At 62.4% G+C, this 113,856-nt stretch carries 101 protein-coding genes, 4 tRNA genes, 6 rRNA genes, 1 pseudogene and 2 riboswitches (2 of these 114 cut by a window edge); of the genes and pseudogenes, 96 read left to right on the forward strand and 16 right to left on the reverse strand.

Features of this window, described 5'->3' with window-relative positions:
- A protein-coding gene (locus AC1RNN_RS15855) for a glycosyltransferase family 2 protein (RefSeq protein WP_493090176.1) crosses the window boundary here: on the forward strand, positions 1-370 show its final stretch. The gene continues 605 nt to the left of window position 1, outside the view; only the last 370 of its 975 coding nucleotides appear in the window; the start codon falls outside the window, past its left edge; it ends in the stop codon at positions 368-370.
- Positions 371-382: 12 nt separating this feature from the next.
- Positions 383-1,342 (forward strand): glycosyltransferase family 2 protein, encoded by a 960-nt coding sequence (locus AC1RNN_RS15860; RefSeq protein ID WP_493090175.1) that lies wholly within the window; start codon positions 383-385, stop codon positions 1,340-1,342.
- Here the strand turns inward: AC1RNN_RS15860 and AC1RNN_RS15865 are convergent.
- Both AC1RNN_RS15865 and fliE read right to left on the reverse strand, forming a co-directional pair.
- Positions 1,339-2,154 (reverse strand): class I SAM-dependent methyltransferase, encoded by an 816-nt coding sequence (locus AC1RNN_RS15865; protein WP_493090174.1) that lies wholly within the window; start codon positions 2,152-2,154, stop codon positions 1,339-1,341. The two genes, AC1RNN_RS15860 and AC1RNN_RS15865, sit on opposite strands and share 4 nt — an antisense overlap.
- A gap of 134 nt (positions 2,155-2,288) precedes the next feature.
- Complete coding sequence (gene fliE / locus AC1RNN_RS15870; protein WP_493090173.1) at positions 2,289-2,606, reverse strand: flagellar hook-basal body complex protein FliE; 318 nt, start codon at positions 2,604-2,606, stop codon at positions 2,289-2,291.
- Positions 2,607-2,780: 174 nt separating this feature from the next.
- Here fliE and fliF point away from each other — a divergent pair, with 174 nt between their 5' ends.
- The 13 genes from fliF to fliR all read left to right on the forward strand — a co-directional run bounded on the left by fliF (position 2,781) and on the right by fliR (position 13,536).
- Positions 2,781-4,484: a flagellar basal-body MS-ring/collar protein FliF gene (gene fliF / locus AC1RNN_RS15875; RefSeq protein WP_493090172.1), complete on the forward strand. Its 1,704-nt coding sequence runs from the start codon at positions 2,781-2,783 to the stop codon at positions 4,482-4,484.
- A gap of 21 nt (positions 4,485-4,505) precedes the next feature.
- Positions 4,506-5,507 (forward strand): flagellar motor switch protein FliG, encoded by a 1,002-nt coding sequence (gene fliG / locus AC1RNN_RS15880; protein WP_493090171.1) that lies wholly within the window; start codon positions 4,506-4,508, stop codon positions 5,505-5,507.
- Positions 5,507-6,205 (forward strand): FliH/SctL family protein, encoded by a 699-nt coding sequence (locus tag AC1RNN_RS15885; RefSeq protein WP_493090170.1) that lies wholly within the window; start codon positions 5,507-5,509, stop codon positions 6,203-6,205. Before fliG ends, AC1RNN_RS15885 begins: the two co-directional genes overlap by 1 nt.
- On the forward strand, positions 6,192-7,655 hold the full coding sequence (fliI, locus tag AC1RNN_RS15890; RefSeq protein WP_493090169.1) for a flagellar protein export ATPase FliI: 1,464 nt from the start codon (positions 6,192-6,194) through the stop codon (positions 7,653-7,655). Before AC1RNN_RS15885 ends, fliI begins: the two co-directional genes overlap by 14 nt.
- 15 nt (positions 7,656-7,670) lie before the next feature.
- Positions 7,671-8,138: a flagellar export protein FliJ gene (gene fliJ, locus AC1RNN_RS15895; protein ID WP_493090168.1), complete on the forward strand. Its 468-nt coding sequence runs from the start codon at positions 7,671-7,673 to the stop codon at positions 8,136-8,138.
- Positions 8,135-9,298: a flagellar hook-length control protein FliK gene (locus tag AC1RNN_RS15900; RefSeq protein WP_493090167.1), complete on the forward strand. Its 1,164-nt coding sequence runs from the start codon at positions 8,135-8,137 to the stop codon at positions 9,296-9,298. The genes fliJ and AC1RNN_RS15900 overlap by 4 nt, the downstream gene beginning before the upstream one ends.
- Before the next feature lie 111 nt (positions 9,299-9,409).
- On the forward strand, positions 9,410-9,979 hold the full coding sequence (locus AC1RNN_RS15905; protein ID WP_493090166.1) for a flagellar basal body-associated FliL family protein: 570 nt from the start codon (positions 9,410-9,412) through the stop codon (positions 9,977-9,979).
- Positions 9,980-10,012: 33 nt separating this feature from the next.
- Entirely contained in the window at positions 10,013-11,017 is a 1,005-nt protein-coding gene (gene fliM, locus AC1RNN_RS15910; protein WP_493090165.1) for a flagellar motor switch protein FliM, read from the forward strand.
- Complete coding sequence (fliN, locus tag AC1RNN_RS15915) at positions 11,007-11,447, forward strand: flagellar motor switch protein FliN (RefSeq protein ID WP_493090164.1); 441 nt, start codon at positions 11,007-11,009, stop codon at positions 11,445-11,447. The genes fliM and fliN overlap by 11 nt, the downstream gene beginning before the upstream one ends.
- Positions 11,448-11,456: 9 nt before the next feature.
- Positions 11,457-11,735, forward strand: a complete 279-nt coding sequence (locus AC1RNN_RS15920) for a flagellar biosynthetic protein FliO (protein WP_493090163.1) — start codon at positions 11,457-11,459, stop codon at positions 11,733-11,735.
- The gene (gene fliP, locus AC1RNN_RS15925; RefSeq protein ID WP_493090162.1) at positions 11,735-12,484 is read left to right on the forward strand and encodes a flagellar type III secretion system pore protein FliP; all 750 of its coding nucleotides are present in this window, start codon (positions 11,735-11,737) and stop codon (positions 12,482-12,484) included. The genes AC1RNN_RS15920 and fliP overlap by 1 nt, the downstream gene beginning before the upstream one ends.
- Positions 12,485-12,495: 11 nt before the next feature.
- Positions 12,496-12,765, forward strand: a complete 270-nt coding sequence (gene fliQ, locus AC1RNN_RS15930; protein WP_493090161.1) for a flagellar biosynthesis protein FliQ — start codon at positions 12,496-12,498, stop codon at positions 12,763-12,765.
- A 3-nt stretch (positions 12,766-12,768) separates the two neighbouring features.
- Positions 12,769-13,536, forward strand: a complete 768-nt coding sequence (gene fliR, locus AC1RNN_RS15935) for a flagellar biosynthetic protein FliR (protein WP_493090160.1) — start codon at positions 12,769-12,771, stop codon at positions 13,534-13,536.
- On the opposite strand, the gene AC1RNN_RS15940 is transcribed toward fliR, so the two are convergent.
- Positions 13,533-14,162, reverse strand: coding sequence for a response regulator (locus AC1RNN_RS15940; protein WP_493090159.1), 630 nt, complete (start codon positions 14,160-14,162; stop codon positions 13,533-13,535). The genes fliR and AC1RNN_RS15940 overlap by 4 nt on opposite strands.
- Positions 14,159-15,316 carry a sensor histidine kinase gene (locus AC1RNN_RS15945; RefSeq protein ID WP_493137465.1) on the reverse strand — a complete coding sequence of 386 codons (1,158 nt, stop codon included), beginning with the start codon at positions 15,314-15,316 and terminating at the stop codon, positions 14,159-14,161. Before AC1RNN_RS15945 ends, AC1RNN_RS15940 begins: the two co-directional genes overlap by 4 nt.
- Before the next feature lie 90 nt (positions 15,317-15,406).
- Here AC1RNN_RS15945 and AC1RNN_RS15950 point away from each other — a divergent pair, with 90 nt between their 5' ends.
- From AC1RNN_RS15950 to rrf (AC1RNN_RS16030), 17 genes are all read left to right on the forward strand, one after another.
- Entirely contained in the window at positions 15,407-15,850 is a 444-nt protein-coding gene (locus AC1RNN_RS15950) for a hypothetical protein (RefSeq protein WP_493090157.1), read from the forward strand.
- A gap of 39 nt (positions 15,851-15,889) precedes the next feature.
- On the forward strand, positions 15,890-16,252 hold the full coding sequence (locus AC1RNN_RS15955; RefSeq protein ID WP_493090156.1) for a response regulator: 363 nt from the start codon (positions 15,890-15,892) through the stop codon (positions 16,250-16,252).
- A gap of 42 nt (positions 16,253-16,294) precedes the next feature.
- The gene (locus AC1RNN_RS15960; protein ID WP_493090155.1) at positions 16,295-18,409 is read left to right on the forward strand and encodes a chemotaxis protein CheA; all 2,115 of its coding nucleotides are present in this window, start codon (positions 16,295-16,297) and stop codon (positions 18,407-18,409) included.
- A gap of 31 nt (positions 18,410-18,440) precedes the next feature.
- The gene (locus AC1RNN_RS15965) at positions 18,441-18,929 is read left to right on the forward strand and encodes a chemotaxis protein CheW (protein WP_493090154.1); all 489 of its coding nucleotides are present in this window, start codon (positions 18,441-18,443) and stop codon (positions 18,927-18,929) included.
- A 40-nt stretch (positions 18,930-18,969) separates the two neighbouring features.
- Positions 18,970-19,815 carry a CheR family methyltransferase gene (locus AC1RNN_RS15970; protein ID WP_493090153.1) on the forward strand — a complete coding sequence of 282 codons (846 nt, stop codon included), beginning with the start codon at positions 18,970-18,972 and terminating at the stop codon, positions 19,813-19,815.
- A gap of 42 nt (positions 19,816-19,857) precedes the next feature.
- Positions 19,858-20,565: a chemoreceptor glutamine deamidase CheD gene (cheD, locus tag AC1RNN_RS15975; RefSeq protein WP_493090152.1), complete on the forward strand. Its 708-nt coding sequence runs from the start codon at positions 19,858-19,860 to the stop codon at positions 20,563-20,565.
- Between the two features lie 7 nt (positions 20,566-20,572).
- Complete coding sequence (locus tag AC1RNN_RS15980; protein ID WP_493090151.1) at positions 20,573-21,652, forward strand: protein-glutamate methylesterase/protein-glutamine glutaminase; 1,080 nt, start codon at positions 20,573-20,575, stop codon at positions 21,650-21,652.
- A gap of 333 nt (positions 21,653-21,985) precedes the next feature.
- Positions 21,986-23,520: ribosomal RNA gene (locus AC1RNN_RS15985) — 16S ribosomal RNA — on the forward strand.
- A 96-nt stretch (positions 23,521-23,616) separates the two neighbouring features.
- Positions 23,617-23,693: transfer RNA gene (locus tag AC1RNN_RS15990), tRNA-Ile, on the forward strand.
- A gap of 24 nt (positions 23,694-23,717) precedes the next feature.
- Positions 23,718-23,793: transfer RNA gene (locus tag AC1RNN_RS15995), tRNA-Ala, on the forward strand.
- A 364-nt stretch (positions 23,794-24,157) separates the two neighbouring features.
- A 23S ribosomal RNA gene (locus AC1RNN_RS16000) occupies positions 24,158-27,035 on the forward strand.
- Between the two features lie 144 nt (positions 27,036-27,179).
- Positions 27,180-27,292, forward strand: a 5S ribosomal RNA gene (rrf, locus tag AC1RNN_RS16005).
- A 355-nt stretch (positions 27,293-27,647) separates the two neighbouring features.
- A 16S ribosomal RNA gene (locus tag AC1RNN_RS16010) occupies positions 27,648-29,182 on the forward strand.
- A 96-nt stretch (positions 29,183-29,278) separates the two neighbouring features.
- A tRNA-Ile gene (locus AC1RNN_RS16015) sits at positions 29,279-29,355 on the forward strand.
- Positions 29,356-29,379: 24 nt separating this feature from the next.
- Positions 29,380-29,455: transfer RNA gene (locus tag AC1RNN_RS16020), tRNA-Ala, on the forward strand.
- Between the two features lie 364 nt (positions 29,456-29,819).
- Positions 29,820-32,697, forward strand: a 23S ribosomal RNA gene (locus AC1RNN_RS16025).
- A 144-nt stretch (positions 32,698-32,841) separates the two neighbouring features.
- A 5S ribosomal RNA gene (gene rrf / locus AC1RNN_RS16030) occupies positions 32,842-32,954 on the forward strand.
- Together the 16S, 23S and 5S rRNA genes with 4 tRNA genes alongside form the textbook arrangement of a ribosomal RNA operon.
- Before the next feature lie 98 nt (positions 32,955-33,052).
- On the opposite strand, the gene AC1RNN_RS16035 is transcribed toward rrf (AC1RNN_RS16030), so the two are convergent.
- Positions 33,053-33,802: an FFLEELY motif protein gene (locus tag AC1RNN_RS16035; protein WP_493090150.1), complete on the reverse strand. Its 750-nt coding sequence runs from the start codon at positions 33,800-33,802 to the stop codon at positions 33,053-33,055.
- 112 nt (positions 33,803-33,914) lie between these two features.
- Here AC1RNN_RS16035 and AC1RNN_RS16040 point away from each other — a divergent pair, with 112 nt between their 5' ends.
- The 9 genes from AC1RNN_RS16040 to AC1RNN_RS16080 all read left to right on the forward strand — a co-directional run bounded on the left by AC1RNN_RS16040 (position 33,915) and on the right by AC1RNN_RS16080 (position 43,366).
- Positions 33,915-34,637 (forward strand): GNAT family N-acetyltransferase, encoded by a 723-nt coding sequence (locus tag AC1RNN_RS16040; protein WP_493090149.1) that lies wholly within the window; start codon positions 33,915-33,917, stop codon positions 34,635-34,637.
- 56 nt (positions 34,638-34,693) lie between these two features.
- Positions 34,694-35,566: a CorC family transporter gene (locus tag AC1RNN_RS16045; RefSeq protein ID WP_493090148.1), complete on the forward strand. Its 873-nt coding sequence runs from the start codon at positions 34,694-34,696 to the stop codon at positions 35,564-35,566.
- Positions 35,567-35,658: 92 nt separating this feature from the next.
- The gene (lnt, locus tag AC1RNN_RS16050; protein WP_493090147.1) at positions 35,659-37,134 is read left to right on the forward strand and encodes an apolipoprotein N-acyltransferase; all 1,476 of its coding nucleotides are present in this window, start codon (positions 35,659-35,661) and stop codon (positions 37,132-37,134) included.
- 81 nt (positions 37,135-37,215) lie between these two features.
- Entirely contained in the window at positions 37,216-38,121 is a 906-nt protein-coding gene (gene glyQ, locus AC1RNN_RS16055) for a glycine--tRNA ligase subunit alpha (protein ID WP_493090146.1), read from the forward strand.
- Between the two features lie 19 nt (positions 38,122-38,140).
- A complete protein-coding gene (gene glyS, locus AC1RNN_RS16060; protein ID WP_493090145.1) occupies positions 38,141-40,264 on the forward strand; it encodes a glycine--tRNA ligase subunit beta in 2,124 nt (707 codons plus the stop codon).
- 18 nt (positions 40,265-40,282) lie between these two features.
- Complete coding sequence (gmhB, locus tag AC1RNN_RS16065) at positions 40,283-40,831, forward strand: D-glycero-beta-D-manno-heptose 1,7-bisphosphate 7-phosphatase (protein WP_493090144.1); 549 nt, start codon at positions 40,283-40,285, stop codon at positions 40,829-40,831.
- Positions 40,832-40,884: 53 nt separating this feature from the next.
- The gene (locus AC1RNN_RS16070) at positions 40,885-41,628 is read left to right on the forward strand and encodes a lysophospholipid acyltransferase family protein (protein ID WP_493090326.1); all 744 of its coding nucleotides are present in this window, start codon (positions 40,885-40,887) and stop codon (positions 41,626-41,628) included.
- Between the two features lie 2 nt (positions 41,629-41,630).
- Positions 41,631-42,545, forward strand: a complete 915-nt coding sequence (locus AC1RNN_RS16075; RefSeq protein ID WP_493090143.1) for a M48 family metallopeptidase — start codon at positions 41,631-41,633, stop codon at positions 42,543-42,545.
- A 104-nt stretch (positions 42,546-42,649) separates the two neighbouring features.
- Positions 42,650-43,366 (forward strand): hypothetical protein, encoded by a 717-nt coding sequence (locus AC1RNN_RS16080; protein ID WP_493137467.1) that lies wholly within the window; start codon positions 42,650-42,652, stop codon positions 43,364-43,366.
- A gap of 61 nt (positions 43,367-43,427) precedes the next feature.
- Here AC1RNN_RS16080 and AC1RNN_RS16085 read toward each other — a convergent pair whose 3' ends face one another.
- The 3 genes from AC1RNN_RS16085 to AC1RNN_RS16095 form a co-directional block, all read right to left on the reverse strand.
- Positions 43,428-44,123, reverse strand: coding sequence for a glutathione binding-like protein (locus AC1RNN_RS16085; RefSeq protein WP_493090141.1), 696 nt, complete (start codon positions 44,121-44,123; stop codon positions 43,428-43,430).
- A 27-nt stretch (positions 44,124-44,150) separates the two neighbouring features.
- Positions 44,151-45,359 (reverse strand): MFS transporter, encoded by a 1,209-nt coding sequence (locus AC1RNN_RS16090; protein ID WP_493090324.1) that lies wholly within the window; start codon positions 45,357-45,359, stop codon positions 44,151-44,153.
- A gap of 78 nt (positions 45,360-45,437) precedes the next feature.
- Positions 45,438-46,490: an MBL fold metallo-hydrolase gene (locus tag AC1RNN_RS16095; protein ID WP_493090140.1), complete on the reverse strand. Its 1,053-nt coding sequence runs from the start codon at positions 46,488-46,490 to the stop codon at positions 45,438-45,440.
- A 104-nt stretch (positions 46,491-46,594) separates the two neighbouring features.
- On the opposite strand from AC1RNN_RS16095, the gene AC1RNN_RS16100 reads away from it, so the two are divergent.
- The 11 genes from AC1RNN_RS16100 to thiE all read left to right on the forward strand — a co-directional run bounded on the left by AC1RNN_RS16100 (position 46,595) and on the right by thiE (position 59,574).
- Entirely contained in the window at positions 46,595-47,029 is a 435-nt protein-coding gene (locus AC1RNN_RS16100; protein ID WP_493090139.1) for a MerR family transcriptional regulator, read from the forward strand.
- 35 nt (positions 47,030-47,064) lie between these two features.
- The gene (locus AC1RNN_RS16105) at positions 47,065-48,246 is read left to right on the forward strand and encodes an isovaleryl-CoA dehydrogenase (RefSeq protein WP_493090138.1); all 1,182 of its coding nucleotides are present in this window, start codon (positions 47,065-47,067) and stop codon (positions 48,244-48,246) included.
- Between the two features lie 44 nt (positions 48,247-48,290).
- Positions 48,291-49,094, forward strand: a complete 804-nt coding sequence (locus AC1RNN_RS16110; protein ID WP_493090137.1) for a hypothetical protein — start codon at positions 48,291-48,293, stop codon at positions 49,092-49,094.
- A gap of 69 nt (positions 49,095-49,163) precedes the next feature.
- Positions 49,164-51,173 carry an LTA synthase family protein gene (locus AC1RNN_RS16115; protein ID WP_493090136.1) on the forward strand — a complete coding sequence of 670 codons (2,010 nt, stop codon included), beginning with the start codon at positions 49,164-49,166 and terminating at the stop codon, positions 51,171-51,173.
- A gap of 10 nt (positions 51,174-51,183) precedes the next feature.
- Positions 51,184-51,849, forward strand: a complete 666-nt coding sequence (gene can, locus AC1RNN_RS16120) for a carbonate dehydratase (RefSeq protein ID WP_493090135.1) — start codon at positions 51,184-51,186, stop codon at positions 51,847-51,849.
- Positions 51,850-51,913: 64 nt separating this feature from the next.
- Positions 51,914-53,752 (forward strand): bifunctional isocitrate dehydrogenase kinase/phosphatase, encoded by a 1,839-nt coding sequence (gene aceK / locus AC1RNN_RS16125; protein ID WP_493090134.1) that lies wholly within the window; start codon positions 51,914-51,916, stop codon positions 53,750-53,752.
- Between the two features lie 26 nt (positions 53,753-53,778).
- A riboswitch (TPP riboswitch) is annotated at positions 53,779-53,879 on the forward strand.
- 83 nt (positions 53,880-53,962) lie between these two features.
- The gene (gene thiC, locus AC1RNN_RS16130; protein ID WP_493090133.1) at positions 53,963-55,864 is read left to right on the forward strand and encodes a phosphomethylpyrimidine synthase ThiC; all 1,902 of its coding nucleotides are present in this window, start codon (positions 53,963-53,965) and stop codon (positions 55,862-55,864) included.
- Between the two features lie 12 nt (positions 55,865-55,876).
- Positions 55,877-56,914 (forward strand): FAD-dependent oxidoreductase, encoded by a 1,038-nt coding sequence (locus tag AC1RNN_RS16135; protein WP_493090323.1) that lies wholly within the window; start codon positions 55,877-55,879, stop codon positions 56,912-56,914.
- On the forward strand, positions 56,911-57,138 hold the full coding sequence (gene thiS / locus AC1RNN_RS16140) for a sulfur carrier protein ThiS (protein WP_493090132.1): 228 nt from the start codon (positions 56,911-56,913) through the stop codon (positions 57,136-57,138). Before AC1RNN_RS16135 ends, thiS begins: the two co-directional genes overlap by 4 nt.
- Before the next feature lie 2 nt (positions 57,139-57,140).
- Entirely contained in the window at positions 57,141-58,028 is an 888-nt protein-coding gene (locus AC1RNN_RS16145; protein WP_493090131.1) for a thiazole synthase, read from the forward strand.
- 76 nt (positions 58,029-58,104) lie between these two features.
- Positions 58,105-59,574: a thiamine phosphate synthase gene (gene thiE / locus AC1RNN_RS16150; protein ID WP_493090130.1), complete on the forward strand. Its 1,470-nt coding sequence runs from the start codon at positions 58,105-58,107 to the stop codon at positions 59,572-59,574.
- Here thiE and AC1RNN_RS16155 read toward each other — a convergent pair.
- The gene (locus tag AC1RNN_RS16155) at positions 59,558-61,012 is read right to left on the reverse strand and encodes a Do family serine endopeptidase (RefSeq protein ID WP_493090129.1); all 1,455 of its coding nucleotides are present in this window, start codon (positions 61,010-61,012) and stop codon (positions 59,558-59,560) included. The two genes, thiE and AC1RNN_RS16155, sit on opposite strands and share 17 nt — an antisense overlap.
- Before the next feature lie 130 nt (positions 61,013-61,142).
- Between AC1RNN_RS16155 and AC1RNN_RS16160 the strand changes: the two genes are divergently transcribed.
- The 6 genes from AC1RNN_RS16160 to AC1RNN_RS16185 are packed head-to-tail and all read left to right on the forward strand — an operon-like array spanning position 61,143 to position 66,246.
- Positions 61,143-62,324, forward strand: a complete 1,182-nt coding sequence (locus tag AC1RNN_RS16160) for an acetyl-CoA C-acyltransferase (protein WP_493090128.1) — start codon at positions 61,143-61,145, stop codon at positions 62,322-62,324.
- Positions 62,325-62,369: 45 nt separating this feature from the next.
- The gene (locus AC1RNN_RS16165; protein WP_493090127.1) at positions 62,370-63,053 is read left to right on the forward strand and encodes an SDR family oxidoreductase; all 684 of its coding nucleotides are present in this window, start codon (positions 62,370-62,372) and stop codon (positions 63,051-63,053) included.
- 37 nt (positions 63,054-63,090) lie between these two features.
- A complete protein-coding gene (locus tag AC1RNN_RS16170; protein ID WP_493090126.1) occupies positions 63,091-64,218 on the forward strand; it encodes an acyl-CoA dehydrogenase family protein in 1,128 nt (375 codons plus the stop codon).
- Positions 64,218-65,135 (forward strand): MBL fold metallo-hydrolase, encoded by a 918-nt coding sequence (locus AC1RNN_RS16175; RefSeq protein ID WP_493090125.1) that lies wholly within the window; start codon positions 64,218-64,220, stop codon positions 65,133-65,135. The genes AC1RNN_RS16170 and AC1RNN_RS16175 overlap by 1 nt, the downstream gene beginning before the upstream one ends.
- Before the next feature lie 38 nt (positions 65,136-65,173).
- Positions 65,174-65,581, forward strand: a complete 408-nt coding sequence (locus AC1RNN_RS16180) for a YchJ family protein (protein WP_493090124.1) — start codon at positions 65,174-65,176, stop codon at positions 65,579-65,581.
- A complete protein-coding gene (locus AC1RNN_RS16185) occupies positions 65,578-66,246 on the forward strand; it encodes an HAD family hydrolase (protein ID WP_493090123.1) in 669 nt (222 codons plus the stop codon). The genes AC1RNN_RS16180 and AC1RNN_RS16185 overlap by 4 nt, the downstream gene beginning before the upstream one ends.
- A gap of 1 nt (position 66,247) precedes the next feature.
- Here AC1RNN_RS16185 and AC1RNN_RS16190 read toward each other — a convergent pair whose 3' ends face one another.
- Together AC1RNN_RS16190 and AC1RNN_RS16195 are read right to left on the reverse strand one after the other, a co-directional pair.
- Positions 66,248-66,916, reverse strand: a complete 669-nt coding sequence (locus AC1RNN_RS16190) for a glutathione S-transferase family protein (RefSeq protein WP_493090122.1) — start codon at positions 66,914-66,916, stop codon at positions 66,248-66,250.
- A 68-nt stretch (positions 66,917-66,984) separates the two neighbouring features.
- A complete protein-coding gene (locus tag AC1RNN_RS16195; RefSeq protein ID WP_493090121.1) occupies positions 66,985-68,007 on the reverse strand; it encodes an AraC family transcriptional regulator in 1,023 nt (340 codons plus the stop codon).
- Positions 68,008-68,129: 122 nt separating this feature from the next.
- Here AC1RNN_RS16195 and AC1RNN_RS16200 point away from each other — a divergent pair, with 122 nt between their 5' ends.
- The 29 genes and pseudogenes from AC1RNN_RS16200 (at position 68,130) to AC1RNN_RS16340 (ending at position 98,622) form a co-directional block, all read left to right on the forward strand.
- Positions 68,130-69,737 carry a carboxyl transferase domain-containing protein gene (locus AC1RNN_RS16200; protein WP_493090120.1) on the forward strand — a complete coding sequence of 536 codons (1,608 nt, stop codon included), beginning with the start codon at positions 68,130-68,132 and terminating at the stop codon, positions 69,735-69,737.
- 10 nt (positions 69,738-69,747) lie between these two features.
- Positions 69,748-70,527, forward strand: coding sequence for an enoyl-CoA hydratase/isomerase family protein (locus tag AC1RNN_RS16205; protein ID WP_493090119.1), 780 nt, complete (start codon positions 69,748-69,750; stop codon positions 70,525-70,527).
- A gap of 18 nt (positions 70,528-70,545) precedes the next feature.
- On the forward strand, positions 70,546-72,579 hold the full coding sequence (locus tag AC1RNN_RS16210) for an acetyl/propionyl/methylcrotonyl-CoA carboxylase subunit alpha (protein ID WP_493090118.1): 2,034 nt from the start codon (positions 70,546-70,548) through the stop codon (positions 72,577-72,579).
- A 46-nt stretch (positions 72,580-72,625) separates the two neighbouring features.
- Positions 72,626-73,555 carry a 2-hydroxyacid dehydrogenase gene (locus AC1RNN_RS16215; protein WP_493090117.1) on the forward strand — a complete coding sequence of 310 codons (930 nt, stop codon included), beginning with the start codon at positions 72,626-72,628 and terminating at the stop codon, positions 73,553-73,555.
- A gap of 15 nt (positions 73,556-73,570) precedes the next feature.
- Positions 73,571-74,479 (forward strand): hydroxymethylglutaryl-CoA lyase, encoded by a 909-nt coding sequence (locus tag AC1RNN_RS16220; protein ID WP_493090116.1) that lies wholly within the window; start codon positions 73,571-73,573, stop codon positions 74,477-74,479.
- Positions 74,480-74,487: 8 nt separating this feature from the next.
- Positions 74,488-74,982 (forward strand): annotated as a pseudogene (locus AC1RNN_RS16225) (YbaK/EbsC family protein); the annotation flags it as partial.
- Between the two features lie 81 nt (positions 74,983-75,063).
- Positions 75,064-75,255, forward strand: coding sequence for a DUF1289 domain-containing protein (locus AC1RNN_RS16230; RefSeq protein ID WP_493137475.1), 192 nt, complete (start codon positions 75,064-75,066; stop codon positions 75,253-75,255).
- Positions 75,256-75,275: 20 nt separating this feature from the next.
- Positions 75,276-75,932 carry a 2-hydroxychromene-2-carboxylate isomerase gene (locus tag AC1RNN_RS16235; RefSeq protein ID WP_493090115.1) on the forward strand — a complete coding sequence of 219 codons (657 nt, stop codon included), beginning with the start codon at positions 75,276-75,278 and terminating at the stop codon, positions 75,930-75,932.
- A gap of 168 nt (positions 75,933-76,100) precedes the next feature.
- Positions 76,101-77,861: an MFS transporter gene (locus AC1RNN_RS16240; RefSeq protein WP_493090114.1), complete on the forward strand. Its 1,761-nt coding sequence runs from the start codon at positions 76,101-76,103 to the stop codon at positions 77,859-77,861.
- Positions 77,862-77,955: 94 nt separating this feature from the next.
- Positions 77,956-78,114 carry a hypothetical protein gene (locus tag AC1RNN_RS16245; RefSeq protein ID WP_493090113.1) on the forward strand — a complete coding sequence of 53 codons (159 nt, stop codon included), beginning with the start codon at positions 77,956-77,958 and terminating at the stop codon, positions 78,112-78,114.
- A 92-nt stretch (positions 78,115-78,206) separates the two neighbouring features.
- A complete protein-coding gene (locus AC1RNN_RS16250) occupies positions 78,207-78,689 on the forward strand; it encodes a hypothetical protein (RefSeq protein ID WP_493090112.1) in 483 nt (160 codons plus the stop codon).
- Positions 78,690-78,736: 47 nt separating this feature from the next.
- Complete coding sequence (uvrA, locus tag AC1RNN_RS16255; RefSeq protein WP_493090111.1) at positions 78,737-85,030, forward strand: excinuclease ABC subunit UvrA; 6,294 nt, start codon at positions 78,737-78,739, stop codon at positions 85,028-85,030.
- Positions 85,031-85,127: 97 nt separating this feature from the next.
- The gene (locus AC1RNN_RS16260; protein ID WP_493090110.1) at positions 85,128-85,766 is read left to right on the forward strand and encodes a DUF2239 family protein; all 639 of its coding nucleotides are present in this window, start codon (positions 85,128-85,130) and stop codon (positions 85,764-85,766) included.
- Positions 85,767-85,787: 21 nt separating this feature from the next.
- Positions 85,788-87,158: an MATE family efflux transporter gene (locus AC1RNN_RS16265; protein ID WP_493090109.1), complete on the forward strand. Its 1,371-nt coding sequence runs from the start codon at positions 85,788-85,790 to the stop codon at positions 87,156-87,158.
- 99 nt (positions 87,159-87,257) lie between these two features.
- Entirely contained in the window at positions 87,258-88,031 is a 774-nt protein-coding gene (locus AC1RNN_RS16270) for a MipA/OmpV family protein (protein ID WP_493090108.1), read from the forward strand.
- Positions 88,032-88,142: 111 nt separating this feature from the next.
- Entirely contained in the window at positions 88,143-88,625 is a 483-nt protein-coding gene (locus tag AC1RNN_RS16275) for a Spy/CpxP family protein refolding chaperone (RefSeq protein WP_493090107.1), read from the forward strand.
- A gap of 6 nt (positions 88,626-88,631) precedes the next feature.
- Positions 88,632-88,931: a hypothetical protein gene (locus AC1RNN_RS16280; RefSeq protein WP_493090106.1), complete on the forward strand. Its 300-nt coding sequence runs from the start codon at positions 88,632-88,634 to the stop codon at positions 88,929-88,931.
- Positions 88,932-88,937: 6 nt separating this feature from the next.
- On the forward strand, positions 88,938-89,642 hold the full coding sequence (locus tag AC1RNN_RS16285) for a response regulator transcription factor (protein WP_493090105.1): 705 nt from the start codon (positions 88,938-88,940) through the stop codon (positions 89,640-89,642).
- Complete coding sequence (locus AC1RNN_RS16290; protein WP_493090104.1) at positions 89,639-91,003, forward strand: sensor histidine kinase; 1,365 nt, start codon at positions 89,639-89,641, stop codon at positions 91,001-91,003. Before AC1RNN_RS16285 ends, AC1RNN_RS16290 begins: the two co-directional genes overlap by 4 nt.
- A gap of 104 nt (positions 91,004-91,107) precedes the next feature.
- On the forward strand, positions 91,108-91,278 hold the full coding sequence (locus tag AC1RNN_RS16295) for a hypothetical protein (RefSeq protein ID WP_493137470.1): 171 nt from the start codon (positions 91,108-91,110) through the stop codon (positions 91,276-91,278).
- Entirely contained in the window at positions 91,275-92,300 is a 1,026-nt protein-coding gene (locus tag AC1RNN_RS16300) for an ATP-binding protein (RefSeq protein WP_493090103.1), read from the forward strand. Before AC1RNN_RS16295 ends, AC1RNN_RS16300 begins: the two co-directional genes overlap by 4 nt.
- Positions 92,297-92,617: an STAS-like domain-containing protein gene (locus AC1RNN_RS16305; protein WP_493090102.1), complete on the forward strand. Its 321-nt coding sequence runs from the start codon at positions 92,297-92,299 to the stop codon at positions 92,615-92,617. The genes AC1RNN_RS16300 and AC1RNN_RS16305 overlap by 4 nt, the downstream gene beginning before the upstream one ends.
- A gap of 8 nt (positions 92,618-92,625) precedes the next feature.
- The gene (locus AC1RNN_RS16310; protein ID WP_493090101.1) at positions 92,626-93,117 is read left to right on the forward strand and encodes a hypothetical protein; all 492 of its coding nucleotides are present in this window, start codon (positions 92,626-92,628) and stop codon (positions 93,115-93,117) included.
- Between the two features lie 26 nt (positions 93,118-93,143).
- Positions 93,144-94,010 carry a GIY-YIG nuclease family protein gene (locus AC1RNN_RS16315; protein ID WP_493090100.1) on the forward strand — a complete coding sequence of 289 codons (867 nt, stop codon included), beginning with the start codon at positions 93,144-93,146 and terminating at the stop codon, positions 94,008-94,010.
- Positions 94,011-94,139: 129 nt separating this feature from the next.
- Complete coding sequence (locus AC1RNN_RS16320; protein ID WP_493090099.1) at positions 94,140-94,817, forward strand: hypothetical protein; 678 nt, start codon at positions 94,140-94,142, stop codon at positions 94,815-94,817.
- Complete coding sequence (locus AC1RNN_RS16325) at positions 94,810-95,508, forward strand: hypothetical protein (RefSeq protein WP_493090098.1); 699 nt, start codon at positions 94,810-94,812, stop codon at positions 95,506-95,508. The genes AC1RNN_RS16320 and AC1RNN_RS16325 overlap by 8 nt, the downstream gene beginning before the upstream one ends.
- A 19-nt stretch (positions 95,509-95,527) precedes the next feature.
- Positions 95,528-96,805, forward strand: coding sequence for a UDP-N-acetylglucosamine 1-carboxyvinyltransferase (gene murA / locus AC1RNN_RS16330; RefSeq protein WP_493090097.1), 1,278 nt, complete (start codon positions 95,528-95,530; stop codon positions 96,803-96,805).
- Positions 96,806-96,876: 71 nt separating this feature from the next.
- On the forward strand, positions 96,877-97,917 hold the full coding sequence (locus AC1RNN_RS16335) for a histone deacetylase family protein (RefSeq protein ID WP_493090096.1): 1,041 nt from the start codon (positions 96,877-96,879) through the stop codon (positions 97,915-97,917).
- Between the two features lie 48 nt (positions 97,918-97,965).
- Positions 97,966-98,622, forward strand: a complete 657-nt coding sequence (locus tag AC1RNN_RS16340) for a hypothetical protein (protein WP_493090095.1) — start codon at positions 97,966-97,968, stop codon at positions 98,620-98,622.
- 29 nt (positions 98,623-98,651) lie between these two features.
- Here the strand turns inward: AC1RNN_RS16340 and AC1RNN_RS16345 are convergent, their stop codons facing one another.
- Both AC1RNN_RS16345 and AC1RNN_RS16350 read right to left on the reverse strand, forming a co-directional pair.
- The gene (locus tag AC1RNN_RS16345; protein WP_493090094.1) at positions 98,652-99,845 is read right to left on the reverse strand and encodes an MFS transporter; all 1,194 of its coding nucleotides are present in this window, start codon (positions 99,843-99,845) and stop codon (positions 98,652-98,654) included.
- Positions 99,842-100,693 (reverse strand): HAD family hydrolase, encoded by an 852-nt coding sequence (locus AC1RNN_RS16350; RefSeq protein WP_493090093.1) that lies wholly within the window; start codon positions 100,691-100,693, stop codon positions 99,842-99,844. Before AC1RNN_RS16350 ends, AC1RNN_RS16345 begins: the two co-directional genes overlap by 4 nt.
- A gap of 59 nt (positions 100,694-100,752) precedes the next feature.
- On the opposite strand from AC1RNN_RS16350, the gene AC1RNN_RS16355 reads away from it, so the two are divergent.
- The gene (locus AC1RNN_RS16355) at positions 100,753-101,109 is read left to right on the forward strand and encodes a hypothetical protein (RefSeq protein WP_493090092.1); all 357 of its coding nucleotides are present in this window, start codon (positions 100,753-100,755) and stop codon (positions 101,107-101,109) included.
- 17 nt (positions 101,110-101,126) lie between these two features.
- On the opposite strand, the gene AC1RNN_RS16360 is transcribed toward AC1RNN_RS16355, so the two are convergent.
- Together AC1RNN_RS16360 and AC1RNN_RS16365 are read right to left on the reverse strand one after the other, a co-directional pair.
- Complete coding sequence (locus tag AC1RNN_RS16360) at positions 101,127-103,079, reverse strand: bifunctional 2',3'-cyclic-nucleotide 2'-phosphodiesterase/3'-nucleotidase (RefSeq protein ID WP_493090091.1); 1,953 nt, start codon at positions 103,077-103,079, stop codon at positions 101,127-101,129.
- A gap of 88 nt (positions 103,080-103,167) precedes the next feature.
- Entirely contained in the window at positions 103,168-104,796 is a 1,629-nt protein-coding gene (locus AC1RNN_RS16365; protein ID WP_493090090.1) for a peptide chain release factor 3, read from the reverse strand.
- 135 nt (positions 104,797-104,931) lie between these two features.
- Between AC1RNN_RS16365 and AC1RNN_RS16370 the strand changes: the two genes are divergently transcribed.
- The 4 genes from AC1RNN_RS16370 to metF all read left to right on the forward strand — a co-directional run bounded on the left by AC1RNN_RS16370 (position 104,932) and on the right by metF (position 109,470).
- Positions 104,932-105,945 carry a substrate-binding domain-containing protein gene (locus AC1RNN_RS16370; RefSeq protein WP_493090089.1) on the forward strand — a complete coding sequence of 338 codons (1,014 nt, stop codon included), beginning with the start codon at positions 104,932-104,934 and terminating at the stop codon, positions 105,943-105,945.
- Positions 105,946-105,983: 38 nt separating this feature from the next.
- Positions 105,984-106,103: riboswitch (S-adenosyl-L-homocysteine riboswitch) on the forward strand.
- 74 nt (positions 106,104-106,177) lie between these two features.
- On the forward strand, positions 106,178-107,692 hold the full coding sequence (gene ahcY, locus AC1RNN_RS16375) for an adenosylhomocysteinase (protein ID WP_493090088.1): 1,515 nt from the start codon (positions 106,178-106,180) through the stop codon (positions 107,690-107,692).
- A 12-nt stretch (positions 107,693-107,704) separates the two neighbouring features.
- Positions 107,705-108,580, forward strand: a complete 876-nt coding sequence (locus AC1RNN_RS16380) for a TlyA family RNA methyltransferase (protein ID WP_493090087.1) — start codon at positions 107,705-107,707, stop codon at positions 108,578-108,580.
- A gap of 41 nt (positions 108,581-108,621) precedes the next feature.
- Positions 108,622-109,470 carry a methylenetetrahydrofolate reductase [NAD(P)H] gene (gene metF, locus AC1RNN_RS16385; RefSeq protein ID WP_493090086.1) on the forward strand — a complete coding sequence of 283 codons (849 nt, stop codon included), beginning with the start codon at positions 108,622-108,624 and terminating at the stop codon, positions 109,468-109,470.
- On the opposite strand, the gene AC1RNN_RS16390 is transcribed toward metF, so the two are convergent.
- On the reverse strand, positions 109,471-110,361 hold the full coding sequence (locus AC1RNN_RS16390; RefSeq protein ID WP_493090085.1) for a 23S rRNA (adenine(2030)-N(6))-methyltransferase RlmJ: 891 nt from the start codon (positions 110,359-110,361) through the stop codon (positions 109,471-109,473). It abuts the gene before it with no gap.
- A 108-nt stretch (positions 110,362-110,469) separates the two neighbouring features.
- Between AC1RNN_RS16390 and AC1RNN_RS16395 the strand changes: the two genes are divergently transcribed.
- From AC1RNN_RS16395 to AC1RNN_RS16410, 4 genes are all read left to right on the forward strand, one after another.
- Entirely contained in the window at positions 110,470-112,164 is a 1,695-nt protein-coding gene (locus tag AC1RNN_RS16395; RefSeq protein ID WP_493090084.1) for a serine/threonine protein kinase, read from the forward strand.
- 161 nt (positions 112,165-112,325) lie between these two features.
- Positions 112,326-112,754, forward strand: coding sequence for a 50S ribosomal protein L13 (gene rplM, locus AC1RNN_RS16400; RefSeq protein WP_493090083.1), 429 nt, complete (start codon positions 112,326-112,328; stop codon positions 112,752-112,754).
- A gap of 9 nt (positions 112,755-112,763) precedes the next feature.
- A complete protein-coding gene (rpsI, locus tag AC1RNN_RS16405) occupies positions 112,764-113,156 on the forward strand; it encodes a 30S ribosomal protein S9 (protein ID WP_493090082.1) in 393 nt (130 codons plus the stop codon).
- Positions 113,157-113,306: 150 nt separating this feature from the next.
- Positions 113,307-113,856: the 5' portion of a DUF6776 family protein gene (locus AC1RNN_RS16410; protein WP_493090081.1), read on the forward strand. The gene runs 131 nt beyond the window's last position; the window shows 550 of its 681 coding nt (coding positions 1-550); its start codon is at positions 113,307-113,309; its stop codon lies off the right edge, out of view.

A 113,856-nucleotide genomic window follows, 5' to 3' on the forward strand; every position in this document is an offset into this window, starting at 1 on the left:
CATTGACGGCGCGCAAATCTATCTGCGCCGCTCACCGGTGACGGCCAACTACCTGCAAAAGCATTTCACCGACCGCTCGGGCGATGCGGCCGCCGCGCAGGACATGTATGTGCAGCTGGGCTGGCTCTCGGACATCATCGACCAGGCCGCCACCGGCTACCCGCCGCATGCGCGCGAGCTGATGCGCAGCAGTGCCTTTTCGCTGTATCTGCTGCGCTACAACCACCACTTCGATACCTTCCAGTCGACGCTCAGCGCTTTTGCCGCCCAGCCAGATGTCCACCCGCTGATCCATGCGCAAGTGAATCTGGGCGCAGCCTTCAAGGCCATGCTGAAATCCAAACACGAGGGCTCCGGCCCGGCTTCCTGATCGCACCACACCATGCCCAAAGTCGCTTTCTGGATGCCCACCTTCAATGAAGCCAGATTCCTGGCGCGCACCATTGAAACGGTGATGGCGCAAACCCACACTGAAGTGGACCTGATCATCTCTGACAACCACTCCACCGATGGTTCGCGCGAGATCATCGCGCAGTACATGGCGCGTCACCCCAATATCCAGCTCTGGTCGCCACCCGAGCACTGCGCAGCGCTGGACCACTTCTTCTTCATGTGGGCCAAGCTCAAGCAGCTGGATTACGACTTCTTCATCCACACGGGCGGCCATGACTGGGTGGACCCGCGCTATGTAGAGCACCTGCTACGCGCGCACAGCGCCCACCCCGATGCGTCCATCATCTGCGGGCGCGGCGCAGCCTTGGACAAGGAAGACCAGGTGCTGGGCGAGTATTCGGGCAAGACGCCCGGTCTGCAGGGGCCGTACACCCCCTACAACCCCTTCAGCATCATCCTCATGACCTCCAGCAACGTGGCCATCCACGGGCTGATGCCGGCTGCCACCGTGCGCCGCGTGGATTTCCGCTACAAATGCCCGGCGGTGGATGTCATGTTCATTGCCGAGGTGTCTACCTACGGCGACGTGATCTATGTGCCCGATGCGCTGTTCTACCAGCGCATCTCGGGCGCCAGCACGGCGGGTTACCTGGACAAGCACATGGGCGTGTCCGACGAGGATGTGGCTGCGCTGGTGCGCATCATGAACATGCAGTTCCAGTACCTCAGTGAGGTGGCCGACATGGCCTGCGCGCGCCTGCCGGTGCAGTGCCGTGGGCTCTACAAGTCAGCTCTGATGGGCGCGTACTACGTGAAGTGGTGCGCGCCTGACCAGGCCAGCGGCGCGCTGGTGCACATCGGCCCCGTGGTGGAGAAATTCCTGGCCGACATGGAGCGCTCCAGCAAGGACGTGGAGCAGGGCTTGCGCGCGTACTTCGAAAAGACTTAGCGCTTCACCGCAAAGAAGGTGTGGGAGTGGAAGCGCTGGTGCAGGCCTCCGGTCTGGCCGTCTTCCACCACCTCGATGAGGTCCAGCCCGTGGCGGTCCAGCAGGCGCAGGATGTGTTTCTGGGGCAGGCAATGCAGGCTCCAGCCTTCAAACTGCTCCTTTTCCAGTCCCAGGTGGTATGCGACCTGGTAGCCATAGCCGGGGTTGAAGGTGGCGGTCTGGAAGAAGGCCACGCCACCGGGCTGTAGCAAGCCAAGAATCTGGTCCAGCAGATAGTGCTGCACGGGCGGCGGGTTGTGCTGCAGCACGATGACCGAGACAAACGCATCGATCGGGCCGATGGTGCTAATTTGTTCGGGGGACTGCAGCAGCAGGGTCTGGACGTTCTGGATGTTGGCCTGCGCCAGGCGTTGCTGGCACTGGGCCAGGTTGCCGGGAGAAATGTCGGCACCCACCACGCGTGCGAAATGTGCGGACAGGGGCTTGGTGATGCGGCCCACGCCACAACCCAATTCCAGACAGACCCCGGTGGGCAGCGCCACCTGGTTGCGCGCGGCCAGCACTTGCAGGCGCCGCACCACTTCCTGCCCCGAGGATTCGAGCAGATGCATGTTCTCGTCGATCTTGTCCTTGTGGAACTGGGGATTGGAGAGTACCGAGGCATAGGGCTCGCTCTCGCCATAGCTGGTCCACTGTGCCTGGATGCGGGCAAACAGCGCCTGGTGTTCGGCCTCGCTCATCTCCACCTGGAGGGGGCGGCCTTCGTGGTCAAAGCTGGTTGCCAGGAAGTTCTGAATCAGGGTTTCGGACATGGGCGGTTTCTCGGAAGGTGGCGCGGATACCATCGGTTTTGTGGCGCTGGTTTGCTATGAAAAAGATAGCTGTTTGCGCAAATTCCATGAGGGCTATATCGCTATTTTTTTGAAAATGGTGAGGGCGGTGCCCCTCACACTTGCATGTTCATGATGTCGGTATAGGCTTGTACCATGCGGTTGCGTACATGCAGCGTGGCCTGGAAGCCGATCTGCGCCTTCTGGATGGCCACCATGGTTTCTTCCAGACTCACCTTGGGGTTTTCCATCTGCACTTCCTTCTGCAGTTGGGTCGCCTGATTCTGCGCTGCGCTGACCGATTGCAGCGCGCCCTTGAGGGCCGTGGAGAAGCCTCCGCCCACCCCATCCGAGGACGTGGAAGCGGGCGAACGCACCCCGGTGCTGGGGCGCACCGTGGTGGGCATGGTGACGGGAGTGAGTTTGAGGTCCATGGCACAGCTTCCAAGTCTTGGGGTGGGGGCAATCCTAAGACCGGGGCCAGGGACGTATTTTTTTGAATTGCCGGGTAAAGCCCGTGCTTTTTGTCCTAATGTTTTCGGGGGTGGGTCGAATAATCGACTCCAAGCTCTGAGGCGAACCCCGCCCTCGTACCGAACCCCATGGATATGCAAGCTGTAGCCACCGTCCCCGTCAACCCCACCATCGGGCAGCGCCTTGCCGCGATGGACCAGCGCCAGCGCCTGCGCCTGGCCGTGGGGGTGCTGCTGTTTGTGGCGATCGGCATCGTCGGCCTCGTCATGGGGCGGCAAGCCGAGTGGCGCGTGCTGTATTCCAATCTGGCAGACAAGGATGGCGGCGCGGTGATCTCCCAGCTCACCACCATGAACGTGCCCTACAAGTACACCGAAGGCGGCGGCTCCATCCTGGTGCCGGCCGATCGCGTGCACGACGTGCGGCTCAAGCTAGCCTCCCTGGGCCTGCCCAAGGGTTCGGTGAGCGGCTTTGAGATGATGGAAGCGAACCGCTTCGGCATGACCCAATTCCAGGAGCGCTTGACGTTCCAGCGGGGCCTGGAGGGTGAGCTGACTCGCTCCATCCAGGCCCTGTCTTCCGTGTCCAGCGCCCGTGTGCACCTGGCGCTGCCCAACCAGAACGGTTTCTTCCGCGAACAGCAAAAGCCTTCCGCTTCCGTGCTGTTGAGCCTGCACGCAGGTCGCCAGCTGGACCGCACCCAGTTGGCCGGCATTGTGCATCTGGTGGCTTCCAGCGTCCCCGAGATGAGCCCCAGCGCGGTCAGCGTGCTCGACGACTCCGGCAAGCTGCTCTCCGAAATGCCCGATGCGGGTGGCAAGGGCGCCGACGCCGAGCAACTGCAGTACGTGCAGCAAATAGAACAGCTCTATAGCCGCCGCATTCTCGATATTCTGGAGCCGCTGGTGGGCAAGCAGAACGTCAAGGCCCAGGTCACGGCCGAGTTGGACTTCTCGCAGACCGAGTCCACCATTGAATCCCACAAGCCCAACCAGACGCCTGACAGCGGCGCCGTGCGCAGCCAGCAACTGGTCGAGAGCAGCAATGGCGCCACACCCAGCCCGCCATCCGGTATTCCGGGTGCCACCACCAACCAGCCGCCTGCCCAGCCCGGCGCGCCCATCAACGGCCAGGCCCAGGCCCTGGCGGCTGCCGGCCAAAGCGGTGCAGGAGGCGGCAGCAATGCCTCTTCCAAGAAAGAATCCATCATCAATTACGAGGTGGACAAGACCATACGAGTCATCAAGGGCGCCAGTGGTGTGATCAAGCGCATCAATGCGGCGGTGGTGCTCAACAACCAGACCATCACGGATGACAAGGGTAAGGCCACCAGCACACCGCTGAGCGATGCCCAACTGGAGAAGATGACGGCGCTGGTGCGTGAATCCGTGGGCTTCAACCAGGACCGTGGTGACTCGGTCAACGTGGTCAACGCGCCTTTCGCCCCGGTGACGGTGGAAGCCAACGATGTGCCGATCTGGCGCCAGCCCGAGGTGGTGGACCTGGCGCGCAGCCTAGCCTGGCCGCTGGGCACGCTGGGGCTGGCCGCGCTGGTGGTGGTGGGTCTGATTCGCCCGGCCATGAAGTCGCTGGCACCGGCCGCTGCGGGTAGCGGCGGCGAGCCCAGCGACGACCTGATGCGCGCGGGCGGCCTCGATGCACTGGAGTCCGAGCAGCCAGACCGACCACAGCTTGGCGGCCCGGGTCTGGACGCCAATAACGGCCTGGCCTCGCCAGCCGAGCAGCGCCTGGAAGATGCGCGCAAGCTCACGCGGGACAACCCCGCAGCCGTGGCGAACATCGTCAAGGCCTGGATGAACGGCGAGGCGCCAGCCTAAGGGGCGGCGCACAATAAGACCATGGCAAACGAAGACGGACTCCAAGACGCGGCAATCCTCATGATGTCTCTGGGCGAAGCAGAGGCATCGGAGGTGTTCAAACACCTGTCGCCCAAGGAGGTGCAGCGCCTGGGTGAGGCGATTGCGCGCACCACCCAGCTCACGCGCGAACGCGTCGACGAGGTGGTGGAAAAATTCACCGGCGTGGCGGCCTCACAGAGTCTGCTGGTCTCCAACTCGGGTGACTATGTGCGCTCGGTGCTCAAGCTCGCACTGGGAGACGACAAGGCTGCCCTGCTGATCGACCGCATCCTGCAAGGTGGCGACGTTTCCGGCATCGAGAGCCTGAAGTGGATGGACCCACTGAGCGTGGCCGAGCTGCTACGGAACGAACACCCGCAGATCGTCGCGGCCATCCTGGTGCACCTGGACTACGACCAGGCGGCCGATGTGCTCAAGTACCTGACCGAGCGCCAGCGCAACGAAGTCATGCTGCGCATTGCCACCATGGAAGGCATCCAGCCCACTGCGCTCAAGGACCTCAACGAGGTGCTATTTAAGGTACTGGCGGGCGGCGACAAGATCCGCAAGTCCTCGCTGGGCGGTATCAAGACGGCGGCCGAAATGATCAACCTCATGGGCACGGCCATCGAAGGTACGGTGATCGAGTCCATCCGCAGCCACGATGCAGATTTGGCGCAAAAGATCATGGACAAGATGTTCGTTTTCGACGACGTCATCAAGCTCGACGACAAGGCCATCCAGATGGTGCTCAAGGAAGTGTCCTCAGATGTGCTCATCGTCGCGCTCAAGGGCGCCCAGCCCGAGCTCAAGGAGAAGATCCTGGCCAATATGTCCTCGCGCGCCGCAGCCACGCTCAAGGAAGATCTGGAGTCGCGCGGCCCCATGCGCCTGTCCGAGGTCGAGGCCCAGCAGAAGGAGATCCTCAAGACGGTACGCCGCTTGGCGGACGAAGGGCAGATTGTCATTGGCGGTGGAGGTGGCGACGACGCCATGGTCTGATGAGCCGCAACCAAGCTCGCTTCATCCCCGGCGAAGAAGTCGCCACCGTTACCGAATGGGATTTCGGCGCGGTCGACCAGGCCTCGGTGCGCTTTGCCGCCAAGATCAAGGCCCAGGCCGATGCCGAAGCCCTGGTGCGTGACAAGGAGCTGCGCCAGTCGGGCTACGCGGAAGGCTATGCCGCCGGCTATGCCCAGGGCCATGCCCAGGCCACGCTGGAAGGCCAACGCCAGATCAACGACTACATCGCCAATGAGGGCAAGCAGACGGCGGCCCAGTTTGCCGCGCTGTTTGAACACGCGAATGCGCAGCTCGCTGCATCCGAGGGCGTGATGGCCCAGGGCGTGCTGGAGCTTGCCTGTGAGCTGGCGCGCCAGGTGCTGCGCCATGAGCTCTCCAGCAACCCCAACGCGGCCTTGCCCGTGGTACGCGAGGCATTGGGCCTGCTGGCTGTGGACAACAAGGCCGCTGTGGTGCGTCTGCACCCGCTGGACCTGGATGTGCTCGACGAGGTATTGCGCCAGGAATATCCCAGCCTTTCACTGACCCTGCTGCCCGACGCCAGTCTGGCGCGTGGCGGTTGCCTGGTCGAGGCGGCCGGCACTGTGGTCGACGGCACTGTGGAAAAACGCTGGCTGCGTGCGCTGGCCAGCCTAGGCCTTGAGCGGCCCTGGGAGGGCGACGATGACGACGCCTGAGACCGATGTACCCAGCGGAGTCAGCAGCCTGCTGAGCGGTGCGCCGCAGTGGCAGGCCTTTCTGGATGGCGCGCGCGCGCGCGCTGCCCATGAGCTGCCGCTGGAGGTACGCGGCACGCTCACGCGCCTGACCGGCCTGGTGTTGGAGGCCAGTGGCATCCGTATGCCAGTGGGCTCGCAATGTGTGGTCAGCATGAAGGCGCGCGAGCCGGTGCTGGCCGAGGTGGTCGGTTTTGCGGGTGACCGTGCTTATCTGATGCCGGCCGGCGATGTTTACGGACTCTCCAGTGGTGCCGGTGTGGCCGTGGCGGCTGCGTATGTGCCGGTGCCGCGCTTGGGCGAGCCCGCGCCGCCGGCCGATGCCACGGCTCCGGGCCTGCTGCGCCTGCCTTTGGGTGATGGCCTGCTGGGCCGTGTGGTCGACTCCCAGGGCAACCCCATGGACCGTGGCGGCCCGCTGCAGGACGTGGTGGCGCGCCCCATGGACCGCAAACCCATCAACGCCATGGATCGCGCGCCCGTGCGCGAACCGCTGGACACCGGCGTGCGCTCCATCAACGCCCTGCTGACGGTGGGGCGCGGCCAGCGCTTGGGCCTGTTTGCTGGGTCGGGCGTGGGCAAGAGCGTGCTGCTGGGCATGATGGCGCGCTACACCCAGGCCGATGTGATCGTGGTGGGCCTGATCGGCGAGCGTGGCCGTGAAGTCAAGGAATTCATCGAAGACATCCTGGGTGAGGAGGGCCGCGCGCGCTCCGTCGTGGTGGCCGCGCCGGCCGACGCACCGCCGCTCTTGCGCATGCAGGGCGCTGCCTACGCCACGGCCGTGGCCGAGTACTTTCGCGACCAGGGCCGGCATGTGCTGCTGCTCATGGATTCGCTCACGCGCTATGCCATGGCGCAGCGCGAGATCGCGCTGGCCATTGGCGAGCCGCCTGCTACCAAGGGCTATCCGCCGTCCTGCTTTGCCAAACTGCCTCAACTGGTGGAGCGCAGCGGCAATGGCCTGCATGGCGTGGGTTCCATCACTGCCTTCTATACCGTGCTGACCGAGGGCGACGACCAGCAGGACCCGATTGCCGATGCGGCGCGCGCCATCCTGGATGGTCACATCGTGCTCTCGCGCCGCCTGGCCGAGGCTGGCCATTACCCCGCCATCGATGTGGAGCAGTCCGCCTCCCGCGTCATGCACAACGTGGTCCCGCGCGAACACTTCGAGCTGGCGCGCCGCTTCCGGGGCCTCTACTCGCGCTATGAAAAAGGCCGCGACCTGGTTCAGATCGGCGCTTACGCGCCGGGCTCGGACCCCATGCTGGACGAAGCGATTGCGCTGCACCCACCCATGCACCAGTTCCTGCAGCAGGACATGTTGCAGGGATCGAGCATGGACGAGGCTGTGCAGGGCATGGCCATCAGCACCTCCCTGCAGCAGGCTGCTGCCTACCAGGCCTGATAGGAGCACACAGCCATGCACCCCTTCCACGGCCTGCAACTTGCCATCGACCTGGCCGAGCGCCAGCGCGATGCGCGCGCCCAGGCTGTGGCCCAGGCGCTCCAGCAGATCCAGCAGGGCCAGCAGCAGTTGCTGCAGTTGCAAAGCTATGCTAAGGACACCGATGCGCGTTGGATTCAGGGCCACACCGCCCAGCTTTCTGCGGAGCTGATACGCCACCACTACCAGTTTGTTGAACGCCTGCAGCACGCCATTGGCATGCAGGACGGCGTGATGGCCAATTTGGAGCGTCAAGCATTGCAGTGTCGCCAGGCGCTGGCCCAGGCCGAGATGCGCGTGGCGGGGCTCAGGCAGGTGTTGGACAAGCGCTTGCAGGCACGTGCCAGCGCCGAGCAGCGCCGCGAGCAGGCCCGTATGGATGAAATGGCGGCTTTGATGCACGCCCGCAACCGGGCCCTGGCCCGTATGGAGGACGCACGATGACAATCGAAACCGCACCCGCCGCCAACCCGGCACCGGCCAAGGCCCAGCAGGGCGCGAACAGCAGCAAGGCCAAGAACGGCGCGAATGATGCCGCCGCCAGCGGCGCCCAAGGCTTTCTGGCCCTGCTCTCGGCCGCCGACGATGCGTTGGCCCAGCCGGTAGACGGCGCTGTGCTGACCGATACCACACCGCAGGAAAGCGACACAGCCCAGCAACGCGACGCCGATGCCAGCACCCTGGCCGGCTGGTTGCTGGGCGTGGCGCCGGCGGCCAACACTGACGCTACCCAGCCCACCGAGGGTGTGGCCACGAACACCGCTGCCAAGGCACCAGGCGCCCAGCGCGCAGCCTGGGCCGCGCTGGAACCCGAGGCCGGCCAGGCCAAGCGCACGGCCCCGGCCGCAGGATCTGCCCACAAGGCTGGCCAGCCGCTGGCCACGGCGGAGCTGCAAAAGGGCGTGGACGCCTCCGCAGCAACCCAGACGACGCCCCAAGCCGCATCGCAGCTGCACGAAGAGATCGCCAAAAAGCTGCAGGAACTGCAGGCAGTACGCACGCCCGAGCCGGCGCAGACCGCCAGCAGCGTCGCCAAGGAAGCAGTGGCGGCTCTGGCCTCCACGGCCCAGGGCGAGCGCCGCGTGGCGGAGCCTCTGGGCGCCAAGCCGGTAGCGGCCGATCCGACCTATTTCCAAACCCAGTCCCTGGCCAGCTCCGCCCCCATGGGCATGGATGGCGTGGTGGCCAGCCAATCGGCCGCGCCGCTGGAGTCCTATGTGGCTGAGCAGGTGACCTACTGGGTCTCGCAGGATGTGCAGAATGCCGAGCTGACTATGGATGGCATGGGCTTCAGTCCGGTGCAGGTCAGCATCAGCATGCAGGGCAACGAGGCGCAGGTCGCCTTCCGTACCGACGAGCTGCAGGCGCGCCACGCCATCGAGAGTGCTTCCCAGCAGCTGCGCGACTCGCTGGAGCGCCAGGGCGTGATGCTGACCGGCATGTCGGTGGGCACCTCGGACGGCGGCGACGCCTCCGGCCAGGGGCGCCGCCCGCGCCAGGACGGCGCGCGTCAGGCCCAGGTGACCGCGCTGGCGCCGCTGTCGACAGATGTAGTGGCAAATCCCAGGGTTTCGCAGGGGCGGGCGCTGGATTTGTTTGTCTGAGGCGCTTTCTGTCAATAATGGGGACCAAGCGTGAATTCCCTGCCTTATTGGTGCTTAGACAGGGTTTTGTCCCGCAATAATTTGACTCAGCTCTGAACCAAGGATCTCACCGTGTCTGCAAAACCCGAAGCCACCGATGCCGCCCCGCCCGCCAAGAGCAAGAAGATGTTGATCATCATTGTGGCGGCGGTGCTGGTGCTCGTGATTGGCGCCGCCGTGGCCTTCTTCGTGATCAGCCGCCAGCACGCCAACACGGAGGATGGTGAGGAGCCCGCACATAAACCCGTGGCCGTGGCGCATGACCCCAAGGTCCCGCCAGCCTACCTGCCGCTGGACGCCATGGTGGTGAATCTGGCCGATCCCGGTGGTGAGCGCGTAGCACAGATTGGTATCACGCTGGAGGTGATGGATGCCAAGTCCTCGGACACGGTGAAGGCCTATCTGCCCACCATTCGCAGCGGCATCCTGCTACTGATCTCCCAGCGCACGGCCGATGAGCTGCTCAAGCCCGAGGGCAAGGAAAAGCTGGCCAAGGACATTCTGCGTGAGGCCGCTGTACCGTTTGGCGGCGGTGATGATGAGGAAGAGGATTCTGCGTCTTCGAAAAAGAAGAAGCGCCGTGGTCCCCCCGTGCAGTACCCCGTGGTGGGCGTGCTGTTCTCCAGCTTCATCGTGCAGTAAAGACATCTGGAAAGGCGTGAACAGGACTGAGCTATGAGTGAATCGTTTCTTTCCCAAGAGGAAGTTGATGCGCTCCTGGAAGGCGTTACTGGCGAGAGCCAGAAAACGGTCGAGGAGACGGCAGAGCACGGGGAGGTGCGCGCCTACAACATTTCCAGCCAGGAAAGAATTGTGCGTGGGCGCATGCCCACGATGGAAATCGTCAACGAGCGCTTTGCACGCAATCTGCGCGTAGGCCTGTTCAACTTCATCCGCCGCAGCCCCGAAATCTCGGTCGGCCCCGTGGCCGTCCAGCGTTACAGCGCCTTCTTGCGCGAGTTGGCGGTGCCCACCAACTTCAATATCGTGGCGATCCGACCGTTGCGCGGCAGTGGCCTCATCGTCTGCGAGCCGGCGCTGGTGTTCGGTGTCATCGATACGCTGTATGGCGGTATCGGCAAGTTCCAGACACGTATTGAGGGGCGTGACTTCTCGGCCACCGAACAGCGCGTGATCAACCGCTTGGTCGAAGTCATCACCACCGAGTACAAGAAAGCCTGGAAGGGCATTTACCCGCTGGAGCTGGACTACCAGCGTAGCGAAATGCAGCCGCAGTTCGCCAATATCGCCACGCCCAGCGAGATCGTGATCTCGACCTCGTTCCAGCTCGAAATCGGTGACATCACGGGCGCCATCCACTTCAGCTTCCCCTATTCCACGCTGGAGCCCATCCGTGATGTGCTCTACTCGTCCACTCAGGGCGATTCCATCGAGGTGGACCGACGCTGGGTCAATGTGCTCACGCGTGAGATTCAGGCCGCCGAAGTAACTATGGTGGCAGAACTGGCACGCGCCGACGCGACCGTGGAGCAACTGCTGGGCATGAAAAAAGGCGACTTCATCGAGCTCGAACGCCAGCCACGCATCCAGGCCACGGTCGACGGGGTGCCGATTTTCGAGTGCCAATACGGCACTCATAATTCAAAATACGCCATTCGCATAGAGAAAGCACTGCGCGGCAACGACCAAAACTGGTTGGGAGAACGAAATGGCATCTGAAGACAAACCGGAAGACACCGCGGGTGCCGCCGACGACGGCATGGCGGACTGGGCCGAGGCCCTGCTGGAGCAAAAGGCCACGGAAGCGGCGCCCGAGTCCGGCGGCCCGCTTTCTGGCGACGCGCCCAAACCCTTCACGGCCGGCGCCTCTGGTGACGGCCCCGTCAACGACATCAATATGGTGCTGGACATCCCGGTTCAGCTCTCGGTGGAGCTGGGCCGTACCAAGGTGCCGATCAAGCATATCCTGCAGCTGGGTCAGGGCTCGGTGGTGGAACTCGACGCACTCGCCGGCGAGCCCATGGACGTGCTGGTGAACGGTTATCTGATCGCGCAGGGCGAGGTGGTGGTGGTGAATGACAAGTTCGGTATCCGCCTGACCGATGTGGTCACGCCCTCCGAGCGCCTGCGCCGCGTCAGCAAGAACTGAGCTGGGACCATGACCCAGCAACTGCTCTTGATAGGGGCCTTTCTGGCCCTGCTCGCGGCCCTGCCGTGGGCGTTGCGCCGTCTCAGAAACCGTATGGTGGACGGGCCACTGCCCCTGAATGGCCAAAGCCGCTTTATTTCCGCCGTGGCCGTGGGCCCCACGCAGCGCGTGGTGACAGTGGAGGTAGGTCCAGAGAACGAGCGGGTTTGGCTCACCGTGGGCGTTACGGCCCAGTCGGTCACCTGTCTGCACACCGCGCCGGCCCCCGGCCAGGCGCCGCGCGCATGATGGGGTGGCACAAAATGGTGCGCCGGGGCCTGCTGGCCCTGAGTCTGGTCGGTGCTTCCGCGTTTGCGCAAACCCAGGGCCAACTGCCGCTGCTGGTGGGTACGGGTCAGGGCGGGATGAGTTTTTCGGTCCCGATTCAGACCCTGCTGTTCTTCACAGCCCTGTCCTTTATCCCGGCCGTGCTGCTCATGATGACCAGCTTCACGCGCATCGTGATCGTGCTCTCGCTCCTGCGCCAGGCGCTGGGCACGCAGTCTTCTCCGCCCAATCAGGTCATTGTCGGCCTCTCGCTGTTCCTTACGCTGTTTGTCATGGGCCCGGTGTTCGACCGCATCTACGCGGACGCTTACGAGCCCTATTCGCGCAACGCGATCTCCTTCGAGCAGGCGCTGGTCAAGGCCGAGGTGCCGCTGCGCGGCTTCATGGTCAAACAGACCCGGCAGTCGGACTTCTCGTTGTTTGCCAAGCTGGCCAAACTACCCACGGATGTGACTGCTGAGACCGCGCCGTTTCGCGTGCTGGTTCCGGCCTTTGTGATCAGCGAGCTCAAGTCGGCCTTCCAGATCGGCTTCATGATCTTCATCCCCTTCCTGGTCATCGACATCGTGGTGGCCAGCGTGCTGATGTCGCTGGGCATGATGATGTTGTCGCCGGTGCTGGTAGCGCTACCGTTCAAGCTCATGCTGTTTGTGCTGGCCGATGGCTGGAATCTGCTCATAGGCTCCCTGGCCGCCAGTTTTGTCACCTAGAGGGCCCCGCCATGAATGCCCAAACCGTTTTGACTCTGGGGCAAGAAGCCCTGCTGATGTTGCTCATGGTGTCTTCACCTGTGCTGGGCGCGGCCCTGCTGGTGGGGCTGCTGGTCAGCCTGTTCCAGGCGGTGACCCAGATCCATGAAGCCACGCTGGCCTTTGTGCCCAAGCTGGTGGCTGTGATCGCCGTGTTTGCGATTGCGGGCCCTTGGATGCTGACCATGCTGGTCGAGTACATACGCCGCATGATCGAGGCGATTCCGGGCTCTGTTGTCTAAGCCATGTTTGGGTTCACCGAGGCGCAGATACTGGCTTGGTTGTCGCCCATTCTGTGGCCCTTGCTGCGCGTGCTGGCGGTGTTCACCTCGGCGCCGGTGCTGTCATCTCGTTCTGTTCCCGTGCGCGTCAAGATCGCGCTCTCCCTGCTGGTGGCGCTGGCCTGCCAAGCCACCATCCCGTCTTCGTTGGACTACAGCATCGCCTCGCCCGACGCCATGGGCGTAGTCATGCAGCAGGTGCTCATAGGCCTGTCCATCGGTTTTGCCGTGCGCTTGGTATTTGCCGCTATGGAACTGGCTGGCGAGGTAGTGGGCTTTCAGATGGGATTGAACTTTGCTGCTTTTTTTGACCCATCATTGAACTCGCAAAGCAGTGCCGTAGCGCGCTTTTACGGACAGATGGCGACGCTGCTGTTCGTGGTGCTCAACGGCCACATCATGGTCATCATGGCAGTGACCAAGAGTTTCGAGGCCTTTCCCGTGAGCCCGCATTTTTTGCAGGCCATGGCTTCCATGCAGCTTTATCGCCTAGGCACTGACCTGTTTGCCAGTGCTCTGTGGATTTCTCTGCCCGTAGTGGGCATGCTGCTGTTTGTCAATCTGGCGCTGGGCGTGATCTCGCGCGTGGCGCCGCAGATCAATATCTTTGCCGTGGGCTTTCCGGTCACCCTGGTGGTGGGCATTGTGGGGATCGCCGTGACCCTGCCCACGCTGGACCAGCCCATGATTGCACTCATGGAAAAGGCGATCGCGGTCTTTGCCGGTTCTTAAACGAGGCCGTTGCGGATGGCGTAGACGGCCAGCTCCGCATTGTTACTGAGGCTGAGCTTCTCCAGCAGGCGGGCGCGGTAGACGCTGACCGTTTTGGGGCTCAGCATGAGTTCCTCTGCAATATCGCTGAGCCGTTTTCCGGAGGCAATCTTCAGCAGAGTCTGCAGTTCGCGTTCAGACAGGCGCGAATGAAGGGACTCGGCGCTGGGGTTTGCAAGCTGGTCGACCAGCATCTCAGACACCGTGGGGGTGACATAACGGCGCCCCTTGGCCACTACCCTCACCGCTTCCACAAGTTCGCCTGGGTCGCCGGCTTTGTTCAGATAGCCGTGGGCGCCGGCCTTGAGGCTGCGCAGCGCGTACTGGTCTTCGGAGAACATGGAGACCACCAGGACCTTGATCTCCGGGTGACTTTCCTGGATGGAGGCCAGAATCTCCAGCCCGCCGCGCCCGGGCAGATTCAGGTCAAGAATCAGCACATCGCACGGAGCGCCGCGCAGCGCCTCCTTGAGTTCGGGGTAGCTGCCCGATTCGGCTACCACCTTCATGTCCACGTGCTCGGACAGCGTGTCCCGTATGCCACGACGGATCATGGCGTGGTCATCGCAGAGAACCACCTGGATCATGTGCTGGACTCCAATGGCACGGTCAATGTGATGACTGTGCCTTGGTGATTGATGGAGCTCACGTCGAGCCATCCACCCACCGACTTGGCGCGCTCGGCCAAGCCGCGCAGGCCGTAGGAATGGGGTTTCTTGAGCGCCTCGCCCTCGATGCCGGGGCCAGTGTCGGCGATTTCCACCGTCAAAGTGCCGCCCAGGTTGGAGATGTCGATGCGTACATCACTGCCGCCGGCGTATTTGGATGCGTTGGTCAGCGCCTCCTGCGTGGTGCGATAGGCGCTGAGCATGATGTCTGGGGAGAGGTGCATGTTTTCGGAGCTGGCAAATACCTGGGCCCGGGCAGCGGTGCGTTTCTCGAAGTCCTGGGCCAGCCACTGGATGGAGGGCACCAGGCCCTGATCCAGGATGGCCGGGCGCAGATTGCGCATGATGCGCTGGCTGGCTTGGGCTGCGTGCATGGCCATTTCATTGGCTGTGGCGATGTGCTGGCGCTGGTGGTCATCCTCGGTGTGACGGGCCAGCCAGCCAAGGTCCAGGCGGATGGCAGCCAGTGCTCCGCCTATGTCGTCATGAATTTCTCGTGCAATCGACGCCCGCTCGCGCTCAATGGCGGTTTGTAAATAGCCGGCCAGCTCGGAAATACGTTGTTCGGATAAGGCTAGTTCCTTGTCAGCCTTTTCTTTGGCCAGTTTGATGGCATGCAGCTGCAGCGTACGCTGCACGACACGGGGCAGGGTGGTTATTTCATCCTTGTGCAGGTAATCGCTGATGCCCAACTGGATAGCCTCCACTGCCGCAGCCTCACCAATAGTGCCCGAGAGCAGGATGAACGGAAGGCCTGCTTGGCTGTCAGTGGCACAGTTCCACGCGTCGATGGCGGTGAATCCGCCCAGGCGGTAGTCCGCGATCACCAGATGGTGTGTGTTCTGTGCGAGTGCCTGCTCAAATGACTCCAGCGTTTCAACCCGCTGCCATTGGATCGCCAACCCGGCCTTGGACAAGGCCCGGGTGGCAAGTTGATGATCCACAGGAGAATCTTCCAGATGGAGAATATGGACGGCATTCCCGCTGGAGTTTGTGGCAGGGTTTGTCGATATCATGGTGTCTCTATGGTAATCACTTAGAGGCATGCTCCATAAATCGCGCGGAGTGTGCATGAATCCTGCTAACCTACTGGCGAGATCCCGGTTTTGTGATTCACAAGGACGTTGCGGCTTGGTATAAAGACAGGCAAAGAGGAAAAAACGATGGAACCTTCGCCGAATTCGTCTGCTGCTCCAGCCGTGCAACTGCCGGTCATGCTGGTCGCAGAGGTGCAGGACTCGCTGTTGGTTGTCGTGCACGATTTGACACGGCTGGACGGTTTGCTGGCGCACACCATGGAAAACCTCATGGAGCGGTTCACAGCCGCGAGTGCCAATTTGGCTTCTCCTGGTTTGGCCGACTCCTTAGAGCTTGAGCAGGCGCGCAGCACATTGCGTGCCGCAGTCACCGAGCTGCAATTTCAGGACATGGCTTCCCAGCTCATCGTCCATACCTCCAAAATTCTTCAGGGATGCGCCTACCGCTTGGCTTCAGAGTCCATGGGCGGTGAGGATGGTGATGCCGTTCCCTTTGTGGAAGAGGTGCCTGAGCGCCCCAATCCCGTGACACAAGACGAAATGGATGCTGGATCCATTGAGTTGTTTTGATTTGAATCGCACTTTTAGTGGAATTTTTCGGAGTCTTTCATGCCTTTAATTCTTGCCGTTGATGACTCTCCCTCCATGCGGAAAATGGTGTCCTTTACTTTGACCGGCGCCGGTTACCAAGTGGTGGAGGCTGTGGATGGACAGGATGCGTATGAAAAGGCGCAAGCCCAGACCTTTGATCTGGTGCTGACAGACCAGAACATGCCGCGTCTGGACGGTTTAGGCCTGACGCGCAAGCTGCGCGAGCATCCCCAATTCAAGAGCACGCCCATTCTGATGCTGACTACCGAGTCCAGTGATTTGATGAAGCAGGCTGGGCGAGCAGCCGGAGCGACGGGCTGGCTGGTCAAACCCTTTGACCCTGCGCGCTTGCTGGATGTCATCAAGAAAGTGATTCGTTGAGGTCAGCGCGTTTCGTTGGAGCGCAGAAAACAGGAGACACACATGGCTGAAACGCATGCTGAAGGCGGGGCTGGCGGGGACTTTGACCTCAGTCAGTTCTATCAAATCTTCTTCGAGGAGGCCGGAGAAAACCTCGATCAGATGGAGCAGATGCTGCTCAATTTGAACTTGGAGACGGCTGACGACGAAGAGCTCAACGGCATTTTTCGCTGTGCCCACTCCGTCAAGGGCGGGGCTGCGACCTTTGGCTTTGCCGACGTTGCGGAGTTGACGCACCAGATGGAGTCCTTGTTGGATCGTCTGCGTCGTCACGAACTTCAACCCACTTCAGCGATGGTTGATGTGCTGCTGGAATCTGCAGACGCATCGCGCAGCTTGTTGGCTCGCCACCAGGCCGGTGGTGAGGGGGAAGCTTTGGAAACCTCGGATCTGGTTCGTCGTATCAGCGAACTCGCCGCTGGAGGTGCTACTGTTGCGGCGCCTGCACCCAAACCGGCACCAGCGCCCACACCTGTGGCCGCTGCGCCGGTGGTTCCCGCACCAGCACCTAAGCCGGCCGCCGCCGGTGGCGCACGTTCCCTGCAGATCAGCATTGGGCCGCTGGACCGTCCTGAGCAGGCTGATGCCATCCAAGAGCTGTTTCGCGATATTCCTGGCTTGGGCACTATCAAGGCCGCCGCCAGCGCGCGCTCCGATGTGCGCGTGTTTGACGTGGAGACTGCATCTACGGATGACGACTTACTCGACCTGTTTGCCTTCCATGTAGCCCGGGAAAAGGTCTCTGTGACCGAGCGTGCGGAGGCGTCGGCGTCATCTGTACCGGAGGCCGTCGCGGCCGAGCCGGCCGGATTTGGATTTTTCGACGGGTCGCCGGGTGCGCCCCAGGCCCACGCCGCGCAGGAAGTTGCCGTGGTTGCTGTGCCCGTTGCCGCCGAGCATTCGCCGGTCAAAGCCGCCGCGGGCAAGGCCTCTGCGGCTGCGGCGGCCCAACCTGAAGCCGCCACTATTCGCGTGGCCATCAGCAAGGTCGACCAGCTTATTAACTTGGTGGGCGAACTGGTGATTACCCAGGCCATGTTGGCGCAAAACAGCCGTGCGCTGGACCCCGCTGTCTACCAGCAGCTGCTGACCGGCTTGGCCGATCTGGACCGCAACACGCGTGACCTGCAAGAGTCGGTGATGTCGATCCGCATGATCCCCATGTCCATCGTGTTCAGCCGCTTCCCGCGAATGCTGCGCGATCTGGCCAGCAAGCTCGGCAAGAAGGTGGACTTTGTCACTCAGGGGGAAGCCACCGAACTCGACAAGGGTCTGGTGGAAAAGATCACAGACCCGCTGACCCACCTGGTGCGCAACAGCTGCGACCATGGCGTGGAAATGCCGGCCGAGCGGATTGCCGCCGGCAAGTCCGAGACCGGCACCATCACGCTGTCGGCTTCGCACCAGGGCGGCTCCATCGTGATTGAGGTGCGCGACGATGGCCGTGGTCTCTCGCGTCCCAAGATTTTGGCCAAAGCGCGAGAGCGGGGGCTGGATGTCTCCGACCAGATGAGCGATGCCGAAGTCTGGCAGCTTATCTTTGCCCCGGGCTTTTCCACTGCGGCAGTGGTGACAGATGTGTCTGGCCGTGGCGTTGGTATGGACGTAGTCAAGAAGAACATTGCTGCCCTCAACGGAACGGTAGAGATTGATTCTGCCGAGGGCTATGGCATGAAGGTCTCAGTGCGTCTGCCGCTGACCCTCGCCATCATGGATGGCATGTCGGTGGGCGTGGGCGAAGAGGTATACATCCTGCCTCTTTCCTCTGTGGTCGAGTCCTTCCAGGTCAAGGCCGATGCGGTGAGCACCGTGGGCCAGGGCTCGCAGTTGGTGAAGGTACGCGACGAATATATGCCGGTGATCGAACTGGAGAAGGTATTCCAGATACCGCGCTTCGATTTCGAACGCTCTAGTGACATCATGGTTGTGGTGGAAGCCGAAGGCAGCCGAGTGGCCCTCTTGGTCGACGAGCTGCTGGGCCAACAGCAGGTGGTGGTGAAGAACCTTGAGTCCAATTACCGCAAGGTGCCCAATGTGTCGGGCGCCACCATTCTGGGCGACGGCAAGGTGGCCCTCATTCTGGACACGGGTGCCTTGGTGCGACGTTCGCGCCACTGAGCACGTACGCTAGATTTGCCAGGAGAAGAATATGGGAATGATGGACAAACTGAACGAACTCACGGCCTCTGGTGCACGGGAATATCTGACCTTTCGCCTAGACCAAGAGGAGTATGGAATCGACATCCTCAAGGTCCAGGAAATCCGTGGCTACGAACCCCCGACCCGGGTGGCCAATGCGCCCAATTTCATCAAGGGCGTAGTGAATCTGCGCGGCACCATTGTTCCCATCGTGGACATGCGCCTGAAGTTCAACTGCTCGAAGGCAGAGTACAACTCCTTCACCGTGGTCATCGTGCTCAACCTGCGCAGCCGCATCGTGGGCATCGTGGTGGATTCAGTGAGTGACGTCATGGAGTTGCCGCCCGAGAACCTCAAGTCCGCGCCCGATATTGACAGTGTGATCGACAGCGCCGCCGTGCTGGGGCTGGGCTCCATCGGTGAGCGCATGCTGATTCTGCTGGACATCGAGCGCCTGATGTCTGCGCCGGAGATGGGACTGGTCAGCTCCACGGAGTAATTGCCGCCAGCATTGGACGGGACCTGAGGGCTTATTTGGTATGGCTTTGCAAACATCCGTCGGATCTGGCGATATGCAGGGGCGGGAGTTTGCGTGGACGAATTCGGATTTTGACCATGTGCAAAAGCTCATCTACCAGCGCGCGGGCATCAGCCTGCACGATGGCAAGCATGCCATGGTCTACAGCCGGCTATCTCGCCGTCTGCGCGACACAGGGCACAACAGTTTCAAGGAGTACTTGAGCTGGCTGGAGGCTTCTGACGGTCCTGAGTGGCAGGAGTTCGTCAATGCGCTGACTACCAACCTGACCTCATTCTTCCGGGAGCACCATCACTTCGAGATACTGACTGACTTTCTCAAAGCGCGGCATGGCTCAGCGGAATGTCGCATCTGGTGTAGTGCAGCTTCCACCGGGGAGGAGCCTTACTCGATCGCGATGACTGCGTCTGAGGCGCTGGGGAAATCCCGCTTCTCTTTGCATGCCAGCGACATCGACTCGAAGGTTCTGGCGACAGCGGCGCAGGGCGTGTACCGCTCCGAGGGGCTCAAAGGCGTGCCGGCGGAGATGGTTCGCAAATTCTTTCTGCGTGGCAAGGCTGGCAATGCGGGGCTGGTCCGCGTCAAGCCCGAGCTGCGCAATGTTATCGAATTCCTTATCGTCAACCTCATCAAGGACGACTGGCCGTTTCGTGACCCATTTGACGTGGTGTTTTGCCGCAACGTGATGATTTACTTTGACGCGGCAACCCAGCGACGGGTGCTGGAGAAAATTCACCGCGTCATGAAGCCCGGTGGATTGCTGTTTGTCGGGCATGCGGAGAATTTCAGCGATTCGCGAGATCTGTTTGTGCTCAAGGGCAAGACGGTCTACGAGCGCTGCCGCTGAGCAGGTAGTGAAGGTCGATCAACTGTTTGGACACAACGACACATGATTACAAACTCCAATGGTTCGGCTTCCAGTGTGGTACGTGTGAGTCCAGCTCTGCCTTTGGCAGGAAAGCCGCTTGCGAATGGGCGCGTGTCACGCATCGACCATCTGAAGGCGCAGCCCCGTAAGCCCGGTGAAGCGTCGTTCTTCTACGCGGACCATCACTTCCAGTACGACGCAGTCAAGGTGTTGCCGGGCGAGTACTACGTCTCCAATGAAGATCTTGTCGTCATGACCGTGCTGGGCTCTTGCATCGCGGCCTGCATCTGGGACGGCAAGGCGCGTACTGGGGGCATGAACCACTTTATGCTGCCAGATGGCGATGGCGCTGATGGCTCTGGCCGCTATGGTTCCTATGCCATGGAGTTGCTGATCAACGAAATGCTCAAGCTCGGCGCACGACGTGAGACCATGCAGGCCAAGATTTTTGGTGGTGCCCAAGTCATGGCGGGTTTCACCACCATGAACGTGGGCGAGCGCAATACCAAGTTTGTGTTGGATTACCTCGCTACCGAGCGCATTCCCGTGGTTTCGCAGGATGTGTTGGACATCCATCCGCGCAAAGTCTGTTTTTTCCCAGTAAGTGGCAAGGCTTTGGTCAAACGCTTGGCACACTCCCACCCCGAAACTCTGGCCGTGGAAGAGCGGCGTGGTAATGCCGCATCGGTGGCCAAGTCGACATCGGGTGGTTCGATTGATTTGTTTTGAGTTGTGAATGAAGAAAATTCGTGTAGTCGTAGTCGATGACTCCGCGCTAGTGCGTAGCCTGTTGGCGGAGATCATTAACAAACAATCCGATATGGAGTGCGTTGGCGCGGCCAATGACCCCTTGATTGCGCGCGAGATGATCCGGGAGCTCAACCCCGACGTGATCACGCTCGACATTGAGATGCCGAAAATGGACGGCATTGATTTTTTGGGTCGGCTCATGCGTCTGCGCCCCATGCCGGTTGTCATGATCTCCACACTGACTGAGCGTGGCGCCGAAGTCACCATGCGTGCGCTGGAGCTTGGCGCGGTTGACTTTGTCGCCAAGCCGCGTATTGGCCTAGTGGACGGCATGAAGGAGTTGGCAGGCAATATCGTTGACAAAATCCGTGTAGCGGCGTCTGCCAAGGTTCAGAGAATGGCACCCGTGGCAGGTGCTGCGTCGTCGTCTCCATCGTCTACTGGTGTGGCGCTTGCTCCACTCGGGCGGGTTTCCACCGAAAAGCTGGTGTTCATTGGTGCCTCTACCGGCGGCACCGAAGCCATTAAGGAAATCCTGACGCGCCTGCCGGCGGACTCTCCTGGCGTGGTGATTACCCAGCACATGCCACCCGGTTTCACGACGAGCTTTGCTGCGCGTCTGAACGGGTTATGCCAGATCACGGTGCAAGAAGCAGTCCATGGCACACGCGTGCTACCGGGTCATGCCTATATTGCGCCGGGTGGCCGACAGTTCCGTGTCGAGAAAAGTGGCGCTAACTACGTCTGTGTGGTGGAAGAGGGCGAGTTGGTGAATCGTCACCGACCTTCTGTGGAGGTGCTATTCCGATCGGCCGCCAAGGTGGTGGGGCGCAATGCCTTTGGCATCATGCTGACGGGTATGGGCAATGACGGTGCGAGGGCCATGAAGGAAATGAAGGACGCCGGCAGCTACAACTACGTGCAGGACGAAGCGAGCTGTATCGTATTTGGCATGCCGCGCGAAGCCATCCTGAGTGGTGCGGCCGATGAAATCCTTCCCTTGTTGGAAATAGCCCCCGCGCTTCTCCAGCGCCTCAAAGGCAGTTCAGACCGATACCGCGTTTAAGCTGTGCTACACTGCGCCCCCGCTTGTGATTCAGCAAGTGGGGTCAGTCAAAAATTCTTTTGTTTGATTTGACGATGCACTAAAAAGTGTGTCATAATTCAAGGCTTCGCTGATCGCAGCAAGGCAGGCGAAACAAGGTAAAAATTGTTTCGGATCATTAAAAATTTACAGCCGATAAGCGTGGGCGTTTGAAGGTAGTTGCCAAGTTCTTTGGAACTAAGTCGCAAGACTTTAAACGCTCATGAATTAAAAAGATGTGATGTTTTTGTCAAAGAAAATATTCACGTCGATTCCAATTTATGAGTTGCTCGAAAGAGCGAAAAATTCAAGATCGAACTATAGAGTTTGATCCTGGCTCAGATTGAACGCTGGCGGCATGCCTTACACATGCAAGTCGAACGGCAGCACGGGAGCAATCCTGGTGGCGAGTGGCGAACGGGTGAGTAATATATCGGAACGTGCCCAGTCGTGGGGGATAACGCAGCGAAAGCTGTGCTAATACCGCATACGATCTATGGATGAAAGCGGGGGATCGCAAGACCTCGCGCGATTGGAGCGGCCGATATCAGATTAGCTAGTTGGTGAGGTAAAGGCTCACCAAGGCGACGATCTGTAGCTGGTCTGAGAGGACGACCAGCCACACTGGAACTGAGACACGGTCCAGACTCCTACGGGAGGCAGCAGTGGGGAATTTTGGACAATGGGCGCAAGCCTGATCCAGCAATGCCGCGTGCAGGATGAAGGCCTTCGGGTTGTAAACTGCTTTTGTACGGAACGAAACGGTGAGCTCTAATACAGTTTGCTAATGACGGTACCGTAAGAATAAGCACCGGCTAACTACGTGCCAGCAGCCGCGGTAATACGTAGGGTGCGAGCGTTAATCGGAATTACTGGGCGTAAAGCGTGCGCAGGCGGTTATGTAAGACAGATGTGAAATCCCCGGGCTCAACCTGGGACCTGCATTTGTGACTGCATAGCTAGAGTACGGTAGAGGGGGATGGAATTCCGCGTGTAGCAGTGAAATGCGTAGATATGCGGAGGAACACCGATGGCGAAGGCAATCCCCTGGACCTGTACTGACGCTCATGCACGAAAGCGTGGGGAGCAAACAGGATTAGATACCCTGGTAGTCCACGCCCTAAACGATGTCAACTGGTTGTTGGGTCTTCACTGACTCAGTAACGAAGCTAACGCGTGAAGTTGACCGCCTGGGGAGTACGGCCGCAAGGTTGAAACTCAAAGGAATTGACGGGGACCCGCACAAGCGGTGGATGATGTGGTTTAATTCGATGCAACGCGAAAAACCTTACCCACCTTTGACATGTACGGAATTCGCCAGAGATGGCTTAGTGCTCGAAAGAGAGCCGTAACACAGGTGCTGCATGGCTGTCGTCAGCTCGTGTCGTGAGATGTTGGGTTAAGTCCCGCAACGAGCGCAACCCTTGTCATTAGTTGCTACATTCAGTTGAGCACTCTAATGAGACTGCCGGTGACAAACCGGAGGAAGGTGGGGATGACGTCAAGTCCTCATGGCCCTTATAGGTGGGGCTACACACGTCATACAATGGCTGGTACAGAGGGTTGCCAACCCGCGAGGGGGAGCTAATCCCATAAAGCCAGTCGTAGTCCGGATCGCAGTCTGCAACTCGACTGCGTGAAGTCGGAATCGCTAGTAATCGCGGATCAGAATGTCGCGGTGAATACGTTCCCGGGTCTTGTACACACCGCCCGTCACACCATGGGAGCGGGTTCTGCCAGAAGTAGTTAGCCTAACCGTAAGGAGGGCGATTACCACGGCAGGGTTCGTGACTGGGGTGAAGTCGTAACAAGGTAGCCGTATCGGAAGGTGCGGCTGGATCACCTCCTTTCTGGAAAACTGCAGCTTAATTTGAACGCTCACACTTATCGGTTGTTGGAAGGTTGTCGCTAACGATCAGGCTTGCTTGGTCAAAAGTGACCGGCTTGGGTCTGTAGCTCAGTTGGTTAGAGCACCGTCTTGATAAGGCGGGGGTCGTTGGTTCGAGACCAACCAGACCCACCATCCCGTCCAATAGCAATTGGCCTTGGGGGATTAGCTCAGCTGGGAGAGCACCTGCTTTGCAAGCAGGGGGTCGTCGGTTCGATCCCGTCATCCTCCACCATTCAACGATACTTATTAGTCAACACCAAAGCTGCTTCAAATTCTTCGGAATGCAGAGGCTGCTTTGTTGTTGATCAGGATCTCTTGATCAATCGGCTGTTCTTTAACAATTTATAGAGTTTAATCAGCGTTGCTAACAATCAAAGCTGTTTAAGGAAAGCGCACATTCGTAAAGGTTTAGTGCGTACCGTGCCTTAAGCAGTGGTTAGCAACATATTTGATTGCGTCAAAATGAATATCAAACTTCACGTTTGAATTCGAGTTATTCAAGTTAAATTGAATACGGCATAACGCGCTAGGTGAAAGACCTGGCAATATTCCTTGAAGATGACCGAGGGGTTTCGCAAGAAACGTCAAAGTTATAGGGTCAAGTGAATAAGAGCATGTGGTGGATGCCTTGGCAATGATAGGCGACGAAGGACGTGATAGCCTGCGATAAGCTTCGGGGAGCTGGCAAATTAGCTTTGATCCGGAGATTTCCGAATGGGGAAACCCACCCTTAGGGGTATCGCATACTGAATACATAGGTATGCGAGGCGAACCGGGTGAACTGAAACATCTCAGTAGCTCGAGGAAAAGACATCAACCGAGATTCCGAAAGTAGTGGCGAGCGAAATCGGAGAAGCCTGCAAGTAATAGCACAAGACATAACGGAACAGCCTGGAAATGCTGGCCATAGCGGGTGATAGCCCCGTACGTGAAATGACCTGTGTGGTACTGAGCTTGCGAAAAGTAGGGCGGGACACGAGAAATCCTGTCTGAATATGGGGGGACCATCCTCCAAGGCTAAATACTCATCATTGACCGATAGTGAACTAGTACCGTGAGGGAAAGGCGAAAAGAACCCCGGGAGGGGAGTGAAATAGATCCTGAAACCGCATGCTTACAAAAAGTAGGAGCCCGCAAGGGTGACTGCGTACCTTTTGTATAATGGGTCAGCGACTTACATTCAGTGGCAAGGTTAACCGAATAGGGAAGCCGTAGAGAAATCGAGTCCGAATAGGGCGTCTAGTCGCTGGGTGTAGACCCGAAACCAAGTGATCTATCCATGGCCAGGATGAAGGTGCCGTAACAGGTACTGGAGGTCCGAACCGACTAGTGTTGCAAAACTAGCGGATGAGCTGTGGATAGGGGTGAAAGGCTAAACAAACTTGGAAATAGCTGGTTCTCTCCGAAAACTATTTAGGTAGTGCCTCAAGTATTACCTGCGGGGGTAGAGCACTGTTTTGGCTAGGGGGTCATGGCGACTTACCAAACCAATGCAAACTCCGAATACCGCAGAGTACAGCTTGGGAGACAGAGCACCGGGTGCTAACGTCCGGACTCAAGAGGGAAACAACCCAGACCGCCAGCTAAGGTCCCTAAAATTGGCTAAGTGGGAAACGAAGTGGGAAGGCTAAAACAGTCAGGATGTTGGCTTAGAAGCAGCCATCATTTAAAGAAAGCGTAATAGCTCACTGATCGAGTCGTCCTGCGCGGAAGATGTAACGGGGCTAAGCCAGTTACCGAAGCTGCGGATTTGCAATTTATTGCAAGTGGTAGGAGAGCGTTCTGTAAGCCTGTGAAGGTGCGTTGTAAAGCGTGCTGGAGGTATCAGAAGTGCGAATGCTGACATGAGTAGCGTTAAAGGGGGTGAAAAGCCCCCTCGCCGTAAGCGCAAGGTTTTCTACGCAACGTTCATCGGCGTAGAGTGAGTCGGCCCCTAAGGCGAGGCAGAGATGCGTAGCTGATGGGAAACAGGTCAATATTCCTGTACCGATGTGTAGTGCGATGTGGGGACGGAGAAGGTTAACTCAGCCAACTGTTGGACATGTTGGTTCAAGCTTGTAGTCGTGCCTGGTAGGCAAATCCGCCGGGCTTAGATGAGGAGTGATAACGAGGCAGCTTGCTGCCGAAGTGAGTGATACCCTGCTTCCAGGAAAAGCCACTAAGCTTCAGCTACACACGACCGTACCGCAAACCGACACTGGTGCGCGAGATGAGTATTCTAAGGCGCTTGAGAGAACTCGGGAGAAGGAACTCGGCAAATTGACACCGTAACTTCGGAAGAAGGTGTGCCTTTAGTAGGTGAAGTCCCTCGCGGATGGAGCCCAATGAGGTTGCAAAAAATCGGTGGCTGCGACTGTTTATTAAAAACACAGCACTCTGCAAACACGAAAGTGGACGTATAGGGTGTGACGCCTGCCCGGTGCTGGAAGATTAAATGATGGGGTGCAAGCTCTTGATTGAAGTCCCAGTAAACGGCGGCCGTAACTATAACGGTCCTAAGGTAGCGAAATTCCTTGTCGGGTAAGTTCCGACCTGCACGAATGGCGTAACGATGGCCACACTGTCTCCTCCCGAGACTCAGCGAAGTTGAAATGTTTGTGATGATGCAATCTCCCCGCGGAAAGACGGAAAGACCCCATGAACCTTTACTGTAGCTTTGTATTGGACTTTGAACAGATCTGTGTAGGATAGGTGGGAGGCTTTGAAGTAGGGTCGCTAGATCTTATGGAGCCAACGTTGAAATACCACCCTGGTGTGTTTGAGGTTCTAACCTAGGTCCATTATCTGGATCGGGGACAGTGCATGGTAGGCAGTTTGACTGGGGCGGTCTCCTCCCAAAGCGTAACGGAGGAGTTCGAAGGTACGCTAGTTACGGTCGGACATCGTGACGATAGTGCAATGGCATAAGCGTGCTTAACTGCGAGACTGACAAGTCGAGCAGATGCGAAAGCAGGACATAGTGATCCGGTGGTTCTGTATGGAAGGGCCATCGCTCAACGGATAAAAGGTACTCTGGGGATAACAGGCTGATACCGCCCAAGAGTTCATATCGACGGCGGTGTTTGGCACCTCGATGTCGGCTCATCTCATCCTGGGGCTGTAGCCGGTCCCAAGGGTATGGCTGTTCGCCATTTAAAGAGGTACGTGAGCTGGGTTTAAAACGTCGTGAGACAGTTTGGTCCCTATCTTCCGTGGGCGCTGCAGATTTGAGGAAGCCTGCTCCTAGTACGAGAGGACCGGAGTGGACACACCTCTGGTGTATCGGTTGTCACGCCAGTGGCATTGCCGAGTAGCTAAGTGTGGAAGAGATAACCGCTGAAAGCATCTAAGCGGGAAACTCGTTTCAAGATGAGATCTGCCGGGGCCTTGAGCCCCCTAAAGAGTCGTTCAAGACCAGGACGTTGATAGGTCAGGTGTGGAAGCGCAGTAATGCGTTAAGCTAACTGATACTAATTGCTCGTGCGGCTTGACCCTATAACTTTGATCGTCAGATCAAGGAAGTTATGCCAAGTTGACGCATTCAAATAGCCCCCAGCAATGGGCGGTCGTCGTAACAGACAAGCTGATTAGCTCTATAAATTGGTCACCTTGACCCAGTCAAGGTGACAACAAGTTATGCCTGACGATCATAGCGACTTGGTACCACTCCTTCCCATCCCGAACAGGACAGTGAAACGAGTCAGCGCCGATGATAGTGCGGATCCCCGTGTGAAAGTAGGTCATCGTCAGGCTATTACAAGTGAAGACACCCCGTCATTCGGCGGGGTGTTTTTTTTAGAGCTGCGAGCAACTCTAAAAAAAGCAAAATTCTTTTGTTTGATTTGACGATGCACTAAAAAGTGTGTCATAATTCAAGGCTTCGCTGATCGCAGCAAGGCAGGCGAAACAAGGTAAAAATTGTTTCGGATCATTAAAAATTTACAGCCGATAAGCGTGGGCGTTTGAAGGTAGTTGCCAAGTTCTTTGGAACTAAGTCGCAAGACTTTAAACGCTCATGAATTAAAAAGATGTGATGTTTTTGTCAAAGAAAATATTCACGTCGATTCCAATTTATGAGTTGCTCGAAAGAGCGAAAAATTCAAGATCGAACTATAGAGTTTGATCCTGGCTCAGATTGAACGCTGGCGGCATGCCTTACACATGCAAGTCGAACGGCAGCACGGGAGCAATCCTGGTGGCGAGTGGCGAACGGGTGAGTAATATATCGGAACGTGCCCAGTCGTGGGGGATAACGCAGCGAAAGCTGTGCTAATACCGCATACGATCTATGGATGAAAGCGGGGGATCGCAAGACCTCGCGCGATTGGAGCGGCCGATATCAGATTAGCTAGTTGGTGAGGTAAAGGCTCACCAAGGCGACGATCTGTAGCTGGTCTGAGAGGACGACCAGCCACACTGGAACTGAGACACGGTCCAGACTCCTACGGGAGGCAGCAGTGGGGAATTTTGGACAATGGGCGCAAGCCTGATCCAGCAATGCCGCGTGCAGGATGAAGGCCTTCGGGTTGTAAACTGCTTTTGTACGGAACGAAACGGTGAGCTCTAATACAGTTTGCTAATGACGGTACCGTAAGAATAAGCACCGGCTAACTACGTGCCAGCAGCCGCGGTAATACGTAGGGTGCGAGCGTTAATCGGAATTACTGGGCGTAAAGCGTGCGCAGGCGGTTATGTAAGACAGATGTGAAATCCCCGGGCTCAACCTGGGACCTGCATTTGTGACTGCATAGCTAGAGTACGGTAGAGGGGGATGGAATTCCGCGTGTAGCAGTGAAATGCGTAGATATGCGGAGGAACACCGATGGCGAAGGCAATCCCCTGGACCTGTACTGACGCTCATGCACGAAAGCGTGGGGAGCAAACAGGATTAGATACCCTGGTAGTCCACGCCCTAAACGATGTCAACTGGTTGTTGGGTCTTCACTGACTCAGTAACGAAGCTAACGCGTGAAGTTGACCGCCTGGGGAGTACGGCCGCAAGGTTGAAACTCAAAGGAATTGACGGGGACCCGCACAAGCGGTGGATGATGTGGTTTAATTCGATGCAACGCGAAAAACCTTACCCACCTTTGACATGTACGGAATTCGCCAGAGATGGCTTAGTGCTCGAAAGAGAGCCGTAACACAGGTGCTGCATGGCTGTCGTCAGCTCGTGTCGTGAGATGTTGGGTTAAGTCCCGCAACGAGCGCAACCCTTGTCATTAGTTGCTACATTCAGTTGAGCACTCTAATGAGACTGCCGGTGACAAACCGGAGGAAGGTGGGGATGACGTCAAGTCCTCATGGCCCTTATAGGTGGGGCTACACACGTCATACAATGGCTGGTACAGAGGGTTGCCAACCCGCGAGGGGGAGCTAATCCCATAAAGCCAGTCGTAGTCCGGATCGCAGTCTGCAACTCGACTGCGTGAAGTCGGAATCGCTAGTAATCGCGGATCAGAATGTCGCGGTGAATACGTTCCCGGGTCTTGTACACACCGCCCGTCACACCATGGGAGCGGGTTCTGCCAGAAGTAGTTAGCCTAACCGTAAGGAGGGCGATTACCACGGCAGGGTTCGTGACTGGGGTGAAGTCGTAACAAGGTAGCCGTATCGGAAGGTGCGGCTGGATCACCTCCTTTCTGGAAAACTGCAGCTTAATTTGAACGCTCACACTTATCGGTTGTTGGAAGGTTGTCGCTAACGATCAGGCTTGCTTGGTCAAAAGTGACCGGCTTGGGTCTGTAGCTCAGTTGGTTAGAGCACCGTCTTGATAAGGCGGGGGTCGTTGGTTCGAGACCAACCAGACCCACCATCCCGTCCAATAGCAATTGGCCTTGGGGGATTAGCTCAGCTGGGAGAGCACCTGCTTTGCAAGCAGGGGGTCGTCGGTTCGATCCCGTCATCCTCCACCATTCAACGATACTTATTAGTCAACACCAAAGCTGCTTCAAATTCTTCGGAATGCAGAGGCTGCTTTGTTGTTGATCAGGATCTCTTGATCAATCGGCTGTTCTTTAACAATTTATAGAGTTTAATCAGCGTTGCTAACAATCAAAGCTGTTTAAGGAAAGCGCACATTCGTAAAGGTTTAGTGCGTACCGTGCCTTAAGCAGTGGTTAGCAACATATTTGATTGCGTCAAAATGAATATCAAACTTCACGTTTGAATTCGAGTTATTCAAGTTAAATTGAATACGGCATAACGCGCTAGGTGAAAGACCTGGCAATATTCCTTGAAGATGACCGAGGGGTTTCGCAAGAAACGTCAAAGTTATAGGGTCAAGTGAATAAGAGCATGTGGTGGATGCCTTGGCAATGATAGGCGACGAAGGACGTGATAGCCTGCGATAAGCTTCGGGGAGCTGGCAAATTAGCTTTGATCCGGAGATTTCCGAATGGGGAAACCCACCCTTAGGGGTATCGCATACTGAATACATAGGTATGCGAGGCGAACCGGGTGAACTGAAACATCTCAGTAGCTCGAGGAAAAGACATCAACCGAGATTCCGAAAGTAGTGGCGAGCGAAATCGGAGAAGCCTGCAAGTAATAGCACAAGACATAACGGAACAGCCTGGAAATGCTGGCCATAGCGGGTGATAGCCCCGTACGTGAAATGACCTGTGTGGTACTGAGCTTGCGAAAAGTAGGGCGGGACACGAGAAATCCTGTCTGAATATGGGGGGACCATCCTCCAAGGCTAAATACTCATCATTGACCGATAGTGAACTAGTACCGTGAGGGAAAGGCGAAAAGAACCCCGGGAGGGGAGTGAAATAGATCCTGAAACCGCATGCTTACAAAAAGTAGGAGCCCGCAAGGGTGACTGCGTACCTTTTGTATAATGGGTCAGCGACTTACATTCAGTGGCAAGGTTAACCGAATAGGGAAGCCGTAGAGAAATCGAGTCCGAATAGGGCGTCTAGTCGCTGGGTGTAGACCCGAAACCAAGTGATCTATCCATGGCCAGGATGAAGGTGCCGTAACAGGTACTGGAGGTCCGAACCGACTAGTGTTGCAAAACTAGCGGATGAGCTGTGGATAGGGGTGAAAGGCTAAACAAACTTGGAAATAGCTGGTTCTCTCCGAAAACTATTTAGGTAGTGCCTCAAGTATTACCTGCGGGGGTAGAGCACTGTTTTGGCTAGGGGGTCATGGCGACTTACCAAACCAATGCAAACTCCGAATACCGCAGAGTACAGCTTGGGAGACAGAGCACCGGGTGCTAACGTCCGGACTCAAGAGGGAAACAACCCAGACCGCCAGCTAAGGTCCCTAAAATTGGCTAAGTGGGAAACGAAGTGGGAAGGCTAAAACAGTCAGGATGTTGGCTTAGAAGCAGCCATCATTTAAAGAAAGCGTAATAGCTCACTGATCGAGTCGTCCTGCGCGGAAGATGTAACGGGGCTAAGCCAGTTACCGAAGCTGCGGATTTGCAATTTATTGCAAGTGGTAGGAGAGCGTTCTGTAAGCCTGTGAAGGTGCGTTGTAAAGCGTGCTGGAGGTATCAGAAGTGCGAATGCTGACATGAGTAGCGTTAAAGGGGGTGAAAAGCCCCCTCGCCGTAAGCGCAAGGTTTTCTACGCAACGTTCATCGGCGTAGAGTGAGTCGGCCCCTAAGGCGAGGCAGAGATGCGTAGCTGATGGGAAACAGGTCAATATTCCTGTACCGATGTGTAGTGCGATGTGGGGACGGAGAAGGTTAACTCAGCCAACTGTTGGACATGTTGGTTCAAGCTTGTAGTCGTGCCTGGTAGGCAAATCCGCCGGGCTTAGATGAGGAGTGATAACGAGGCAGCTTGCTGCCGAAGTGAGTGATACCCTGCTTCCAGGAAAAGCCACTAAGCTTCAGCTACACACGACCGTACCGCAAACCGACACTGGTGCGCGAGATGAGTATTCTAAGGCGCTTGAGAGAACTCGGGAGAAGGAACTCGGCAAATTGACACCGTAACTTCGGAAGAAGGTGTGCCTTTAGTAGGTGAAGTCCCTCGCGGATGGAGCCCAATGAGGTTGCAAAAAATCGGTGGCTGCGACTGTTTATTAAAAACACAGCACTCTGCAAACACGAAAGTGGACGTATAGGGTGTGACGCCTGCCCGGTGCTGGAAGATTAAATGATGGGGTGCAAGCTCTTGATTGAAGTCCCAGTAAACGGCGGCCGTAACTATAACGGTCCTAAGGTAGCGAAATTCCTTGTCGGGTAAGTTCCGACCTGCACGAATGGCGTAACGATGGCCACACTGTCTCCTCCCGAGACTCAGCGAAGTTGAAATGTTTGTGATGATGCAATCTCCCCGCGGAAAGACGGAAAGACCCCATGAACCTTTACTGTAGCTTTGTATTGGACTTTGAACAGATCTGTGTAGGATAGGTGGGAGGCTTTGAAGTAGGGTCGCTAGATCTTATGGAGCCAACGTTGAAATACCACCCTGGTGTGTTTGAGGTTCTAACCTAGGTCCATTATCTGGATCGGGGACAGTGCATGGTAGGCAGTTTGACTGGGGCGGTCTCCTCCCAAAGCGTAACGGAGGAGTTCGAAGGTACGCTAGTTACGGTCGGACATCGTGACGATAGTGCAATGGCATAAGCGTGCTTAACTGCGAGACTGACAAGTCGAGCAGATGCGAAAGCAGGACATAGTGATCCGGTGGTTCTGTATGGAAGGGCCATCGCTCAACGGATAAAAGGTACTCTGGGGATAACAGGCTGATACCGCCCAAGAGTTCATATCGACGGCGGTGTTTGGCACCTCGATGTCGGCTCGTCTCGTCCTGGGGCTGTAGCCGGTCCCAAGGGTATGGCTGTTCGCCATTTAAAGAGGTACGTGAGCTGGGTTTAAAACGTCGTGAGACAGTTTGGTCCCTATCTTCCGTGGGCGCTGCAGATTTGAGGAAGCCTGCTCCTAGTACGAGAGGACCGGAGTGGACACACCTCTGGTGTATCGGTTGTCACGCCAGTGGCATTGCCGAGTAGCTAAGTGTGGAAGAGATAACCGCTGAAAGCATCTAAGCGGGAAACTCGTTTCAAGATGAGATCTGCCGGGGCCTTGAGCCCCCTAAAGAGTCGTTCAAGACCAGGACGTTGATAGGTCAGGTGTGGAAGCGCAGTAATGCGTTAAGCTAACTGATACTAATTGCTCGTGCGGCTTGACCCTATAACTTTGATCGTCAGATCAAGGAAGTTATGCCAAGTTGACGCATTCAAATAGCCCCCAGCAATGGGCGGTCGTCGTAACAGACAAGCTGATTAGCTCTATAAATTGGTCACCTTGACCCAGTCAAGGTGACAACAAGTTATGCCTGACGATCATAGCGACTTGGTACCACTCCTTCCCATCCCGAACAGGACAGTGAAACGAGTCAGCGCCGATGATAGTGCGGATCCCCGTGTGAAAGTAGGTCATCGTCAGGCTATTACAGCCGGAAAGCCCCACCTGTTTAGGTGGGGCTTTTTTATTTTCGAAACGCAAATTTCTGAGGCCGATACATTGGGCTTGAATGATGAGCGTTTCAGGATCTGAGGGACATGCAGCGCTTTAGCGCCGTCTCAGCCTCTTCGAATGCCGCAGTAAATAAGGTTTCAATCCACATGCCCTCGCGCTGCTGAATGCGTGCAAGAAACTCCGGCGTTGCTTTGCTCCCCATGCTGGCAAAAGTGTCAAAGCCGGCCTCCAGGAAGACCTGCAGTGCGCCGAGGCCGGCGGCCTTTGCAGGTCCTCGCATCAGGCGCAGACTCATGCGGAGACCTTTTGTGCGTGTCAGCCGCTCGAGGTCCCGCCCCATGGCCAGAACGGCGGCCAGCTGTTGCTTGCGTTGGGCAGGAGCCCCAACTTTCCGCCATGCATTGAGATATTGGGCGCAAGACAGGGCTTGATCAGGGCCGTTCGCCTGGGATACGTTTCGGCATCGGTGTGCCATTTCGAGATCGAGGGACTCGGTCATGGCGTGCAATTGGGCCAGCGCAGTGGCGGTTTCTACAACCTGGATGGGAAAGAAGGTCTGCAGCGCCCCGGCGATGCGCGCGAATTGCGCGTCTCTTTCAGAGAAATCCCGCTCTCCATAGAGCTCCTCCAGGAAGAAGCGCGTTGGTGCGGCGAACACATCGGACTCCAGCAAGTCCCGGTAAGTACCAGCGAAGCGGCGTGCCTGGAACTGTTTGATGGCCAGCAAGCTTTGCCGGATCGCTGGCGACGCGTTGATCTGGGCGCGCAAAGCGCTGACATGGGACAGGGATTGGCGTATGGTTTGGGCGGCGTCCATGGCTGGAGGGCAAAGTGCAAGCAGACACCATACACGGGGTCGCGCGGCCAATTCACCACAGTGCTCACGCTTTTGGGGTGAATAACCTAGGGAAAACCCTTATATTAACGGTATGTTGGATACAAAGACCCTGATCAGGGCTTCTCTGGAGGCCGGACGGGAGTTTTTGCGTCCGCCGGCGGAGCGTGAGCCGGAGCTTTGGACTGCGCCGGCGCTCGTGCCTATACGGTCGCTGGGTGAAAACCATCGAGGGCGGATCGCAGAGCATTTGCTCGCATTGACACCGCAAGACCGTTACCTGCGTTTCGGGCACTGGACCAACGACGACCAGATTCAGCGCTACGTGGATTCGCTGGATTTTGAGCGCGACGAGATCTTCGGCATCTACAACCGCCGCCTTGAATTGATCGCCGTGGCACATCTGGCCTACGCCCGCGACGCGCGGCACGACAGTTGTGCGGAGTTCGGTGTGTCTGTTCTGCCCTCTGCACGTGGACGCGGCTATGGGGCCCGTCTTTTCGACCGTGCGGCCATGCACGCGAGCAATGATGGTGTGAGCCTGATGTTCATCCACGCGTTGAGCGAAAACGCTGCGATGTTGAAGATCGCACGCAACGCTGGCGCGCGCGTGGAGCGCGACGGCACGGAGTCGGAGGCCTATTTGCGCTTGCCGCCGGCGACGCTGGACTCGCGTGTGACTGAAATGATTGAAGAGCAGATCGCACAAACTGATTACCGGCTCAAATCCCAGGCCAAGAGTTTCTGGGGTTTTCTGGCCGATCTGCAGGAAATCCGGCGCGGCGTGATTGATGCCAACCGCCGCAGTTCGCCCTGACACGCAAATCCGCTATCCTTAGCGCTTCGCAACCACGGCAGCAATGCCCCACACGAGTGTCTGATCCCCATCCTGCGCGCCTGTCCGACAAAGAAGACAAGCGAACCTTCCTCCAGAAAATCGCCGAGTTCATCCACCCTGGACCGGACTCCACTGCCGAGCTGATCGAGACGCTGGCCGAGGCGGAAGACAACAACATCATTGGCGCGGAATCCCGTGTGATGCTGGAGGGCGTGATCCGCATGGCGGACATGACGGCAGGGGATGTGATGGTGCCGGCACCGCGCATGGATCTACTCAACATCCAGGAGCCGCTGGAATCGCTGCTCAATACGGTGATTGATACGGCGCACTCGCGCTTTCCGGTGTTTGACGGCGAACGCGAAAACATCATTGGCATCCTCATGGCCAAGGATCTGCTCAAGCTGCAGCGTGCGCCCGAGCTCAACATCCGCGCGCTGCTGCGTCCGGCCGTGTTCATTCCCGAATCCAAGGGGCTCAATGACCTGCTGCGCGAGTTCCGCGGCAACCGCAACCACCTAGCCATCGTGATTGACGAATTCGGCCGTGTGGCGGGTTTGATCACGATCGAGGACGTGCTGGAGCAGATCGTTGGCGAGATCGAGGACGAATTCGACATCGCAGAGGACGCCGGGGACATCTTTGCCCTGGCCGACCGCACCTACCGCGTGAGCGGCGATACACCGCTGGAGCGGGTGAATGATGCGTTCACGGTGACGCTGGCTGGCTCGGACCCCGAAGACCACTTCGACACCATTGGCGGTTTGATTGCACACGAGATGGGGCATGTTCCCAAGCGCGGCGAGCGCCATAGCCTGGGTGGACTGGACTTCGTGGTCTTGCATACCAAGGGTGGCGCCGTGAAGTGGTTCAAGGTGTCGCCCGCCGCGGATCCCGTCGCGGAGTGAGCTGGAGCGCCTTGCCCGCCCTGCGGACGCCTGCTGCGTCCGTGCCGCAGTGGCAATTTGCTATCGTTTCCGTAGCTGCTTGCGCACTATCCATGAGCGTTGCATGGCCATTCGGCTTTGCATTTGCGCGTGGTGCCACGCTGTGGTGGTTGCAGGTGATTGCGTTGGCCGGCTTGGTGCTGGTGCTTGCGTGTGCTCCAACGGGCCGTGCTGCGCTGACACTGGCCTGGGGCTTTTCCACCGTCTGGCTCAGCTCCACCTTCTGGTGGCTTTTCATTGCCATCCACACCTATGGCGGCTTGCCGGCCTGGCTGGCCGTGCTGGCTATCGTGGCCCTGGCTGCTGCGCTGGGTCTGTACTACGCGCTGGCCGGATGGATGTTCTGGCGCGTGCGCCGGGGCCATCCGCTGGTGCTGGCCCTGGGCTTTGCGGCGCTGTGGACCATGGCCGAACTGGCCCGGGGCACCTGGCTCACGGGATTTGGCTGGGGCGCCGTGGGCTATGCCCACCTGGACGGCCCGCTGGCCGCCTATCTGCCTCTGCTGGGTAGCTACGGCGTGGGCCTGCTGGCAGCGCTTGCCGCCGCCGGCTTGGCCCTGTTGCCCGCACGGCGCGCCTGGGGCGGGGCGGTGCTGGCCTTGTTGCTGGTATGCGTGCCCATAGCCGTGCCTTCGGTATGGAACAGCTGGACTCAGCCTACGGGGCAGTTGGGCGTGACCCTGTTGCAAGGCAATATTCCCCAAGACGAGAAGTTCGAGACCGGCAGCGGCGTGCCCCTGGCCCTGCAGTGGTATGCGGAGCAATTGCGGGCCAGCGCCAGCGATCTGGTGGTCGCGCCGGAAACCGCTGTGCCCCTGCTGCCGCAGCAACTCCCGCAGGGGTACTGGCAGGCGCTGGAGCAGCGCTTTGGCCGGGGCTCCAGCTCCGCCATCATCGGCACTCCGTTGGGCAGCTATACCGAGGGCTATACCAACTCCGTACTGGGCTTGGCCCCTGGGCTGACGACGCCCTGGCGCTATGACAAGCATCACCTCGTGCCTTTCGGCGAATTCATTCCGCCGCTGTTCAAGTGGTTCACACGCATGATGAACATCCCGCTGGGGGACTTCAACCGCGGCCCGCTGGGCCAGCCGTCCTTGCCAGTGAAGAGTGAGCGTGTGGCGGCCAATATTTGCTACGAAGACTTGTATGGCGAAGAACTGGCCAGCCGGTTTCTGGACGCCTCGCAGGCTCCCACGGTGTTTGCCAATGTGAGCAACCTGGGCTGGTTCAACGACTCCATTGCGCTGGACCAGCATCTCAACATCTCGCGCGCCCGGGCGCTGGAGTTCCAGCGCCCCTTTGTGCGGGCCACCAACACGGGGGCCACGGCCATCCTCGACCATGCGGCTGTGGTGCAAAAGTCCCTGCCGCCGCGTACCCGTGGCGTGCTGGTCGGCGAAGTGCAGGGGCGCAGCGGCATCACCCCCTATGCCTGGTGGGCGGCGCGCTTCGGGCTCTGGCCGCTATGGGGTCTGTGCCTCTTGCTGGCCGGGGCCGCATGGCGCTTGGGCCGTCGCCCCGACTGAGGCCCGCTGCCCCGTAAAATGCGGGGTTTACTCGAACGAACGTTCCCGGCCGCCGCGCGCTGCTGCGCAGGCCCACACACCATGCTTACTTTTCAGCAAATCATTCTTACCCTGCAGTCTTACTGGGACAAGCAAGGCTGCGCCCTGTTGCAGCCCTATGACATGGAAGTGGGCGCGGGTACATCGCACACCGCCACTTTTCTGCGCGCCATCGGCCCCGAGCCCTGGAAGGCCGCCTATGTGCAGCCCAGCCGCCGCCCCAAGGACGGCCGCTACGGCGAGAACCCCAACCGCCTACAGCACTACTACCAGTACCAGGTGGTCCTCAAGCCCGCGCCGGCCAACATCCTGGAGCTCTACCTGGGCTCGCTCGAAGCGCTGGGCTTTGACCTGAAGAAAAACGACATCCGCTTTGTGGAAGACGACTGGGAAAATCCCACGCTGGGCGCCTGGGGCCTGGGCTGGGAAGTCTGGCTCAACGGCATGGAAGTGACACAGTTCACCTACTTCCAGCAAGTGGGGGGCATTGATTGCAAGCCCGCCACGGGCGAGATCACCTACGGTCTGGAGCGCCTGGCCATGTACCTGCAGGGCGTGGACAACGTCTACAACCTGAAGTGGACCGACACCATGAGCTATGGCGACGTCTACCACCAAAACGAGGTGGAGCAGTCCACCTACAACTTCGAGCACAGCGACGCGGACTTCCTGTTCACGGCCTTCAACGCGCACGAAAAGCAGGCCAAGCACCTGATCGAAGCGCAGCTGGCGCTGCCGGCCTACGAGCAGGTCCTCAAGTGTGCGCACAGCTTCAACCTGCTGGACGCGCGCGGCGCGATCAGCGTGACCGAGCGGGCAGCCTACATTGGCCGCATCCGCAACCTGGCGCGCACCGTGGCACAGAGCTACTACGACAGCCGTGAGCGCCTGGGCTTCCCCATGGCGCCGCGCGAGTGGGTGGAACAGATGACGAAGAAGGCCGCGTAAGCGCACGGAGAGCACAAGAATGACAACGAAGAACCTTCTCGTAGAACTGTTTGTGGAAGAGCTGCCGCCCAAGGCGCTCAAGAAGCTGGGTGAATCCTTTGCCGGTGTGCTGGCGGACAGCCTCAAGGCCCAGGGCCTGGCTGCCGCCGATGCGGTTGTGACACCGTTTGCCTCGCCGCGCCGCCTGGCTGTGCACGTGACGGGTGTGGCTGCGCAGGCGGCTGACAAGGCCGTGTCGCAAAAGCTCATGCCCGTGGCCGTGGGCCTGGACGCCAGTGGCAATGCCACGCCCGCGCTGCTCAAGAAGCTGCAGGCGCTCGGGGCCGATGCCTCCGCTGTGGCTGGCCTCACGCGCGCACCCGATGGCAAGGCCGAGGCCCTGTTTTTCGAAAGCACCGTCAAGGGCGCGACGCTGGCCGAGGGCCTGCAGAAGGCGCTGGGCGACAGCATCGCCAAGCTGCCCATCCCCAAGGTCATGACCTACCAGCTGGAAACTGGCTGCGAGTTGCCGGGCTGGAGTAGCGTGAGCTTTGTGCGCCCCGCGCACGGCCTCGTGGCCCTGCATGGCGCGGACGTGGTGCCGGTGCAGGCGCTGGGCTTGCAGGCCGGCAGCAGCACGCAGGGCCACCGCTTTGAAGCGGCCGTGTCGCCCGTGCAGTTGCAGGACGCAGACAGCTATGCAGCAACGCTGCTGCGCGACGGCGCCGTGATCGCCAGCTTTGCCGAGCGCCGTGCCGAAATCGCGCGCCAGCTGGCTGCTGCGGCCGCCAAGGTGGGCGGCGGTTGCAAGCCGATTGACGACGATGCGCTGCTGGATGAAGTGACGGCGCTGGTGGAACGCCCCAATGTGCTGATCTGCGCATTCGAAGAGCAGTTCCTCGACGTGCCGCAGGAGTGCCTGATCCTCACGATGAAGGCCAACCAGAAGTACTTCCCGTTGCTGGACGCTGCAGGCAAGCTCACCAACAAGTTCCTGGTCGTCAGTAACATCCAGCCGGCCGACGCCAGTCTGGTGATTGGCGGCAACGAGCGTGTGGTGCGCCCGCGCTTGGCCGACGCCAAGTTTTTCTTTGACCAGGACCGCAAGAAGACCCTGGCCTCACGCGTGGATGCCCTGGCCAAGGTGGTCTACCACAACAAGCTCGGCACCCAGGGCGAACGCGTCGAACGCGTGCGTGCCATTGCCAAGGCAATTGCGGCCCAGCTGGGCGACGCCGTGCTGGTGGCGCAGGCCGACCTGGCCGCGCAACTGGCCAAGACCGACCTGTTGACCGACATGGTGGGTGAGTTCCCTGAGCTGCAAGGCATCATGGGTGGTTACTACGCGCTCAACGATGGTTTGGGCGAGATCGTTGCCAACGCCATTGAAGACCACTACAAGCCCCGCTTTGCGGGCGACGGCCTGCCGCGCAATGACGTGGGCGTGGTCGTGGCTCTGGCGGACAAGCTGGAAACCCTGGTCGGCATGTTCGGCATTGGTAACCTGCCCACGGGCGACAAGGACCCGTTTGCGCTGCGCCGCCATGCGCTGGGTGTGATCCGCATGCTGACGGAGAAGGATTTGCCGCTGGACGTGGCCGCACTGGTGCAAGCCGCCGCGCCGGCCTTTGGCGACAAGATCACCGATGCCTCTGCCGCATTGGTGGAGTTCATGTTCGACCGTCTGGCCGGCTCCCTGCGCGAGCAGGGCTACAGCGCACAGGAAGTGGAGGCCGTGCTGGCCCTGCGTCCGCAGCGCCTGGGCGATGTGGCCAAGCGCCTCGCCGCCGTGCGTGCCTTTGCCGCGTTGCCCGAAGCCCCGGCCTTGGCTGCTGCCAACAAGCGCGTGGGCAACATCCTGAAGAAGGCGGATGGTGTGGTGGAGGCCAAGGTGAACGACGCCCTGCTGCAGGAAGCCGCCGAGAAGGCGCTGGCCGATGCTCTGAAAACCGTAGCGCCTGTCGCAGATTCTGCGTGGGCTAGTGGCAATTACACCGGCAATCTGCAGGTGCTGGCGGTGCTCAAGGCGCCGGTGGATGCCTTCTTTGACGGCGTCATGGTGAATGCCGAAGACCCTGCGCTCAAGGCCAACCGCCTGGGCTTGCTGGCAACACTGCACGCCGCCATGAACCGTGTTGCTGACCTGTCGAAATTGGCTGCCTGACACTGGGGCCCATCCACCATGAAGCTCATCATCCTCGACCGCGACGGCACCATCAACGAAGACAGTGCCGAGTTCGTCAAGTCGCCCAACGAGTGGCGGCCGCTGCCGGGCGCGCTGGAGGCGATTGCCAAGCTCAATCACGCGGGCTGGCATGTGGTGGTGGCCACCAACCAGAGCGGTCTGGGGCGGGGTTTGTTCGACGTGGTGGCGCTCAACGCCATGCACGCCAAGATGCACACCATGCTGGCAGCCAAGGGCGGCAAGATCGACGCCATCTTCTACTGCCCGCATGCACCGGATGAGCAATGTCGCTGCCGCAAGCCCGAGCCGGGCCTGTTCGAGCAGATCGGCGAGCGCTTTGGCGTGGAACTCAAAGGCCTGCCCACGGTAGGCGACTCGGCGCGCGACCTGATTGCCGGGGCGGCCGTGGGCTGTGTGCCGCATCTGGTGCTGACTGGCAAGGCCGCCGCTTACCGCGGGCGCGAATTGCCCGACAGCTTTCCGCCCGGCACCACGGTGCATGAGGATTTGGCTGCCTTTGCCGACTACCTGGTGGCCCAGGCATGAGCGGCATGCCTCCGACCCCCGTGCTACCGGCGCCGCGCAAGCCCAATTGGGTGGTGGCGGTTGTGCGATCGTGCCTGCACATGCTGTGGATGTTGGTGACTGTGATTCCGTGGGCCATCATCATGCTGGTGGCGTCCATCCGCGTGCGCGGCAAGGCGCTGTGGTGGATGGCGGTGCGTTGGCTGGGTTGGGCCATTGGCGGTGCACGCGTGCTGCTGGGTATTCGCACGCACGTGATTGGCTGGGAGAACCTGCCCACGGGCGATACGGCGCCGGCCATTCTGCTGGTCAAGCACCAGTCCACGCTGGAAACCTTCCTCATGCCCACACTGATGCCGCACCCGCTGGCCTATGTGTTCAAGAAGGAGCTGCTGATGGTGCCCTTCTTCGGCTGGGCCATGGGCCGGCTGGACATGATCCACATCGACCGCAGCCAGCGCGCGGAATCCTTCGCCAAGGTGGTGGAGCAGGGCAAGCGCCTGCTGGCTCAAGGCATCTGGATCATCATGTTTCCTGAAGGCACGCGCATCCCGCGCGGGCAGCAGGGCAACTACAAGCTCGGTGGCACCCGTCTGGCCGTGGCTACCGGGGCGCCCGTGATTCCCGTGGCGGTCACTTCGGCAAAGTGCTGGCCGCGCAAAGCCTTCATCAAGACCCCCGGCGTGGTGGAAGTCTCCATCGGCAAGCCTATCCCCAGCGAGGGGCGCGACCCCAAAGAGCTGATGGACGAGGTGCAGGCCTGGATCGAGTCCGAAATGCGCCGCCTGGACCCCGAGGCCTACCTGGCCGTCCAATAGCCGTGCACCCGCTGCTGCGCTACACCCTCGATCTCTTTGAGCCTTTTGAGGCTCCAGCCTCCGTCAACAGTGCGCAAGCAGCTCCTAAAAAGATAGCGAATCCGCAGCCCAGCCAACCCTATGTGGCGGGCCAGCCGCTGCACCAGGCCATAGACCCGGCGCACTACACCCACCCCAAGGCCAACCGCGAGGTTCGGCTCCGTGACGCCGTCGTTGCCTACGCCTTCGCACGCGGCAAGCGCCGCACCATTGGCTTCGCAGTGGGGCCCGAAGGTCTGAGCGTGCGCGCGCCGCGCTGGACGCCGTTGTACGAGGTGGATGCCGCGTTGCGGGAAAAGGCGGACTGGATTCTGCGCAAGCTGGCCGAGGGGCGCGAGCGCCAGGCCCGGCAGCAGGAAACCCAGGTGGTTTGGCGTGATGGTGCCGAATTCCCTTATCTGGGCGACACCGTACGCATTGCGCTGGATGCGGGCCACCACTTTGTCGCCAAGGGCGGGCATCTGGACGCGGAGCGGGATGTTGGCGGCGTGCGGTCGCTGCGCGTGGCCCTGCCGCAGACGGCCACGCCCGAGCAGATCCGCGACGCGGTACAGGCCTGGCTCATGCGCCAGGCCAAGGCCCTGTTTGTGCAGCGGCTGGACCATTTCGCGCCACAGCTTCAGGTGCGCTGGACCAAGCTGAGCCTGAGCAACGCCGGTACCCGTTGGGGCAGCGCCAAGTCGGACGGCTCCATCCGCCTGAACTGGCGCCTCATCCACTTCCGCCTCGCTGTCATCGACTACGTGGTGGCCCATGAACTCAGCCACCTGCGCGTCATGGACCACAGCCCCCGCTTCTGGGATACCGTGCGCTCCGTGGTGCCCGACTACGCGGAGTTGCGCGGCAGCCTCAAGGACCCGGCGATTCCGCAATGGTGAGGGTTGCGCGCCGCATTACAGATATTCGCGCGAGAACGTCGGAAGCCCGCCTTGGGTCTGATAAATTCCTGCTTGCATCTACTTACAAAATACAGGGAGGAAAGATGAAGCACTGGATACGCGCGTCCGCCGTTTTGCTGGCACTCGTGGCCCACATGGCGGGGGCAGAAGAACTGTTTCCCAATGGCAACCCGGGCAAGATCACCCAATACTCCGAGCTGCCCAGCGGAAGCACTGCGGGAGGCTACCCGTTCTACACCGGTGGGCGAACTTGGTATGTGATGGAGCACAAGGCGGACAACAACAACTTAGATGTGCGGATTCTTAGCACCGCCGTCAGCAGCCCTCAGGATGGTGATTTCTTTGCCGAGATGTATGTCACGACGTCCATGGGCATAGCCAGAACCGAGGGTTATTTTTCCGCGGATTTGTGCGGCCCGAGTTCCACCCATCTCTTCATGCTGAACAAGGCTTCGGGTCGCATCGACAACTGCCTGACCATCAATCCCCAAGTTGCGAAGCTGCAATCGGACGTGATCACGCTGTTGGTCATCAGGGTCCGCAATTCCCAGTCTAGCTGGCGTCTTTACGACCTCATCATGGTACTGAATCCGGCCAAACTGGGTTTCCCGGCTACTACGGCTGCGGACTGGAGCGCTGGCGCCATTGCGGCGGACCCCAAGAAGAAGCAATCTTTCGACAAGATCGTGGCCTGGGCCAAGCAACTGCAAGATGGCGTGAGCAAGGCCATTGCTTTCTCCAAGCCGCAGGATGCATTTGACGGCGTTGCCCCGATCCAGACGCTGCTGGCTGCCGACTGAAGCGGTCACTGCCCACAAAAAAAGCACCCGAGGGTGCTTTTTTGTGCCTGAACGGTCGTTCTCAGCGCACCGTGCTCGCATCCTGCCCAAACAGGATCTTCTTGGCCGCTTCGTCCATACCCGGGTTCTTGATGCCTTCGGCGATCGCATAGGCCTTGACCGTTGCGGGGCGGGCCGCCACGCGGGCGAACCAGGCGGCAAGAAAGGGGAAGTCTTCGAGCTTCTGGCCCTGGCGCTCGTAGGGAACGATCCAGGGGTAGCTGGCCATGTCGGCAATGCTGTAGTCGCCCGCAATGTACTGGCGGCCGTCGCTCAGGTGCTTGTTGAGCACGCCGTAGAGGCGGGCGGTTTCCTTGGTATAGCGCTCCATGGCGTAGGGCAGCTTCTCGGGCGCGTACTGGTTGAAGTGGTGGTTTTGCCCGGCCATGGGACCCAGGCCACCCATTTGCCAGAACAGCCATTGCAGCGCCACATTGCGGCCGCGCAGGTCCTGCGGGATGAAGCGGCCTATCTTGTCGGCCAGGTAGAGCAGGATGGCGCCGGATTCGAACAGCGGAACCGGCGCTCCGCCGTCGGCAGGCGTCTGGTCCACGATGGCGGGAATGCGGTTGTTGGGGGCGATAGCCAGAAACTCGGGCTGGAACTGCTCACCGCGGCCGATGTTGATGGTGTGCAGCTGGTAGGGCAGGCCGGCCTCTTCCAGGAACATGGTGATCTTGTGGCCGTTGGGCGTGGTCCAGTAGTACAGGTCAATCATGGGGGTCTCCTTGTGGTGCTGGGCACCTTAGCGGTTTTGCGATGCACCTGCAGCGGCACGGCCCATCCAGACGGTGCTAGCGCCTATGAGTGCCATGGCCAGCACCAGCGCAGTAATCACGTCGCGTGCGTCGGCGCCGTGGGCGCCCAGGCCCACCGCCAGGCCGGCCAGCGGCTGGGTCAGGTTGTTGAGCAGGACGATGACGCCGCTGGTCTTGCCAAAGTCGGCCGGCGGGATGATGCGTTGGCGGCCCGCGCGGATATAGACGCTGAACATCTTGTCAAAGCCGGTGATCAGCAGAAAGCCCAGCGCGTAGACCGCCGGGTGCACGGCCCATGCCGTCATCAGCCCGCCCACCAGCAGCAGCGTGTAAGACCACACGCCCAGCGCGTGGCCGCGCCAGTGCACGCGCGCCACCCAGGCCAGCACCAGCACGGTGACCACGGCGCCCGCCGTCTGCAGCTGCGCATAGGCCGCATCGCTCTGTGCCAGCAGGCCGGTCATCATGGCCGCGGCGGTGGCCTGCGTCACGCCCACCACCAAGTTCACGCCGGCGGCCAGCGCAATCAGGGGCTTGAGGCCGGGCAGGTGCAGGATGTGGCGCAGCGCCGTGCCCAGCGGTACCCACAGGCTTTCGCCGGGCGTGTGGTGGCCCTGGGGCAGCGGCGCGGTATGGTTGCGCTGCCACCAGATCAGCCCCGCGTCGGCCAGCACAAAGAGCAGGGCGCTGCAGCCCAGCACGCCCTGCCAGGGCCAGAGGGCCAGCGCGGCGGCGGCGATGGCCGGGCCCGCCACCATGCCCAGCTGGTCGGCCAGTTGCGCATGGGCCAGCACGCGCTCAAAGCGCTCGCCGGGGAAGAGGTGGGGCAGCAGCACCTCGCGCGCCATCACGCCCTGGATGGTGAAAACGCCGCAGACCGCCGAAACCAGCACCAGCGATACCAGTCCGGCCTCTTCGCCCAGCGTGAAACCCGCCACCAGGCCGGCGCCACAGCTCAGCGCGCGCAGCGTTTGGCTCTGGCGCAGCAGGCGCAGCGGCGGGTGCCGGTCACTGAGCACGCCGCAGACCGGGCAGGCCAGAAAGCGCGCCAGTGTCTCCACAAAAAAAGCCACACCCGTCCAGGCGGCGCTGCCGGTGCGCTGGTAGACCACGAGGGGTACCAGAAAGAGCAGCACCTGATCGGCCAGTCGGGAGAGCAGCAGGGAGCCGTAGAACAGCAGATGGTGGGAACGCAGCATGGTCTGCACTGTAGCGGCGAACCAAGGCTCTGGCGCTGCGGCGCCGCGCCGCGCAGCAGCGTTCTGGTTTTGTAACTAGGCCGCGAAGCGCAAAACCCCGTCGGCACCGCGGGTGCGTTTCAGGTGCCCCGCGTACCAGAGCGCGTGCAGGTGGGCCACAGACTCGCCCAGCGCGAAGGTGGTCTGGTGGAAGTCCATGGCGCGGGTGAACAGCACGGGGATGATGTCCGCCGCGCTGCAGGGCTTCTGGCGGCAGGCGTCCAGCACCTTGTCCAGATGGGCGCGGTGGTGGTCGTGCAGCTGCCGGATGCGTTCGTGCAGGCCTGTGAAGGGCTTGCCGTGCGCGGGCAGTACCAGTGTGGATTCGGGCAGGGGCGAGAACTTGTCGATGGAGTCCAGAAACAGCGCCAGCGCGTTCGCCTCGGGTTCGGATTCGTAGACGCTCACGTTGGTGGAGATGCGCGGCAGCATCATGTCGCCGCCTATCAGCACGCCCAGGGCTTCGCAGCACAGCGCCATGTGCTCGGGCGCGTGGCCGTAGCCGCTGATGCAGCGCCAGGTGTTGGTACCAATGCGTAGGGTTCGGCCGTCCAGCAGGCGGTGGTACTCGTCGGGCACCGAGGGCACCAGCGTGGTGAAGTAGTCGCGCCGGTTTAGGAGTTTGGCCTGCGTCTCTTCGTCGTTGAGCCCGTGCTGCGCGAAGAAGGCGGCCGTGCGCGCGCCGCCAAAGCTGGTGGGCGCCAGGCAGGCCAGGCGCGCCACCTGGTAGTCCAGACCGCTGATCCACAGGGGCGCGTTCCAGCGCTGGCACAACCAGTGCGCCATGCCAATATGGTCCGGGTGCATGTGGGTGACGATGACGCGAAGGATGGGCAGGCCTTCCAGCTCGTGGGCGAAGATGTCTTCCCACTGCGCCTTGGCCTCGTCGCGGTGGATGCAGGTGTCCACCACGCTCCAGCCCGCCACGCCGTCGATTTCGTCGCGCAGCAGCCAGAGGTTGATGTGGTTGAGCGCAAAGGGCAGGGCCATGCGGATCCACTTGATACCGGGAGCCACCGTGATGCTGCGGCCGCTCTCGGGCAGGGCGTCGCCCAGGGGGTAGTGCAGGCGCTGTTCCAGTTCGTTCATAGGCCCTAATCGTTTTGCTTCATAATTGACGTTTACGTAAACGTCAACTTTGGGCATTGTAGACAGCCAACCTCTGTCTGCCCTGTCGCCACCTTTACCGCACCATGAGCACCACCTACAGCATCAGCGATCTGGCCCGTGAGTTTGACCTGACCACCCGCGCCATCCGCTTCTACGAAGACCTAGGCCTGTTGCAGCCCGAGCGCACCGGCCCGGGCGGACGCAACCGCGTGTACAGCGGGCGTGATCGTACCCGCCTGAAGCTGACCCTGCGTGCCAAGCGCCTGGGCCTGAGCTTGACCGAGGCGCGGGACATCATCGAGATGTACGACAGCCCGCGCGACACGGGCGCGCAGCTCAAGAAGTTTCTGGACGTGCTGTCCGAGCATCGCAAGCAGGTGGAAGAGCAGATGGCCGAGCTGCAGGCCAATCTAGACGAGATCAAGGTGCACCAGCGCGAGGCCCGCGCCCTGCTGGCCGCCAGTGAAGCCAAGGCCGGCAAGCCTACTGCCAAAGCCGCCACCAAAAAGGCCGCCTGAGCGGCCACAACAACACCATAACGAGGAGACACACCATGAACACCTTGCCCGGACTGAACTTCCAATTGGGCGAAGACATTGACGCCCTGCGCGACGCGGTGCGCGAATTTGCACAGGCCGAGATCGCGCCGCGCGCCGCCGAGATCGACCGCAGCGACCAGTTCCCCATGGACCTGTGGCGCAAGATGGGTGACCTGGGCGTGCTGGGCATCACGGTGGGCGAGGAATACGGTGGCGCCAATATGGGTTATCTGGCCCACATGATCGCGATGGAAGAAATCTCCCGCGCGTCGGCCTCCGTGGGCTTGAGCTATGGCGCGCACAGCAACCTGTGCGTGAACCAGATCAAGCGCAACGGCACCGATGCGCAGCGTGCCAAATACTTGCCCAAGCTGATCAGCGGCGAGCACGTGGGTGCACTGGCCATGAGCGAGCCGGGCGCAGGCTCCGACGTGTTGAGCATGAAGCTCAAGGCCGAGGACAAGGGCGGCTACTACCTGCTCAACGGCAGCAAGATGTGGATTACCAATGGCCCCGATGCCGATACGCTGGTGGTCTACGCCAAGAGCGAACCTGAGTTGGGCGCGCGTGGGGTCACCGCCTTCCTGATCGAAAAGGGCATGCCCGGCTTCAGCATTGCGCAAAAGCTGGACAAGCTGGGCATGCGCGGCAGCCATACTGGCGAGCTGGTGTTTAAGAACGTGGAAGTGCCCCACGCCAATGTGTTGGGGGCGGTCAACGGCGGCGCCAAAGTGCTGATGAGCGGCCTGGACTACGAGCGCGCCGTGCTCACCGGCGGCCCGCTGGGCATCATGCAGTCCGTCATGGACAACGTCATCCCCTACATCCACGACCGCAAGCAGTTTGGCCAAAGCATTGGCGAATTCCAGTTGATTCAGGGCAAGGTCGCTGACATGTACACCGTGTTGCAGGCCGGGCGTGCTTTTGCCTACACCGTGGCCAAGAATCTGGACCTGCTGGGCGTGGAGCACGTGCGCCAAGTGCGCAAGGACTGCGCCTCCGTGATCCTGTGGACGGCCGAGAAGGCCACCTGGATGGCCGGTGAGGGCGTGCAGATCTTTGGTGGCAATGGCTACATCAACGAGTACCCACTGGGCCGCCTGTGGCGCGACGCCAAGCTCTATGAAATTGGGGCGGGCACCTCGGAGATTCGCCGCATGCTCATAGGCCGGGAGCTGTTCGCGGAGACCATGTAAAGTTCAAAGCATGGGCAAGGCACGATGCGACCTTGCCCTATCTTATGCAACTGCTCATTCGCTATTGGTTCGTTTCTCTTGTTCTGGTTCTTGTAGGAGGCTGCGGCAAAAGTCCTCAAAGCGCGGCCGAACCGTCACCACTGTCGGCGCAAGAGACAAACGCCAGTCCGATTTATTTCAGCTGCCCGGTTCCCAGTGTTCTGACTGAACGTGTAAATGCCATTCATCTTGTGGCGCAGTTGGCGGGAGACAACATGAATTCGCGTTCGGGAGTTTTCTCCAGCGAGGCGCTGCTGCTGACTTGGAGTGACGGCAGCGACGATGAAATCGTGCTGGATGAGCCCTATAGCTTTACCGCCAAAGATCCCGCTCATCACAATGGGTGCAACAACTTCCGCTTCCATGCGGTGGGAGACTTATTGTTCTTTGACTACAGCTATGGCACTGGCAATCCCTATCCGGGCCAGCAGGTCCTGTATCTTCAACCAGGCGAACAAGAATTTGTAGGGCTTGATGAGCTAGGGTTTACCTTGGACGACGGATATTTGGAGTTCCAAGGTAATGATTGCATTGAAACGCTGCAGAAGGGCGATGGGGTGATCCAGCGGGTATGTGTGTTGGATGGCCGATTGGCACTCTTTGCTAAGCGCTTGGAGGCGGAGCTGCAAGAAAGTTCTTCGCACTCGTTTTTGTGTGATCTGTCCAAAGAGCCTCCATCGGTTTTGGAATACAACTTCAGACCTTTGAATTCCGAAGTCCTGGAATACCTGCCAAGAGAAAACCAAGAGAAGATGCAGGCTGCTTGCGTGCAGTATCAATTGAAGATGCTCCGTCCTAAGAAGGGTTGAGGTCGATCGGACGTCTTTGGCAAAACCGCCGTATGCTCTCCCGCTGGTAACCGATCGCCAACACGTTTCATGACATCTGCCATTGCACGTACCCTGACAACTCTTCTCCATGGAGCCCTGCGGGGCCTGCTGCGTGCCTGGGTGCTGGTGCTGCCCCTGGTGGTAGCACTCAGCGCAGTGCGCTGGGGGCAACTGGCCTACTTCTGGCCCAGCGGCTTTACGGCGCCTTTGGCTGATCTGGGTGCCGTGGCGCTGCAGGGCTTCCGCTTTGACCTCAAGGTCAGCGCGATCGCAGGCTTCCTGTTAATGCTGGTGTTGCCATGGATTCCGGCGCGGGGCTACAGCCGCATCGTGGCGGTACTGGCCGGGGTATTCATCCTGCTGTCGGTCATCAACCTGCACTACTTCGGCTTCTACAAAACGCCCATCGATTCGCTGGTGTTCGGCTTGGTGGAGGACGACACCAAGGCGGTGCTGGGAACCATCTGGCACGATTTTCCTGTGCTCTGGAGCTTGGTGCTCATTGCCGCGCTGACCTGGGCCGCCATCCGCCTGCACCGGCTGGCCGTGCGCGGTCTGGCGCCGGACACGGCGCTGCAGACTCGCCATGCCGTGGTGCGCGTCGTGGTCATCGTCGTCGCCTTCTTCGCGCTGGCCTTTGCTGGCAAGGGCACCATCCGCGAGATGGCGTTGCAGCGCCAGCATCTGACGGTGACCACCTCGCAGTTCCTCAACGACATGGTGCCCAACGGCGTCATCGCGCTCAAGTACGCATGGGACAGCCGGCGCGAATCGCAAAACCTGTCGGACCCACTGGTAGGCCTCAAGGCCATGGGCTTCGAGTCGCCCCAGGCCGCGGCCCAGGCGCTGGGCCTGCCGCATGGCAGTGAGGCCGAGGTGAAGGCCGCGCTGTACCAGCACGATGCGCTGCCCGCGGGTACCTCCAAGAAGAACCTGGTGTTCTTCCTCATGGAGTCCTGGAGCGCCGAGCCCATGCTCTACCAGAGCCCCACGTTTGACGTGCTGGGCCGCATGCAGCCCACCCTGGCCAACGCGTGCCACTTCTCCAACTTCGAGTCTGCCCAACCGGGCACGCACCCCTCGCTGGAGGCCATCCTCTTCTCCACCCCCATCACCCCGCTGACCATGGGCGACGCAGGCCGCAAGCCGCTGCCCTGGTCGGTGGCGGAGGTGGCCAAGCGCGCGGGTTATGACACCCTGTTCGTCACCTCGGCGCGCTCGGGCTGGCGCGACCTGAACCGCGTGCTCAAGGTGCAGGGTTTTGACGAAGTGATTGACGCCAACAACCTGAAAGAGGCTTACCCTGATGCCGTCGTCGGCTTGTGGGGCGTGTGGGACAGCTATGTCTACAAGTACCTCGAAAAGCGCATGGCCGCGCAGCCCAAGGGGCGGCCCCTGTTCGCCTTTGTGCTCACCTCCACCAACCACCCGCCCTACGATCTGCCCAAGGATTACCAGCGCGTACCGCTGGACATGACGCAGTGGAAGGGCGAGACCAGCGAGGCCACGCTGGTGCCCAATCTGGATACCTACCGCTATGCGCACGACCTGCTGGGCGCCTTTGTGCAGCAGGTGCAGAAGGGCCCGTTCAAGGACAACACCATCGTGGCCGCCACGGGTGACCACAATGTGCGCTCCTTCGGCGTTTACGCCGACCCGCACCGCCGCTACCTGATGCGCCAGGTGCCGTTTGTGATCTGGGGTGACAAGCTGCAGTGCGGCAACCAGCTCACCCAGCCCGCCAGCCACCGCGACATGTTCAACACCCTGTTCCCGCTGGCGGGGATCGATGGCAACTATGTCAACGCCGGCCGCAACCTGCTCAAACCACTGCCGGCCCAGCCCGACCCCATGAACGCGCCGCGCGGCCTGTTCTTCACGGGGGATGCCCGTAATGCCCAAGGCATGTGGCAGCTGGGCAACCCCAAATCCTTTGTCTGCACCTCGGCCAAGGCCGACAAAAACAGCCCCTGCGAATTCAATGCGCTGGATGACCAGCAGGAACGAGCCAGGTACGGATTGCTGGACTGGAACATTCGCAGCAGCCTGAAGAAATAAAATACGCCCCATGACTGACAAACTCAACGACCTCTTTTCCCGCAACCGTGAATGGGCCGCGGAGATGGAGCGCACGCGCCCCGGCTTCTTCACCGGTCTGGCCAACCAGCAAAAGCCCCAGTACATGTGGATCGGCTGCTCCGACAGCCGCGTGCCTGCCAACGAGATCATTGGCTTGGCGCCCGGAGAAATCTTCGTGCACCGCAATGTGGCCAACGTGGTGGTGCACTCCGACTTGAACGCGCTTTCCACCATCCAGTTCGCGGTGGAGCGGCTCAAGGTCAAGCACATCATGGTCGTGGGTCACTACGGCTGCTCGGGTGTTCAGGCTGCGCTGGAGGGCGCGCGCATCGGTTTGGCCGACAACTGGCTGCGCCACATCCAGGATGTGCGGGACCGTCACCGTGACATCCTGGACGTCATTCCTGAACACGGCAAGGCAGCCGCACTGTGCGAGCTCAATGCCATTGAGCAAGTGGTGAATGTGGCGCAAAGCACGGTGCTGCAAGACGCCTGGGCCGCCGGGCAAGAGGTGACGCTGCACGGCTGGGTGTACGGCGTGCACGATGGCCTGGTTCAGGACCTGCATATGACCGTGGGGCGCGAAGACGATCTGGCTCTGCTGTACCGCGAAGCCATCTCCGGTGTGCGCCTCATGCCGCGCCATCCACGGTAAAAATTGCCTCTGGCCCTTGTGGAGTATGCGCCAGCAGCTATTGAAATCATAGCGCGCTGACGCCATGTTCCCCGCGCGGCTTGACTCTTCGATCGCCAACGACATCGCCCGTGCGATGCTCGACGGCTTCAACCGACACTACCAGCTCTTCCGCACCGAGAGTGCGCGCGCCAAGCACCGATTCGAGGTAGCAGATTGGCATGGCCAGCAGCGCGCCCAGCGTGAGCGCATCGAGTTTTATGACCTGCGCGTGAAGGAATGCTCCCGGCGGCTGGAGCGGGAGTTCAAGGCCGGCGAGCAGGCTGCCGAGGTCTGGCAGCAGATCAAGCTGCACTATATCGGGCTGCTGGTGGACCACCACCAGCCCGAGCTGGCCGAGACCTTCTTCAACTCGGTCACCACCAAGATCCTGCACAGCAGCTACTTCCGCAACGACTACATCTTTGTGCGTCCCGCGGTCAGCACCGAGTACATCGAGAACCTGGCCTCCACCGGTCGCCCCCGGGACGGGGCAGGCCATCGCCCCACCTACCGCGGCTACTACCCCACGCAGGACGACCTGCCGGAACAGCTGCTGCGCATGGTGCAGGACTTCGATCTGCGCGTGCCCTTTGAAGACCTGGCGCGCGACGCACAGCGCGTAGCCGGCGTCATGCGCGCGCAGCTGGGCGAAGTGAAGCTGCGCGCCAACTTCCAGGTGCAGGTGCTCACCGGCCTGTTCTTCCGCAATAAGGGTTGCTACATCATTGGCAAGCTCATCAATGGGTTTGTCGAGCACGGCTTTGCGCTGCCCGTGTTGCACAGCCGCGGTGGCCTGCGCATCGACGCCGCGCTGTTTGGCGAAGACGACCTTCTGCGTCTGTTCAGCTTTGCGCGGGCCTACTTCATGGTGGACATGGAGATCCCCAGCGCTTACGTGCAGTTCTTGCGCAGCATGATGCCGCGCAAGCCCCGCAACGAGCTCTACAACGCGCTTGGACTGGCCAAGCAGGGCAAGACGCTGTTCTACCGTGACTTTCTGCACCACCTGCAGCACAGCACGGACCAGTTCCGCATTGCCGCAGGCATCAAGGGCATGGTCATGCTGGTGTTTGACCTGCCCAGCTACCCGTACGTGTTCAAGGTCATCAAGGACCACTTCCCGCACCAAAAGGACACCACGCGCGAGCAGGTCAAGGGCAAGTACCAACTGGTGAAGCAGCACGACCGCGTGGGCCGCATGGCCGACACGCTGGACTACGGCGACGTGGCCTTCCCGCGCGAGCGCTTCAGCGACGCGCTGATTGCCGAGCTGCAGGCGCACGCGTCCAGTCAGTTCGAGATCAGTGACCGCGATGGCGATGGGCAGACCGAGGTGGTCATCAAACACCTCTACATCGAGCGGCGCATGATCCCGCTCAATATGTACCTGCAAGAGGCGTTTGATGCTGGCGGCGCCGACCCGACCAACACCAGCCCGGCCGCACAGCGCGCGCGGGAACAGATTACGCGCGCCGTCATCGACTACGGCTACGCCATCAAGGACATGGTGGCCGCCAACATCTTCCCAGGCGACATGCTGTGGAAGAACTTCGGCATCACCCGCAACAGCCAGGTCGTGTTCTACGACTACGACGAGATCGAATACCTCACCGCCTGCAACTTCCGCAAGGTGCCCGAGCCGCGCAACGAAGAAGAGGAAATGTCCGGCGAGATCTGGTACCGCGTCGGTCCGCACGATGTGTTCCCCGAAACCTTCGCGCCCTTTTTGTTGGGCAATCCGCTGGTGCGCGAAGTCTTCATGCAGTACCACGCCAACCTGCTAGACCCTGCCTTCTGGCAGACGCAGAAGGAGCGCATCGCGGCGGGCTATGTGCACGATGTGTTTCCCTACGAGAAGGGCAAGCGCTTCCCGCGCGATTGAGGTTGCAAACCGGTTTGGCGTACACTCCGCCCTGCCCGGGGTGCGCCATGGTGGCGCTGAGATGGATACCGAACCCGCGAACTTGATCTGGTTCATACCAGCGTAAGAAGTGCAGCGCAGCCGACGGCCGAATGCCGTCCGGGCGGCGTCTTTTCTCATCAGTTTGCGGGGCCGTGTCTTCTTTGTCTTCGGGCCTAACCGGAGAACCCCGTGAACGCCCCCGACAAACTCGCCCAGTTCATTCGCCTCACGCGCGAACCGCTTCCCGCTTCCACGAAACGCTATCTGCAAGGCAGCCGCCCTGACATCCAGGTGCCCTTGCGCGAAATCCTGCAGAGCAATGGCGAGGCCATCACGGTCTACGACACCTCCGGCCCCTATACCGATCCGCGCGCCGACATCGACGTGCGCCAGGGCCTGCCGCTGGTGCGCCAGGGCTGGGTGGACGGCCGCGGTGATACCGAGTTGTACTCTGGCCGCAAGCCCTTTGCGTTGGACGATGGCCTGAAGAACGGCGAGACTGATGCGCTGGCAGCATTGCGCGCCCAGGCTGCTGGCCTGCAGCGTCAGCCGCGCCGCGCGCGCAGCGGTGCCAACGTCACGCAGATGCACTACGCCCGCAAAGGCATCGTCACCCCAGAGATGGAGTACGTGGCCCTGCGCGAGAACCAGAACCTGGAATGGCAGGCGCAGTACCTGGGCAATGCCGAGCGCGAAGCGCGCCTGGCCGGCAACAGCTTTGGCGCCAGCATCCCCAAGGTGGTGACGCCCGAGTTTGTGCGCGACGAGGTGGCACGCGGTCGCGCCATCATCCCGGCCAACATCAACCACACCGAGCTGGAACCCATGGCCATTGGCCGCAACTTTCTGGTGAAGATCAACGCCAACATCGGCAACTCGGCGGTCACCTCCAGCATTGAAGAGGAAGTGGAAAAACTGGTCTGGTCCATCCGCTGGGGCGCAGACACCGTGATGGATTTGTCCACCGGCAAAAACATCCACACCACGCGCGACTGGATCGTGCGCAACAGCCCCGTGCCCATCGGCACGGTGCCGATTTACCAGGCACTGGAGAAAGTGGGCGGCATTGCCGAAGACCTGACCTGGGAGATCTTCCGCGACACGCTGATCGAGCAAGCGGAGCAGGGTGTGGACTACTTCACCGTGCACGCCGGTGTGCGCCTGCCCTTCATCCACCTGACGGCCAATCGCGTGACGGGCATCGTCTCGCGCGGCGGCTCCATCATGGCCAAGTGGTGCATTGCCCACCACAAAGAAAACTTCTTGTACACGCACTTCGACGAGATGACCGAGATCATGAAGGCATATGACGTGAGCTACTCGCTGGGCGATGGCCTGCGGCCCGGCAGCGGCGCAGATGCGAATGACGAAGCGCAGTTTGCCGAGCTGCGCACGTTGGGCGAGCTGACGCACAAGGCCTGGCAGCAGGACGTGCAGGTGATGATCGAAGGCCCCGGCCACGTGCCCATGCACATGGTGCAGGCCAATATGACCGAGCAGCTCAAGCATTGTGGCGAAGCCCCGTTCTATACGCTCGGGCCGCTGACCACCGACATTGCACCGGGCTACGACCACATCACCAGCGGTATTGGCGCGGCCATGATCGGTTGGTTCGGCACGGCCATGCTGTGCTACGTGACACCCAAGGAGCACCTGGGCTTGCCGGACCGCGAAGACGTGAAGACCGGCATCATCACATACAAGATCGCCGCCCACGTGGCCGACGTAGCCAAGGGCCACCCCGGCGTGCGGGCGCGCGACGATGCGCTGTCCAAGGCTCGCTTCGAATTCCGCTGGATGGACCAGTTCAACCTCTCGCTGGACCCGGACACCGCACGCAACTTTCACGATGAAACCCTGCCCAAGGACTCGGCCAAGGTGGCGCATTTCTGCTCCATGTGCGGCCCCAAGTTCTGCAGCATGAAGATCACGCAGGAAGTGCGCGACTATGCCAAGAACCTGGGCGTGAGCGAGGAACAGGCGCTGCAGTCGGGCATGGAAGTGATGTCCGACGAGTTCAAGAAGGTGGGCGGGGAAATCTACATTCCCATCAACCCCGTGCGGGCCAAGACCGAAGACCGCAAGGCCTGAGCGATGGCTGCGATGCGCATAGGCATTGCCGGCGCCGGCGTGCTGGGGCGGCTGCTGGCCGTGCAGCTCAGCCGCGCGGGCCATGCGGTGCAGGTCTTTGACCCAGCCGATGGCCCCGGGCCACGCGCCGAGTCTGGCGCACAGGCCGCGGGCTGGACGGCTGCGGGCATGCTCAGCCCTGTGGCCGAGCTGGAACGCGCCGGGTCCGAGGTATTTGCGTTGGGCCTGCGCTCCTGCGCACTCTGGCCGCAAATCGTGCGGGGGCTGGTGCAGTCCGTGGACCTGCGCATGCAAGGCAGCCTGCTGCTGGCGCACCGCAGTGATGCGGGCGCGGCCCAGCGCGTGGTGGGCCTGCTGCAGGCCAAGGCCGATGCGCCTTACCAACCGCAGCCCTTGCCCCCGGAACAACTGCGCGACCTGGAGCCGGCCATCAGCGGCCCGGCCCTGGCCTGGCTGCTGCCCAGCGAGGGTCAGATCCACCCGGTGCAGGCGCTGCAAGCTTTGGCTGCGCAGGCCACGGCGCAAGGCGTGGAATGGCACTGGGGCAGCACCGTGCGCGAAACCGCAGCCGGCGCCCTGGTTGCCAATGGCCAGCCCCACGCGTTCGACCATGTGTTCGACGTGCGCGGCGTGGGCGCCAAGCCGGCTGTGCCCGTGCGCGGGGTGCGGGGTGAGGTGTTCTGGTTGCATGCGCCCGGCGTGCCGCTGCAACGCCCGGTGCGCCTGCTGCATCCGCGCCATTCGGTCTACCTGGTGCCGCGCCCCGGCGATGTCATCGTCGTGGGCGCCAGCGAGATCGAAAGCGAGGACCGTTCCCCCGTGTCCCTGCGCAGCACCGTCGAACTGCTGAGCGCCGCGCATAGCGCCATCCCCGCGCTGGCCGAAGCGCGCCTGGTCCACACCGAAATCAACCTGCGCCCCGCACTGCCCGACAACCTGCCCGCACTGCGCCACGCGCCGGGCATCACTGTCATCAACGGCCTCTTCCGCCACGGCTGGCTCATCGCGCCCGCCTTGGTAGAGCAGGCCTTGCAAGAGCTATCGCCATGAACGCCACTGACACGATCTCTCCCACCATCACCGTGGTGGTAAACGGCACACCGGAAACCACCGAGGCCACCACGCTGCAAGCCTGGGTAGACGCACGCGGTGTGCTGCCTGCTGCACTGGCCACCGCCGTCAACGGCAACTTCGTCCCCCGCAGCCTGCGCGCCCAGCAACCGCTAGCCGAGGGCGACACCATCCTCACCTTCCAACCCATCGAAGGAGGTTAACCATGACCGAACACCAAAGAGACTGGGAGGCAGTGCGTTCTGCGCAGGTAAAGGAGGAGCCCGCGCAGCGGGCGGGGGACACGGAGCAGAACGTGCTGACTCCCAGTCTCCCCACCACTTGGAAAATAGGTGGCCGGACTTTGACCAGTCGCTTCTTCCTCGGCACCGCCGCGTACCCCTCGCCGCAAATACTGCAAGACGCCATCGCCGCCTCTGGCGCCCAGGTCGTCACCATGGGCCTGCGCCGCCAGCTCGCCCACGGTGCCGAGGCGGGTGACTTCTTCGCGCTGATCCGGGCGACCGGCGCCCACTTGCTCCCCAACACCGCCGGCTGCCACACCGCCCGCGAAGCCATCACCCTGGCCCACATGGCGCGCGAACTGTTCGACACCACCTGGATCAAGCTCGAAGTGGTGGGCGACGCCCACACCCTGCAACCCGATCCGTTTGAACTGCTGACCGCCGCCACGCAACTGGTGAAGGACGGCTTCGAAGTGTTCCCCTACTGCATGGACGACCTGGTCAGCTGCCAGCGCCTGCTCGACGCTGGCTGCAACATCCTCATGCCCTGGGGCGCACCCATCGGCTCGGGCCAGGGACTGGTGAACCCCGGCGCGCTGCGCACGCTGCGCGCGCGCCTGCCGGGTGTGCCGCTCATCGTGGACGCGGGCATAGGCTCGCCAGCCGACGCGGTGCAGGCCATGGAGCTGGGGCTGGACGCCGTGCTACTCAACAGCGCCGTGGCCCACGCGGTGGACCCGGTACGCATGGCGCGCGCGTTCAAGCTGGGTATCGAGTCCGGCCGCCTCGCGTTCGAAGCTGGCGTCATGGCCCGCCAGGACATGGCCGTGGCTTCCACGCCGGTGGCGGGTCATCCCATTTTGCTGTGAGGTTGCTATGAAAAAAGAAGCTGCTCGCGCACTACCTACGAGGGCTAGAAGCACTTTAAGCACTGAAGTGCGCCCGGTGAATGCTGGCACCCGCCCTGTGGTCTGGAGCATCGCCGGCTCCGATTCGGGCGCTGGCGCCGGCCTGCAGGCCGATCTCAAGGCGCTGCAAGCCTTTGGCGTGCACGGCTGCACGGCGGTGGCCGCCATCACCGCGCAAAACTCCGTGGCTGTCACGCGCGTGGAGCCCGTCAGTGCCGACCTGCTGGATGCGCAGCTGGCAGCGCTGGCGCAGGACATGCCGCCGCAGGCCATCAAGACTGGCCTGCTCGGCAGCGTGGACAACCTGCGCGTGCTCTGCCAGTGGGTGGATCGTTTGCGTGCGCAAGGGCACGCCGTGGCGCTGGTGGTGGACCCGGTGCTGGGTTCCACCACGGGTGCCAGTTTTGCGGGCGATGGGCTGGTGCAGGCCTATGTGCAAGACCTGCTGCCGCGCGCCACATTGGTGACGCCCAATCGTGCGGAGGCCGAGCACTTGGGCCTGCGCGTGGGGCAGGCTCGTGATGAGGGCCTGCCCTCCGTGGTCATCACTGGCGGGGACGATACCAAAGACGGCGGTTTGGCCAGCGATTGGTTTAGCAGCCCGCAAGCCAGCGGCTGGCTCAGCCTGCCGCGCGTGGACACGCAACACCACCATGGCACCGGCTGCACCTTTGCCTCCACGGCGGCGGCCGCGCTGGCCAGCGGCTACTGCGTGGCCGATGCCGTGGTGCTGGCCAAGATGGCGACCACGCATGCGCTGCGCCACGCCTATGCCGCAGGGCAGGGGGCTGGGCCAGTGCAGGCGCTACCGGATTTCGCGCAGCACATGGAGAACCTGCCCTGGCTGCAGGCACAACCCGGCGCGCAATCTGCCTTCCCGGATCTGAGCAATCCGGCCCTGGGCGTCTACGCCGTGGTCGACAGCGCCGTCTGGGTGCGTCGCGTGCTGGCCGCGGGCATCCGCACCGTGCAGCTGCGCATCAAGGACTCCGAGGAGCCCACGCTGGCGGCGCAGATTCAGGAATCGATCGCGGTGGCGCGCGCCACCCCCGGCGCACAACTCTTCATCAACGACCACTGGCAACTCGCCCTGCAATACGGCGCCTACGGCGTGCACCTGGGCCAGGAAGATCTGGACACCGTGGACCTGGACGCCCTGCGCCAGGCCGGCGTGCGCCTGGGCCTCAGCACCCACAGCTACTGGGAAGTCGCCCGCGCCTGGGCGCTTCAGCCTAGCTACATCGCCTGCGGCCCCGTCTTTGCCACCCAAAGCAAAGACATGCCCTGGATTCCCCAAGGCCTGGACAACCTGCGCTACTGGGCCGGCGTGCTGCCACTGCCCGTGGTCGGCATTGCGGGGATTGAGGTCAGCAATGTGGCGGACGTGGCGGCTACGGGCGCTGCCAGCGCGGCGGTGATTTCAGCGATCACGAAGGCGACCAGCCCTGAGCAAGCGTGTGCGGCTTTGCAGCAGGGTTTTGCTGGCGGGACTATGCACCCGGCTTGAGCGGGATGGCGATGTAGTTTTTCTCCGCCCCATGTTGCATCAGCAGCGCTACGGAGCCCTTGGCCTGCGGCAGCAGCGCACGTGCTTGCTCCACAGACGTGACGGGCACTTGGTTGATCGCCAGCAGAATGTCGCCCGGGGCGATGCCGGCCTTGTCGGCTTCAGGTTGCACGCCTTCGACCATCAGGCCGTGGCGTGCCTCGGCGGCGCGCTGCTCCACGGGCAGCAGGGGACGCACGGCCAGGCCTAGCTGGGACAGCGCAGGGACATTGGGTACCTCATGGGGCGCGGGTTTTGCAGTTGCGGTGTCTTCCAATGTAGCGCGCACTTGCACGGCTTTGCCGTTGCGCAGCACGTCGATCTGGATCTGTTGGCCTGGCAATGCCATGGCGACCCAAAGCGGCAGGTCGCTCGACGCGAGGATGGCATGACCATCAATGCCCGCGATGACGTCCCCTGCTTGCAATCCTGCTTTGGCAGCTGCGGTGTCGGCTCGCACCTCTGAGATGAGTGCGCCTGCGGGGCGTGGCAATTTGAACGCATCTGCCAGCGCCTGCGTCACTTCCTGTACTGACACGCCCAACACGCCGTGGGATGCGTGGCCGGTGGCGACGATCTGGCGCTGTACCGATTGCGCCAAGTCAATGGGAATGGCAAAGCTCAGGCCCTGGTAGCCGCCGCTGCGGGTGTAGATCTGTGAGTTGATGCCCACCACCTCGCCGCGCGCGTTGAAGAGTGGGCCGCCCGAGTTGCCGGGGTTGATGGCGGCGTCGGTTTGGATGAAGGGCACGGTGTAGTCGTCCGGCAGGGTTCGGCTCTTGGCGCTGACCACGCCGGTGGTCACGGTGTTGTCCAGCCCGAAGGGTGAGCCAATGGCCAGCACCCATTCGCCCACGTTCAGGTCGGCCGGCTTGCCGATGGCCACGGTGGGCAGGTTCTTCGCTTCGATCTTGAGTACGGCGACATCGGTCTTGCTGTCGCTGCCCAGCACCTTGGCGGTGAACTCGCGCCGGTCGGTCAGTTTGACCGTGACTTCGCTGGCGTGGGCGATGACGTGGGCATTGGTCAGCACCAGGCCATCGGCGCTGACGATGAAGCCCGATGCACGCGCATTCACGGGGATCTGCATGCTCGCGCCTGTCGCGCCAAACTGTTCCTGAAACTTGCGCAGGAAGAGCTGGGTAGGGTCTTCGTTATCGGCACCCTTGGCATTGCCACCCGTGTCCTTGCCATCGGCGGTGACCAAGCGGGTGCCGCTCACGCTGATGTTGACAACGGCCGGGCCGTAGCGTTGCACGATCTGCGTGAAGTCCGGCGTACCCAGGCTGCGGATGGCAGACGCAGGTGCTGCTGCGGGGCTGGTGGTCTGCGCGTGGACGCTGCCCAGGGCGATGAGGGCACTGCAGGCAAGGAGGCGGGAGAAGGTGAGAGCTGTCATGCGGCCATGGTGACGGGTGCGCATGAAGACGTGTATGGCTGGCGTGAAGCTGCGGTAAAGATTTTCTGCCACAATTGACGTTTACGTAAACGTCAATTTCGTTTGTCCACTTTGCATACCGAGGAAGACCATGCCCGACTCCATCGTGATCGTCAGCGCCGCCCGCACCCCCATGGGGGCTTTCCAGGGCGATTTCGCCAGCCTTGCCGCCCATGACCTGGGCGGTGCTGCCATCCAAGCCGCGGTCGAGCGCGCCGGTATCGCGCCGGAGCTGGTCAGTGAAGTCCTGTTCGGCAACTGCCTGATGGCGGGCCAGGGTCAGGCGCCGGCGCGCCAGGCGGCCTTCAAGGGCGGCCTGCCCAAGAGTGCGGGCGCGGTCACCCTGAGCAAGATGTGCGGCTCCGGCATGCGCGCGGCCATGTTCGCGCACGACATGCTGCTGGCCGGCAGCCACGATGTGCTGGTGGCCGGGGGCATGGAAAGCATGACCAACGCGCCGCACTTGCTATTGAAAGGCCGCAGCGGCATCCGCATTGGCCACGACCGCGTGATGGACCACATGATGCTGGACGGCCTGGAAGACGCCTACGAAGCCGGCCGCTCCATGGGCACCTTTGGCGAAGACTGCGCCGCCAAGTACAGCTTCACCCGCGAGTTACAAGACAATTTCGCTACAGCGAGCGTGCAGCGTGCGCAAGCAGCTATTAAAAGCGGAGCGTTCGAGGCGGAAATCACCCCTGTCACCATCAAGACCCGTACCGGTGAAGAGCAGATCACGGTGGACGAAGGCCCCGGCAAGATCAAGCTCGACAAGATTTCCGCGCTGAAAGCTGCCTTCAAGAAGGACGGGACCATCACCGCCGCCAGCAGCAGCTCCATCAACGACGGCGCGGCCGCCATGGTGCTGATGCGCGAAGGCACCGCCAAGGACCTGGGCTGCAAGCCGTTGGTCCGCATCGTGGCTCACACCACCCACGCGCAGGAGCCCAACTGGTTTGCCACCGCCCCCGTGGGCGCCACGCAAAAGCTGCTGGCCAAGGCGGGGTGGAAGGTGGACGACGTGGACCTGTGGGAAATCAACGAAGCCTTTGCCGTGGTGCCTATGGCGCTGATGAAAGAGCTGAACATCCCGCACGACAAGGTGAACGTGAACGGCGGCGCCTGCGCGCTGGGCCACCCGATTGGCGCGTCCGGTGCTCGCATCATGGTGACGCTGATCCACGCCTTGAAAGCCCGCGGACTCAACAAGGGTGTGGCCACGCTGTGCATAGGCGGTGGCGAGGCCACTGCAGTCGCGCTGGAATTGCTATAAATTCCGAAGCTGCTTGCGCATATTGCACGCGGGCTGGAGGCCAAAATGAACGTATTCGTCATCGGCGCATCGCGCGGCATTGGTTTGGAAGTGGTGCGCCAGCACCTGGAGGCGGGCGACCGCGTGATCGCCACTGCGCGCGATGAGGCCGGCCTGCAGCGCCTGCGTGACATGGGCGCCCAGCCCCTGAAGCTGGACGTGACCGACCCCGCGAGCGTGAGCGGCCTGAGCTGGGCGCTGGACGGGGAGAAGCTGGACCTCGCCTATTACGTGGCCGGCGTGTTCAGCACCGAAGACGCCAAATCGCCCCCCACCCAGCAGGCCTTTGATTCCATGATGCACGCTAACGTGTTGGGCGCCATGCAGGCTCTGCCGCAGGTGGCGCCCTGGGTGGAAGAGGCGCAGGGCCAGTTCGTCTTTCTGACCAGCGACTTCGCGCAGATTGGCGGCGTTGAAAGCAGCCGCGGCTGGGTGTACCACGTGAGCAAGGCGGCGCTCAACATGGCCGTGGTGGCCGCGCAGCCCGACTACCCCAAGGCGCAGTTCCTTCTGATCCACCCCGGCTGGGTGCGTACCGAGATGGGCACGCCCGACGCACCTTTGCTGCCCGAAGAAAGCGTGGCCGCCATCCGCGCCACCGTCGCGGCACGCAAGACTGGCAAAACCGGATTTGCCTGCAGCGATGTGCCCTATATCCGCTGGGACGGTACGCCCTTCTCCAGCTGGTAAGCCCATAACCATAACGACCCGAGAGAGACCAGTCCCCATGCTGCTGACCCAAGACCAGGAAATGGTGCGCGACGCCGTGCGCGCGTTTGCGCAGGCCGAGCTGTGGCCCCACGCCGCCCAGTGGGACAAGGACCACACCTTCCCCAAGGCCGCGCACCAGGGCTTGGCGGCACTCGGTGCCTATGGCATTTGCGTGCCAGAGCACCAGGGTGGCGCGGGCTTGGATTACGTGACGCTGGCCCTGGTGCTGGAAGAAATTGCGGCAGGCGATGGCGGTACCAGCACGGTCATCAGCGTGACCAACTGCCCGGTTAACGCCATCCTCATGAAATACGGCAATGCGCAGCAGCAGAAGCAATGGCTGGAGCCGCTGGCGCAAGGCCAACTCTTGGGCGCCTTCTGCCTGACCGAGCCGCATGTGGGCAGTGACGCATCGGGCCTGCGCACCACAGCCGTGAAGGATGGCGACCACTACGTCATCAACGGCGTCAAGCAGTTCATTACCAGCGGCAAGCACGGCGATGTGGCCATCGTCATCGCGGTGACCGACAAGGGCGCTGGCAAGAAGGGCATGAGTGCCTTTCTGGTGCCGACCAACACACCGGGCTATGTGGTCGCGCGGCTGGAAGACAAGCTGGGCCAACACTCCAGCGATACGGCCCAGATCAACTTTGACAACTGCCGCATTCCCGCAGAGAACCTCATCGGCAAGGAAGGCGAAGGCTACAGCATTGCGCTGGGCGGGCTGGAGGGCGGGCGCATTGGCATCGCCGCGCAAAGCGTGGGCATGGCGCGTAGCGCGCTCGACGTGGCCGTCGCTTACGCCAAAGAGCGGGAGAGCTTTGGCCAGCCCATCTTCAACCACCAGGCCGTGGGCTTTCGCCTGGCGGAGTGCGCCACGCAGATCGAAGCGGCGCGCCAGCTCATCTGGCACGCTGCAGCGCTGCGCGATGCCGGCCGGCCTTGCCTGAAGGAGGCTGCCATGGCCAAGTTGTTTGCCAGCGAGATGGCCGAGCGTGTCTGCAGCGCCGCCATCCAGACCCTGGGTGGCTACGGCTATGTGAGCGACTTCCCCGTGGAGCGCATTTACCGCGACGTGCGCGTGTGCCAGATTTACGAAGGCACCAGCGACGTACAGAAGATCATCATCCAGCGGGCGCTGTGATGGCCGTGACCCTGCCCGCCGGAGTCAGCGTTTTCGAGCGCGGCTGGCTCTCCAGCAACAACATCCTCATTCAGGGCGCGCAGGGCACGGCGCTTATCGACAGCGGCTACTGCACCCATGCCGACCAGACGCTGGCGCTGCTGGACTCTGCGCTACAGGGCCGCCCGCTGGACCTGCTGCTCAACACCCATTTGCACAGCGACCACTGCGGTGGCAATGCCGCGCTGCAGGCGCGTTATCCCGCGCTGCAAACGCATATCCCGCCCGGCCATGCCGCCTATGTGCGCGTGTGGGACGCCCATGCACTGAGCTACACGCCCACGGGACAGAGTTGCCCGCGCTTCCATTTGAATGCGACCCTGCAGCCGGGCAGTGAGATGCTGCTGGGCGATCTGCGCTGGCAGGTGCATGCCGCACCGGGGCACGATCCGCACTCGGTCATCCTGTTCGAGCCCGCGAGCCGCACGCTGGTCTCGGCCGACGCGCTGTGGGAGCGCGGCTTTGGCGTGGTCTTCCCCGAGCTGGATGGGCAGGACGCCTTTGACGAAGTGGCCGCCACGCTGGACCTGATCGAGAGCCTGAACCCTGTCGCTGTGATCCCCGGTCATGGCGCTCCCTTTGCCGATGCAGCATCGGCCATTGTCTATGCGCGCCAGCGGCTGGACGGCTTTGTGCAGAACCCGGACAAGCACCTGCAGTACGCGGCCAAGGTGCTGCTCAAGTTCAAGTTGCTGGAGGCGCAGCACCTGGAGCTGCGCGCCCTGCAGGCCTGGGCCCAGGGTACGCCCTACTTTGCCAACACCCTGACGCGGCATTTTGCGGGCGCGTCCGTGGCAGAGGTAACCGCGCAACTCGTGCAAGGCCTGGTGCGCTCGGGCGCTGCCAGACTGCAGGGCACGGTGGTCTACAACGCCTGAGCGACGCCCGGGATCAGCCGCCAAGGCATGATGGCGGCATGAAATCGCTGGAATCCCACCACGCCTGCCCCTGCGGCCGGTTGCACCAAAAGAACCCCATGGCCTACGGCGCGTGCTGCGGCCGCTGGCTGGAGGGCGACGCCCTCGCGCCCGATGCCGAGCACCTCATGCGCAGCCGCTACAGCGCTTTCGTGCTGGAGCGCGAGGCCTATCTGCTGAAAACCTGGCACGCCAGCCACCGCCCCGCATCCGTGGAGTTCGAACCCGGTGTGAAGTGGCTGGGGCTGGATGTGCGCAGCCACACCGTTCAGGACGCCACCCACGCACAGGTGGAATTCGTGGCGCGGCAAAAGCCTGCCAGTGGCGCCGCGGTGCGCTTGCACGAGCGCAGCCGCTTCGTCCTCGACAATGGCGCCTGGTTGTATGTGGATGGAGATGCCTTGTGAAGTTTGATGCCGTGTTGTTTGATTGCGATGGAGTGCTGGTGGACAGCGAGCCCATCACCAACGGCGTATTGCGCGACATGCTGGAGGAGCAGGGCTGGCGCCTGGACCTGCAGACCTGCATGGAGATTTTTGTGGGCAAGGCGGTGCTGGACGAGCGTGCCCGCATTGAGGCCGAGACCGGCCGTCCGGTGACGCCCGCGTGGATGGCGGACTTCCGCCAGCGCCGCAACGCCGCGCTGGAGGCCCGGGTCGGAGCCATTGACGGCGCCGTGCAAGCCGTGGCGGCGGTGCACGCCACGGTGCAGGGGCGCATTGCCTGTGCCTCGGGTGCGGACCGCGCCAAGGTGGAGATGCAATTGCAGAAGGTCGGCCTGTGGACCTACCTGCAAGGTCGCGTGTTCAGTGGCCACGAAATGCCGCGCTCCAAACCCCACCCCGATGTGTACCTGGCGGCGGCGCAGTCGCTGGGCGTACCTGCCAGCCGCTGCGCGGTGGTGGAAGACACGGCCACCGGCATTGCAGCCGGCGTAGCGGCGGGGGCGACGGTGTTTGCCTATGCGCCCGCCGGGCAGGGCGATGCGCTGCGCCAGGCCGGTGCGCACCATGTGTTCACGCACATGGACGCGTTGCACGCCAGCTTGCTGGGCGCAGGCCTGCGCAGCTAAATCAGGGGCGGATGTCGGGCGAGGGCGTGGTCGGCACGCCCTGGTCCAGCGCTGCCTGGTGCTGCACTTGCATCGCGCGCTGGTAGGCTGGTCGGGCCTGCAGGCGTTGCCAGTACGCGGCCACTGCGGGTGGGAATTGGGCGGACAGCCCAAGGTGTTGCGCCAGCAGCAGGGCATAGCCCACCGCCACATCGGCGGCCGTGAAACGGCCCGCGCACAAATACTCCGCGTTCTGCAGCGCGGTGTCCACTGCGCGCAGGCGCGCCAGAAACCAGCGTGCGTAGTCGGCGGCCACCTGCGGTTGCAGGCGCTCGGGTGGTTCGAAGTGGGTGTAGCGCAGCACCAGTGTCTGCGGGAAGGTGAGCGTGGCGTCGCTCATGTGCAGCCAGTTCAGGTAGGCACCATAGGCTGGGTTGTCCTGTGATACATCGAGCACACCATCGCCGTGGCGCGCGGCCAGGTACTGGCAGATGGCGGCGGATTCGGTCATGCGCGTGGCACCGTCCACCAGCAGCGGCACGGTGCCCAGCGGGTTTTCTTCCAGGTAGTGGCGCGCCAGGACCCGGGGCGGAAAGGGCAGCATGCGCAACTCGCAAGGCAGGCCCAGTTCTTCCAGCATCCACAGGGGCCGGAAAGATCGTGCGCTGACACAGTGGTAGAGGACCATCATGCCGATCAGTGTAGGCCGCAGCCGGGCACGGCGTGTGCCACGGCAGGGTACAAATCACGCCAACTGCGTCAGCCCTGGGGCGTGGCCTTGCGGCGGAATTCGGCCGGTGACTGGCCGGTCCAGCCCTTGAAGGCGCGCATGAAGCTCTTCTCGTTCTGGAAGCCCGCTGCCTCGGCCACCTGTTTGATGGGGCGGCGCGTGCGCAACAGCAACTCGGTGGCGCGGTTCTGGCGCACTTCGTCCTTCAGCGCCTGCAGCGTGGCGCCTTCTTCCTTGAGCTGGCGGTGCAGGGTGCGCGGCGACAGGTGCAGCAGCGCGGCCAGGGCCTCGGCGCCAAGCGTGTCCTGCGGCTGGGCACTGAGCAGCTGGCGCACGCGCTGCACCAGCAGGCGGTCGCGCCGGTACTGCAGCACGGTGAGCGGCAGCGCGTGTTGCAGCATCTGCTGCATGGCTTTTTCGTCGCGCCGCAGTGGCAGTTGCAGGTACTGCGCATCAAAAGTGATAGCAGCTTGCGCTTGCTGGAAGCGGGTGGGGCCCGAAAACAGCACGGAATAGGCCTCGGCGTGGGGTGGGGCGTCAAACGGAAACTGCGCCTGCAGCAGCGGGATGCGCGAGTCCACCAGCCAGCAGGCCAGGCCCAGGATGTTGCGCAGCACCGAAACCAGGCAGAGCTCGCGCAGCGCGCCCAGGTCGCGCTGCTCGGCGATGCTGATGCTGGCGGTGTTGCCGCTGGTCTGCAGCGTGAGCGTGATGTCATCGGCAATGAGGCCGTGGTGGCGGCACCAGCGTTTGATGGCCAGCGCCAGCGTGGGGGCGCTGAGGGACGCGCGCGCCAGCATGCCGTAGCTGCCCCAAGGCAGGCGGCGGCTGAACCAGCCCAGCGCCTCATCGTCCAGCTCGCGCATGGCCAGCTCCGAGATGCGTTCCATCTGCCAGGCGGTGATGCGGGCGTCTGTCTGCCGCAGATGTGCTGGCGCAATCTGTGCCTGTGCCAGCGCGCCGGAGGGGTCGCGTCCGTAGCGCGCATAGGCCGCCACAATGGCTTGGACAAAAGCCATGGGTGTGGCGGCAATGGGGGGGGAGGTGACCATGCCCGCAGTGTGCCAAAGTTTGCGCCTGCTGTGGCAGGATTTGCAACCTCATGGCCTTTGGGCCTGCGGGGTGACGGACGGACAATGCCGCTTGACTCCCCAACCCCTGACCGGATGCGCCCATGACGATTCTGGAATCCCAGCTCAACCCCCGATCCAGCGACTTCGTGGCCAATGCCAGCGCCATGCGGGCCCTGGTGGACGACCTGCAGGCCCAGGTGGCCCGCATTGCAGAAGGCGGCGGCGAGGCGGCCCGCGCCAAGCACACCGCGCGCGGCAAGCTGCTGCCGCGCGACCGCGTGGCCATGCTGCTGGACCCCGGCACGCCCTTTCTGGAGCTGGCCCCGCTGGCCGCGCTCAATGTCTACGACAACGCCGCACCGGGTGCCGGCGTGATTGCCGGCATCGGCCGCGTGAGCGGCGTGGACTGCATGATTGTCTGCAACGATGCCACGGTGAAGGGCGGCACCTACTACCCGCTGACGGTGAAGAAGCACCTGCGCGCGCAGGAGATTGCGGCGCAAAACCACCTCACCTGCATCTACCTGGTCGACAGCGGCGGCGCCAACCTGCCCAATCAGGACGAGGTCTTCCCCGACCGCGACCACTTTGGCCGCATCTTTTTCAACCAGGCCAACATGAGCGCGCAGGGCATTGCGCAGATTGCCGTGGTCATGGGCAGTTGCACGGCCGGCGGCGCCTATGTGCCCGCCATGAGCGACGAGACCATCATCGTCAAGAACCAGGGCACCATATTCCTGGGCGGCCCGCCACTGGTGAAGGCAGCCACGGGCGAGGTGGTGACGGCAGAAGACCTAGGCGGTGGTGATGTGCACACGCGCCTCTCCGGGGTTGCCGATCACCTGGCGCAGAACGACCTGCACGCGATCTCTCTGGCCCGCCAGGCGGTCGCGCATTTGAATAAAAAGAAGCCACCAGCCCTTGCCACACTTGCGCCAGCAGCTCCTAAATATGCAGCAGAAGAGCTGTACGGTGTGATTCCTACCGACACGCGCAAGCCCTTTGACGTGCGCGAAATCATTGCCCGCATCGTCGATAGCAGCGAGTTCCATGAGTTCAAGCCGCGCTTTGGCAACACCCTGGTCTGCGGCTTTGCGCACATCGAGGGCATGGCCGTGGGCATCATCGCCAACAACGGCATCCTGTTCTCCGAGTCCGCTCTCAAGGGCGCGCACTTCATCGAACTGTGCTGCCAGCGCAAGATCCCGCTGGTCTTCCTGCAGAACATCACCGGCTTCATGGTGGGCCGCAAGTACGAGAACGAAGGCATCGCCCGCAACGGCGCCAAGATGGTGACGGCGGTGGCCACGGCTGCGGTGCCCAAGTTCACCATCATCATTGGCGGCAGTTTTGGCGCCGGCAACTACGGCATGTGCGGCCGCGCCTACTCGCCACGTTTCCTGTGGATGTGGCCCAACGCGCGCATCTCTGTCATGGGCGGCGAGCAGGCGGCCAGCGTGCTGGCTACCGTCAAGCGCGATGGCATCGAGGGCAAGGGCGGCGCCTGGAGCGCGGACGAAGAAGAAGCGTTCAAGGCCCCCATCCGCCAGCAGTACGAAGAGCAGGGCCATCCCTACTACGCCAGCGCTCGCCTCTGGGACGACGGCATCATCGACCCGGCCGACACCCGCCGCGTGCTGGCCCTGGGCCTGAGTGCAGCATTGAATGCGCCCATCGAAGACACCAAGTTCGGCGTCTTCCGCATGTAAGGGGCTGGCCATGACCGCATTGACCCTGTCCCACACCGGCGCGCTTCTCACCATCACTTTGTGCCGCCCCGAGGTGCGCAACGCCTTCAACGACGAGGTGATTGCCGAGCTGACCCAGGCCTTCCAGACCGCCGCCGCGAGCGCCGAGACACGCGCTGTGGTGTTGGCGGCCGAGGGGCCGGCCTTCTGCGCGGGTGCCGACCTGAACTGGATGCGCCGCATGGCCGACTACACGCGCGAAGACAACCTGGCCGACGCCGCCAAGCTGGCCGAGATGCTGCGCGTGATCTACGCCTGCCCCAAGCCTGTCATTGCCCGCATCCAGGGCGATGTGGTCGCCGGTGGCATGGGGCTGGTGGCGGCCTGCGACATGGCGGTGGCGGTGGACACGGCGGGCTTTTGCTTGAGCGAAGTGAAACTGGGCCTCATCCCCGCCACCATCAGCCCCTATGTGATCCGCGCCATGGGCGCGCGTGCCGCGCATCGCTACTTTCTGACCGCCGAACGCTTCAGCGCGCAGGAGGCGCACCGTATCGGCTTTGTGCACGAGGTGGTACCCGCTGAGCAGCTGGACGCCAAGGTGGTCGAGTTGGTCAAGGCGCTGGTCAATGCCAGCCCGAATGCCGTGCGTAGCTGCAAAGAGCTGGTGCAGACCGTGGCCGAGCGCGAGATTGACGGTGCCCTGATCGCCGAGACGGTGGAGGGTATTGCCGACATCCGCAGCAGCACCGAGGGCAAGGAGGGCGTGCAGTCCTTCCTGCAAAAGCGCAAACCGAACTGGCTGGTCTGAGTTCCCGAGGAAAACAATATGTTCACCAAAATCCTGATTGCCAACCGCGGTGAAATCGCCTGCCGCGTGGCCGCCACGGCTGCGCGACTCGCCATCAAAACCGTCGCGGTGTACTCCGATGCGGATGCCAACGCCAAGCACGTGGCCGCCTGCGACGAGGCGGTGCACATCGGTGGCAGCGCACCCAAGGACAGCTACCTGCGCTGGGAAAAGATCATTGCTGCGGCGCAGGCCACGGGCGCGCAGGCTATTCACCCGGGTTACGGCTTCCTGAGCGAAAACGAAGAGTTCGCCCAGGCCTGCGCGCAGGCGGGGCTGGTGTTCATCGGCCCGCCCGCATCGGCGATCCTGGCCATGGGGCTGAAGGCCGAGTCCAAACAACTCATGGAAAAGGCCGGCGTGCCCCTGGTGCCCGGTTACCACGGCAAGGACCAGGACCCCGCGCTGCTGCAGCGCGAGGCGGACCGCATTGGCTACCCCGTGCTCATCAAAGCCAGCGCGGGTGGCGGCGGCAAAGGCATGCGTGCGGTGGACAAGGCCGAGGACTTTGCCGCTGCGCTGGCGTCGTGCAAACGAGAAGCCATCAACAGTTTTGGCGATGACGCGGTGCTGATCGAGAAGTATGTGCAGCGTCCGCGCCATATCGAGATCCAGGTGTTTGGCGACACGCTGGGCAACTATGTCTACCTTTTCGAGCGCGACTGCTCGGTGCAGCGCCGCCACCAGAAGGTGCTGGAAGAGGCACCCGCGCCCGGCATGACGCCAGAACTGCGCGCCCGCATGGGCCTGGCCGCAGTGGAGGCGGCGCGCGCGGTGAACTACGTGGGCGCCGGCACGGTGGAATTCATTGTGGAACAACCTCTGGGCTATGCACACCCCGAGGCCATGAAGTTCTACTTCATGGAAATGAACACCCGCCTGCAGGTGGAGCACCCGGTGACAGAAGCCATCACGGGGCTGGACCTGGTGGAGTGGCAGCTGCGGGTGGCGGCGGGCGAGCCGCTGCCCCTGCAGCAGGACCAGTTGCAGATCCAGGGCCATGCGATTGAGGCGCGCATCTGTGCCGAGAACCCCGACAACAACTTCCTGCCCGCCACCGGCATGCTGCAGGTCTACGGCCAGCCCGCGCATGTGACTTTTGAGCGCGCCAGCCACGGCACGCGCGTGGACTCCGGCGTGCGCCAGGGCGACACCATCAGCCCCTTTTATGACTCCATGGTGGCCAAGCTCATCGTGCATGGCGTCACGCGCGCCGAAGCGCTGGCGCGGCTGGACGCGGCGCTGGCGCAGACGCACATCGTGGGGCTGGCGACCAATGTGCAGTTCCTGCGCCATGTGACGACCAGCGCCGCGTTTGCCAAGGCGGAGCTGGACACGGCGCTGATCCCGCGCGAAGCGGCGGCGCTGTTCCAGCAGGACAAGGTGGGCCTGCCGCTGGCGGCGGCCGCGCTGGTGGCGCACACGCTGCAGGCCGAGCAGGCGCAAGCCACGGCCACGGACGCCAGCGGCTGGCGCGACCCCTGGGCGCAGCGCGATGGCTGGCGTTCGCACGGCGCCTCGGTACGCAGCTTTGCGCTGGAGTACGCCGGTGCGCCGCACACCGTGTTGTTGCACACGCAGCGGGGCAGCCTCACGTTGACGGTGGGGGCTGACACGCTGGCATTGGCCTGGACGGCGAATGCCAGCGGTGCGCTGGATGTGCAGTTGGGCAGCCAGCGCCTACAGGCGAATGTTTATCGAAATGGCGATGTAGCCCACGTATTCACAGTGCAAGGCGCTACACAAATCGTAGCGGTTGATGCACTGGCGCATGCCGGTGAAACCCATGCCGAGGGCGGCCGCCTGACCGCGCCCATGCCGGGCAAGGTGGTGTCGTTTGCCGTGAAGGCGGGCGATGCGGTCAAGAAAGGCCAGGCGCTGGCGGTGATGGAGGCCATGAAGATGGAGCACACCATTGCGGCGCCGGCGGACGGCACGGTGGCCGAGCTGCTGTTTGCGCCTGGTGACCAGGTGACCGAGGGCGCCGAGTTGCTGCGCCTGGCCACGGCCTGAGGCAGGGGTGGACGCGGGGGCTTTGCAAAGCGGCGAAAATCCCGGCATGTCTTCCCTGCGCATTACTTACTACTCGGCCGACATGGATGCGGCCTCCTGGATTCCCGGCCTGCAGGCCGCATTGCTCGGCGCCACTGTCACCCTGTGGGAGCCCGGCGCCCCGCAAGCGGACTACGCGGTGGTCTGGAAGCCGCCCCAGCAAATGCTGGACGAGCAAACCAGCCTGAAAGCCATCTTCAATACCGGCGCCGGCGTGGATGCGCTCATGCAGCTGCGCCTGCCTGTGGGCGTGCCCGTGGTGCGGTTGGACGACGCGGGCATGTCGGTGCAGATGGCGGAGTACGTCAGCCACGCCGTCATCCGCCATTTCCGCGAGCTGGATGGCTATGAAAGTGACATGGCCATGGGCAAGTGGTCCTTTCGCAAGCCGCGCAGCCGTGCCGACTACCCCGTGGGCGTGCTGGGCCTGGGCGTGCTGGGCGAGCGTGTGGCCAAGGCGGTGGCGCAGTTCGACTTCCCGGTGAATGGCTGGAGCCAGTCGCCCAAATCCATTCCCGGCGTGCAGTCCTTCCACGGCGCTGCACAGCTGGGCGCCTTTCTGGCTGCCAGCCGCATCGTGGTCTGCCTGCTGCCACTCACGCCAGACACCGAGAACATTCTCAACGCCGAACGCCTGTCAAAAATCCGCTCCGGCGGCTATGTCATCAACGTTGCGCGCGGTGCCCATGTGGTCGATGCGGACCTGCTGGCTGCCATCGACGGCGGTCACCTGGCCGGCGCCACGCTGGATGTGTTCCGTGTGGAGCCTCTGCCGCAGGGCCATGCCTTCTGGAACCATCCCAAAATCACCATCACCCCCCACACCTCTGCTCGCACCCTGCGCAGCGAGAGCATTGCCCAGATCGCCCGCAAGATCGCCGCGCTGCAGAACGGCGAAGCCGTGGCCGGCCGCGTGGATGCGGCGCGCGGCTACTGAACCGAAAGACTGACCATGTCCATCCCCTCCAAAGTCAAGATCATCGACGTGGGCCCGCGCGACGGCCTGCAGAACGAGAAAGAGCCCGTGCCCGCCGCCGTGAAGGTGGAGTTGGTGCACCGCCTGCAGGACGCGGGCCTCAAGGAGATCGAGGTCACCAGCTTTGTGTCGCCCAAATGGGTGCCGCAGATGGCGGACAACGCCGAGGTGATGGCCGGTATCACGCGCAAGCCGGGCGTGCGCTACTCGGTGCTCACGCCCAATATGAAGGGCTACGAGGCGGCAGTGCTGTCCAAGCCCGACGAGATCGTGGTGTTTGGCGCTGCCAGCGAGGCCTTCAGCCAGAAGAACATCAACTGCTCCATCGAGGAAAGCATTGAGCGCTTCCGCCCCGTAGCGGCAGCGGCCAAGGCGGCGGGCATTGCAGTGCGCGGCGCCATTTCCTGTGCCGTGGGCTGCCCCTACGAGGGCGAGATCGCGCCCGAGCGCGTGGCGCTGGTGGCGCGGCTCATGAAGGACATTGGCGTGGAACACGTTGGCGTGGCCGACACGATTGGTGTGGGTACGCCGCTCAAGGTGCAGCGCGCGCTGGACGCCACGCTGCAGTACTACAGCGTGGACGAGATCTCCGGCCACTTTCACGACACCTACGGCATGGCGCTGGCCAATACGCTGGCCTGCCTGGAGATGGGCATCTGGCACTACGACACCTCGTCCGCCGGTCTGGGCGGCTGCCCCTATGCCAAGGGCGCCACCGGCAATGTAGCGACCGAAGATGTGGTCTACATGCTGCATGGCATGGGTATCGAGACCGGCATTGACCTGGACAAGCTCATCGACGCGGGCAAGTTCATCAGCGACTTCTTGCAGCGCAAGCCGCATTCGCGCGCGGCCAATGCGCTGCTGACCAAACGCCTGGGATAAACAACACGATGTGTGGAGCTGAATTGACAGAATTACCTGAAGGCGTGCAGCGCGTGGCGGCCGCGTTGCAAGCGAAGAACCACCCCCACAGCCCGGTGATGCTGGACGGCGCCGCGCGCACCGCGCAGCAGGCCGCCGATGCGCTGGGTGTGGCCGTGGGCCAGATTGCCAAGAGCATCATCTTCAAGCGAATCGAAGACGACGTGGCGGTGCTGGTGGTGACCTCGGGCGACCGGCGGGTGGACGAGGCCAAGGTGGCCGCGCTGGTAGGGCCGCTGGGCCGGGCCAATGCGGCCTTCGTGAAAGAGCGCACGGGGTTCAGTATCGGCGGCGTGAGCCCGGTGGCGCATGCCATGCCCGGCGTCACGCTGATTGACCAGGAGCTGTTCCGCTTTGAAGAAGTGTGGGCCGCTGCGGGCCACCCGCATGGCGTCTTCAAGCTGCACCCGGAACACCTGGTGGCGCTGACCGGCGCACCGGTGGCTGATGTGGTGGAAGCGCCTGATGCGGAAGACGAGCTGGATATTCTGGCGTGCCAGAGCGCTATAAAAATGCTAGCTGCTCGCGCACTGTCCGTGGGGGCTATGACCGAAAATGTGCCAAGCCCCTGCGTCAACGTCTGCCGCATGAACACGGGCAGCGGCCTGTGCGAAGGGTGCTTCCGCACCATCGACGAAATCCGCGAGTGGGGCCGCAGCGACGATGCGGCCAAGAAGCGGATGTGGGCCGAGATCACCCAGCGCCTGCGCCAGACCCACCCCGAAGCCTTCTCCTGAATTCCCCTCCCGGGCCCGCCATGCACCAGATCACCTTCTACCTGGACTTCATCTCGCCCTATGCCTACCTGGCATTTGAGGAGTTGCCGCTGGCGCTGCAGGGCCTGAGCTACCAGGTGCACTACAAGCCGGTGTTTCTGGGAGGTCTGCTCAAGCACAACGCGGTGCTGGGCCCGGCCGAAGTACCGCCCAAGCGCGCCTGGATCTACCGCCATGTGCAGTGGCTGGCGCAGCGCCAGGGCACGGCGCTGCAGTTCCCGGCGGCGCACCCCTTCAACCCGCTGGGCCTGCTGCGGCTGGCGGTAGCCAGTGATGCCCAAGGCCTGCCCAACCGCTATGTCTGCGAGACGCTGTTTCGCCATGTGTGGCAGGGCGGTGCCGATGCGGCGGATGCGCAGCGCCTGGCGGACCTGACGCAGACGCTGGCTCCGGTGCTGGACCCCGCTGGCGCGGACGCCAAGGCCTTGCTCAAGGCGCATGGCGATGAGGCCATTGCACAGCAGGTGTTTGGTGTGCCCAGCTTTGCGGTGGACGGCAAGGTGTTCTGGGGCCTGGACGCGCTGCCCATGCTGCGCGACTACCTGCAAGGCGGCAGCTGGTTTGCTGACGCCGATGCTGACACCCGCTGGGATGCCGTGCACAGCTACCCCTCGGGAATACCCTTGCGTGGCGCGTGAGCTGCCGCCATGTGAAATGCGGTTTAAGGGTTAGACCTTAAACCGTCAGAGGCGCGTCAGTTTCGCGCAAGCCAGCGTTGGTTTCGCGTCAGAGCAGGGTCAGTGCCCCCTCCAAAAATAAGGCCAACCTCCATCCCGGAGGCCCTACAACAATTGGAGACAAGCACTATGGCAACAACAGCCCCACGGCCGATGTCTGCGGAAGAGAAGAAAGTTATCTTCGCTTCCTCACTCGGCACCGTTTTCGAGTGGTACGACTTCTACCTCTACGGTTCCTTGGCAGCCATCATCGCCAAGCAGTTCTTCAGTGGTCTGGACGAAGGCTCCGCCTTCATCTTCGCGCTGCTGGCGTTCGCTGCGGGCTTTATCGTCCGACCCTTCGGCGCCATCTTCTTCGGCCGTCTGGGCGACATGATCGGTCGCAAGTACACCTTCCTGGTGACCATCCTGATCATGGGCTTGTCCACCTTTATCGTGGGTATCTTGCCCACCTACGCCTCCATCGGTGTGGCGGCTCCTGTCATCCTGATCGTGCTGCGTCTGCTGCAGGGTCTGGCCTTGGGCGGTGAGTACGGCGGCGCTGCCACCTATGTGGCCGAGCACGCTCCGCACGGCAAGCGCGGTGCTTACACCGCTTGGATCCAAACCACGGCCACCATGGGCCTGTTCCTGTCCCTGATGGTGATTCTGGGCACCCGTACTGCCATTGGTGAAGACGCCTTCGCTGACTGGGGCTGGCGCGTTCCCTTCGTCGTGTCCATTCTGCTGTTGGCCGTGTCGGTCTACATCCGTTTGAGCATGAACGAATCCCCCGCCTTCCAGAAAATGAAGGCGGAGGGCAAGACCTCCAAGGCCCCCCTGTCCGAGTCCTTCGGTCAGTGGAAGAACCTCAAGATCGTGATCTTGGCCCTGATCGGCCTGACCGCTGGTCAAGCGGTGGTCTGGTACTCTGGCCAGTTCTATGCCCTGTTCTTCCTGACGCAAGCCCTGAAGGTTGACGGTGCAACCGCCAACATCATGGTGGCAGTCTCCCTGATCATCGGCACACCGTTCTTCATCGTGTTCGGCTCGCTGTCTGACAAGATTGGCCGCAAGCCCATCATCCTGGCCGGTTGCCTGTTGGCCGCAGTGACCTACTTCCCCGTGTTCGAAGCACTGACGAAGGCTGCCAACCCTGACCTGCACGCCGCACAGCAAGCCAACAAGGTGACTGTGACTGCGGATCCGGCTGAGTGCTCCTTCCAGTTCAACCCCACCGGTACCAAGAAGTTCACTTCCAGCTGCGACGTTGCCAAGCAACGCTTGGCCGGTGCTTCCGTGTCCTATGACAACATCGTGGCTCCCGCCGGTACACCCGCTGTGATCCACGTGGGTACGACCGAAGTGAAGGTCAAGTACACACCGGAAGACATCGCTGCTGCCAAGGCCAAGGCCGAGGAAAAGCTGGCTGCTGCTTCGGCTGCCAACCCCGTGGACCCCAAGGCCGTGGAAGCTGCCAAGAAGTCCGTGGCTGACCTGAGCAACGAGAAGACCGCTGGCGCGACCTTGCTGGGCGCCAACCTGGGCGCTGCCCTGAAGGCCGCCAACTACCCCGCCAAGGCAGACATGGCCAAGTTCGACAAGGTCAAGGTCGTGATCATCCTGACCTACCTGGTGCTGCTGGTGACCATGGTGTACGGCCCTATTGCCGCCATGCTGGTGGAAATGTTCCCCACCCGCATCCGCTACACCTCCATGTCTCTGCCCTACCACATCGGTAATGGCTGGTTCGGCGGCCTGCTGCCCACCACCGCCTTCGCCATCGTGGCCCAGACCGGCAATATGTACAACGGCCTCTGGTACCCCATCATCATCGCGGCCTCCACCGTGGTGATCGGCGGCCTGTTCGTCAAGGAAACCAAGGACGTGGACATTTACGCCAACGACTGATTGGTGTTCTGAAGTTGAGTTAACGCCCTGGCCATGGTGGCCGGGGCAATTTCCAGGCTCTCCTTGTGGGGGCCTTTTTTTTGAAAGACGTTGTATGTGGAAAATTGGTTTGGGTTTTGCCGTGTTTGCCGGTCTGGCCCTGTTCATCCTCAGCAAGGGCGGTGATATCGACATGGGCGGCGAGAAACACGGCGCCGACGCTGTGCACACCGAAGCCCCGGCTCCCGCTGCCGCGGCCAGTGCGGGCAAATAGCCGGATTTGCTAGGGTCTTTTTAGGGTTTACCTGATGTTGCTGGCAGCATGAAAGGCCGGTCCAGACAATGGACGCACCCTACAATGCCCGAATGAAATACGCCAAGACGGAGGCAGGACAGCAAGCGTTCAAGGAACGCTCGCCGCTCTTTTCTGCGCGCCAGCGGTCCACCTTCATCCTGTTTGACGGCAGCAAGACCCTGGAGCAGGTGCTGGCCGCCACGGCTGGCATGGGTGTCACCGCTGCCGATGTGGACCACATGGTGGAGCAGGGCTTTCTGGCGCTGTCCCCGGACTCGATGGCGCCCGCTGGCCCGGTGGCATCGGCCGATGGTGTGCTCAACGCCGAAGACGACGCCACACCACCCAGCAACCGCACCCCGCAAGAGCGTTACAGCGACGCCATGCCCATTGCCACCAAGCTCACCGCGGGCCTGGGCCTGCGCGGCTTCCGGCTCAACCTGTCGGTGGAAGCCGCAGCGGGCTATGACGACCTGCTCGCCCTCTTGCCGAAGATCCAGGAAGCAGTAGGCAGCAAGGCTGCCAGGGAATTGGAAAGAGCGCTGAAGGGCTAGTCAGAGCTGCCTAGAATGTCTCTCCCCCTCACAGAGAGCATTCACCTATGTCCCAGGGCACCATCCGCATTCGCGGAGCGCGGCAGCACAACCTCAAGAACATTGACCTCGACATCCGCACGGGTGAACTGACGGTGGTGACCGGGCCCAGCGGCTCGGGCAAGTCCAGTCTGGTGTTCGACACGCTGTATGCCGAGGGCCAGCGCCGCTATGTGGAGACCTTCTCCGCCTACGCGCGCCAGTTTCTGGACCGCATGGACAAGCCCGCCGTGGACAAGGTGGAGGGCGTGCCACCGGCCATCGCCATCGACCAGACCAACCCGGTGCGCTCCAGCCGCTCCACTGTGGGCACGATGACGGAGCTCAATGACCACCTGAAGCTGCTGTTTTCTCGCGCGGGCAAGCTGTTCGACAAGGCCACGGCCCTGCCGGTGCAGCACGACACACCCGAAACCATTTATGGGGAGTTGCTGCGGCGTGCCGCTGCAGAGGCCAACCCGCGTTTGGTACTGACCTTTCCGGTGGAGTTGCCCGGCAGCACCACCGCCGATGAGGTGGTCCAATGGCTCAGCGCCAGCGGCTTCACCCGCGTGCAGGCGGAGCGTGAAATCTCCACCGTCAACGGCGTGCGTAAAGTTCTGGACGTGGTGGCCGACCGCTTCCGTATCGATGGCGTGGAGAAGGCGCGCGCGCTGGAGGCCATTGAGGTGGCGCTCAAGCGCGGCAGTGGGCGGCTCAATGTGTATGTGCTGAATGAGGCCGTAGCCCCCGTGAATTCTTCGCAAGCAGCTCCTGAAACCGTAGCAAACAATACGCCGCAGCAGTGGAGGTTTTCTACCGGGCTGCACTGCCCGCAGAGCGATATCCGCTACGCCGACCCCATCGCCTCCATGTTCAGCTTCAATTCCGCCGTGGGCGCCTGCGAGGCCTGCCGCGGCTTTGGCCGTGTGGTGGGGGTGGACTACGGCTTGGTCATTCCCAACGACAAGCTCACCTTGCGTGCTGGCGCCGTCAAGCCCATGCAGACGCCGGCCTGGCAGGAGTGCCAGGACGACCTGATGCGCCACGCCGAGGCCGCCGGCATTCCGCGCGACACCCCTTGGTACAAGCTGACGGATGAGCAGAAGCACTGGGTGCTCAAGGGCTCGCCCAACTGGAACGGCAAGTGGAACCAGCACTGGTTCGGCGTGGACCGCTTCTTTGAATATCTGGAGAGCAAGGCCTACAAGATGCACATCCGGGTGCTCCTGTCCAAGTACCGCAGCTACACCACCTGCCCCACCTGCGCGGGTTCGCGCCTCAAGACCGAGAGCCTGCTCTGGCGCATCGGCACCAAGGCGCAGGCCGACGCGGTGCTGGAGCCCTCCAAGCGCTTCATGCCCTTGGGCGTGCAGTGGACGCGTGCGCAGCTGGAGGCTTTGCCCGGTCTGTGTCTGCACGACATGATGCTGATGCCACTGGATCGGCTGCGTCGCTTTTTTGATGGCTTGCAGGCGGGGTTGGAAGTTCCCTCCTTGGCTGGGGCGGAACCAGGGGGGGCGGAAGACACCTCATACATTCGCTCCGCGACTGTAAAGTCGGCGCCCTCCGACACCCCTGACTCCGCTTCGCGTTCGGACGAGTCTGAGAAAGCCGCACCTACGGCCTCCGAAGCCGAACACAAAACCCTCAAGCTGCTGTTTGAAGAGGTTTGTACCCGCCTCAAGTACCTGAGCGACGTGGGCATTGGCTACCTCACGCTGGACCGCCAAAGCCGCACGCTGAGTGGTGGTGAGGTGCAGCGCATCAACCTCACCACTGCGCTGGGCACCTCGCTGGTCAACACCTTGTTTGTGCTGGACGAGCCCAGCATCGGCCTGCACCCGCGCGACATGAACCGCATCGTCCACGCCATGCAGCGCCTGCGCGACGCGGGCAACACGCTGGTGGTGGTGGAGCACGACCCGGCTGTGATGCTGGCCGCGGACCGCATGATCGACATGGGCCCCGGCCCGGGCGAGAAGGGCGGGCAAATTGTGTTTGATGGCTCGACCGAAGCCCTGAAGGGCGCGGACACCATGACCGGCGCCTACCTGGGCGGCCGCAAGCAGGTGGGTATGGGCTTCAAGCGCATGGTGGCGCCCAACACACCGCGCCTGATTCTGGAGGGTGCGACGGAGCACAACCTCAAGAACGTGTCGGTGGAGATTCCGCTGCAGCGCCTGGTCTGCGTGACCGGTGTGTCGGGCTCGGGCAAGAGTACGCTGATTCAGGACGTGCTGGCACCCGCGCTCTTGCGCCACTTCGGCAAGGCCACAGAGACGCCGGGCGCACACAGCCGCCTGCTGGGCGCCGAGCAGCTCAGCGAGGTGGTGTTTGTGGACCAGTCGCCCATCGGCAAGACGGCGCGTTCCAACCCGGTGAGCTATGTGGGCGCGTGGGACGCGATCCGCGAGCTGTTTGCGGGTGCAGCCCTGTCCAAGGAGCGCAGCTACACTGCGGCCAAGTTCAGCTTCAACAGTGGTGACGGGCGTTGCCCCACCTGTGGCGGCTCGGGCTTTGAGCATGTGGAGATGCAGTTTCTTAGTGACGTGTACCTGCGTTGCCCGGACTGCGATGGCAAGCGCTACCGGCCCGAGATTCTGGAAGTGACCATCGAGCGCAAGGGCCGCAACGTGAATGTGGCTGATGTGCTGGAGTTGACGGTGAGCGAGGCCGCTGACCTGTTCAGCGCGGACCGCGATGTGATACGTGTGCTGCAGCCGATTGTGGATGTGGGGCTGGAGTATGTGAAGCTGGGCCAGCCCGTGCCCACGCTGTCGGGCGGCGAGGCGCAGCGCCTCAAGCTCGCGGGCTTTCTGGCGGAGGCGGCCAAGGGGGTCAGCGCGAGCAAGCAGTTTCTGGCGCGCAAGGGTTCGCTCTTCATGCTGGACGAGCCCACCACCGGTCTGCACTTTGACGACATTGCCAAGCTGATGCGCGCGCTGCGCAAGCTGCTCGATGCGGGGCATTCGCTGGTGGTCATCGAGCACAACCTGGATGTGATTCGCGCTTCCGACTGGCTCATTGATTTGGGGCCTGAGGGCGGGGACGCGGGTGGTGAGGTGGTGGCGCATGGCACGCCGGAGGATGTGATGCTGCACGCGACCTCGCATACCGGGCAGGCCTTGCGGGACTATGCGGCGGCCATGGGGGTGGTGCATGAGGTGGAGGAGCCGCGCGCTGCTTCCTTGGTGGATGCTGCGGCGGATGGGCTTGCGCCCAGTGCCTCATACATTCGCTCCGCGACTGTAAAGTCGGCCCAAGGCGCAAGCCCATCCACCTCCGAGGGCTCGCTCGCTGACGCTTCGGATTCGATTCGGATCGTCAATGCGAAGGAGCACAACCTGAAGTCGCTGTCGGTGGATATTCCGCGGGGCAAGTTCAGCGTGGTGACGGGGGTGTCCGGGTCTGGCAAATCCACGCTGGCGTTCGACATCCTCTTCAACGAAGGGCAGCGGCGCTACCTCGAATCGCTCAACGCCTATGCGCGCTCCATCGTGCAGCCTGCTGGTCGGCCCGAGGTGGATGCGGTGTACGGCATTCCGCCCACAGTGGCGATTGAGCAGCGGCTCTCGCGCGGCGGTCGCAAGAGCACGGTAGGGACGACCACCGAGGTTTGGCACTTCCTGCGCCTGCTGTACGTGAAGCTGGGTACCCAGCACTGCTTCAAGGATGGTGCGGCCGTGCAGCCGCAGTCGGCTGACAGCATTGCGGCGCAGTTGCTCAAGACCTACCGCGGCCAGCACATTGGTCTGCTGGCGCCGCTGGTGCAGGGGCGCAAGGGTGTCTATACCGAGCTGGCGGACTGGGCCCGCCCGCGGGGCTACACGCATCTGCGCGTGGATGGCAACTTCCTGCCGACCACGGGCTTCCCGCGCATTGACCGCTTCAAGGAGCACAACATCGAGCTGCCCGTGGCCAGCCTGGATGTGACACCCGCCAACGAAGCCGCGCTGCGCGCTGCGCTGGCCGAGGCGCTGACCCACGGCAAGGGCATCGTCCAGGTGCTCAGCGACATCGGCAGCCTGCGCGATGCCATGGTCGCCGGCGCGCCCGCTGCGGGCATTGGCCGGTTGCAGGTGTTCTCCACCAAGCGCGCCTGCCCGGTGTGCGCCACGTCCTATGCCGAGCTGGACCCGCGCCTGTTCTCCTACAACAGCAAGCACGGCTGGTGCCCCGACTGCGTGGGCACGGGCGTGGCGCTGACCAAGGAGCAGCGCAAGGTGTTTGACGATTCGGTGAAGGACGATGACAACAAGGGCCGCGAGCAAACCTTTGCGGAGGCTGACATTGAAGACCTGCACGATGCGGTATGCCCCACCTGCAGCGGCACGCGCCTCAATGCCACGGCGCGCCACGTCAAGTTCGCCGGCGTGGGCATCACCGACATAGCGCGCCTGAGCGTGACGGATGTTCGCAAATGGGTGCAGACCCTGCAGGTGGCGGGTGCGATGAGCACCCGGGAAGCCGATATCGCTCGCGACTTGGTGCCCGAGATCCGCAGCCGCCTGGAGTTCCTGGAAGAGGTGGGCCTGGGCTACCTCACGCTGGACCGTGGTGCGCCCACGCTCAGCGGCGGCGAGGCCCAGCGCATTCGCTTGGCCGCGCAGCTGGGCAGCAATCTGCAGGGCGTTTGCTATGTGCTGGACGAGCCCACCATCGGCCTGCATGCGCGGGACAACAAAATCCTGCTGGGTGCCTTGCAAAGCCTCAGCGACAAGGGCAATACCTTGGTAGTGGTGGAGCATGACGAGGACACCATTCGCCATGCCGACCATATCATCGACATCGGCCCCAGTGCCGGCAAGCGGGGTGGCCGCTTGGTGGCGCAAGGTTCGCTGGCCGATGTGCAAGGCGTTGCCGAGTCGCAGACCGGACGCTACCTACTGCATGCGATGAAACACCCGCTGGCGGTGCGTCGCGCGATGGTGTCATTTGATGAGTCTCAATTGCTCAAAGCGACACCCGGGGATGACACCACCGCCAAGCCGGCCAAAAAGCTCAGTGCCAAAGCCGCCAAGGCGGCAGCTGCCGCAGCGCAAATAGCCGCCAGCGACGCGGCCAATGCCGAGCACGCCGAACGCGCCCGGATCACCGCCGAATACGCCGCACTCGCAGACCGTCGCACCGCCGAAATGTCCGTCGCAGCAGCGGGTAGGCAGGTGGTGGGTGACGATTTGGCAGTTGCGAAGCAAATGCATGAGGAGCCCGCCGCCGGCCTGCCTGCTGAGAGCCCAGCACCCACGCCGAAGCCAAGAATCGACTGGTTAACAGTTAAAGGCGCCAAGCTCCACAACCTGCAGAACGTGACCGCCCACGTACCCCTCAAGCGCCTGGTCGCCATCACCGGCGTCAGCGGCTCGGGCAAGTCCACACTGGCGCGCGACGTCCTGCTGGCCAACGTGCAAATGGCCGTGCAAAAGCGCAGCACCAAGGCCGGCCGTGATGCGCTGGACGCGGGCGAGGTCCTGCCTTGGACTGGTTGCGATGGCGTTACCGGTTTTGAGACCGTGGACCGCGTGCTCGAAGTGGACCAGACCCCTATCGGCAAGACGCCGCGCAGCTGCCCGGCCACCTACATCGGCTTCTGGGACACCATCCGCAAGCTGTTTGCCGACACGCTGGAGGCCAAGGCGCGCGGCTACGCGGCCAACCGCTTCAGCTTCAACACCGGTGAAGGCCGTTGCCCCAGCTGCGAAGGGCAGGGCATGCGCACCATCGGCATGAGCTTCCTGCCCGACGTGAAAGTGATCTGCGAAACCTGCAAGGGCGCACGCTTCAACCCCGAGACCCTGGCCGTCACCTGGCGCGGCAAGAGCATTGGCGACGTGCTGCAGATGGAAGTGGACGAGGCCGTGGACTTCTTTGCCGCCATGCGCAGCATTGCGCACCCGTTGCAACTGCTCAAGGACGTGGGGCTGGGCTACCTGGCCCTGGGCCAGCCCTCGCCCACGCTGTCGGGCGGTGAGGCACAGCGTATCAAGCTGGTGACCGAACTCGCCAAGGTGCGCGACGACATCGGCAAGCGCGGCCAAAAGGCGCCCCACACGCTGTATGTGCTTGACGAGCCTACCGTGGGCCTGCACATGAGCGATGTGGAAAAGCTCATCCATGTACTGCACCGCCTCGTCAATGGCGGCCACAGCGTGGTCGTCATCGAGCACGACCTGGACGTGATTGCCGAAGCCGACTGGATCCTGGACCTGGGCCCCGAGGGCGGTAGTGGTGGGGGCCAGGTGGTGGCCTCGGCCTCACCGGATGCCGTGGTTGCGCTGGGTACCCATACCGGCAAGGCGCTGGAGGCGGTGCTGGCACGCTAGACCGCTGACACCCCGAAGAACAAGCCCGGCGAGTCCGGGCTTGTTCTTTTAATTTACCCGGGTATAATTTGTCCATCAATTAAATCCGGGTAAATTTATGGCATGGTTAGATACGCTGGCTACGGCATTTGAAGGGGGGCGCTGCATTGCCAGCGGCCCGTTGCGAGTGGTGGCCCTGGCGGCCAAGCCTGTGGTCGATGGCTGGGCGAGCAGCATCAGTGCGCCGCCCATCCTGGTGTTTGAAGACGCCAGCAGCGAGGTGATTGAACTGGACTGGCGCGGCACGGAGGCTGACTTTGTGGCGCGGCTCGAAGCGGTCGACCGTGTGCTCACTCCCACCTTGCCTGCGGCGCCTGCCGCCGTCGAAGAGGCTGTGCCTGCGGCCCCGCGCGGCCCGGGCCGGCCCAAGCTCGGCGTGTCGGCCCGTGAAGTCACGCTCTTGCCCCGCCACTGGGAATGGCTGGCACGCCAGCCGGGCGGCGCCTCCGTGGCACTGCGCAAGCTGGTGGAGACTGCGCGTCTGGCGTCCGAGACAGCCGACCGTGTGCGCCATTGCGGCGCCGTCACCTACAAGTTCATGTCCACCATGGCCGGGCACGAGCCCGGCTTTGAAGAGGCCAGCCGCGCCCTGTTTGCGGGTGATGCAGCGGGCTTTGCCGCCCGCATGGCGGCCTGGCCGGCCGATGTGCAGGCCCATCTCCAGAAAATCAGCGCCGATGCCTTTTTGGCGCAATAAGACCACCATCAGGGAGCTTTCATGACTTCACGCAGCGCGGCTGTGCCCGCACCTACGCCCCTTCTCTGGAAAAGCTATTGGGCTTTTCTGGTGCCCATGATCGTCAGCAACATCCTGCAGGCGCTCTCCGGCACGATCAACAACATCTACCTGGGCCAGATGCTGGGCGTGCAGGCCATGGCCGCGGTCTCCGCGTTCTTCCCGGTGCTGTTCTTTCTCATCGCCTTCATGATCGGCCTGGGCGCCGGGGCTTCGGTGCTTATTGGCCAGGCCTGGGGTGCCAGGGAGCCCGAGCGCGTGCGCGCCATCACGGGCACCACGCTGATGGTGGGCCTGTATGCGGGGCTGGTGGTGGCCGTGTTTGGCGGTACCTTCACCGAACCCCTGCTGCGCGCGCTGGGCACGCCAGCCGACATCCTGCCCGGTGCCGTGGCCTATGCGCGCATCAGCATGGTGGCGGCGCCCGGCATCTTCCTCTTCCTGCTCATCACTTCCATGATGCGTGGCGTGGGCGACACGAAGACGCCCCTCAAGACGCTGATCATCTCCACCGTGGTGGGGCTGGTGGTCACCCCTGCGCTCATCCAGGGCTGGCTGGGCCTGCCGCAACTGGGTGTGGCCAGCGGGGCCTGGGCCTCGGTGCTGTCCTTTCTGGTGGCGCTGGCCTGGACGGCCTGGCACATGCTGCAGGTGAACCACCCCATGGCGCCCAATGCCGCCATGCGCCCGCATTGGCGGGTGGACCGGGCCATTCTGGCCAAGGTCTTGCGCATTGGACTGCCCACCGGGCTGTCCATGATCACCATCTCGTTGGCGGAGATTGCAGTGCTGTTTCTGGTCAATCGCTTTGGCTCCCAGGCTACGGCGGCCTATGGCGCGGTGAACCAGATCGTGTCGTATGTCCAGTTTCCGGCCATCTCCATTGCCATCACCGCGTCCATCCTCGGGGCGCAGGCCATCGGGGGAGGGCGCATGCATCAACTGGGCGCCATCGTGCGCACCGGCATCCTGATGAACCTGCTGCTGACCGGGGCGCTGGTGCTGCTGGGCTATGTGTTTTCGCGCAGCATGCTGGGTCTGTTTATCACCGATCCGGCCGTGGTGGAGCTGGCCCAGACGCTGCTGCACATCATGCTGTGGAGCAGCGTGGTCATGGGCATGTCCATGGTGCTGTCGGGCTTGATGCGCGCCAGTGGCGTCGTGCTGTGGCCCACCGTCATCAGCATGTTCGCCATTGGCTGCGTGGAAGTGCCGGTGGCCTGGGCGCTGAGCCTGCACTATGGGCTCAACGGCATCTGGGCGGCGTATCCGGTGGCGTTTGCGGTGATGCTGGGGCTGCAGACAGCCTATTACCGGCTGGTGTGGCGTCACAAAACCATACGTCGGCTGTGAGCGGCTGACATAAATCGAAACAAAGCGAAACCCCTTTGACACCCGCGCAAGTGCGTGCCCCCGCACCATCGCGTACTTTCAATTCACAAGGCGTCCACGATGTTGCACCGCGTATCTACCCTGTCCTTTTCTGTGTTGGCCATTGCCGGCTCCGCGCTCCTGACCCCCGCCCAAGCCCAGCAAGCACCCAAGGAGGGGGGGCGCGTGGGTCTGGCCGCGCTGGGCGGTTATGAGTACAGTGGCTCTGACGAGACCCGCACCCTGGTCCTGCCCACGCTGGACTACAACTGGGCCAATGGCTGGTTTGCAGGTACCAATGGCATCGGCCGCCAGTGGCAGTCGGGTGAGAAACTGCAATACGGCGTCAAGCTCGGTTTTGATTTTGGGCGCGAAGAAGGCCGCAGCACTGCACTGCGCGGCCTGGGCAATGTGGATGCCAGCGCCGAGATCGGCGGCTTTGCCCGCTATGCGCTGGGCAGCGGCTTTGCCGCCAAGACCAGCCTGCGCGCCGGTTCGGGCGTAGGCAACAATGGCGCACTGTGGGACCTGGGCATGGAATATGGTCAGGCCCTGGGCGCGGACTGGCGCCTGGGCAGTGAGCTGAGCGTGACCTACGCCAACGCCGACTACTTGCAGTCCTACTACGGCGTGACACCGCGCCAGGCGGCGGCCAGTGGTTATGCGGTCTATACCCCCTCGGCGGGCGTGCGCGATGTGAGCGCGCGCATCTCGCTCACCTATTTGGTCACCCCGCGCGTGGCGCTGACCGGCGGCTTGCTCCACACCAGCCTTCAGGGCGACGCCAAGGACGGGCCCATGGTCCGCCGCAGCAGTTCCAACACGGGCCTGCTGGCGCTAACCTACGCGTTCTGAGCGGCGACAAAAACCGAAACAAAGCGATACCCCGCCGACACCCAGTATCAGGCTTGCGCCGGCACCATGACGGTCATGTTCAACCCTTCCCCAACAACACGGGAGATCTCCATGAAACACTTCATCCGACGCAACCTGAAACGTACCCTGCTGACCCTGGTGGGCGCCACCATCGTGGTGGGCGGCCTGTCTGCCTGCGGCCACCGCGACGGTAACTATGGCTCTGGCATGAGCCAGGAAAAATACGCCGAGATGCGCGACAAGGTGGTGAGCCGCGCTGCCAGCAAGCTCGACCTCAACGAGGACCAGAAAAAACGCCTGAGCGTGCTGGGCGACAAGCTCTACGAGCAGCGCACCGCCCTGGTGGGCCAGACCACCGACCCGCGCGCCGAAATGAAAGCCCTGATTGCAGGTGAGAAGTTCGACGCCGCCCGCGCCCAGGCCCTCATCAACGACAAGACGGCCGCGCTGCAGGCCAAGAGCCCCGAGGTGATTGCTGCACTTGCGGATTTCTACAACAGCCTCAACCCGGCCCAGCAACAAAAGGTGCGCGACTATATGGACAGCCGCGGTCACTGGTTCCGCAAAGGATAAGACGCCATGCCAACCCCCACACTGACCTCCATCGCTGCCCCCATGCGCGCCTACGGCCCCGTGGTATTCGAAGGCTATGAAGAACCGCATGCCGAGGTCATGGCCTTGGTGTGGGGGCCGCGCTTTGACCGCGAACATGCGCTGCGCCTCTTGGAGCGCCGCCCTGGCTATGTGCCCCAGGTGCTGCTGGCGGTGCAGCAGGCCGCGGACCATTTCGACAGCATGGCTGACGCCCAGAAGCAGCGCGTGCGGACCCTCATCCTGCGCCACCGCAGCCGGTGGGACAATTCGCAGACACGCCACTGAGCCCTTATGCACCGCATCCTGCTGATCGACGACGACACTGAGCTTGGCCCGCCCCTGAGCGCCTACTTTGCGCGCTTTGACATGGTGCTGGAGCACGCGCTGCGCCCCAGCGAAGGCTTGGCCCGCCTCAAGCAGGGCGGGGTGGATGCGGCCATCCTCGACGTCATGCTGCCCGAGATGGATGGCTTTGCGCTGTGTCGCGCCATCCGCAAGGACAACGACGTCCCCATCCTCATGCTCACCGCGCGCGGTGAGGTGATGGACCGTGTGGTGGGCCTGGAACTGGGTGCGGACGACTATGTGCCCAAGCCCTTTGAGCCGCGCGAGCTGGTAGCGCGTGTGCAAACGGTACTGCGCCGCCGCGCACCGGCTGCGGCCAAGGCTGCGCCGGCCGATGCCCATGCGCTGGTGTTTGATGGCTTGCAGCTTAATACCGCTACCCGCACCGTACAACGCCAGGGCGAGCTGCTGGAACTCACCAGCACCGAATTTGACCTGCTGCAGCTGCTGGCGCGCGAGCCCGGCCGCGTGTTCAGCCGCGATGACATCCTCAACCAACTGCGCGGCCATGAGGCCGAGCTCTACACCCGAGCGGTCGACATTGTGGTCAGCCGCCTGCGCAAGAAACTGGAGCCCCTGGATTGCATCAAGACCCTGCGCAACGCGGGCTACACGCTGGCACTGGCCCCGGCAACGAACCCTGCCCCATGAGTGCTCGCGAGTTCAAGGCGCGTCTGCGCTGGCACGCCCGTGCCAAGCACGCGCTGGCGCACTCCCTGCGCGTGCGGCTCATCACTATGTTTGTGCTGCTCGCGCTGACCCTGGCGAGCTGCTTCATCTTCGGCATGCAGGCGGCCCTGGGCGCGGGCTGGCGCGCCGCCGCCAGGCCGCTGGTGACGGACTATGTGGACCGCCTGGCTGCCGAGATTGGTAGCCCGCCCAGCACCGAGCGCGCCATGGCCCTGACCGAGCGACTACCCCTGAGCGTGCGCATCAGCGGCCCGCAGCTCAACTGGCGCAGCCGCCCGGATGAGCCTGATCTGGATTGGATGTACGACGATCACGGCCCCGGTGAAGAGTACAAGTTTTTCCAGCGCACCACGGCCGACGGTCACCGCATCCAGTTCGGCATCAGCGTGCAGGCCTGGAACCAGAAGCCTCGTTACATTGGCTGGATCACCCTGGCCACACTGCTGTTGCTCACCCTGTTTGCCTACAAGCGCATACGCCGCATGCTGCGCCCGCTGGACGACATCCGCGCTGGTGCTCAACGCTTTGGCGCCGGCGATTTTTCGCAAAGCATCCCGATCCGCCACTTCCACCACCCGGACGAACTTGGCGAGCTGGCCACCACCATCAATACCATGGGCGCAGACATCCACCAGATGCTGGAGGCCAAGCGCACCCTGCTGCTGGCCATCAGCCACGAGCTGCGCAGCCCGCTCACCCGCGCCCGTCTCAACACCGAGCTGCTGCCCGAAAACCCCGACGTTCAGCCCAGCCGAGACGCGCTCTTGCGCGACCTGGCGCTGATGCGCGATCTGGTGACCGACCTGCTGGAAAGCGAGCGCCTGGCCAGCCCGCACGCCGCCCTGCACCGTGAGCCGGTGGATTTGACCGCGCTGGTGCGCGACGTGGTGTGTGAGCTGCAATCTGCCCATGCGCAGGCCGATGGCTCGGGCGCGCCCGACATTGCCACCGCGCTGCCCCAGACCATGCCCCTGCTGTCGCTGGACCCCACTCGCATGCGCCTGCTGGTGCGCAACCTGTTGGACAACGCCCTGCGCCACAGCAGTGGTGCCAGCGAGCCGCCGCGTGTCGAGGTGCAGACCCCGGCCGGTGGCGCTGTGCAGATCAGCGTGCGCGACTTCGGCCCCGGCGTTGCCGAAGACCAGCTCCCCAACCTGGGCCAACCCTTCTTCCGCCCGGACGCGGCCCGTACCCGCGAAGGCGGCGGCGTCGGCCTGGGCCTCTACCTCTGTCGCCTGGTCGCCCAGGCCCACGGCGGCAGCTTTGCGGTGCGCAATGTGCAGCCGGGGCTGGAAATTAGCGTGGTATTGCCTGCCTCGTAGATGTAAGTTGCTCCTGTATTGATAGCTGCTCGCGCAAATTCCACGGGGGCTAGAGTGCACTTTGGCTTGTAACCTAGAATGCAAGCCAAGGGAGGACACGGGGCATGACGCCAGAGCAAAAAGCCAGAGTCAGCATCGACGCGCTATTGCAGCAAGCGGGCTGGCACGTCTGGGGTGTAGCGGGTTCTTGCTTCTACGAAGCTTGGGCCGACGTCTATCTCCAGCGCGTTCAGGTGCTGAGGCAGGTAATTCTCTCAAAGACTTTTCCAACATGAAAAAGTTGAGCCCCAAACAAAAACTGTTTTGCGCTCGCCGGGCTAAGAGCGCCAGACGTTTGCGTGCCAAGGTCTCGGCAGCCCGGGTACGTAGAAAAAAACTCGCGTCTCGCACTTCTAGGCCCAAGCTTCCGTTGGAAGTCATTCCGGTGCCTGTCCACGTTCGCTATTACGCACCTAAGGAGCAAAGAAAAGAGTTTGGACGATTCTTGGAGCGGATTGAACACTATCTTGGTCAAGGTAGGCGCGTTTTCCTGGACTTCAGCAAAACAAAGCGGCTGTTCCCCTGTGGCGTGCTAATCATCATGGGTGTGGTGGACGACTGGGTACAAAGGTTTCCGAATCAGCTTTCTGCAAATTACCCGTCCGATGACTTGGTTGAGCAAATGTTGCAGCATGTCGAAGTGTTGAAGAAGTTAGGATTGCCTCCTCGTAAGAACATTTCGCACAGCGATGTGACTCGATGGCACTACTTCACGGGCATGAATGTTGACGCTTCGCCTGTTGAGCCTTTCATGGCGCAGGTCCGCCAAGTTGTTGGTGAGGAGGCACAAATGGGACTCGCGGATTGCGTAAATGAAGCTATGACTAACGTCCGGCATCATGCATACGAAGATAGTGGTGGCGGAAGATGGTGGATCTTTGCGACGATTTCAGAGAAGCGGATTTTTGTAGCAATGCATGATCGCGGCGCATCTATTCCCGCGACACTTCTTGAAAAACCCGAAATTTGGGACTATCTAACTGGTAGGGTTTGGCGGCAAGAGCGAGCCGACGGCAAATTGATCTCCGCAGCCGTCGAAGGGCGCACAAGTACTAGGTTGCCTTACAGAGGAAAAGGTTTGCCTGAAATGCTACAGTTCACGAAGGCGACTGAGAGCGGTGAACTAGCCATCTACAGTCGTCGCGGTTTTTTTAGGTTTAGCGGGCGTGAACAATTAGAGAGCGTTGGCAGACTGACCAAGCCAATCACAGGGACTTTAATCGTATGGATGCTCAACTTGTCAGGGACAACGCCATGACAATCGTTCTAAACATTGCTAAACAGTTTTCTCGCAGTCCTGCTGGCAGATATCTGACGGATGGTCCTTTTTCAGGACAAGCATTTCGAGAAAACCTGTTGCTCCCCGCGTTAAAACAATCCGATTCCGTTGAGGTGCAACTAGATGGTGCCCTTGGCTTTGGCTCTTCGTTTCTCGAGGAGGCCTTTGGTGGCCTTGTTCGGGAGGCCGGATTGAAAGCTGAAACTCTTCATAAAAAATTGCGAATTTCGTCAAAACTTAAAACCTACGAGCAAAGAATTTGGCGTTACGTTGACGAAGCCAAACCTAAGGGCTAACCCGCAATATGCCAACAGCGGCCAACTCCGATGTGCTTTTTCTTGGTTTGACTGCTAAGGATTTATTAATCGCGGGTGGGTGGCTTTTTACTATTGTTGGCTGGCTCGTATCTAATGCTCAGGCCAACAGTCGAGAAAAACGGAAAGAAGCACGTGCTGAAATTGACGCCTGCGTCAAATTACTGGCTGAGTTGGTGGCCAAATCCCGGCTTTACTACAGCAAAGGTGCGGATGATCCAGCGTCCAAGTCGACGGCTGCCGAGATACGTTTCGAGCTCCAAAGGTTGATTGCTCGCGTAGAGCGTCTGGAAGCAAAGCACGCCCAATTTGACGTTACCGGTGCTTGCGGTGAGTTGATGGACGCAATTAGCGGTGGTCCTTTTGAGACAGCAGAGCGTGAGATGCTCGCGGCGGACTCTGATTTGTTGCAAAAAGTTGAATCAGACGCGCATCTGCTAATTGACCAACTGGAAGAAGGTTTCTTTAGAACCTTTGGTTGAGGTGAAGCGTTCCTAGTTTTAAATGGATGATCCCCTTCTCCCTCCGCATCTTCGTAGCCGACGGCGACCCCGACGGCCTGCGTATCGTCGAAAAGTCCAACTGGATCGGCAAGGCGCTGGTGTTCCCGCGTGCGCTGCTGCCGCAGGTCAAGGCCCGGTCCGAGCTGGCGCAGACTGGCCTCTACTTGCTGCTGGGGCCGCGTCCGGACGGTGAGGGCGACATGCTCTACGTGGGCGAAGGTGACCCCATCCTTCCGCGTTTGCAAGATCACCAGGCTAAGAAAGATTTCTGGACCCGCGCTATCGGCTTCACCACTACCACCGCCGGACAACTCAATAAAGCGCATGTGCAGTTTCTGGAGTCACGCCTGATTGCCCTTGCCCGTGCCGCCAAGCGCATGCCGCTGGACAACGCCAACCAGCCCGCCGAGCCGTCCCTGAGCGAGGCTGACCGTACTGACATGGAAGTCTTCTTGGGCCATATGCTGGGCATGCTGCCGGTGCTAGGGGTACATGCGTTTGAACAGTCGCCTAAGGCGCCTGCAACCAAGGCCGCTCCGATGCTCACCTGTAAAGGCAAGGGTGTGCAGGCTACGGGCTACGAAGCCAGCCAGGGCTTTGTGGTGCTGGCGGGCTCTCAGGCTGTGGCTGACTCTGTACCCAGTATGGCCCAGCATGTGAAAGGCCAGTACGACTTGCGCCAAGAACTCATCAGTAACGGCGTGCTGGCGATGCAGGGTGCGCTTTACCAGTTCACACAGGACTACACCTTTAGCTCTCCCAGCACGGCCGCATCGGTACTGCTGGGTCGTTCGGCCAATGGTCGAATGGAGTGGAAGGCTGCGGATGGCCGCACGCTGAAGGAAATTCAAGAGGCAGAAGCAGAGCAGTAGTTTTGCTTTTGTTTTGATAGCTGCTTGCGCATATTCCGCAAGGGCTAGAGGCCAATTTCATTGTCAACTTGCTTTGTTCTAGCGATTCATTTACATTCAATATTCGCGATTCACGAATATTGAATGTAAATGCAGCTCAAGCCCCAAGACTTCCTCGTTGCCCTCAAGCTGGTGGCTTGGGGTGAGCAGCGCTGGACGTACGCGCGGCTGGCGCAGGAGCTGGGGCTGAGCGTGTCGGAGGCGCATGCCTGCATCAAGCGCGGGTTGCAGGCGGGCCTGTTGCTCCCAAACAGGGAGTCGCCGCCCGACGCTGCCGCAGCGGGTGATGGTGCGCTGGGCGTGCAAGAGCCCATGGGCATTTACAGGGTCACGCGAAAGCGGGTGCGCCGCGCTGCGCTGCCGGAAAGCGAAGCGGGGGCTGACAACGTGGTACGTCCGCATGCACACAACCTAGCCGAGTTCGCACTCCATGGCGCCAAGTACGCCTTCCCGGCCGAGAAACTGCCGCTGGCTGTTGGCGTTCCCACAAGCCACAGCGCGCCCGCCTTCGCGGGCGTGTTTGCGCCCGGTAGCACAGACTTTGTCTGGCCGCACCCCAATGGTACGGTGCGTGGTGTGGGGGTGGAGCCATTGCATCCCTCCGTGCCCTTTGCGGCGATGCAAGACGCCAGGTTGTACGAAATGCTGGCGCTCTTCGATGCGCTGCGGGTAGGGAGAGCCCGCGAAAAGGGCATGGCGTTGGAGCGTTTGCAAGCCTTGATCGACCCGGACGCGCCCAAGCCGGAGAAGGGGCTCAGCTATGGCTAATCCGAACCTGAGCCTGTTGATCGGCATGGTGCAAGCCATGGGGCCATTGTGCGAGCAGGTGGTGTTTGTGGGTGGTTGCGCGACGGGGCTACTGGTGGACGATGCCGCGTTGACGGACATACGCCCGACAGAAGATGTAGACGCCATCGTCGAAGTGGCCTCGCTGGCCGGGTATCACCGCCTAGCAGAGCAACTGATGCAGCGCGGCTTCAAGCAGACCATAGCCGACAACACGCCGCCATTTCGTTGGTACTGGAGCCGCATGCAGCTGGACCTGGTGCCGCTGGATGAAACAGTGCTGGGTTTTGCCAACCCTTGGTACCGGGTCGGCTATGACAATGCCCTTGAGACAACGCTGGCGGACAGTCTCCGGTTGCGGCATCTTTCCGCACCGTATTTTCTGGCGACCAAGTTCGAAGCCTTCAAGGATCGCGGGCAGAATGATGTGTACCTGAGCCACGATCTGGAAGACATCATGACGGTTGTGGAAGGTCGCGCCACCGTCGTACAGGAAGTGATCGCTGCGCACGAAGCCGTCCGCCAACACATCCACCAAGCGGTGGCAGCATTGCTGGCAATGCCTGCCTTCCATAACGCGCTGCCGGGCTTGCTGAGCAACCCGGAGCGGGAGCAAGCCGTCAAGGCGCGACTGACCCGGATGGCCACCGAATCCACAGTGCAACCCACTTAATCCATTCACTCTTTAATCCATGTCCACATTTGAAATCGAAGGCGGCGTGCCCCTACGGGGCACCATCCGCGCCTCTGGCAATAAGAACGCCATCCTGCCCATGATTGCGGCCTGCATCCTGACGGACCAGGAGGTGGTGCTGGACAACGTGCCCGACATCATCGACGTGCGCCACATGCTGGACGTGATCGTTGAGATTGGCGGCAAGGTGGAGCGCAGTGGCGAGCGCGTCAGCATCCAGGTGGCCAGCGTGCGCACCAACGAGATTGGCCAGGTGTTGTGCAACAAGGTGCGCACCTCCATCCTCTGCGTGGCGGGGCTGCTGCACCGTACCGGCAAGGCGCGGCTGTACCCGCCCGGTGGTGATGTGATTGGCCGGCGCCGGCTGGACACACACTTTTACGGCCTCATGAAGCTGGGCGCCAAGGTGTCCATCGACGGCACCTATGACTTCGAAGTGCCCGGTGCGTTGACCGGCGCGGAGCTGTTTTTTGACGAGCCTTCCGTCACGGGTACCGAGCACATCCTCATGGCCGCTGCCGTGAGCCGTGGCCACACGCTGATCCGCAACGCGGCCTGCGAGCCGCACGTGCAGGATCTGGCGCACCTGCTCAACGCCATGGGCGCCAAGATCTCCGGCATCGGCACCAACCAGCTCAGCGTGGACGGTGTGGAATCCCTGCGCGGCACCACTTACACCGTGTGCCACGACCACATCGAGGCTGCGTCCTACCTGGCGCTGGCTGCGGCCACGGGCGGGGAGATCACGGTGGACGGCACTGACAAGCATGCTTACGGCATGTGCCACCGCGTGTTCGAGACCCTGGGCGTGAAGATCGAACTGCACGACAAACACATCTACCTGCCCGCCAACCAGAGCCTGCGCGTCACGCGCGAGTTCGACGGCGCCATGCCGGTCATTGGCGACGGCCCCTGGCCCCAGTTCGCCACCGACCAGATGAGCTGCATGATCACCCTGGCCACGCAGGTGGAGGGCAATGTGCTGTTCTTCGAGAAGATGTTCGAGTCGCGCCTGTACTTTGTGGACAAGCTCATTGCCATGGGCGCGGCCGCCGTGGTGTGCGACCCGCATCGCGTGGTCATCAGCGGGCGCAGCAAGCTGCGCGGCACCACGCTGCCCTCGCCCGACATCCGCGCCGGCATGGCGCTGCTGGGCGCGGCGCTGTGCGCCACCGGCAAGTCCACGCTGCAGAATGCCAACATGATCCAGCGCGGCTACGAGAAGCTGGACCAGAAGCTGCTGGCGCTGGGCGCCCGCATCACGCTGAAGGCCTGATGGCTGCTATATAAATAGTAGCTGCTCGCGCATATTTCATAAGGGAAAGAGCCCTGTTTTACGCCTAAACCATGAAAACCTTCTACAACCACCTGCACGCCCAGCACCAGGGCAAGGTCGAGATGTTCCGCGGCGCGCTGGTGCCGTGTTTTGAAGTGCCGGCCCGTGCCGACCATGTGCTGGCGGAACTGAAGCGCCGCCAGCTGGGCACGGTGTTGGAGCCGCAGGCGTTTGACGACAGCGCGCTCACGGCCATCCACAGCCCGCGCTACCTGAACTTCCTGGCCACGGCCTGGGACCAGTGGGTGGCGCTGGATCCGGCCAACGCGGACAAGGACATCCTACCCTCCGTCTGGCCCACGCGCACCTTCCGCACCGATGTGGAGCCCGACAACTTTGCCGCAAAAGTGGGGCTGTATTCGTACGACGCCGGCTCCCCCTTCACCAGCGGAACCTGGGTGGCCGCGCGTGCGGGCGCCCATTGCGCGCTGAGCGCCGCGCAGGCGCTGTTGGACGGCGACCGCGTGTCCTTCGCCCTGAGCCGCCCGCCGGGTCACCACGCGGGTGCGGACTTTTTTGGCGGCTACTGCTTCCTCAACAACGCCGCTCTGGCTGCGCAGCATTTGCGCAATGCGGGCATGCAGAAGGTGGCGGTGCTGGACGTGGACTACCACCACGGCAACGGTACCCAGGCCATCTTCTACGACCGGCCCGATGTGTTCTTTGCCAGCCTGCACGGCGACCCGCGCACCGAGTACCCCTTCTACCTGGGCCATGCCGACGAACGCGGCACGGGCGCCGGGCTGGGCGCCAACCTGAACCTGCCGCTGCCACGCGGCACCGACTACGCCACCTGGGCGCAGGCGCTGGACACGGCGCTGGCCGCCATCCAGGCCTTTGGGGCCGAGGCACTGGTGGTGTCGCTGGGCATGGACACCTTTGAAGGCGACCCCATCTCTGGCTTCACCCTGAAGAGCGACGACTACCTGCGCGTGGGCGAAAGCCTGGAGCGCGCCGGCCTTCCCACGGCCTTTATTTTTGAGGGTGGCTATGCGGTGGAGGAGGTGGGCATCAACGCCGTCAACGTGCTGCAGGGTTTTACCGCCGCTTAACAATTTCCCCCGCACCGGCTCCGCCCGGTGCGGCTAAGCTCCCGCTCCATGACCCGAATCTTTACCTTGCCAACGCGCCTGAGCGCCGGGCCCCGCCGCTGGCTGGCTGCGGGCCTGCTGGGCGCGCTGCTGGCTTGCGCCGGCACCGTGGCCCTGGCCAACGACGACGACTACACCGACCGCCTGGTCTCCGAGTTCGCCCCCTGGATCGGCAGTCCGCAGGACACCGAAATGCTGGTGCACAGCTTGCGCAGTGGCCAGCCCGAAGGCAGTGGCGCGGCCAGCGTGGCCCCCGCCACCGGCTCGCTGGCCTATGGCGAAGCGCGGTTGGCGCTCAAGCTGGCGCAAGCCACGCTGGCGCAGGAAGGCATCAGCCAGCCTAGTGCCACGCAGCTGCAGGCCGCGCTGCATGGTGGGATGGTAGATACCGCCGCCGGCACCAAGTCGCTGCCCGGCGTGCTGCCGCAGCGGGCCCAGGGTCAAAGTTGGGGCGCCATGGCGCAGAGCGCTGGTATGTCGGTGGAAGACCTGATCCCGCCGAAATCGGTCGGCCAGCGCAAGACACACGCCACCAAACACAGCAAGAGCGCCAAGGCAGGCAAGAAAACCGGCAAATCGGCCAAGGCCACGGGCAAGGCCAGCGCTGGCAAGAAGACCAAGGCTGCGCCCGCCAAGGCTACAGTCGCCAAAAAGAAACACAAGTAAACGGGGGGGCGTGGCGGCCCCCCCGAGTTCTAGAACGTGCTGCTGCGCCGCGTGCGCAGCAGGGCGGCCAGGCCCACGGCCGCCACGCCAATCAGCACCAGCGGAAAGCCCAGCGTAGGCGACCAGTCGATCAGCGCACCCGACACGGCCGACGCCACCAGCCCGCCCAGCGTGTAGTTCAGTACCAGCACGGCGGTGCTGTTCACCAGCGTGATGCCCTGCTCGCGGGCGCCAATGTCCGTCATGCTCAGCGTGTAGAGGCAGCTGCCGGCGGCGCCCAGCAAAAAGACAATCGGCCAGGCCAGCCAGTGCGCATGCGCCACCAGCAGTAGCGCGCAGGCCGTGGCCAACGCCAGGGCCACGCACACAACCATCAGCGTGCGCCGTCCGCGCGCCTTGTCCTCAAAGCGGTCGGCCACCATGCCCACGGGAATCGCCACCAGCGTGCTGCCCAGCCCGCTAACCGAAATCAGCAGCGCCCCGGCCGCTGCACCCAGGCCCATGGCCAGCCCATACAGCGGCAGGATGGAGGCCAGTCCCAGCTCGAAAAAACCACCGATGAAGCCGGCCAGCATGATGACGGGATGGCTGCGCACCGCCTGCCACAGGCCCAGCACGCCCACGCGCGCATGGGCCGCGTCCGCATGGGGCGGCACCACCGGAATCAGCGCCGTCCAGGCCAGGCCCACACCCAGCAGGGCGATCACCAGGCCCAGCGCCGCGGGGCCTTCGCTGCCCACCCAGGCCAGCAGCGTGGGGCCGATGATGAAGGTGGCGCCCACCATGGTGGCGTAGATGCCGATGTAGCGGCCCAGCCGGTCAGCGGGGGAGAACTCGGCAATGAAGGCCTCGGCCAGCACCCAGCGCAGCCCGCCCGCCACGCCAGCCAGCAGCTCCAGCGCGAACCACAGCCACAGCACATCGGTAAACAAAAAACCAGCCGCTGCCAGCAGCGGCGCCACCGAGGCAAACCACATGGTCCGGCGCTGCCCGAAGCGCCGGGTGAGGGCCGAGGCAAAGGGCGTGACGATGAAGATGCCCAGCCAGCTGGTGGCCGCAAACAGGCCGGCCATGGTGGTGGACACCTCGCGCTCCTTCAGCAACACCAGCATCAGCGGCGAGAGCATGAACACGCCCGAGAGTTGGAACAGCGTGGAGCCAAACACGGCTAGCAGGCCCATGGGCGAGCCGGCGGCGCTGCGGTGGGTGGCGGTGCCGCTCATGGCGTGCGCCCCTGCAGGATCGCCCGCGCCACTTCGGCAAAGCCGGCGCCGCGTTCGGCCGTGGCCACATAGCGCGGCAGGTTGGTGAGCTGAGGCAAAAAGCGCGCAATGTTCGCCACCCCCACGCTGTGGGTGAAGTGCTGGAACATGGCCTGGTCGTTGCCCGAGTCGCCCACAAACACCCAGCGGTCCAGCTCGGCGGGCAGGTCGACGCCCAGCAGCTCGCGCGCAATCCAGCAGGCGCCTTGCCATTTGTTGAAGACGCCAAAGCAGCCGTGGATATGGATGCTGCTCACCGTCGTCTGCATGCCCTCGGCCTGCAGCCGCTCCAGCACCTGCTGCACCGTGTCAGGCGGGAGGCGGGCGAACTCGGCGTAGTCAAAGGCCAGGTCGGTCTCGCGGCCCGCGCTGTCGCGGCTCAGTTGCACGCCGGGCACCTCCGCCACGATGCGCGCGGCAATGGCGCGCATGCGGGCCTGATTCGCCGTGCGGGTGGCTGCGTCCTGTTGATACAGTTTTGATAGCGGCTTGCGCACATTCCATGCGGGCTGGAGGCTATTTTTATCCTCAACTGCGGTTTTATGCACAAAGGCCGCGGCACCGTTCTCCGCCACCATGGCGTCCACCGGCCAGGCTGCGCCGCCGCTGCCGGCCATGAAGGGCTCGCACCAGCCAATGGGCCGTCCGGTGATGGGAATGACGTGCAGGCCCGCCGCCTTCAGGTCGGCCAGGGCCTGCAGCGCCTCGGGCGTGATGGCGCCTTCGGTGGTCAGGGTGTCGTCGATATCGGTGAACACGCCGGCAATGCGGCGGCGGTCGGCCAGGGGCCAGGTACTCAGGGCTTGCATGGGGTTGTCAGTATGCTGCGGTCTTCGCGCAGGAATGCGCCATTGTCCGGGAGTGCGGTATGCGCTGGGGAATCGTGCTGGTTGTGTCCTTGGGGTTGTGGGCGGGGAGTGCGTTGGCGCAGGCCGCGCCGGAGGCCAAGGCGGTCTGCCAGCGCGCGGCTGGCAAGCTCGAAAGCCTGATTGAAGACTGGCACGCCCTGGTGGTGGAGTACCACGCCGAGGCCAAGAACCCCTCGGTGCTCAAGCTCATGGCCGAGCACCGCAAGGGCCGCCTCAAGCCCAGTTTCCAGAAGCACTGCCAGCGCGAGTGGCCCACGCACCAGGCCATCTTCATCTGCTTTGCCGGCTCGGTCACCGAGTTGGGGCTGGCGCTGTGCCACCAGTCCGACACCAACCCCCACCACTGGCAGTACTAGCGGGCGATGCCCACGCCTCAGTCCTTCAGCTCGTAGAGCGCCGAGCCGTCGCCGTTGTCCTGCACCAGCCCGATTTCGGCGTGCTGGGCCAGGAAGCGGCTGGCTGCGCTGCCGGACAGGAAGGTGGGGTGCACACCGGGGATGCGGGCGATGCGCCAGTTACCGTCGGCACTGGGGTTGACCATGTGGTCCGCCGCCAGCTTGTCCGACATGCGCAGGTATTCCACCAGCGCTTGGCGATTCTCGTCGGGCGCGTCCAGCACTACTTTGTCCGCCTTCAGGCCGGGGAAGTTGCCGCCGCCGTACGCGCGGTAGTTGTTGGTGGCGACCACGAAGCGGGCGCTGTCCACAATGGGCTTGCCCTCGAAGCGCAGGTTGCGGATGCGGTGGGCGTCCGCGTTGGCGAGCTGGCCCTTGCCGTCGTAGCGCGCGGGCTGGCTCACGTCGATCTCGTACTCCACGCCGTCGATCACGTCAAAGTTGTAGGACGGAAACGCGTCGTTGATCAGGGGCTGGCGCGCGGGGCCCTTGGGGTCGATGCGCAGGAACTGGCCGGCCGACATTTCCAGCCACTCGCGCACCTCGGCGCCGGTGATCAGCATGGCCTTGAGCGTGTTGGGGTAGATGTAGAGGTCCGCCATGTGCTTGATGGCCAGCGGGCCGGCAGGGATGTCGGTGTAGTAGTTCCAACCCTGGCGCCCACCCGCCTTGAAGGGCGCGGCGGCCGACAGCACGGGGTATTTCTCGTAGTCCGTGCCCTGCATGGCGCGTTTCACATAGGCGATCTGCGCGTTGGAGACGATCTGGATGGACGGATCGTCCGCCACCTGCGCAAAGTAGCTGTAGATGGGCGCGCTGCTCAGGGCCACCTTGTTGCGCACGTAGTCCAGCGTGCGCTGGTGTTCGGTGCCGATGAGCTGCATCACCACGGGATCTTCCTCGGCCAGCGATTTCTTCGCGGTGCGGTCAAAGATGGGGCGAATAGTGGCCTGGCTGCCCACCACCTTCCAGCTGCCGCCGCTGTTGTCCAGCGTCAGGTCGATCACGCCGAGGTGGTCACCCCAGCGGCCCGGCATGACGGCGGGTACGCCGTTGATGGTGCCGCGTTCGATGTCCACCTTGGGGTAGGCGGCAAAGGCCTTGCCCGGGAATTCCGCGTGCGCGTGGCCGAACAGGATGGCATCCACGCCGGGCACCTCGGCCAGGCGGGACACGGCGTTTTCCGCAAAGGCACCGACCTCACCTTTTTCGAAACCGGAGTGGGGAATGGCCACGACCAGTTGCGCGCCCTTGGCCCGCATCTCGGGCACATAACGTTTGGCCATGTCCACCATATCGCGCGTCACCACCTTGCCCTCCAGGTTGGCTTTGTCCCATTGCATGATCTGCGGCGGCACAAAACCGATCACGCCCACGCGCAGTTTGTGTTCCTTGCCGGCCGCGTCCTTGAAAGTGCGGTCCAGCAGCACATAGGGCGTGAAGGCCTGGGTGGGCGTGGCGCTGTCCTGTTTGCCGTCGGCCAGCAGCACATTGGCGTTCACATAGGGGAAGCCCGCGCCGGCGATGGCGCGGCGCAGAAAGTCCAGGCCGTAGTTGAACTCGTGGTTGCCCAGGTTGGCCGCGTCGTAGCCCAGCGGGTTCATCACCTTGTAGGCCGGGTGTGTCTGGCCGGCTTGCAGCGGCGCCACGCGCGCCACCACATCGCCCAGCGGGTTGCCCTGCAGCAGGTCGCCGTTGTCGAACAGCAGGCTGTTGGGCGCCTCGTTGCGCGCGGCCTTGATGAGGCTGATGGTGCGCGCCAGGCCGTACTGGTCGGTGGGCTTGTCCTGGTAGTAGTCGTAGCTCAGCAGGTTCATGTGCACATCGGTGGTCTCCAGGATGCGCAGCTGAAGCTGCTCGGCGCTGACCGCAGTGCCCAGGGTCGCCATCAGCAGGGCGCTGGCAAGGCGCAGGGAGGGGGTGAATGTCATGGGAGCTCCTGTCCGGTCAAGCCAATAAAAAAGCCCGCTGAATCAGCGGGCTTTTCATCTTACTGCGGCGGGGCGCAGTCTGGGGCCGTCAGCCCGCGCTTTGCAGTGCCAGGCCAGCGTGCTCGCGCAGCGGGTGGAAGTGGATCTTGGGGAAACGCTCCTGCGCCAAGCGCACGTCGTAGGGGCTGGTGCAGAGGTAGGCCAGGGTGTCGGCCGCGTCATGGGCCATGCGCAGCGGGTAGGCGGTCTCGAAGTCGCGCAGGTCAGCAGCATTGTCGGCGGTGATCCAGCGGGCGCCGGTGTACTGGCAGCTTTCCAAGCGCACATCGCAGTCGTACTCGGTCTTGAGGCGGTGTTGCACCACTTCAAACTGCAGCTGGCCCACGGCGCCCAGCAGCATGTTGCCGCCGGCATCGGGCTTGAAGACCTGGATGGCACCCTCTTCGCCCAACTGCATCAGACCCTGTTGCAGCTGCTTGGTGCGCAGCGGGTTCTTCAGCACCACGGTCATGAACATTTCGGGTGCGAAGAAGGGCAGGCCGGTGAACTGCAGGTTGGGGCCGTCGGTGATGGTGTCGCCCAACTGCACGCCGCCATGGGTGGTAAAGCCAATGATGTCGCCGGCATAGGCTTCGTCCACCGCCTCTCGGCGCTGGCTCATGAAGGTCACCACGCTGGTGGGGCGCAGTTCCTTGGCGGTGCGCTGCACCTTCATCTTCATGCCCGGTGTGTATTTGCCAGAGGCCACGCGCACAAAGGCAATGCGGTCGCGGTGGTTGGCGTCCATATTGGCCTGCACCTTGAACACCACACCGGAGAAGCTGTCGCCATCGGGTTGGACGGTTTGGGCCTCACGGTTGCGGTTCACCTCGGTGTAGGCCACGCGTGGGCCAGGCGGGGGCGACATGTCCACCACGGCGTCAAGCACTTCCATGACCCCGAAGTTATTCACCCCGGAGCCGAAGAATACCGGGGTGAGCTTGCCTTCCAGAAACGCCTGGTGGTCCCACTCGGCGGAAGCACCCACCGCCAGCTCCATGCTGTCCAGGGCATCGTCAAAGGCCTGGCCGAAACGGGCACGCAGCTTGTCTGCATCGGACAGCGGAATGGTCTCGAAGTCCTGCGGGCGCTTTTCGCTGCCCGCGGTGAACACGGTCATGCTCTTGGTCAGCAGGTTGATGATGCCGCCAAAGCTCTTGCCCTGACCCACAGGCCAGGTGATGGGGCAGCAGGGCATTTTGAGCTCGCGCTCCACCTCGTCCATGATGTCCAGAGGGTCACGCACTTCGCGGTCCATCTTGTTGACGAAGGTGATGATGGGCGTGTCGCGCTGGCGGCACACCTCGATCAGGCGGCGGGTCTGGCTTTCCACACCGTTGGCCGCGTCGATCACCATCAGCGCCGAGTCCACGGCGGTCAACACGCGGTAGGTGTCTTCGGAGAAGTCCTTGTGGCCGGGGGTGTCGAGCAGGTTGACCACATGGTCGCGGTAGGCCATCTGCATGACAGAAGATGCTACCGAGATGCCGCGCTGCTTTTCAATTTCCATCCAGTCGGACGTGGCGTGGCGGCTGGCCTTGCGCGCCTTCACCGAGCCGGCAATCTGGATCGCGCCCGAGAACAGCAGCAGCTTTTCGGTCAGCGTGGTCTTGCCGGCGTCCGGGTGGGAAATGATGGCAAAGGTGCGGCGGCGGCGGGTTTCGGCGAGAAAGGTCACAGGGGGTCCAGGTTCGGGAGTGGGCAGCGCACAGCGGCGGGCCACCAGAGGGGAGATCGGTATTTTACAGAGGGCGCCAGCGAAGGCCTTGCCCTTACACTCGCGCTCCAGCAAGCGAAACGAGCGGAGCAACGTGTGAGTATCAAGCAACTGGCCAATGCCCTGGGCCTGTCCACATCCACGGTCAGCCGCGCCCTGAACGGCTATACCGATGTGAACGAGCAGACCCGCGAGCGCGTGCAGGCCATGGCCGCGAGCATGGGCTACCGGCCCGATGCGGGCGCGCGCCGGCTGGTGCGCGGCAATACCGATGCCGTGGGCATCGTTTACTCCGCCGCTGTGGAAAACCTGGGCAACCCGCAGTTTCTGGACATGGCCGACGGCCTGGGCGAGCGCCTGGAGCGCGACCACCTGGATTTGCTGCTGGCGGTGGCCAAGAACGAAACCGATCTGGAAACCTTCGAGCGCCTGTTCCGTGGCGGGCGTGTGGACGCGGTCATCGTGCCCAACACCCGCGTGCAGGACGCGCGCGTGGACTACCTGCTGGAGAAGGGCTACCCCTTTGTGGGCTATGGCCGCACGGCCGAGTGCAGCCACTACTCCTGGCTGGACTTTGACAACGACCTGGGTAGCCGCCTGGCAGTGGAGCATTTGCTGGCGCTGGGCCACACACGCATTGCCTATGTGCATGCGCCGCTGATCCTGAATTTCGCCTTCCAGCGTCACCGGGGCTTTGTGAATGCATTGGCAGCGGTCGGACTGGTCTGCCCGTCGCATTACTGCATAGGCGGCGTGAACGACCGGCGCAGCGGCCTGCAGTCGGTGGTGCAGTTGCTGGCGCTCACGCCCCGGCCCACGGCGGTGCTGGTGGACAACAACCTGGGCGGTGTAGGCCTGATTCGCGGACTGTTGGATGCGGGCCTGCGCGTGGGGCAGGACATCTCGGTGGTGGTGCATGGCGACATTCCGCAGGACACCCTGCTCACTGGTCTGGACGTCACCACCGTGACCCAGCCCACGCCCCAGACCACGGGCATGGCCCTGGCCGAAATGGTGATGCAGGTGCTGCGCGCGCCCGAGGCCGGGCCCTACCAGCTGCTGCGCCTGCCGGCCCTGCAACTGGGCAGCAGCACCGGGCCTGCCCCCTGAATTTGGCGGCTGACGCTTTAGCAGGCTAAAATCGCTGCACTTCCGAGGAGCGTTGCAGCTCGCCGTACCCCACAGGGGATGCCGCGAGTGAGGCTCGGAGAACACGCCGCCTGGGTCTTGCCAAGGCGTGCCGTGCCTCACAACGGCGCTCACCCACTGGACGTGTGCGGTGAGTCGGCTACCTGAACTTCCCACGCGCCAGTGCTTAGCCAACTTACTTTTGGAGCACACCATGAGCGCTGTACAGAAATCCCCCAAGGCCGCCAAGGCCAGCAAACCCGCCGCTGCCAAGCAGATCGTCGCCAAGGTCGCAGCTGCTGTGGCGCAGGACTACAAGATTGCCGACCTGAGCTTGGCCGCCTGGGGCCGCAAAGAGCTGACCGTTGCCGAGACCGAAATGCCCGGTCTGATGGCCATCCGCGAAGAGTTCGCCAAGAGCCAGCCCCTGAAGGGCGCACGCATCACCGGTTCGCTGCACATGACCATCCAGACCGGCGTCCTGATCGAAACGCTGAAGGCGCTGGGCGCTGACGTGCGCTGGGCTTCCTGCAACATCTTCTCTACGCAGGACCACGCCGCCGCCGCGATTGCCGCGACCGGCACTCCCGTGTTCGCCGTCAAGGGCGAGACCCTGGAAGATTACTGGGACTACACCCACCGCATTTTCGAATTCAGCGGCAAGAAGGGCACCGCGGCGGAAGGCCCCAATATGATCTTGGACGACGGCGGCGACGCCACGCTGCTGATGCACCTGGGTGCCAAGGCCGAGAAGGACATCAAGGTGCTGGCCAAGCCCGGCAGCCATGAAGAAATCTGCCTGTTCAACAGCATCAAGGCCAAGCTCAAGACCGACCCCACCTGGTACAGCCGCCGTCTGAAGAACATCATCGGCGTGACCGAAGAAACCACTACCGGCGTGATGCGTCTGGAAGAAATGGCCGCCAAGGGCACGCTCAAGCTGCGCGCCATCAACGTGAACGACTCCGTCACCAAAAGCAAATTCGACAACCTGTACGGTTGCCGCGAATCCCTGGTGGACGGCATCAAGCGCGCCACCGACGTGATGATCGCTGGCAAGGTGGCCTTGGTGGCCGGCTACGGCGACGTGGGCAAGGGCTCCGCCCAGGCCCTGCGTGCCCTGTCCGCGCAAGTTTGGGTGACCGAGATTGACCCCATCAACGCCCTGCAGGCCGCGATGGAAGGCTACAAGGTCGTGACCATGGAGTACGCTGCCGACAAGGCCGACATCTTCGTGACCACCACCGGCAACAAGAACGTCATCACTTACAAGCACATGGAAGCGATGAAGGACCAGGCCATCGTCTGCAACATCGGTCACTTCGACAATGAAATCGACGTTGCATCGCTGGAAAAGCTGAAGTGGGAAGAGATCAAGCCGCAGGTCGATCACGTGATCTTCCCGAAGAAGGGCAAGAACCCCGAGAAGCGCATCATCCTGCTGGCCAAGGGCCGCCTGGTGAACCTGGGTTGCGGCACCGGCCACCCCAGCTTCGTCATGTCCTCCAGCTTTGCGAACCAGACCATCGCCCAGATCGAGCTGTTCACCAAGACCAAGGACTACAAGGCGGGCAAGGTCTATGTGCTGCCCAAGCACCTGGACGAAAAGGTGGCACGCCTGCACCTGAAGAAGGTGGGCGCCATGCTGACGGAACTGACCGACGAGCAGGCCGCCTACATCGGCGTTAGCAAGGCCGGCCCCTACAAGAAAGAGACGTACCGCTACTAAGCGGCACACGGTATGCGGATTGACCAATTGCTGGTCCAGCGCGGGCTGGCCAGCACCCGCTCGCAGGCCCAGCGCCTGATTGCCGACGGCGTGCAGTGGAAGAACGGCGAAGTCTGGAAACGCGTGGCCAAGAATGGCGACGAGGTTCCGGACGGCGCCGAGCTGCAACTGCTGGATGACTCCGAGGCCCGCTATGTCTCACGCGGCGGCCTCAAGCTGGAAGCCGCGCTGAAACAGGCAGGCGTGAAGGTGGCCGGCTTGCGCTGTCTGGACGTGGGGCAGAGCACCGGTGGCTTCACTGACTGCCTGTTGCAGGCCGGCGCGCAATCGGTGGTGGGGGTGGACGTGGGCAGTGCCCAGCTGCATCCCAGCCTGCGCAGCGATGCCCGCGTGCTGTGTGTGGAAGGCGTCAATGCGCGTACTCTGTCTGCTGCAGATTTGATAGCTGCTTACGCAGATAGCACGGGGGATGAGGGGCAATTTGATATCGAAGAGGATGGTGAAACCTTTGACGGGTTTGACGGCTCGGAGGATGGCGAAGACGCCCCGGATGTTGCGGCCTTGCCGCCCGAGTTCGCACCGCCTTTCGATGTTCTGGTGGCAGACCTGTCGTTCATTTCGCAAACCCTGGTGTTGCCGGCGGCCGTGCCCTTGCTCAAGCCAGGCGGCGTGTTGCTGACCCTGGTCAAGCCGCAGTTCGAACTGCAACCTGGCCAGGTGGGCAAGGGCGGTATCGTGAAAGATCCGGCCATGTACCCCATCGTGGAGCAGCGCCTGCGCGAGTGCTGCGCGGAGCTGGGGTTGGAGGTCACGCACTGGTTCGACTCAGCGATCGAAGGCGGGGACGGCAACCGCGAATTCTTTATTGGTGCCCGCAAGGCGGGCTGAATATGGCGCTGCCCTGGCGGCGGCGCAAGACGGAGATTCCTATGTCGACACAGACGCGCATTCCCCTGAGTCTGGAGTTTTTCCCCCCCAAGACCCCCGAAGGCGTCGAGAAGCTGCGTGCGGTGCGCCAGCAGCTGTACACGCTCACGCCGGAGTTTTGCTCGGTGACCTTTGGTGCCGGTGGCTCCACTCAGGAGGGCACCTTCAACACCGTGCGCGAGATCCTGGCCGAAGGCGTAAGCGCGGCCTCGCACTTTTCCTGCATTGGCGCCACCAAAGACACGGTACGCGAGCAGTTGGCGACCCTCAAGGCCATGGGCGTCAAGCGCCTGGTGGCATTGCGCGGTGACCTGCCCAGCGGTTATGGCGCAGGCGGCCAATTCCAGTACGCCAGCGATCTGGTGGCCTTTATCCGGGCGGAAACAGGCGAGGACTTCCAGCTCGAGGTGGCAGCCTACCCGGAGGTGCACCCCCAGGCCAAGTCTCCGGCCAGTGATTTGCAGGCTTTTGCGGCCAAGATCAAGGCGGGCGCCAATTCGGCCATCACCCAGTACTTCTACAACGCGGATGCCTATTTCCGCTTTGTCGAAGAGGTGGACGCGCTGGGGCTGGATGTGCCCGTGGTGCCCGGCATCATGCCCATCAGCAGCTCCACGCAGCTGATGCGCTTCTCGGATGCCTGCGGTGCCGAGATCCCGCGCTGGATTCGCCTGCGCTTGCAGAGCTATGGCGACGATGTGGCGTCCATCAAGGCTTTCGGGCTGGAAGTGGTGACGGATCTGTGCGAGCAACTGCGTGCCGGTGGCGCACCCGCGCTGCATTTCTACACCATGAACCAGAGCGCCGCCACGCTGGCGCTGTGCCAGAACCTGGGCTTGGCGGCCGACTGATCAGCCGGCCGAGTCCAGCGTAAACGTTGCGTTGCTGTCCTGCCCCAGCAGTTCCACCATCTGTGGCAGGGCTTCCTTGAGTTGGGCCTTGAGTGTATGGGGTGGGTTGACGAGGAACATGCCACTGGCCGGTAGGCCGGGGCGAATGACTTCCCCTTCCGCATCCTGGGTCAGCTTGCTGGATTTGACGGTGAGCGTGGCGTGCAGCCAGCCTTTGCCAGCCTTGTTGGCCATGGTTTTCAGGCGTTTTGGCAGGTCGTGGGCCTCGGGCCGCGGAATGATGGGATACCAGACTGCGTAAGTGCCCGTGGCAAAGCGCTGCAGCGCGTCAGCCACCATGTCGAGCACGCGGCCATAGTCGGTCTTGGCTTCGTAGCTGGGGTCGCATAGCACTAGGGCGCGGCGCGAGGGCGGCGGCAGAAACTTCTTGAGTCCCTCAAACCCGTCTTCGCGCAGGATGGCGACCTGGCGGCCAGCCTCCAACTGGGCCACATTGGCCATCAGCGTCTTGGTGTCGGTGGGGTGCAGTTCGTAGAGCTTGAGCTTGTCGCGCTCGCGCAGCAACTGTTGGATGATGAAGGGCGAGCCGGGGTAGACGCTCCAGTGGTTGCCGCTGTTGAAGCTGGCGACCATGTCCACATAGTCCTGCAGCGCCGGGGCAAAACCGTCCTTGGGGGGCGTGGCGACCAGCTTGAGAAAGCCTTCTGCGGCTTCGGCACTGGTTTTGGCGTAGTCGCCATCGAGCCGGTACAGGCCGGCACCCGCGTGTGTGTCGAACACATTCAGCGCGGCCTCTTTCAGGGTCAGGTGGCGCAGGGCGGCCAGCAGGACGGTATGTTTGAGGACGTCGGCATGGTTGCCGGCGTGAAAGGCGTGGCGGTAACTGAACATCCCCTATGATACCTACGCAAGGCCAGCCGCCGTGAGGCGGTGCGTTGGAAACCAGGTCTTGACCCATACGCGTGGGACCTAGAGGTCCCCGAATACTGTTGCTACCGCATGAGTGAAACCGCCACCCAGCCCAGCGAAACCCAGCCAGTCGCGCTGGCCCACATGGACGCATTGCCGCCCGGTACCATGCTGGGCGAGTTTGAGCTGCAGGCCTTGCTGGGGGTGGGCGGCTTTGGCATGGTGTACCGTGGGTACGACCATTCCCTGCACCGGCCCGTCGCCATCAAGGAATACATGCCCTCAGCGCTGGTGGGGCGCGAGGCAGGCGGTGCCGTCACGGCGCGCTCCACGGTCGATGCACAGCCCTTTCAGACCGGCTTGCAGTCCTTTATTGCCGAGGCGCGCGTGCTTGCCCGCTTTGACCACCCCTCCCTGGTCAAGGTCTACCGCTTCTGGGAAGCCAACAACACGGCTTATATGGCGATGCCCCTGTATGAAGGCATCACCCTCAAAGAGGCACGTCGCCGCATGAGCGGCCCCCCGCCTGAGGACTGGTTGCGCAGCGTGCTGTGGTCGGTGCTGGAGGCCTTGCGGGTGCTGCACGACAACAACACCCTGCACCGCGACGTCTCGCCTGACAACATCTTTCTGCAGAACGCTGGCCCGCCGGTGTTGCTGGACTTGGGCGCCGCACGGCGCGCCATCATGGACTCCAGCCACAAGCACACGGCGGTGCTCAAGGTCAATTACGCGCCCATCGAGCAGTACGCCGATGCGCACGACCTGCGCGAGGGGCCCTGGACCGATCTGTATGCATTGGCTGCCGTGGTGCATGGCTGCCTCTGCAATGAGCCCCCGTTGCCGGCCACCTTCCGCGTGTTGCGCGACCGCATGCCGGCCTTTTCCCAGGTGGCGCAAACTGCACAAACCCATTTCGGCCAGAGCTATTCGCCGGAGTTTGTGGCGGCTGTCGCCCATTCTTTGGCTATCGAGCCCGATGCCCGCACCGCCAGCGTGGATGCCTTTGCCCAGGAAATGCAGTTGCAGCCCCCAGCTGACATCGCCCGCTTTGACTGGCGTGCCGCTCTGGGCCCCTCCATCGTGCTGGACGATGCGGTTCCAACTGCGGCCGATCCGACTACCGCGCTGCTGACGACCCAGCCGGCACCGCCTGCCAAAACGGTTGCCCAGACCACCCGTGTGCGTGAGCGCACGGTGAACACCGGGCGCAGCAAAAAAACCCATCGCAGTTCGCGTGATCCCTCCAAGTCGCGCGAGAGCCGCACCTTGGCTGCGGCGCCTGCCAAGGCCAGTGCGTTGCCTTGGGTGCTTGGCGGGGTGGCAGCTTTGCTGTTGTCAGTGGGTACTTACTGGGCCCTGAAGCCCGCCAAGCCAGCTGCTCCGGCTGCCGTTGTAGAGGCGCAGTCGGCCCCGGAGCAACCCGTATCGGCACCTGTGGCTGCCGCTGTACCGGCCCCGGCGGCTGATGTCGCCCGCCCGGCCGCAGGGGTGGCGATCCGGCCTGCGGCTGCACCGGCCAAGATGGCTGCGGCCTCGGCACCCGTTGCTGCCGTGCCGGCGACTCCGCGTGTACCCAAGGCCGAGCCGCGCGCCGCGGCCTCCGTGCCGGCGCCTGTCGCCGCACCCGCACCCAGCCCGACCTTGTGCGCGGATGCCACCGTGCTCACGCGCACCATGTGCATTTATCGCGAATGCCAGAAACCCGAGCACGCCCAACTGCCGGTCTGCATTGCCGACCGCAAGCATTGGGAAGAGCAGAACCGTGGCAAAAACGGCTTCTAGGGCGCGATTAGGTCTTTGGCTCACTTATTTGTATAATGGAAGGCTTCGCAGCGCTTTTGTGGCTCCGCGGCGAAGACTTTTACCCCACCTAAGAGATTCCCATTAGAGGAACGCCGACCGTGGAAAAGAGCCCTCCCAAACCTTCTTTAAAGAGAAAACTCATGTCTACTTTCAGCGCAAAACCCGCTGAGGTCGTGCACGAGTGGTTTGTGGTTGACGCGACCGACAAGGTCCTCGGACGAGTAGCCAGCGAAGTTGCTCTCCGTTTGCGCGGCAAACACAAGGCCATTTACACGCCTCACGTCGATACCGGTGATTTCATCGTCGTCATCAACGCAGCCCAACTCAAAGTCACAGGCACCAAGAGCCTGGACAAGGTGTACTACCGCCACTCCGGTTACCCCGGCGGTATCACAGCCACGAACTTCCGCGATCTGCAATCCAAGCATCCTGGCCGCGCTTTGGAAAAAGCCGTCAAGGGCATGCTGCCCAAGGGTCCCTTGGGCTACGCCATGATCAAGAAGCTCAAGGTGTACGGCGGTGCTGAGCACCCCCACACCGCCCAGCAACCCAAAGTGTTGGACATCTAAGGAGCTCTCATGATTGGTGAATGGAACAATGGCACCGGCCGTCGCAAATCCAGCGTCGCCCGCGTGTTTCTGAAAAAAGGCACTGGCAAGATCACCGTGAATGGCAAGGACATCGAAGCTTTCTTCGGTCGTCAAACTTCCATCATGATCTGCAAACAGCCCCTGCTGCTGACCAACCACGCTGAATCGTTTGACATCATGGTCAACGTTGCTGGTGGTGGTGAGTCCGGCCAGGCTGGTGCAACCCGCCACGGCATTACCCGCGCTTTGATTGACTACGACGCAGCCCTCAAGCCCGCGTTGAGCCAAGCCGGCTTCGTGACGCGCGATGCGCGTGAAGTCGAACGTAAGAAGGTCGGCTTCCACGGCGCCCGCCGTCGCAAGCAGTTCTCCAAGCGTTAATCGCTGGCAACCCTGCGTTGCAAGGCCGTCTGGATGCAAGTCCAGGCGGCTTTTCTTTTGGGCGTTCAGCCAGACACATGGGGCTGCTAGACTTCGCCCTCCATGAGATTTCGACTGCTACGCCGCCGCCTCACCATCAGTGCCCCCCGTATGGCCGTGCGCAGCGCGCTACCTTGGCCATTCCGCTGGGCTGTGCTGGCGATCGTCCTGGGCTTCTGTGCTGCTATCAGCCTCTGGGCCTTTGAGTTTGGCAAAGATATAGCCGGTCTGGAAAAGGGCTCCAAGGACGAGTTGATGCAATTGCGCAGCGACGTCAGTGCACTGCGTGCTGAGCTGTTGTCGGTGAAGGCCGAGCGGGACGAGGCGCAATCGGTGGCGAATACGGCTGGCACGCTGGTCACAGCCGAGAGGGCTTCGCACGAAAAGCTGCTGACCCAGGTCAAGCAGCTTGAGGCTGACAACCGGGTGTTGCGCGATGACTTGGGTTTTTTCGAGAAGCTGATTCCCTCTGCGGGCGTGGATGGGTTGTCCATCCGTGGCTTGCAGGCGGAGCTGACAACGCCAACCACGTTAAAATGGCAAGCGCTGGTGATGCAGCCGGGTCGCAATACGCAAGAGTTTACAGGTCGTTTGGAGTTGACTTTTGCGGGCACGGTGAATGGCAAACCCTGGTCCAGTACGCTGCCGGATGGGGCCGTCC

The sequence above is a fragment of the Rhodoferax sp. GW822-FHT02D07 genome (assembly GCF_058802405.1).

Bases quoted from the DNA above. Each gene is read 5' to 3' on its own strand.
- AC1RNN_RS16110 (WP_493090137.1), top strand. From the start codon at position 48,291: ATGCAACTGCTCATTCGCTATTGGTTCGTTTCTCTTGTTCTGGTTCTT.
- AC1RNN_RS16390 (WP_493090085.1), bottom strand. From the start codon at position 110,361: ATGTTCAGTTACCGCCACGCCTTTCACGCCGGCAACCATGCCGACGTC.
- AC1RNN_RS16275 (WP_493090107.1), top strand. From the start codon at position 88,143: ATGAAACACTTCATCCGACGCAACCTGAAACGTACCCTGCTGACCCTG.
- thiS (WP_493090132.1), top strand. From the start codon at position 56,911: ATGAACGCCACTGACACGATCTCTCCCACCATCACCGTGGTGGTAAAC.
- AC1RNN_RS16310 (WP_493090101.1), top strand. From the start codon at position 92,626: ATGCCAACAGCGGCCAACTCCGATGTGCTTTTTCTTGGTTTGACTGCT.
- lnt (WP_493090147.1), top strand. From the start codon at position 35,659: ATGAGCGTTGCATGGCCATTCGGCTTTGCATTTGCGCGTGGTGCCACG.
- AC1RNN_RS16350 (WP_493090093.1), bottom strand. From the start codon at position 100,693: ATGCAAGCCCTGAGTACCTGGCCCCTGGCCGACCGCCGCCGCATTGCC.
- glyS (WP_493090145.1), top strand. From the start codon at position 38,141: ATGACAACGAAGAACCTTCTCGTAGAACTGTTTGTGGAAGAGCTGCCG.
- AC1RNN_RS15865 (WP_493090174.1), bottom strand. From the start codon at position 2,154: ATGTCCGAAACCCTGATTCAGAACTTCCTGGCAACCAGCTTTGACCAC.
- AC1RNN_RS16295 (WP_493137470.1), top strand. From the start codon at position 91,108: ATGACGCCAGAGCAAAAAGCCAGAGTCAGCATCGACGCGCTATTGCAG.
- AC1RNN_RS16095 (WP_493090140.1), bottom strand. From the start codon at position 46,490: ATGAACGAACTGGAACAGCGCCTGCACTACCCCCTGGGCGACGCCCTG.
- cheD (WP_493090152.1), top strand. From the start codon at position 19,858: ATGATTACAAACTCCAATGGTTCGGCTTCCAGTGTGGTACGTGTGAGT.
- AC1RNN_RS15955 (WP_493090156.1), top strand. From the start codon at position 15,890: ATGCCTTTAATTCTTGCCGTTGATGACTCTCCCTCCATGCGGAAAATG.
- AC1RNN_RS16195 (WP_493090121.1), bottom strand. From the start codon at position 68,007: ATGGTCACCTCCCCCCCCATTGCCGCCACACCCATGGCTTTTGTCCAA.
- fliP (WP_493090162.1), top strand. From the start codon at position 11,735: ATGGGGTGGCACAAAATGGTGCGCCGGGGCCTGCTGGCCCTGAGTCTG.
- AC1RNN_RS16220 (WP_493090116.1), top strand. From the start codon at position 73,571: ATGTCCATCCCCTCCAAAGTCAAGATCATCGACGTGGGCCCGCGCGAC.
- AC1RNN_RS15965 (WP_493090154.1), top strand. From the start codon at position 18,441: ATGGGAATGATGGACAAACTGAACGAACTCACGGCCTCTGGTGCACGG.
- gmhB (WP_493090144.1), top strand. From the start codon at position 40,283: ATGAAGCTCATCATCCTCGACCGCGACGGCACCATCAACGAAGACAGT.
- AC1RNN_RS16205 (WP_493090119.1), top strand. From the start codon at position 69,748: ATGACCGCATTGACCCTGTCCCACACCGGCGCGCTTCTCACCATCACT.
- AC1RNN_RS16085 (WP_493090141.1), bottom strand. From the start codon at position 44,123: ATGATTGACCTGTACTACTGGACCACGCCCAACGGCCACAAGATCACC.
- AC1RNN_RS16290 (WP_493090104.1), top strand. From the start codon at position 89,639: ATGAGTGCTCGCGAGTTCAAGGCGCGTCTGCGCTGGCACGCCCGTGCC.
- AC1RNN_RS15945 (WP_493137465.1), bottom strand. From the start codon at position 15,316: ATGCACACTCCGCGCGATTTATGGAGCATGCCTCTAAGTGATTACCAT.
- AC1RNN_RS16305 (WP_493090102.1), top strand. From the start codon at position 92,297: ATGACAATCGTTCTAAACATTGCTAAACAGTTTTCTCGCAGTCCTGCT.
- AC1RNN_RS16265 (WP_493090109.1), top strand. From the start codon at position 85,788: ATGACTTCACGCAGCGCGGCTGTGCCCGCACCTACGCCCCTTCTCTGG.
- AC1RNN_RS16240 (WP_493090114.1), top strand. From the start codon at position 76,101: ATGGCAACAACAGCCCCACGGCCGATGTCTGCGGAAGAGAAGAAAGTT.
- fliF (WP_493090172.1), top strand. From the start codon at position 2,781: ATGCAAGCTGTAGCCACCGTCCCCGTCAACCCCACCATCGGGCAGCGC.
- AC1RNN_RS16245 (WP_493090113.1), top strand. From the start codon at position 77,956: ATGTGGAAAATTGGTTTGGGTTTTGCCGTGTTTGCCGGTCTGGCCCTG.
- fliQ (WP_493090161.1), top strand. From the start codon at position 12,496: ATGAATGCCCAAACCGTTTTGACTCTGGGGCAAGAAGCCCTGCTGATG.
- AC1RNN_RS16190 (WP_493090122.1), bottom strand. From the start codon at position 66,916: ATGATGGTCCTCTACCACTGTGTCAGCGCACGATCTTTCCGGCCCCTG.
- AC1RNN_RS15860 (WP_493090175.1), top strand. From the start codon at position 383: ATGCCCAAAGTCGCTTTCTGGATGCCCACCTTCAATGAAGCCAGATTC.
- AC1RNN_RS16115 (WP_493090136.1), top strand. From the start codon at position 49,164: ATGACATCTGCCATTGCACGTACCCTGACAACTCTTCTCCATGGAGCC.
- glyQ (WP_493090146.1), top strand. From the start codon at position 37,216: ATGCTTACTTTTCAGCAAATCATTCTTACCCTGCAGTCTTACTGGGAC.
- AC1RNN_RS16285 (WP_493090105.1), top strand. From the start codon at position 88,938: ATGCACCGCATCCTGCTGATCGACGACGACACTGAGCTTGGCCCGCCC.
- fliR (WP_493090160.1), top strand. From the start codon at position 12,769: ATGTTTGGGTTCACCGAGGCGCAGATACTGGCTTGGTTGTCGCCCATT.
- fliE (WP_493090173.1), bottom strand. From the start codon at position 2,606: ATGGACCTCAAACTCACTCCCGTCACCATGCCCACCACGGTGCGCCCC.
- uvrA (WP_493090111.1), top strand. From the start codon at position 78,737: ATGTCCCAGGGCACCATCCGCATTCGCGGAGCGCGGCAGCACAACCTC.
- AC1RNN_RS15920 (WP_493090163.1), top strand. From the start codon at position 11,457: ATGACCCAGCAACTGCTCTTGATAGGGGCCTTTCTGGCCCTGCTCGCG.
- AC1RNN_RS16155 (WP_493090129.1), bottom strand. From the start codon at position 61,012: ATGACAGCTCTCACCTTCTCCCGCCTCCTTGCCTGCAGTGCCCTCATC.
- AC1RNN_RS16320 (WP_493090099.1), top strand. From the start codon at position 94,140: ATGCAGCTCAAGCCCCAAGACTTCCTCGTTGCCCTCAAGCTGGTGGCT.
- AC1RNN_RS16270 (WP_493090108.1), top strand. From the start codon at position 87,258: ATGTTGCACCGCGTATCTACCCTGTCCTTTTCTGTGTTGGCCATTGCC.
- rpsI (WP_493090082.1), top strand. From the start codon at position 112,764: ATGATTGGTGAATGGAACAATGGCACCGGCCGTCGCAAATCCAGCGTC.
- AC1RNN_RS15960 (WP_493090155.1), top strand. From the start codon at position 16,295: ATGGCTGAAACGCATGCTGAAGGCGGGGCTGGCGGGGACTTTGACCTC.
- ahcY (WP_493090088.1), top strand. From the start codon at position 106,178: ATGAGCGCTGTACAGAAATCCCCCAAGGCCGCCAAGGCCAGCAAACCC.
- rplM (WP_493090083.1), top strand. From the start codon at position 112,326: ATGTCTACTTTCAGCGCAAAACCCGCTGAGGTCGTGCACGAGTGGTTT.
- AC1RNN_RS16175 (WP_493090125.1), top strand. From the start codon at position 64,218: ATGGCCGTGACCCTGCCCGCCGGAGTCAGCGTTTTCGAGCGCGGCTGG.
- AC1RNN_RS16315 (WP_493090100.1), top strand. From the start codon at position 93,144: ATGATCCCCTTCTCCCTCCGCATCTTCGTAGCCGACGGCGACCCCGAC.
- AC1RNN_RS16200 (WP_493090120.1), top strand. From the start codon at position 68,130: ATGACGATTCTGGAATCCCAGCTCAACCCCCGATCCAGCGACTTCGTG.
- AC1RNN_RS16170 (WP_493090126.1), top strand. From the start codon at position 63,091: ATGCTGCTGACCCAAGACCAGGAAATGGTGCGCGACGCCGTGCGCGCG.
- AC1RNN_RS15950 (WP_493090157.1), top strand. From the start codon at position 15,407: ATGGAACCTTCGCCGAATTCGTCTGCTGCTCCAGCCGTGCAACTGCCG.
- aceK (WP_493090134.1), top strand. From the start codon at position 51,914: ATGTTCCCCGCGCGGCTTGACTCTTCGATCGCCAACGACATCGCCCGT.
- AC1RNN_RS15940 (WP_493090159.1), bottom strand. From the start codon at position 14,162: ATGATCCAGGTGGTTCTCTGCGATGACCACGCCATGATCCGTCGTGGC.
- AC1RNN_RS16335 (WP_493090096.1), top strand. From the start codon at position 96,877: ATGAAAACCTTCTACAACCACCTGCACGCCCAGCACCAGGGCAAGGTC.
- AC1RNN_RS16180 (WP_493090124.1), top strand. From the start codon at position 65,174: ATGAAATCGCTGGAATCCCACCACGCCTGCCCCTGCGGCCGGTTGCAC.
- AC1RNN_RS16340 (WP_493090095.1), top strand. From the start codon at position 97,966: ATGACCCGAATCTTTACCTTGCCAACGCGCCTGAGCGCCGGGCCCCGC.
- AC1RNN_RS16280 (WP_493090106.1), top strand. From the start codon at position 88,632: ATGCCAACCCCCACACTGACCTCCATCGCTGCCCCCATGCGCGCCTAC.
- AC1RNN_RS16035 (WP_493090150.1), bottom strand. From the start codon at position 33,802: ATGGACGCCGCCCAAACCATACGCCAATCCCTGTCCCATGTCAGCGCT.
- AC1RNN_RS16380 (WP_493090087.1), top strand. From the start codon at position 107,705: ATGCGGATTGACCAATTGCTGGTCCAGCGCGGGCTGGCCAGCACCCGC.
- AC1RNN_RS15885 (WP_493090170.1), top strand. From the start codon at position 5,507: ATGAGCCGCAACCAAGCTCGCTTCATCCCCGGCGAAGAAGTCGCCACC.
- AC1RNN_RS15980 (WP_493090151.1), top strand. From the start codon at position 20,573: ATGAAGAAAATTCGTGTAGTCGTAGTCGATGACTCCGCGCTAGTGCGT.
- AC1RNN_RS16080 (WP_493137467.1), top strand. From the start codon at position 42,650: ATGAAGCACTGGATACGCGCGTCCGCCGTTTTGCTGGCACTCGTGGCC.
- AC1RNN_RS16235 (WP_493090115.1), top strand. From the start codon at position 75,276: ATGCACCAGATCACCTTCTACCTGGACTTCATCTCGCCCTATGCCTAC.
- AC1RNN_RS16160 (WP_493090128.1), top strand. From the start codon at position 61,143: ATGCCCGACTCCATCGTGATCGTCAGCGCCGCCCGCACCCCCATGGGG.
- AC1RNN_RS16325 (WP_493090098.1), top strand. From the start codon at position 94,810: ATGGCTAATCCGAACCTGAGCCTGTTGATCGGCATGGTGCAAGCCATG.
- AC1RNN_RS16100 (WP_493090139.1), top strand. From the start codon at position 46,595: ATGAGCACCACCTACAGCATCAGCGATCTGGCCCGTGAGTTTGACCTG.
- AC1RNN_RS16300 (WP_493090103.1), top strand. From the start codon at position 91,275: ATGAAAAAGTTGAGCCCCAAACAAAAACTGTTTTGCGCTCGCCGGGCT.
- AC1RNN_RS16105 (WP_493090138.1), top strand. From the start codon at position 47,065: ATGAACACCTTGCCCGGACTGAACTTCCAATTGGGCGAAGACATTGAC.
- AC1RNN_RS16355 (WP_493090092.1), top strand. From the start codon at position 100,753: ATGCGCTGGGGAATCGTGCTGGTTGTGTCCTTGGGGTTGTGGGCGGGG.
- AC1RNN_RS16135 (WP_493090323.1), top strand. From the start codon at position 55,877: ATGCGCATAGGCATTGCCGGCGCCGGCGTGCTGGGGCGGCTGCTGGCC.
- can (WP_493090135.1), top strand. From the start codon at position 51,184: ATGACTGACAAACTCAACGACCTCTTTTCCCGCAACCGTGAATGGGCC.
- AC1RNN_RS16250 (WP_493090112.1), top strand. From the start codon at position 78,207: ATGAAATACGCCAAGACGGAGGCAGGACAGCAAGCGTTCAAGGAACGC.
- AC1RNN_RS15970 (WP_493090153.1), top strand. From the start codon at position 18,970: ATGGCTTTGCAAACATCCGTCGGATCTGGCGATATGCAGGGGCGGGAG.
- AC1RNN_RS16210 (WP_493090118.1), top strand. From the start codon at position 70,546: ATGTTCACCAAAATCCTGATTGCCAACCGCGGTGAAATCGCCTGCCGC.
- metF (WP_493090086.1), top strand. From the start codon at position 108,622: ATGTCGACACAGACGCGCATTCCCCTGAGTCTGGAGTTTTTCCCCCCC.
- AC1RNN_RS16260 (WP_493090110.1), top strand. From the start codon at position 85,128: ATGGCATGGTTAGATACGCTGGCTACGGCATTTGAAGGGGGGCGCTGC.
- AC1RNN_RS16165 (WP_493090127.1), top strand. From the start codon at position 62,370: ATGAACGTATTCGTCATCGGCGCATCGCGCGGCATTGGTTTGGAAGTG.
- AC1RNN_RS16145 (WP_493090131.1), top strand. From the start codon at position 57,141: ATGACCGAACACCAAAGAGACTGGGAGGCAGTGCGTTCTGCGCAGGTA.
- fliN (WP_493090164.1), top strand. From the start codon at position 11,007: ATGGCATCTGAAGACAAACCGGAAGACACCGCGGGTGCCGCCGACGAC.
- AC1RNN_RS16360 (WP_493090091.1), bottom strand. From the start codon at position 103,079: ATGACATTCACCCCCTCCCTGCGCCTTGCCAGCGCCCTGCTGATGGCG.
- AC1RNN_RS16215 (WP_493090117.1), top strand. From the start codon at position 72,626: ATGTCTTCCCTGCGCATTACTTACTACTCGGCCGACATGGATGCGGCC.
- AC1RNN_RS16395 (WP_493090084.1), top strand. From the start codon at position 110,470: ATGAGTGAAACCGCCACCCAGCCCAGCGAAACCCAGCCAGTCGCGCTG.
- fliM (WP_493090165.1), top strand. From the start codon at position 10,013: ATGAGTGAATCGTTTCTTTCCCAAGAGGAAGTTGATGCGCTCCTGGAA.
- AC1RNN_RS16230 (WP_493137475.1), top strand. From the start codon at position 75,064: ATGACCGAAAATGTGCCAAGCCCCTGCGTCAACGTCTGCCGCATGAAC.
- fliG (WP_493090171.1), top strand. From the start codon at position 4,506: ATGGCAAACGAAGACGGACTCCAAGACGCGGCAATCCTCATGATGTCT.
- fliI (WP_493090169.1), top strand. From the start codon at position 6,192: ATGACGACGCCTGAGACCGATGTACCCAGCGGAGTCAGCAGCCTGCTG.
- AC1RNN_RS16040 (WP_493090149.1), top strand. From the start codon at position 33,915: ATGTTGGATACAAAGACCCTGATCAGGGCTTCTCTGGAGGCCGGACGG.
- murA (WP_493090097.1), top strand. From the start codon at position 95,528: ATGTCCACATTTGAAATCGAAGGCGGCGTGCCCCTACGGGGCACCATC.
- AC1RNN_RS15900 (WP_493090167.1), top strand. From the start codon at position 8,135: ATGACAATCGAAACCGCACCCGCCGCCAACCCGGCACCGGCCAAGGCC.
- AC1RNN_RS16345 (WP_493090094.1), bottom strand. From the start codon at position 99,845: ATGAGCGGCACCGCCACCCACCGCAGCGCCGCCGGCTCGCCCATGGGC.
- fliJ (WP_493090168.1), top strand. From the start codon at position 7,671: ATGCACCCCTTCCACGGCCTGCAACTTGCCATCGACCTGGCCGAGCGC.